This window comes from Metabacillus sp. GQ13 (assembly GCF_059758525.1).
Window position 1 is genome coordinate 1 of the sequence record NZ_JCAXET010000018.1, and the last position, 114,635, is coordinate 114,635.

At 37.0% G+C, this 114,635-nt stretch carries 88 protein-coding genes, 4 tRNA genes, 2 pseudogenes and 1 riboswitch; of the genes and pseudogenes, 63 read left to right on the top strand and 31 right to left on the bottom strand.

Annotation, left to right across the window (positions count from 1 at the left end):
• Nucleotides 1–136 precede the first annotated feature (136 nt).
• From rpsF to AC6CHR_RS19955, 30 genes are all read left to right on the top strand, one after another.
• Nucleotides 137–427: a 30S ribosomal protein S6 gene (gene rpsF, locus AC6CHR_RS19810; protein WP_498250756.1), complete on the top strand. Its 291-nt coding sequence runs from the start codon at nucleotides 137–139 to the stop codon at nucleotides 425–427.
• 40 nt (nucleotides 428–467) lie between these two features.
• The gene (gene ssb, locus AC6CHR_RS19815) at nucleotides 468–992 is read left to right on the top strand and encodes a single-stranded DNA-binding protein (protein ID WP_498250757.1); all 525 of its coding nucleotides are present in this window, start codon (nucleotides 468–470) and stop codon (nucleotides 990–992) included.
• Between the two features lie 45 nt (nucleotides 993–1,037).
• The gene (rpsR, locus tag AC6CHR_RS19820; protein ID WP_498250758.1) at nucleotides 1,038–1,277 is read left to right on the top strand and encodes a 30S ribosomal protein S18; all 240 of its coding nucleotides are present in this window, start codon (nucleotides 1,038–1,040) and stop codon (nucleotides 1,275–1,277) included.
• A gap of 490 nt (nucleotides 1,278–1,767) precedes the next feature.
• The gene (locus AC6CHR_RS19825) at nucleotides 1,768–3,741 is read left to right on the top strand and encodes a DHH family phosphoesterase (protein WP_498250759.1); all 1,974 of its coding nucleotides are present in this window, start codon (nucleotides 1,768–1,770) and stop codon (nucleotides 3,739–3,741) included.
• Nucleotides 3,738–4,184: a 50S ribosomal protein L9 gene (rplI, locus tag AC6CHR_RS19830; protein ID WP_498250760.1), complete on the top strand. Its 447-nt coding sequence runs from the start codon at nucleotides 3,738–3,740 to the stop codon at nucleotides 4,182–4,184. Before AC6CHR_RS19825 ends, rplI begins: the two co-directional genes overlap by 4 nt.
• 147 nt (nucleotides 4,185–4,331) lie before the next feature.
• On the top strand, nucleotides 4,332–5,693 hold the full coding sequence (gene dnaB, locus AC6CHR_RS19835) for a replicative DNA helicase (RefSeq protein ID WP_498250844.1): 1,362 nt from the start codon (nucleotides 4,332–4,334) through the stop codon (nucleotides 5,691–5,693).
• Between the two features lie 470 nt (nucleotides 5,694–6,163).
• A complete protein-coding gene (locus AC6CHR_RS19840) occupies nucleotides 6,164–7,450 on the top strand; it encodes an adenylosuccinate synthase (protein ID WP_498250761.1) in 1,287 nt (428 codons plus the stop codon).
• A gap of 171 nt (nucleotides 7,451–7,621) precedes the next feature.
• Nucleotides 7,622–7,697: transfer RNA gene (locus tag AC6CHR_RS19845), tRNA-Lys, on the top strand.
• A gap of 25 nt (nucleotides 7,698–7,722) precedes the next feature.
• Nucleotides 7,723–7,794: transfer RNA gene (locus AC6CHR_RS19850), tRNA-Glu, on the top strand.
• A 21-nt stretch (nucleotides 7,795–7,815) separates the two neighbouring features.
• Nucleotides 7,816–7,892: transfer RNA gene (locus AC6CHR_RS19855), tRNA-Asp, on the top strand.
• 46 nt (nucleotides 7,893–7,938) lie between these two features.
• Nucleotides 7,939–8,011 (top strand) — tRNA-Phe (locus AC6CHR_RS19860).
• A 451-nt stretch (nucleotides 8,012–8,462) separates the two neighbouring features.
• The gene (locus AC6CHR_RS19865; RefSeq protein ID WP_498250762.1) at nucleotides 8,463–9,914 is read left to right on the top strand and encodes a LysM peptidoglycan-binding domain-containing M23 family metallopeptidase; all 1,452 of its coding nucleotides are present in this window, start codon (nucleotides 8,463–8,465) and stop codon (nucleotides 9,912–9,914) included.
• 266 nt (nucleotides 9,915–10,180) lie between these two features.
• Nucleotides 10,181–10,885, top strand: coding sequence for a response regulator YycF (gene yycF / locus AC6CHR_RS19870; protein WP_498250763.1), 705 nt, complete (start codon nucleotides 10,181–10,183; stop codon nucleotides 10,883–10,885).
• A 6-nt stretch (nucleotides 10,886–10,891) separates the two neighbouring features.
• Nucleotides 10,892–12,721, top strand: a complete 1,830-nt coding sequence (gene walK / locus AC6CHR_RS19875; RefSeq protein ID WP_498250764.1) for a cell wall metabolism sensor histidine kinase WalK — start codon at nucleotides 10,892–10,894, stop codon at nucleotides 12,719–12,721.
• Nucleotides 12,718–14,055 carry a YycH family regulatory protein gene (locus AC6CHR_RS19880; protein ID WP_498250765.1) on the top strand — a complete coding sequence of 446 codons (1,338 nt, stop codon included), beginning with the start codon at nucleotides 12,718–12,720 and terminating at the stop codon, nucleotides 14,053–14,055. The genes walK and AC6CHR_RS19880 overlap by 4 nt, the downstream gene beginning before the upstream one ends.
• Nucleotides 14,042–14,857: a two-component system regulatory protein YycI gene (locus AC6CHR_RS19885; protein WP_498250767.1), complete on the top strand. Its 816-nt coding sequence runs from the start codon at nucleotides 14,042–14,044 to the stop codon at nucleotides 14,855–14,857. Before AC6CHR_RS19880 ends, AC6CHR_RS19885 begins: the two co-directional genes overlap by 14 nt.
• Nucleotides 14,858–14,876: 19 nt before the next feature.
• Entirely contained in the window at nucleotides 14,877–15,671 is a 795-nt protein-coding gene (yycJ, locus tag AC6CHR_RS19890) for an exodeoxyribonuclease YycJ (protein ID WP_498250768.1), read from the top strand.
• A 259-nt stretch (nucleotides 15,672–15,930) separates the two neighbouring features.
• On the top strand, nucleotides 15,931–17,166 hold the full coding sequence (locus tag AC6CHR_RS19895; protein ID WP_498250770.1) for a S1C family serine protease: 1,236 nt from the start codon (nucleotides 15,931–15,933) through the stop codon (nucleotides 17,164–17,166).
• Between the two features lie 127 nt (nucleotides 17,167–17,293).
• Nucleotides 17,294–17,449: a CxxH/CxxC protein gene (locus AC6CHR_RS19900; protein ID WP_498250771.1), complete on the top strand. Its 156-nt coding sequence runs from the start codon at nucleotides 17,294–17,296 to the stop codon at nucleotides 17,447–17,449.
• Between the two features lie 83 nt (nucleotides 17,450–17,532).
• Nucleotides 17,533–18,012 (top strand): 23S rRNA (pseudouridine(1915)-N(3))-methyltransferase RlmH, encoded by a 480-nt coding sequence (rlmH, locus tag AC6CHR_RS19905; RefSeq protein WP_498250772.1) that lies wholly within the window; start codon nucleotides 17,533–17,535, stop codon nucleotides 18,010–18,012.
• 134 nt (nucleotides 18,013–18,146) lie between these two features.
• Entirely contained in the window at nucleotides 18,147–19,265 is a 1,119-nt protein-coding gene (locus AC6CHR_RS19910) for a sugar diacid recognition domain-containing protein (protein WP_498250773.1), read from the top strand.
• 118 nt (nucleotides 19,266–19,383) lie between these two features.
• Nucleotides 19,384–20,658, top strand: coding sequence for a GntP family permease (locus AC6CHR_RS19915; RefSeq protein WP_498250774.1), 1,275 nt, complete (start codon nucleotides 19,384–19,386; stop codon nucleotides 20,656–20,658).
• 30 nt (nucleotides 20,659–20,688) lie between these two features.
• On the top strand, nucleotides 20,689–21,819 hold the full coding sequence (locus AC6CHR_RS19920; protein WP_498250775.1) for a glycerate kinase: 1,131 nt from the start codon (nucleotides 20,689–20,691) through the stop codon (nucleotides 21,817–21,819).
• Nucleotides 21,820–22,306: 487 nt separating this feature from the next.
• Complete coding sequence (locus tag AC6CHR_RS19925; protein WP_498250777.1) at nucleotides 22,307–23,506, top strand: sensor histidine kinase; 1,200 nt, start codon at nucleotides 22,307–22,309, stop codon at nucleotides 23,504–23,506.
• The gene (locus AC6CHR_RS19930) at nucleotides 23,442–24,074 is read left to right on the top strand and encodes a response regulator (RefSeq protein ID WP_498250778.1); all 633 of its coding nucleotides are present in this window, start codon (nucleotides 23,442–23,444) and stop codon (nucleotides 24,072–24,074) included. The genes AC6CHR_RS19925 and AC6CHR_RS19930 overlap by 65 nt, the downstream gene beginning before the upstream one ends.
• A 113-nt stretch (nucleotides 24,075–24,187) precedes the next feature.
• On the top strand, nucleotides 24,188–25,120 hold the full coding sequence (locus tag AC6CHR_RS19935; RefSeq protein ID WP_498250779.1) for an ABC transporter ATP-binding protein: 933 nt from the start codon (nucleotides 24,188–24,190) through the stop codon (nucleotides 25,118–25,120).
• A 12-nt stretch (nucleotides 25,121–25,132) separates the two neighbouring features.
• Nucleotides 25,133–26,395, top strand: coding sequence for an ABC transporter permease (locus AC6CHR_RS19940; protein ID WP_498250780.1), 1,263 nt, complete (start codon nucleotides 25,133–25,135; stop codon nucleotides 26,393–26,395).
• Complete coding sequence (locus tag AC6CHR_RS19945; protein ID WP_498250781.1) at nucleotides 26,395–27,495, top strand: ABC transporter permease; 1,101 nt, start codon at nucleotides 26,395–26,397, stop codon at nucleotides 27,493–27,495. Before AC6CHR_RS19940 ends, AC6CHR_RS19945 begins: the two co-directional genes overlap by 1 nt.
• Nucleotides 27,496–27,926: 431 nt before the next feature.
• Nucleotides 27,927–29,153 (top strand): cytosine permease, encoded by a 1,227-nt coding sequence (gene codB, locus AC6CHR_RS19950; protein WP_498250782.1) that lies wholly within the window; start codon nucleotides 27,927–27,929, stop codon nucleotides 29,151–29,153.
• A 22-nt stretch (nucleotides 29,154–29,175) separates the two neighbouring features.
• On the top strand, nucleotides 29,176–30,447 hold the full coding sequence (locus tag AC6CHR_RS19955; protein WP_498250783.1) for a cytosine deaminase: 1,272 nt from the start codon (nucleotides 29,176–29,178) through the stop codon (nucleotides 30,445–30,447).
• A gap of 265 nt (nucleotides 30,448–30,712) precedes the next feature.
• Here AC6CHR_RS19955 and AC6CHR_RS19960 read toward each other — a convergent pair whose 3' ends face one another.
• The gene (locus AC6CHR_RS19960; protein ID WP_498250784.1) at nucleotides 30,713–31,684 is read right to left on the bottom strand and encodes an SDR family NAD(P)-dependent oxidoreductase; all 972 of its coding nucleotides are present in this window, start codon (nucleotides 31,682–31,684) and stop codon (nucleotides 30,713–30,715) included.
• A 162-nt stretch (nucleotides 31,685–31,846) separates the two neighbouring features.
• Here AC6CHR_RS19960 and AC6CHR_RS19965 point away from each other — a divergent pair, with 162 nt between their 5' ends.
• Nucleotides 31,847–32,401 (top strand): TetR/AcrR family transcriptional regulator, encoded by a 555-nt coding sequence (locus AC6CHR_RS19965; protein WP_498250785.1) that lies wholly within the window; start codon nucleotides 31,847–31,849, stop codon nucleotides 32,399–32,401.
• A gap of 398 nt (nucleotides 32,402–32,799) precedes the next feature.
• Here the strand turns inward: AC6CHR_RS19965 and AC6CHR_RS19970 are convergent, their stop codons facing one another.
• Nucleotides 32,800–33,624: an aldo/keto reductase gene (locus AC6CHR_RS19970; protein ID WP_498250786.1), complete on the bottom strand. Its 825-nt coding sequence runs from the start codon at nucleotides 33,622–33,624 to the stop codon at nucleotides 32,800–32,802.
• Nucleotides 33,625–33,795: 171 nt separating this feature from the next.
• Between AC6CHR_RS19970 and AC6CHR_RS19975 the strand changes: the two genes are divergently transcribed.
• The 5 genes from AC6CHR_RS19975 (at nucleotide 33,796) to AC6CHR_RS19995 (ending at nucleotide 37,511) form a co-directional block, all read left to right on the top strand.
• Nucleotides 33,796–34,248, top strand: coding sequence for a MerR family transcriptional regulator (locus AC6CHR_RS19975; protein ID WP_498250787.1), 453 nt, complete (start codon nucleotides 33,796–33,798; stop codon nucleotides 34,246–34,248).
• A gap of 115 nt (nucleotides 34,249–34,363) precedes the next feature.
• Entirely contained in the window at nucleotides 34,364–35,218 is an 855-nt protein-coding gene (locus AC6CHR_RS19980; protein ID WP_498250788.1) for an ABC transporter ATP-binding protein, read from the top strand.
• The gene (locus AC6CHR_RS19985) at nucleotides 35,211–35,864 is read left to right on the top strand and encodes an ABC-2 transporter permease (protein WP_498250789.1); all 654 of its coding nucleotides are present in this window, start codon (nucleotides 35,211–35,213) and stop codon (nucleotides 35,862–35,864) included. The genes AC6CHR_RS19980 and AC6CHR_RS19985 overlap by 8 nt, the downstream gene beginning before the upstream one ends.
• Nucleotides 35,864–36,229 carry a GntR family transcriptional regulator gene (locus AC6CHR_RS19990; protein ID WP_498250790.1) on the top strand — a complete coding sequence of 122 codons (366 nt, stop codon included), beginning with the start codon at nucleotides 35,864–35,866 and terminating at the stop codon, nucleotides 36,227–36,229. The genes AC6CHR_RS19985 and AC6CHR_RS19990 overlap by 1 nt, the downstream gene beginning before the upstream one ends.
• A gap of 445 nt (nucleotides 36,230–36,674) precedes the next feature.
• Nucleotides 36,675–37,511: an alpha/beta hydrolase gene (locus tag AC6CHR_RS19995; RefSeq protein ID WP_498250792.1), complete on the top strand. Its 837-nt coding sequence runs from the start codon at nucleotides 36,675–36,677 to the stop codon at nucleotides 37,509–37,511.
• A gap of 665 nt (nucleotides 37,512–38,176) precedes the next feature.
• Here AC6CHR_RS19995 and AC6CHR_RS20000 read toward each other — a convergent pair.
• From AC6CHR_RS20000 to AC6CHR_RS20045, 10 genes and pseudogenes are all read right to left on the bottom strand, one after another.
• A complete protein-coding gene (locus AC6CHR_RS20000) occupies nucleotides 38,177–39,019 on the bottom strand; it encodes an ABC transporter ATP-binding protein (RefSeq protein ID WP_498250793.1) in 843 nt (280 codons plus the stop codon).
• Entirely contained in the window at nucleotides 39,019–40,050 is a 1,032-nt protein-coding gene (locus AC6CHR_RS20005) for a FecCD family ABC transporter permease (protein WP_498250794.1), read from the bottom strand. The genes AC6CHR_RS20000 and AC6CHR_RS20005 overlap by 1 nt, the downstream gene beginning before the upstream one ends.
• Complete coding sequence (locus tag AC6CHR_RS20010; protein WP_498250795.1) at nucleotides 40,047–41,018, bottom strand: FecCD family ABC transporter permease; 972 nt, start codon at nucleotides 41,016–41,018, stop codon at nucleotides 40,047–40,049. The genes AC6CHR_RS20005 and AC6CHR_RS20010 overlap by 4 nt, the downstream gene beginning before the upstream one ends.
• A gap of 46 nt (nucleotides 41,019–41,064) precedes the next feature.
• Entirely contained in the window at nucleotides 41,065–42,120 is a 1,056-nt protein-coding gene (locus tag AC6CHR_RS20015; protein ID WP_498250845.1) for an iron-siderophore ABC transporter substrate-binding protein, read from the bottom strand.
• Nucleotides 42,121–42,639: 519 nt separating this feature from the next.
• Nucleotides 42,640–43,515, bottom strand: a complete 876-nt coding sequence (locus AC6CHR_RS20020) for a CPBP family intramembrane glutamic endopeptidase (protein WP_498250797.1) — start codon at nucleotides 43,513–43,515, stop codon at nucleotides 42,640–42,642.
• 352 nt (nucleotides 43,516–43,867) lie between these two features.
• Nucleotides 43,868–44,524, bottom strand: a complete 657-nt coding sequence (locus AC6CHR_RS20025; RefSeq protein WP_498250798.1) for a response regulator — start codon at nucleotides 44,522–44,524, stop codon at nucleotides 43,868–43,870.
• A complete protein-coding gene (locus tag AC6CHR_RS20030) occupies nucleotides 44,511–45,665 on the bottom strand; it encodes a sensor histidine kinase (RefSeq protein WP_498250800.1) in 1,155 nt (384 codons plus the stop codon). Before AC6CHR_RS20030 ends, AC6CHR_RS20025 begins: the two co-directional genes overlap by 14 nt.
• Before the next feature lie 656 nt (nucleotides 45,666–46,321).
• Nucleotides 46,322–46,744: pseudogene (locus AC6CHR_RS20035) on the bottom strand (DUF8821 family protein); the annotation flags it as partial.
• Nucleotides 46,745–46,840: 96 nt separating this feature from the next.
• Nucleotides 46,841–47,263: a DoxX family protein gene (locus tag AC6CHR_RS20040; RefSeq protein WP_498250801.1), complete on the bottom strand. Its 423-nt coding sequence runs from the start codon at nucleotides 47,261–47,263 to the stop codon at nucleotides 46,841–46,843.
• Nucleotides 47,264–47,350: 87 nt separating this feature from the next.
• Nucleotides 47,351–47,830: a GyrI-like domain-containing protein gene (locus AC6CHR_RS20045; RefSeq protein ID WP_498250802.1), complete on the bottom strand. Its 480-nt coding sequence runs from the start codon at nucleotides 47,828–47,830 to the stop codon at nucleotides 47,351–47,353.
• A gap of 110 nt (nucleotides 47,831–47,940) precedes the next feature.
• Here AC6CHR_RS20045 and AC6CHR_RS20050 point away from each other — a divergent pair, with 110 nt between their 5' ends.
• From AC6CHR_RS20050 to AC6CHR_RS20065, 4 genes and pseudogenes are all read left to right on the top strand, one after another.
• Nucleotides 47,941–48,903: a helix-turn-helix transcriptional regulator gene (locus tag AC6CHR_RS20050; RefSeq protein ID WP_498250803.1), complete on the top strand. Its 963-nt coding sequence runs from the start codon at nucleotides 47,941–47,943 to the stop codon at nucleotides 48,901–48,903.
• A gap of 616 nt (nucleotides 48,904–49,519) precedes the next feature.
• A complete protein-coding gene (locus tag AC6CHR_RS20055; protein ID WP_498250804.1) occupies nucleotides 49,520–51,346 on the top strand; it encodes a hypothetical protein in 1,827 nt (608 codons plus the stop codon).
• A 71-nt stretch (nucleotides 51,347–51,417) separates the two neighbouring features.
• A pseudogene (locus AC6CHR_RS20060) lies at nucleotides 51,418–51,879 on the top strand (winged helix-turn-helix domain-containing protein); the annotation flags it as partial.
• Nucleotides 51,880–51,941: 62 nt separating this feature from the next.
• Complete coding sequence (locus tag AC6CHR_RS20065) at nucleotides 51,942–52,613, top strand: ankyrin repeat domain-containing protein (protein ID WP_498250847.1); 672 nt, start codon at nucleotides 51,942–51,944, stop codon at nucleotides 52,611–52,613.
• A gap of 407 nt (nucleotides 52,614–53,020) precedes the next feature.
• Here AC6CHR_RS20065 and AC6CHR_RS20070 read toward each other — a convergent pair whose 3' ends face one another.
• From AC6CHR_RS20070 to AC6CHR_RS20095, 6 genes are all read right to left on the bottom strand, one after another.
• Nucleotides 53,021–53,500, bottom strand: coding sequence for a hypothetical protein (locus AC6CHR_RS20070; protein WP_498250805.1), 480 nt, complete (start codon nucleotides 53,498–53,500; stop codon nucleotides 53,021–53,023).
• A gap of 492 nt (nucleotides 53,501–53,992) precedes the next feature.
• The gene (locus AC6CHR_RS20075; RefSeq protein ID WP_498250806.1) at nucleotides 53,993–54,604 is read right to left on the bottom strand and encodes a DUF421 domain-containing protein; all 612 of its coding nucleotides are present in this window, start codon (nucleotides 54,602–54,604) and stop codon (nucleotides 53,993–53,995) included.
• Nucleotides 54,605–55,000: 396 nt separating this feature from the next.
• The gene (locus AC6CHR_RS20080; protein WP_498250807.1) at nucleotides 55,001–56,302 is read right to left on the bottom strand and encodes a chloride channel protein; all 1,302 of its coding nucleotides are present in this window, start codon (nucleotides 56,300–56,302) and stop codon (nucleotides 55,001–55,003) included.
• A gap of 451 nt (nucleotides 56,303–56,753) precedes the next feature.
• The gene (locus AC6CHR_RS20085) at nucleotides 56,754–57,950 is read right to left on the bottom strand and encodes an MFS transporter (RefSeq protein WP_498250808.1); all 1,197 of its coding nucleotides are present in this window, start codon (nucleotides 57,948–57,950) and stop codon (nucleotides 56,754–56,756) included.
• Between the two features lie 74 nt (nucleotides 57,951–58,024).
• A riboswitch (purine riboswitch) is annotated at nucleotides 58,025–58,123 on the bottom strand.
• A gap of 566 nt (nucleotides 58,124–58,689) precedes the next feature.
• Nucleotides 58,690–58,914, bottom strand: coding sequence for a hypothetical protein (locus tag AC6CHR_RS20090; protein ID WP_498250810.1), 225 nt, complete (start codon nucleotides 58,912–58,914; stop codon nucleotides 58,690–58,692).
• Nucleotides 58,915–58,975: 61 nt separating this feature from the next.
• On the bottom strand, nucleotides 58,976–59,971 hold the full coding sequence (locus AC6CHR_RS20095; protein ID WP_498250811.1) for a DnaD domain protein: 996 nt from the start codon (nucleotides 59,969–59,971) through the stop codon (nucleotides 58,976–58,978).
• 914 nt (nucleotides 59,972–60,885) lie between these two features.
• Here AC6CHR_RS20095 and AC6CHR_RS20100 point away from each other — a divergent pair.
• Entirely contained in the window at nucleotides 60,886–61,722 is an 837-nt protein-coding gene (locus AC6CHR_RS20100) for an alpha/beta fold hydrolase (RefSeq protein ID WP_498250812.1), read from the top strand.
• Between the two features lie 590 nt (nucleotides 61,723–62,312).
• On the opposite strand, the gene AC6CHR_RS20105 is transcribed toward AC6CHR_RS20100, so the two are convergent.
• Nucleotides 62,313–63,737, bottom strand: a complete 1,425-nt coding sequence (locus AC6CHR_RS20105) for a DHA2 family efflux MFS transporter permease subunit (protein WP_498250813.1) — start codon at nucleotides 63,735–63,737, stop codon at nucleotides 62,313–62,315.
• A gap of 171 nt (nucleotides 63,738–63,908) precedes the next feature.
• Here AC6CHR_RS20105 and AC6CHR_RS20110 point away from each other — a divergent pair, with 171 nt between their 5' ends.
• Nucleotides 63,909–64,454: a TetR/AcrR family transcriptional regulator gene (locus AC6CHR_RS20110; protein WP_498250814.1), complete on the top strand. Its 546-nt coding sequence runs from the start codon at nucleotides 63,909–63,911 to the stop codon at nucleotides 64,452–64,454.
• A 276-nt stretch (nucleotides 64,455–64,730) separates the two neighbouring features.
• Here the strand turns inward: AC6CHR_RS20110 and AC6CHR_RS20115 are convergent, their stop codons facing one another.
• The 4 genes from AC6CHR_RS20115 to AC6CHR_RS20130 all read right to left on the bottom strand — a co-directional run bounded on the left by AC6CHR_RS20115 (nucleotide 64,731) and on the right by AC6CHR_RS20130 (nucleotide 69,221).
• The gene (locus tag AC6CHR_RS20115) at nucleotides 64,731–66,677 is read right to left on the bottom strand and encodes an ABC transporter permease (protein ID WP_498250815.1); all 1,947 of its coding nucleotides are present in this window, start codon (nucleotides 66,675–66,677) and stop codon (nucleotides 64,731–64,733) included.
• Nucleotides 66,667–67,428, bottom strand: coding sequence for an ABC transporter ATP-binding protein (locus AC6CHR_RS20120; RefSeq protein ID WP_498250817.1), 762 nt, complete (start codon nucleotides 67,426–67,428; stop codon nucleotides 66,667–66,669). The genes AC6CHR_RS20115 and AC6CHR_RS20120 overlap by 11 nt, the downstream gene beginning before the upstream one ends.
• Before the next feature lie 99 nt (nucleotides 67,429–67,527).
• Nucleotides 67,528–68,532: a sensor histidine kinase gene (locus tag AC6CHR_RS20125; protein WP_498250818.1), complete on the bottom strand. Its 1,005-nt coding sequence runs from the start codon at nucleotides 68,530–68,532 to the stop codon at nucleotides 67,528–67,530.
• On the bottom strand, nucleotides 68,529–69,221 hold the full coding sequence (locus AC6CHR_RS20130; protein WP_498250848.1) for a response regulator transcription factor: 693 nt from the start codon (nucleotides 69,219–69,221) through the stop codon (nucleotides 68,529–68,531). Before AC6CHR_RS20130 ends, AC6CHR_RS20125 begins: the two co-directional genes overlap by 4 nt.
• A gap of 779 nt (nucleotides 69,222–70,000) precedes the next feature.
• Between AC6CHR_RS20130 and AC6CHR_RS20135 the strand changes: the two genes are divergently transcribed.
• Complete coding sequence (locus AC6CHR_RS20135) at nucleotides 70,001–73,102, top strand: rhamnogalacturonan lyase family protein (protein ID WP_498250819.1); 3,102 nt, start codon at nucleotides 70,001–70,003, stop codon at nucleotides 73,100–73,102.
• Between the two features lie 133 nt (nucleotides 73,103–73,235).
• Here AC6CHR_RS20135 and AC6CHR_RS20140 read toward each other — a convergent pair whose 3' ends face one another.
• The gene (locus tag AC6CHR_RS20140) at nucleotides 73,236–74,675 is read right to left on the bottom strand and encodes a L,D-transpeptidase family protein (protein ID WP_498250820.1); all 1,440 of its coding nucleotides are present in this window, start codon (nucleotides 74,673–74,675) and stop codon (nucleotides 73,236–73,238) included.
• 426 nt (nucleotides 74,676–75,101) lie between these two features.
• Here AC6CHR_RS20140 and AC6CHR_RS20145 point away from each other — a divergent pair, with 426 nt between their 5' ends.
• The 5 genes from AC6CHR_RS20145 to AC6CHR_RS20165 all read left to right on the top strand — a co-directional run bounded on the left by AC6CHR_RS20145 (nucleotide 75,102) and on the right by AC6CHR_RS20165 (nucleotide 81,744).
• Nucleotides 75,102–75,554 carry a helix-turn-helix domain-containing protein gene (locus AC6CHR_RS20145; RefSeq protein WP_498250849.1) on the top strand — a complete coding sequence of 151 codons (453 nt, stop codon included), beginning with the start codon at nucleotides 75,102–75,104 and terminating at the stop codon, nucleotides 75,552–75,554.
• Nucleotides 75,555–76,058: 504 nt separating this feature from the next.
• Nucleotides 76,059–79,229, top strand: a complete 3,171-nt coding sequence (locus AC6CHR_RS20150; RefSeq protein ID WP_498250821.1) for an ATP-binding cassette domain-containing protein — start codon at nucleotides 76,059–76,061, stop codon at nucleotides 79,227–79,229.
• 502 nt (nucleotides 79,230–79,731) lie between these two features.
• Nucleotides 79,732–80,307: a bifunctional transcriptional activator/DNA repair enzyme AdaA gene (locus AC6CHR_RS20155; protein WP_498250822.1), complete on the top strand. Its 576-nt coding sequence runs from the start codon at nucleotides 79,732–79,734 to the stop codon at nucleotides 80,305–80,307.
• Complete coding sequence (locus AC6CHR_RS20160; RefSeq protein ID WP_498250823.1) at nucleotides 80,304–81,212, top strand: DNA-3-methyladenine glycosylase family protein; 909 nt, start codon at nucleotides 80,304–80,306, stop codon at nucleotides 81,210–81,212. Before AC6CHR_RS20155 ends, AC6CHR_RS20160 begins: the two co-directional genes overlap by 4 nt.
• Entirely contained in the window at nucleotides 81,205–81,744 is a 540-nt protein-coding gene (locus AC6CHR_RS20165; RefSeq protein WP_498250824.1) for a methylated-DNA--[protein]-cysteine S-methyltransferase, read from the top strand. Before AC6CHR_RS20160 ends, AC6CHR_RS20165 begins: the two co-directional genes overlap by 8 nt.
• Before the next feature lie 513 nt (nucleotides 81,745–82,257).
• On the opposite strand, the gene AC6CHR_RS20170 is transcribed toward AC6CHR_RS20165, so the two are convergent.
• On the bottom strand, nucleotides 82,258–82,389 hold the full coding sequence (locus tag AC6CHR_RS20170; protein WP_498250825.1) for a DUF4023 domain-containing protein: 132 nt from the start codon (nucleotides 82,387–82,389) through the stop codon (nucleotides 82,258–82,260).
• Nucleotides 82,390–82,830: 441 nt separating this feature from the next.
• On the opposite strand from AC6CHR_RS20170, the gene AC6CHR_RS20175 reads away from it, so the two are divergent.
• Nucleotides 82,831–83,163, top strand: coding sequence for an antibiotic biosynthesis monooxygenase family protein (locus tag AC6CHR_RS20175; RefSeq protein ID WP_498250826.1), 333 nt, complete (start codon nucleotides 82,831–82,833; stop codon nucleotides 83,161–83,163).
• A gap of 218 nt (nucleotides 83,164–83,381) precedes the next feature.
• On the opposite strand, the gene AC6CHR_RS20180 is transcribed toward AC6CHR_RS20175, so the two are convergent.
• Complete coding sequence (locus AC6CHR_RS20180) at nucleotides 83,382–84,413, bottom strand: FecCD family ABC transporter permease (RefSeq protein ID WP_498250827.1); 1,032 nt, start codon at nucleotides 84,411–84,413, stop codon at nucleotides 83,382–83,384.
• On the bottom strand, nucleotides 84,413–85,438 hold the full coding sequence (locus AC6CHR_RS20185; RefSeq protein WP_498250828.1) for a FecCD family ABC transporter permease: 1,026 nt from the start codon (nucleotides 85,436–85,438) through the stop codon (nucleotides 84,413–84,415). Before AC6CHR_RS20185 ends, AC6CHR_RS20180 begins: the two co-directional genes overlap by 1 nt.
• Nucleotides 85,439–85,773: 335 nt before the next feature.
• Here AC6CHR_RS20185 and AC6CHR_RS20190 point away from each other — a divergent pair, with 335 nt between their 5' ends.
• From AC6CHR_RS20190 to AC6CHR_RS20225, 8 genes are all read left to right on the top strand, one after another.
• Entirely contained in the window at nucleotides 85,774–87,333 is a 1,560-nt protein-coding gene (locus AC6CHR_RS20190) for an AraC family transcriptional regulator (RefSeq protein WP_498250829.1), read from the top strand.
• Between the two features lie 121 nt (nucleotides 87,334–87,454).
• Nucleotides 87,455–88,417, top strand: coding sequence for an ABC transporter substrate-binding protein (locus AC6CHR_RS20195; protein ID WP_498250830.1), 963 nt, complete (start codon nucleotides 87,455–87,457; stop codon nucleotides 88,415–88,417).
• 311 nt (nucleotides 88,418–88,728) lie between these two features.
• Nucleotides 88,729–90,549: an IucA/IucC family protein gene (locus AC6CHR_RS20200; protein WP_498250831.1), complete on the top strand. Its 1,821-nt coding sequence runs from the start codon at nucleotides 88,729–88,731 to the stop codon at nucleotides 90,547–90,549.
• Nucleotides 90,521–92,272: an IucA/IucC family protein gene (locus tag AC6CHR_RS20205; protein WP_498250832.1), complete on the top strand. Its 1,752-nt coding sequence runs from the start codon at nucleotides 90,521–90,523 to the stop codon at nucleotides 92,270–92,272. Before AC6CHR_RS20200 ends, AC6CHR_RS20205 begins: the two co-directional genes overlap by 29 nt.
• A 7-nt stretch (nucleotides 92,273–92,279) precedes the next feature.
• Complete coding sequence (locus AC6CHR_RS20210) at nucleotides 92,280–93,512, top strand: AMP-binding protein (RefSeq protein ID WP_498250833.1); 1,233 nt, start codon at nucleotides 92,280–92,282, stop codon at nucleotides 93,510–93,512.
• Complete coding sequence (gene asbD / locus AC6CHR_RS20215; protein WP_498250834.1) at nucleotides 93,509–93,769, top strand: petrobactin biosynthesis protein AsbD; 261 nt, start codon at nucleotides 93,509–93,511, stop codon at nucleotides 93,767–93,769. The genes AC6CHR_RS20210 and asbD overlap by 4 nt, the downstream gene beginning before the upstream one ends.
• 10 nt (nucleotides 93,770–93,779) lie before the next feature.
• The gene (locus tag AC6CHR_RS20220; RefSeq protein WP_498250835.1) at nucleotides 93,780–94,757 is read left to right on the top strand and encodes a DUF6005 family protein; all 978 of its coding nucleotides are present in this window, start codon (nucleotides 93,780–93,782) and stop codon (nucleotides 94,755–94,757) included.
• Entirely contained in the window at nucleotides 94,754–95,584 is an 831-nt protein-coding gene (locus AC6CHR_RS20225; RefSeq protein ID WP_498250836.1) for a sugar phosphate isomerase/epimerase family protein, read from the top strand. Before AC6CHR_RS20220 ends, AC6CHR_RS20225 begins: the two co-directional genes overlap by 4 nt.
• A 263-nt stretch (nucleotides 95,585–95,847) precedes the next feature.
• Here the strand turns inward: AC6CHR_RS20225 and AC6CHR_RS20230 are convergent, their stop codons facing one another.
• Complete coding sequence (locus tag AC6CHR_RS20230; RefSeq protein WP_498250850.1) at nucleotides 95,848–99,354, bottom strand: bifunctional 2',3'-cyclic-nucleotide 2'-phosphodiesterase/3'-nucleotidase; 3,507 nt, start codon at nucleotides 99,352–99,354, stop codon at nucleotides 95,848–95,850.
• Between the two features lie 553 nt (nucleotides 99,355–99,907).
• Nucleotides 99,908–100,897 carry a glycoside hydrolase family 43 protein gene (locus AC6CHR_RS20235; protein WP_498250837.1) on the bottom strand — a complete coding sequence of 330 codons (990 nt, stop codon included), beginning with the start codon at nucleotides 100,895–100,897 and terminating at the stop codon, nucleotides 99,908–99,910.
• Nucleotides 100,898–101,312: 415 nt separating this feature from the next.
• Here AC6CHR_RS20235 and ganR point away from each other — a divergent pair, with 415 nt between their 5' ends.
• The 6 genes from ganR (at nucleotide 101,313) to AC6CHR_RS20265 (ending at nucleotide 111,143) form a co-directional block, all read left to right on the top strand.
• Nucleotides 101,313–102,305, top strand: coding sequence for a galactan degradation operon transcriptional regulator GanR (gene ganR, locus AC6CHR_RS20240; RefSeq protein WP_498250838.1), 993 nt, complete (start codon nucleotides 101,313–101,315; stop codon nucleotides 102,303–102,305).
• Between the two features lie 174 nt (nucleotides 102,306–102,479).
• The gene (gene ganS / locus AC6CHR_RS20245; protein ID WP_498250839.1) at nucleotides 102,480–103,763 is read left to right on the top strand and encodes an arabinogalactan oligomer ABC transporter substrate-binding protein GanS; all 1,284 of its coding nucleotides are present in this window, start codon (nucleotides 102,480–102,482) and stop codon (nucleotides 103,761–103,763) included.
• 134 nt (nucleotides 103,764–103,897) lie between these two features.
• Nucleotides 103,898–105,154: a galactooligosaccharide ABC transporter permease GanP gene (gene ganP, locus AC6CHR_RS20250; RefSeq protein ID WP_498250840.1), complete on the top strand. Its 1,257-nt coding sequence runs from the start codon at nucleotides 103,898–103,900 to the stop codon at nucleotides 105,152–105,154.
• A gap of 5 nt (nucleotides 105,155–105,159) precedes the next feature.
• Nucleotides 105,160–106,008, top strand: a complete 849-nt coding sequence (gene ganQ / locus AC6CHR_RS20255; RefSeq protein WP_498250841.1) for a galactooligosaccharide ABC transporter permease GanQ — start codon at nucleotides 105,160–105,162, stop codon at nucleotides 106,006–106,008.
• 27 nt (nucleotides 106,009–106,035) lie between these two features.
• A complete protein-coding gene (ganA, locus tag AC6CHR_RS20260) occupies nucleotides 106,036–108,105 on the top strand; it encodes a beta-galactosidase GanA (RefSeq protein ID WP_498250851.1) in 2,070 nt (689 codons plus the stop codon).
• Between the two features lie 266 nt (nucleotides 108,106–108,371).
• Nucleotides 108,372–111,143 (top strand): glycosyl hydrolase 53 family protein, encoded by a 2,772-nt coding sequence (locus AC6CHR_RS20265; protein WP_498250842.1) that lies wholly within the window; start codon nucleotides 108,372–108,374, stop codon nucleotides 111,141–111,143.
• Nucleotides 111,144–111,383: 240 nt separating this feature from the next.
• Here the strand turns inward: AC6CHR_RS20265 and AC6CHR_RS20270 are convergent, their stop codons facing one another.
• Together AC6CHR_RS20270 and AC6CHR_RS20275 are read right to left on the bottom strand one after the other, a co-directional pair.
• Nucleotides 111,384–111,854: a FixH family protein gene (locus AC6CHR_RS20270; RefSeq protein WP_498250843.1), complete on the bottom strand. Its 471-nt coding sequence runs from the start codon at nucleotides 111,852–111,854 to the stop codon at nucleotides 111,384–111,386.
• Between the two features lie 27 nt (nucleotides 111,855–111,881).
• Nucleotides 111,882–113,270 (bottom strand): PepSY-associated TM helix domain-containing protein, encoded by a 1,389-nt coding sequence (locus AC6CHR_RS20275; RefSeq protein ID WP_498250852.1) that lies wholly within the window; start codon nucleotides 113,268–113,270, stop codon nucleotides 111,882–111,884.
• Nucleotides 113,271–114,635: the final 1,365 nt, after the last annotated feature.

Genomic DNA, 114,635 nt, shown 5'->3' on the forward strand with positions numbered 1-114,635 from the left:
TCTTATGCTTGTCGGGTCTGAACAAGGCTCTTGCGCTTTTGTACTTTATTTGCTATAATTTCTATTCGTGAGTAATTTATTTTTAATTGCTCCTTGCCCTTAGATGGGCCGTTTAGACCAAAAGGAGGTGTAAGTGATGAGAAAGTACGAAGTTATGTACATCATCCGCCCAAGTATTGAAGATGAAGCTAAGAAAGCTCTAGTTGAGCGTTTCAATAACGTTTTATCTACTAATGGTGCGGAAGTAACTGAAGCAAAAGAGTGGGGCAAACGTCGCCTAGCATACGAAATCAATGATTTACGTGATGGCTACTATATGCTTCTTCAAGTTAACTCTGAAGCAGAAGCTATTCAAGAATTCGACCGTTTAGCGAAAATCAGCGAAGATATCATTCGCCATATCGTTGTTAAAAAAGAAGATAAATAATCATTAATGTAGAAAAGATATTCGAAAAAGGATGGTTCTGATGTTGAATCGTGTTGTATTAGTCGGAAGACTAACAAAAGATCCAGAGCTGCGTTACACACCAAGTGGAGTAGCTGTTGCCACATTTACATTAGCTGTAAACCGTACGTTCACGAACAGCCAAGGTGAAAGAGAAGCTGATTTTATTAACTGTGTGATATGGCGTAAGCAGGCAGAAAACGTGGCGAACTTCCTTAAAAAAGGTAGTTTAGCAGGCGTTGATGGCCGTTTACAATCACGTAGTTATGAGGATCAATCTGGGAAACGTGTTTATGTAACAGAAGTTGTTGCAGAAAGTGTTCAGTTCCTTGAGCCTAAAGGAAGTAGCGGTGGCGGCAACAACAACAATAGCAACAATAATAATAACTTTGGTGGTGGACAACCAGGTAATTCTGGTAATCAAAATCCATTCGGTTCAGATCAAAACCAAAATCAACGTAATCAAAGCCGTACAAGCTTTGATAACGACCCATTTGCTAATGATGGAAAACCTATAGATATCTCTGATGATGACTTACCTTTTTGATCGTTAATATATAATTAAATCAAAACAGAAGGGAGGAAATAGACAATGGCAGGTGGACGTAAAGGTGGACGTGCAAAACGTCGTAAGGTGTGTTTTTTCACATCTAACGGTATCACACACATCGATTTTAAAGATGTTGACTTACTAAAAAAATTCGTATCTGAGCGTGGTAAAATTTTACCTCGTCGTGTAACTGGTACGAGTGCAAAATACCAACGTAAATTGACTGTAGCTATCAAAAGAGCTCGTCAAATGGCATTATTACCATACGTTTCTGGTGAATAATATCAAATTATAAGCACAGACGGGATCATGTCCTCTCTGTGCTTTTTATTTTGCAATCTTTGGTTTGTTAATCAAGTGAGTTAAGGTAGTAACATATAGTAAAAGAGTAAGATCCTCACTGTCTAATACCAATTTGAGGGTTATCATTTAGTTATTTTTAATAAGGGTACTACTATACGTATTTTGCATTAGTTTCTCGTTAGATTCTTTTCGTTTCATTCCTTCGGTATTTCCCTATAAATTAGGCTTTAATAAGTGTCTAACAATAAACTTTTTTGAAAAGAGCTTTGGTGGTTTGATTGCTGAGATTAGGTAGTTTAAAATAAGTAAGGATAAGTTAAATTAAATAGGTAATGACAACTTATTGTTTATAGCTATATTCTCTTTTCTATTGAAAAACGTAAGTTATTTGATTTAAGCCTTCTTCTCCGTGGTAAAATATATAAAACATAGATAGGTTTCACTGGTTGAGAGGGGTTGATAAGGAATAATGCCGAGTTTTTATAAAAAACCATTAATACGTTATCCTATATACGGTTTAATCGGGATAGCTGTGATCGCGGTACTCTTTCTCTTTTTCTATAACTGGATAGTAGGAATATTCATTACTATCTGTTTTTGCTTATCTCTTTTCTTTTTAAGAAAGTCTTTTTTAGATTTTCAAAATGAAATGGAGGGGTATATCACCACGCTTTCTTATCGTCTGAAAAAAGTAGGCGAAGAAGCCCTTATGGAGATGCCTATAGGAATTATGCTTTTCAATGATCAATATCAAATAGAGTGGACAAACCCCTTTCTAGCTTCTTGTTTCCATGAGGATACCATTGTTGGAAGATCACTTCTGGATGTAGCTGATCAATTAGTTCCTTTAATTAAACAAGAAATAGACTCAGAAACGATCACGCTACATGAGCGGGAATTTAAGGTTATAATAAAGCGTGAGGAACGGTTATTATATTTCTTTGATGTTACTGAGCAAATAGAAATTGAAAAGCAATATGAGGATGAGCGAACTGTATTAGCACTAATATTTTTGGATAATTATGATGAAGTGACACAAGGACTGGATGATCAGACAAGAAGCGCTATTAATAGTCAAGTAACGTCGTTGTTAAATAAATGGGCTAAAGACTATGGTGTATTTCTAAAAAGAGTATCTTCAGAACGTTTTCTAGCTGTTTTGAATGAACATATATTAATTAAGTTAGAAAAAGAAAAATTCACGATTTTAGATGAAGTTAGAGAGAAGACAACGATGCAAAATGTATCGTTAACATTAAGCATTGGAATAGGCACTGGTGTATCTTCATTACAAGAACTTGGAGACCTAGCCCAATCTGGATTAGACCTAGCACTAGGACGTGGTGGGGATCAGGTTGCCATTAAACAAACGAGCGGTAAGGTAAAGTTCTTTGGTGGTAAGACAAACCCGATGGAAAAAAGAACGAGGGTACGTGCTCGAGTGATTTCACATGCACTAAAGGAGATTGTTTCTGAAAGTGACATGGTCATGGTAATGGGTCATAAGTTCCCTGATATGGATGCAATTGGTTCATCCATTGGTATCTTGAAGGTAGCGCAAGTGAATGAAAAAGATGCTTATATCATATTAGACCCTGAAGCGCTTGATTCGGGTGTTGAACAATTGCTAATTGAAGTTAGAAAATATCCTGAACTTTGGTCGAAATTCATTACACCAGACCAAGCATTAGAGATTATGACTGATGAAACACTCCTTATCGTTGTTGATACACATAAACCTTCATTGGTAATTGATGATAGGCTGCTTGGTAGAAGTGAAAATGTGATTGTGATTGATCATCATAGACGTGGAGAGGAATTTATAAAAGACCCAATCCTCGTTTATATGGAGCCTTACGCTTCATCAACAGCTGAATTGGTTACAGAGTTATTAGAATACCAACCAAAACATCTAAAAATGAATATGATTGAGGCAACATCATTATTAGCAGGTATAATTGTTGATACAAAGAGCTTTACCCTACGAACAGGATCAAGAACTTTTGATGCAGCCTCTTATTTAAGGTCAAAAGGCGCTGATACCGTCCTTGTTCAAAAGTTTATGAAGGAAGATATTGAGAATTATGTGAAGAGGGCTAAACTAATTCAAAATGCTTCTATCCATAAAGAAGGTATTGCGATAACCATCGCTGAAGACAATGAAGTTTATGAACAGGTGATTATTGCTCAAGCTGCAGATACTCTTTTAACAATGAATGGCGTAAATGCTTCATTCGTTATTGCAAAAAGAAGCGCTGATATAATAAGCATTAGCGCAAGGTCACTTGGAGAAACCAATGTCCAAATTATCATGGAAACTCTAGGTGGTGGAGGTCATTTAACAAATGCAGCGACCCAGTTGCAAGAAATGACACTAGCGGAAGCAATAGAAAAGTTGAAAATAGCAATTGATGATTATCTTGAGGGAGGAACCAAATCATGAAAGTAATATTTCTAAAGGATGTTAAAGGTAAAGGTAAAAAAGGAGAAGTTAAGAATGTGGCTGATGGCTATGCACAGAACTTCCTATTAAAACAAGGGCTAGCAGTTGAAGCTTCGAATGCAAATGTAAGTTCTTTAAATGCTAAAAAGAAAAAAGAAGAACAAGAAGCAATTGTTGAATTAGAACAAATGCAGCAACTGAAAAAGAATTTAGAGGAGTTAACTGTTGAATTAAGTGCTAAATCTGGTGAAGGTGGTCGCTTATTCGGTTCAATCACTAGTAAACAAATTGCAGATGAGTTAAAAAAGACTCATAATATAAAGCTTGATAAGCGAAAAATTGAACTTCCAGATGCTATCAGAGCACTTGGATATACAAATGTACCAGTGAAGTTACACACGGATGTTTCAGCAACATTAAAGGTACTTGTAGCAGAACAGTAAATCTTGGTAAATGATGTGGTTTTGTGGAAAGAGTAAAATATATCTTGAAGCTTAGCCATATTTTTTTTATCCTTAGTACTTAAGAAGTTTTCTATTTTACTAGATATAGACGAATGAGTCATTAAAATATAAAGGACGGTGGTCATCATAAACGAAGTAATTGGTGATCGTATTCCACCACAAAATATCGAGGCAGAACAAGCAGTATTAGGTGCGATTTTTCTACAACCATCTTCTTTAACATTGGCTTCAGAGATATTAATTCCTGATGATTTTTATCGAGCAACACACCAACGGATTTATAATGCTATGCTTGTGCTATCTGATAAAGGGGAACCAGTTGATTTAGTTACTGTCACTTCTGAACTTGCAGATGCTAATTTACTAGAAGAGGTTGGTGGGATAACTTATCTGAGTGATCTTGCAAACTCAGTTCCTACTGCAGCAAACATTGAATACTATGGCAAAATAGTTGAAGAGAAATCTATATTACGTCGCTTGATCCGTACTGCAACAAGTATTGCGCAAGACGGATATAATCGAGAAGATGAAGTAGAAGTTCTTCTGAATGAGGCAGAAAAAACAATTATGGAGGTTGCACAGCGGAAGAATGCTGGTGCCTTTCAAAATATTAAAGATGTTCTCGTCCAAACATACGACAATATCGAATTGCTTCATGATCGCAAAGGTGATGTAACTGGAATACCAACAGGATTTGCTGAATTGGACAAAATGACGGCAGGTTTTCAACGAAATGATCTCATTATCGTAGCTGCTCGTCCTTCTGTAGGTAAAACAGCCTTTGCATTAAATATTGCACAAAATGTTGCAACAAAAACAGATGAAAATGTCGCGATCTTTAGCCTAGAAATGGGAGCAGATCAACTGGTAATGAGGATGTTATGTGCTGAGGGTAATATCGATGCACAACGTCTCAGAACAGGTGCATTGACCCCTGAAGACTGGGGAAAGCTGACAATGGCGATGGGGAGTCTTTCAAACTCGGGTATATATATCGATGACACTCCTGGTATACGCGTTAGTGAAATCAGGGCGAAGTGTAGACGTTTAAAACAGGAAACTGGATTAGGAATGATCTTGATCGATTACTTACAATTGATTCAAGGAAGTGGACGAAGCGACAACCGTCAGCAAGAGGTATCGGAAATCTCTCGTACACTTAAGGAATTAGCTCGTGAATTGAAAGTTCCAGTTATTGCACTATCACAGTTATCTCGTGGAGTTGAGCAACGTCAGGATAAACGACCAATGATGTCTGATATTCGTGAATCTGGAAGTATTGAGCAGGATGCCGATATCGTTGCTTTCTTATACCGTGATGATTATTACGATAAGGAATCTGAGAATAAAAATATCATTGAAATTATTATTGCAAAACAGCGTAATGGTCCTGTTGGTACAGTAGCATTGGCATTCGTGAAAGAATATAACAAGTTCGTTAATCTTGAGCGGCGTTTTGATGATGAAGGAGTGCCAGCAGGTGCTTAGAGGAAGATCGCCTTTTGCGGTCTTTTTTTTTATCTATTTTAAGACCCTTTGCGAAAGGTTTTTGCTTAAAGGGACTAAGTATGAATTGGTTTTTAAGATTTTATTCTGCTATCAGTCATACAACTTTCAAAGTATGCAGTAAGAGCTATTTTCAAAGAATAAAATAAAGAGTAGAATGCATATTACGAAATGACAATCGTTACAAATGCAGCCTTTATTAGATTTTGTTTACATCAGTTGTTATGAAGAAATAATGATTTAACCGGTATCTAACTGGAAACAATAAAAGAGAGGTAGATGAAATCAAAGCAGTAATAGAAATATAATCATCATTATCTTAGATAAGTTAATCAATTTACGAACGAATAGATAACTAATTTTATAATTGTTCGTATTTGGATTGACTTTCCCATACGTGGCTGTTAAAATAAACATGGTTTGAGTAGTGCTAAATTACGGAGGTGCACAGAATGTCTTCAGTAGTAGTTGTTGGAACGCAATGGGGAGATGAAGGTAAAGGGAAGATTACGGATTTCCTTTCTGAAAATGCAGAGGTTATTGCTCGTTATCAAGGCGGAAATAACGCAGGTCATACAATTAAATTTGATGGGGATACATATAAGCTTCACTTAATTCCATCGGGAATATTTTATAAAGATAAAATCTGTGTAATTGGTAACGGCATGGTTGTTGACCCAAAGGCACTTATTGAAGAATTAGCTTACTTACATGAACGTGGAGTTACAACAGATAATTTACGAATTAGTAATCGTGCGCATGTCATTTTACCTTATCATTTAAAATTAGATGAAGTAGAAGAAGAACGTAAAGGCGCGAATAAAATTGGAACAACAAAAAAGGGAATTGGACCTGCTTACATGGATAAAGCAGCTCGAGTAGGGATACGTATCTCAGATTTACTAGAGCGTGATGTTTTTGAAGAAAAGCTTGTTCGTGCTCTAGAAGAGAAAAATCGTATGCTAGAGAAGTTTTATGAAGTAGAAGGATTCACAGTAGAAGAAATTTTAGAAGAGTACTATGAATATGGCCAACAATTTAAAAAATATGTTTTAGATACATCTGTTGTCTTAAACGATGCTTTAGATGAGGGTCGTCGTGTTCTATTTGAGGGTGCTCAGGGTGTTATGCTTGATATTGATCAAGGTACATATCCATTTGTAACATCATCAAATCCCGTTGCTGGAGGGGTTACAATTGGTTCTGGTGTAGGCCCAACAAAGATTAACCATGTTGTAGGTGTTTCGAAAGCTTATACAACTCGTGTTGGAGATGGACCTTTCCCAACTGAATTGAATAACAGTATCGGTGAACAGATTCGTGAAGTTGGCCGTGAGTATGGTACGACAACAGGACGAGCTCGTCGCGTTGGATGGTTTGATAGTGTAGTTGTTCGTCATGCTAGACGTGTAAGTGGCTTAACAGACCTTTCACTTAACTCTATCGATGTACTAACAGGCATTGAGTCATTGAAAATTTGTGTAGCATATAAACATAAAGGTGAATTAATAAACGAATACCCAGCTAGTTTAAAGGTTCTTGCTGAGTGTGAACCAGTATATGAAGAACTACCAGGTTGGAAAGAAGATATTACGGGTGTTCGAAACTTAAGTGAATTACCTGAAAATGCAAGACATTATATTGAGCGTATTTCACAATTAACAGGTATTCCATTATCGATCTTCTCAGTAGGACCAGATCGATCTCAAACAAATGTTATTCGTAGTGTTTATAGTTAATCTAAAAGCTAATCCAATAATAAACGAAAGAGAATCGATGATTTTCGATTCTCTTTCTCATTACTACTGGTAGATCTGCAAAAAAATATAAAAAAGTGTTGTTTATTTGATTGATGTTATGTTATGATAGATCACGTCCTGTTAAAGGAAATAACTACTCATTTATAAAATGAGCCATTAGCTCAGTTGGTAGAGCATCTGACTTTTAATCAGAGGGTCGAAGGTTCGAATCCTTCATGGCTCACCATTTTTTCTAATTAGTTTTACAATATGGCCCGTTGGTCAAGCGGTTAAGACACCGCCCTTTCACGGCGGTATCACGGGTTCGATTCCCGTACGGGTCACTTTAGTAGTTACATAGATTGGGTCCGGTAGTTCAGTTGGTTAGAATGCCTGCCTGTCACGCAGGAGGTCGCGGGTTCGAGTCCCGTCCGGACCGCCATTTAAACCTTAAATCTGCTAAGAGATAACACTAAAAAATTACATACGGCTCAGTAGCTCAGTTGGTAGAGCAATGGACTGAAAATCCATGTGTCGGCGGTTCGATTCCGTCCTGAGCCACTTAAAAGACATGATTCATTTTGAATCATGTCTTTCTTTATATTATGGAATGTTCGGTTCATATGGGGCTGGAGGAGGCTCTTGCGCTTTTCGGTTTGTCTAGCTTCAGAGCCTAGCCCCTCGAGGGAAAAGGAAATTCACTTTTTCCTAGGTCATCAGCCACTGGTGAATTGAAGGAAAGGGCACCTTCATTTCACCAGCGTCTTATGCTTGTCGGGGCTGAGCAAGGCTCTTGCGCTTTTCGTGGTTAACAGTTTATGACAAAATAAACTAAATAATGTATCGAATGATACAATACGATTACAATTCGTCATAATAAACGGTGGATGATGAATTCTATGTTAAATTAGTAGAGTGGATAATAGCGAGAAATTCGTCGTTCTTAAAGACATTCACTATGTAAAAGACTTCCTTTCGTATTTAGGGAGTGGAAATATAGGGGGATATACCATTGTTTATCGGTTCTACCAGATTAGTAGGTTATCAACAAATACAAAAAAAGTATTCATTCATAAAAAAACTCACAATTGGTGCTGCAATAGCCGCTTCCTTCACTTTTGGAGTGCAAAGTGCTTCCGCTGAAGAAACTCTATCTACTGTTTATCATATATATGTAGGAGAAGAACATATAGGTACCGTTGATAATCAAGGCTTAATAGATGAGTTGATTGACTCAAAGATAACAGAGAAACAGCCTTCTTATGAACATTTAAACTTAACGGTTGAAGATATAGAGGTTTTACCTGAAAAAATGTTCCACCCGGTTTTTGATAATAAAGAGGCAATAGAAAAGCTAGAAAAAGAGCTTGATGTTGTTGTTGACTCAGCAGAATTAGTGATTGGTGACCATAGTGTTGCTAGTTTTTCTAGTAATGAGGATGCAGAAGCTGTTTTAAAAGCGTATAAGCTTCAATATGTTTCTGAGGATCTACTAAATGAATTAGATACAAGACAGAAAGCTAATATTCCTATGGGGCCCTTATTAGAAGGTGACTCACGTATCATAGATATTTCATTGTCTGAGGCAGTAGCATTGGAGAAAAATAAGGTTCATCCAGACAAGGTATTATCTGTTGAACAAGGTGTAAACCTACTAAAAAAAGGTCAAAAAAAGGAACAAATATATAAAGTTCAGGAACGAGATGTATTAGGTGGAATTGCATCTAAACATGATTTATCACTTAAGGATCTCTTGAATCTTAATCCGGGGATAAGCGAGGATTCTCTAATAAAACCTGGTGATGAACTGAACGTGACAGTATTAAAGCCGTTTTTTGACGTTATAGTAAAACATGAAGTATCTAAAAAGGAACATATATCCTATGAAACAGAGATAAAAGAAGACTCGTCAATTCCTAAGGGAGAGCAAAAGATTACTCAGGATGGTCAAAATGGTGAGAGACTTGCTAATTATCTTATTTATAAGGAAAATGGTAAAGAAGTAAAACGTGAAACAGTCAGTGAAAAAGTAATAAAAGAACCTGTTAAAGAACAGATTATAAAAGGAACAAAGGTTATCCCTTCTAGGGGGTCTGGAAAACTATCTTGGCCAGCTGTAGATGGCTATATTTCAAGTGGATTAGGTCAACGGTGGGGGAAGCTTCATAAAGGGATAGACATAGCTAGACCAAGTGACCGTACGATAAAAGCCGCTGATAATGGGAAAGTGGAATCAGCAGGTTTTAATGGTGGATATGGTAATAAAGTCGTTATCAATCATAATAATGGTTTAAAAACAATTTATGCACACTTGGATTCCATTTCTGTGTCAGTAGGACAGGTTGTTTCACAAGGCCAAAAAATTGGTGTTATGGGAACCACAGGTAACTCAACAGGTGTACATCTTCACTTTGAGGTATATGATAATGGAAATTTAGAAAATCCAATGGATTATCTAAAATAATCAAGCGGAAGGGTCTGACAGATAGTAATTATTGGTCAGGCCCTTTTTTCGTTAAGTTCCAAACTAGTATGCATTCTAAACTAATGTAACTAGTGAATGAAATTTCCAAAAATGACACGAATGAAATCAGTAAATGAATTAGTTGAATAAATAACCAATATATACAAAAGTGTTTATAGTTAAAACTTGTAAAAAAGGTGAATCTATTCTTTGAACATGATACATTTAAACTATAGAGTAGATGGAATTTAAAAGGGGCGAGAGCATTGGAAAAGAAGATTTTAGTAGTCGATGATGAAAAGCCAATTGCAGATATATTGCAATTTAACTTAAAAAAAGAAGGTTATACTGTTTATTGCGCTTATGATGGCGATCAAGCTGTAGAAATGGTTGATGAAGTAAAACCGGATCTCATTTTATTAGATATTATGTTACCTAGCCGAGACGGTATGGAGGTATGTCGAGAGGTGCGAAAGAAATATGACATGCCAATCATCATGTTAACAGCAAAGGATTCAGAGATCGATAAAGTTCTAGGTCTAGAATTAGGTGCAGATGATTATGTAACAAAACCATTTAGTACACGAGAATTGCTAGCACGAGTAAAGGCTAATTTACGTCGTCAACAAACAATTGATAACACTGACTCAAAAGGTGCAACAAATGAGATTAAGATTGGATCACTTACGATTCATCCTGATGCCTATGTTGTTTCAAAACGTGGCGAGACAATTGAATTAACACATCGTGAGTTTGAACTGCTTCATTATTTAGCACAGCATTCAGGACAAGTCATGACGAGAGAACATTTGCTTCAGACCGTTTGGGGCTATGATTACTTTGGTGATGTTCGTACTGTAGATGTCACAGTCAGACGTTTAAGGGAAAAAATTGAAGATAATCCAAGTCATCCAACATGGATTGTCACAAGACGTGGAGTAGGCTATTATTTACGCAACTCTGAGGAGTAATTAGAAATGAAAAAGGTTGGTTTTTTTCGTTCTGTACAATTTAAGTTTGTCTTGATCTATGTGTTGTTAATTATGTTAGCCATGCAAATCATTGGCATTTACTTTGTTAAGGAATTAGATACATCATTGAAGAAAAATTTTGAAGATTCATTATCAAAACGTGGGAGTCTTCTTGTCTATAACATAGAACAAGAAATGTCTAAAGATCTAAAGGAATATGAAGATGGAAAAACGGTAGCCGGAGAAATAAACACGATTATTAGGGATTTTGTTGCGGGTGAAGCAATTGAAGTTCGGGTAATTGATAAAACGAAAACAATTCTCTCTACTTCACATAACCAAGATATTGTAGGAAAGAAAACAACAGATCCTACTGTACTCAGATTTTTATTAGGATGGGAAGAAAAAGAAAGTAAACTTTTCAATGATAATGGCCAGCGAGTCATTGTAATGACTTTGCCTGTTAAGAAAAATAACTTTAGTGATGAAATAATTGGTGTTGTTTCTATTGTAGCTTCAATGGAAGAAGTTTTCTCTCAAATGAGAATTATAAATAGAATCTTTGTAACCGGTATTGTCATCTCTTTATGTTTAACGGCAGTATTAGGTATCTTTATTGCTAGAACAATTACTAGACCAATGACTGATATGAGAAAACAGGCAATTGAATTAGCAAATGGAAACTTCTCACGTAAAGTTAAAGTATATGGAGAAGATGAAATTGGTCAATTGGCGATTACCTTTAATTACTTGACGGAAAAATTAGAAGAAGCTCAAGCTATGACAGATGGCGAACGGAAAAAGCTTGCATCAGTTATTGCCCATATGACAGATGGAGTCATTGCAACAAATCATAGCGGGCAAGTTATCTTAGTAAATAATCCTGCTTTAGAAATGCTGAATGTTTCACGTGGAACAATAAAAAATGCGAGTATTACTGAATTACTTGGGATTGAAGACCGATATACATTTGAGAGTATAAAAGATGAACAAGAATCCCTTATTTTAGATACGGGTACAGATGAAAATCCATTTATTTTACGGGTCAGCTTTTCTGTTATCCAAAAGGAACCAGGGAAAACAGAGGGAATCATTGCTGTTTTATACGACATTACTGAACAGGAAAAGATCGATTCGGAAAGAAGAGAGTTTGTTGCGAATGTCTCCCATGAATTGCGAACGCCCCTAACAACGATGAGAAGTTACCTTGAAGCGTTGGTGGATGGTGTGTGGCAGGACAAAGAAATTGCACCACAATTTTTGAATGTCACCCAGACCGAAACAGAACGAATGATTAGACTAGTAAATGACTTGCTCCAATTATCGAAACTCGATAGTACCGATTATCGTCTAAATAAGAATTGGATCAACTTTACTGATTTTTACAATAAAATCATCGATCGATTTGAAATGACGAAATCACAACATGTATCTTTTGTAAGGAACATACCGGATGAAGCTCTTTATGTTGATATTGATACAGATAAGATCACACAGGTTTTAGATAATATTATTTCGAATGCCTTAAAGTATTCGCCTGAAGGTGGTCGTGTAACCTTTGCAATTGATCAACTACCGTCAGATATTCAAGTTCGGGTAAGAGACGAAGGGGTAGGGATCCCTCAAGACAGTATTAATAAGATCTTCGATCGTTTTTACCGTGTTGATAAAGCGAGAACACGGAAGCTTGGAGGGACAGGTTTAGGGTTAGCGATAGCGAAGGAAATGGTTTATGCTCATGGTGGGAATATATGGGCACAAAGTAGGGAAGGGAAAGGTACTATTGTTTACTTTACGATACCTTATACCCCAGAACAAGAGGATGAGTGGGAATGAACAAAGAATCTATTAAAACAGCCACTTTAACCGTGCTAATCATCATTAGTTTGTTTTTTACTTGGAATATGTGGACGATGCTGCCTTCATATGACGAACTTCAAAATGGGGGTATTTCTAAAAGTAAGCCGCTTAGCCAAGAAACTAGACAATTATACGAGGTTATTAAACCCCAACAAATTGCTTTTCATTCGGGAGAGAATCATTATAGTACGATAAAAGCGGATTATTTGAATAGCCTTTGGACAGAAATGCAAAGGTGGGAGTATACTGAAGGTAATAAGCAATCAAGAACTTTTACGAAGGAAGAGTTTCAGTCATGGTTACATGGAAAAGAAGGAGCTAATGTAGAACTGAGATTCTCAGTTGCAATCCCGATGGCAACTATCCAGTCGATGATCAAATGGGATACGGATACAATTGAGAATTTATCTTTTGATAGAATCATATTGAAGGTGGACAATAATAGCGAATTACAAAAGGTTACCTTTGTTTCATTTGATAAGATGAAAATGGTTGAAGCCTATGTCAATCGCTCTGAAGCAAGTCACTCTGTTTCCGCTCTTTATGAAAATCGAAGTGATTTTATGGAGTATTTCCCATTTGTAACAGAACAAGGTGAAGAAATATTACTTCCTGAAAATAAGGTTCAATTAAATAGCTATCAATATCTTACTGAGGAATTACAAGGAGAAAAATTCAAAAATGCGCTATTCAGTAAACCAGGCAGAGTAAAACAGGATGTGAGTAGTTCTAAAAATAGATACACTGATGCGACAAAAGAACTGAGTATTTATTCGAATAATCATCGGGTCATATATGTAAATCCTGCACTTCGTAATACAAACCCAGTAGAAGCAAACCAACTTATCGAACAGAGTATTCTTTTTTTAAATGAACATGGCGGTTGGACAGACCAGTACAATTTATTTGCGACAAATAATACAGCTCAGGAAACTAGCTTCATAATGTCAATAGATTCTATACCAGTCATGAGTTCAAATGAGAAACCCTTTGGTCCTACAATGATTGATCAAAGATGGGGTCAAAATGAAATTGCAAGTTATGAGCGGCCTTCCTATCAACTGAATGTGCAAGTACGTACTGATTCCTCTAGTTTGATCTCGGGGAGAAGAGTTGTAGAACTTATTACTTCCACTGATCAATTAGATGCAATCGATAATATCTTTGTAGCTTATGAACTAAGCGGGTTGGATAATCAAACAATCATTAAAGTTACACCTGTCTGGTGTATACAAATGAATGATGGTAGATTAATAAACATTACTGATTACCTTGAACTATCTGGGGGGGATGAAAATGGAATGGAGTAAAACGAAGACCATTTTTATTCTTGCATTTTTGATTTTGGATATTTACTTGGCAATTGAATTCTTTCAATTTCGTGTCGAGTCAAACCTGAAAAACATACCTAGTTCTACTATTGAAGAACAAATTAAAGCAGAGGGCATTGAAATTAGTAACCTTCCGAAAAATAGGGATAAGGGATTTTATATTACAGCTAAAAGTAAGAACTTTGCTTTAGATGAGATTAGCAAGCTGAAAAATCAATCTCAAGTTTTAACGAATAATGGTACAAGCACGGGACCTTTTCAAACATTATCTATGGAGCTAAAGGAACCTTTCCCATTACCTGATGTAAACCTAGAAAGTAAAATAAATCAGTTTCTAACTGAAAATGTCATTTCAGGTGAACTTTATCATTATTGGTATACGGATGAGCAAACAAACTCTATTATCTGTATACAACAATTTAAAGGTGATAATATTTTCCAAACAAAAGAAGATCATATCGCAATGATCATTTTCAATGTGAATGAGAATAATGAAATTTTCGCTTATGAACAATCAATGCTAGAGGATATAACAGAGGTTGAGGAGAAAGAAACAACTATACCTGCATTTAAAGCAATCGAAGCGTTATTCATCGAAAACTATCTAGGAACAAAAGATAAAGTTATCCAAACTAAATATGGATATTACACACATATTCCACTTTCAAACCAACAAATCTTAGCACCAACTTGGTATATTACGATAGAATCGGAAAAAGGCGAACAAGAAGATTATTATGTTAATGCCTTAGACGGAGACGTATTACAATCAGTGGAATAAAGGATAGGAGTGACAGATTATGAGCTTGCAGTTTAGTGTACTTGCAAGCGGCAGTACGGGGAATGCGATCTATGTTGAAACTGACAATCAATCCTTTTTAGTTGATGCAGGTTTAAGTGGAAAGCAAATGCAAAACCTATTTGAGCAAATAGGGCGAGACATAAAGAAGCTATCAGGCATATTAGTTACTCATGAACATAGTGACCATGTGAAAGGTTTAGGTGTACTTGCAAGAAAGCATAAGTTACCTATTTACGCTAATGAAAAAACATGGAAGGCTATGGATGGGTTAATCGGAGAAATTGCTACAGAGCAAAAGTTCGTCTTTCCAACTGGAACAGTCAAAACATTTGGTGGGTTGGATATAGAATCCTTCGGAGTCTCACATGATGCAGCAGAGCCAATGTTTTTTTCCTTTCATCATCAAGATAAGAAGCTAGCATTGATTACAGATACTGGCTATGTAAGTGATAAAATGAAAGGGATTATTCGAAATGCAGATGCCTTTGTATTTGAAAGCAACCATGATGTTTCCATGCTTCAGATGGGCCGTTACCCTTGGAGTATAAAAAGACGTATACTAAGTGACGTTGGCCATGTGTCTAATGAAGATGCAGCATATGCGATGATGGATGTCATCGGTGATCAAACAAAGCGAATTTATTTAGCTCATTTAAGTAAAGATAACAATATGAAGGACCTAGCTCGAATGTCTGTTCAACAAACCCTAGCAAGCAAAGGGTTTATGACAGGAGACCAATTCGATTTATTCGATACAGATCCTCAAACCCCTACACCGCTTGTGGCAATATAAGAGGAAAAATAACAGCCCCTAAATAGGAGAAAAACACTCATGATTTAGAGGACATTCTCTATTAAATCATGAGTGTTTGACCCTAATGGAAAAGATATTAAACAAGGTCTAGATACATAATGAAATAAAAATGGATACCTATTCAATTGCTACTGTCTAATTTTTAGAGAAAAATTAACACTTCTTGGTTAATTTTTATTAGACAAGAGAATAATGTTGATTAGGTATACACACTATTCGTGCAGTAGTATGGAAAGGGATGGTGAAGGTATTGGGTTATTATGATCAAGATTATGAAAATAATAAGGTGAAAAAACAAAAGGGCAATCGTGGTGGTTGGTTTTTAGCAGGGTTGGTGGGAGCCATTTTAGGTGGTTTACTTGTGTTGTTTGCGATACCAACCCTTTCAAATCTCGATTTTCTACCATATGACATGGATTTAGGTGGAGAAGTTACCCAGGGAAATGATGATAATACAACAAATGGTTCAATTAAGAACGTCTCAGTCGATGTAAATACGGCGATTACAGAAATTGTAGACGATGTTTCTGAAGCTGTAGTGGGTGTTGTTAACCTTCAAGATGCAGGCTTTTGGAACGAAACGGGTGAGGCAGGAACAGGTTCTGGTGTCATCTATAAAAAAGAAGGTAAAAATGCCTTTATCGTTACGAATCACCATGTTATTGCTGGTGCAACTCAGGTAGAGATTAGCTTAAGTGATGGTACGAGAATACCAGCTGAAATTCTAGGAAGTGATGAATTAACGGACTTAGCTGTACTACGAGTTGAAAGTACAAAGGTTGGTAAAGTTGCGCAATTTGGTGATTCTGACAAGGTTAAACCTGGTGAGCCAGTCATTGCAATTGGGAATCCATTAGGATTACAATTTTCTGGGTCTGTTACACAAGGAATTATTTCTGGAACAGAAAGAGCGATTCCAATTGATGAAAATGGGGATGGACAGGTAGACTGGAATGCAGAGGTTTTGCAAACAGATGCGGCCATAAACCCTGGTAATAGCGGTGGTGCACTCATCAATATGGATGGAAAAGTCATTGGGATTAATTCGATGAAGATTGCTGAATCAGCAGTAGAGGGAATAGGCTTATCGATTCCATCTAACCATGTTATACCAATCATAGAGGATCTAGAAAAGTATAGTGAAGTAAGACGGCCTTATATGGGAATCGGTATGAGATCTTTAAACGAAGTGTCTAGCTATCATATAGAGCAAACGCTCAAGCTACCTAAAGAGATTGAATCAGGGATTGTGGTCATGAGTGTGGATTCACTTTCACCTTCAGGGCAAGCCGGATTACAGGAACTTGATGTGATCACTGAATTAGCTGGTCAGGAAGTAAAGGATATTATTGAGCTAAGAAAAGTCCTCTATAAACAAGCAATTGGTGACACTGTTGAATTCACCTATTATCGAGGTGGAGAAAAGAAAACTGGAAAAATGAAATTAGGAGAACAAGATCTGTTTGGGAGCTAGTTTTTAGCTCTCTTTTTTTATGAAGGAAAAGGAAAGTAGTTTAGTTAATACAAAAGAGACCTTGTGGATAAATTAAACTTATAAAAAACGAAAAGAATATCCACATGTGGATAAGGAGGATTATAATATGTACTGTTGTGAAGAACATATTGAACTTGCAATTGATATGTACGTTGATGAAAAAGAACTAGCTCCAGAGATCGAAAAAATTGAAGAAGGTGAAAAGTTATCCACAAATTGTGAATTGTGCAAAAACCAAGCAATATATGTAGTAGGGAACTAATATTCGGTTGAGTTTGTGGATAACACCGGTAATATTGTGGATAACATTCCAAGGATTATTTTTGTTTGAAATGGGGATAAAACATGAACATCTCAATCGTAACAATTGGAAAATTAAAAGAAAAATATCTAAAACAAGGTATCGATGAATACTTAAAAAGACTAACACTTTACGCAAAAGTGGAAATAGTCGAACTCGCTGACGAAAAGGCACCAGAAAACTTAAGTGAAACTGAAATGGTCCAAGTAAAGGATAAAGAGGGAGAACGGATCTTAAATAAAATTAGCGATGACACCTTTGTGATTGCCCTTGCAATAGAAGGTAAGATGAAGTCATCAGAACAGCTTGCCAAAGATTTAGATCAACTCGCAACATATGGGAAAAGCAAAATTGCCTTTGTCATTGGGGGCTCACTAGGATTGAGCAATGCCGTGTTAAAGAGAGCAAATGATACGTTGTCATTTTCAAAGATGACCTTTCCGCATCAGTTGATGAGGTTGATTTTGGTGGAGCAGGTTTATCGGGCTTTTCGGATTAATCGGGGGGAACCGTACCACAAGTAAATGAGGTTACTATATCCAAATCTCTAATAAAAAGGGGTATGCTCTTTAGAAATGAATAGCTATCACTTGTGATTGGAATTCGTTAGGTGCGACAACCCCCTTTATGTGAGGCTAGATTGAAAAGAGGGATATTCATGAGATATTTAGACAAATCCTTGGCACAGGAAATTGTGAATCGAACAATGAAGATTATGAACCTAAATATAAATGTCATGAATGAGAAAGGAGTTATTATTGGTTCAGGCGATAAAAAAAGGATTGATTCTATCCATGAAGGCGCAATAAGGGTGATAGAGACCCAAAGTGGTTTTGAAATTAGTGATACGGAAGTGGAACAACTGCATGGAGTTAAGCCTGGAATTAATCTGCCCATTTACTTTGGAGATAAAACCGTTGGAGTCATTGGGATAACGGGGGTACCTGCAGAGATTCGAAACTACGGGGAATTAGTAAAAATGGCGGCAGAAATGATTCTTCAGCAAGCTGTTCTACTAGATGAAATGCAGTGGGATGAACGATTAAAAGAGGAATTGACAAGCCAGCTGCTACATGAAACGAAAAATTTAAATCCATTCTATTTTGAAAGGGTAAAACGACTAGGTATCAATTTAGAGATTCCGAGAGTTGCAATTGTCCTAACAGTCGATCAGTCGAATGGCTATAAAAGGATTCGTGATAAACTGGAAAAAGACGATTTATATGTGATGGATCCCGATCATATTGTTCTCTTGAAAAAAGTGGATATGCCAGAATCGGGATGGGATTATTCCCAAACTTTAAACCAAATGGAAAAGTGGGCACTTGGATTGGAGAAATATCAACGGATACATTGTAAAATTGCAGTTGGGAGTTTCCATCCAACTTTAGAAGGACTTGCCGAGTCTTACCGAGAAGCCATTTATACTTTGAATGTGGGGCAGAAACTAGATCCTTATAAAACGATTTATTCTTATAACGAGTATAAGTTACCTATTTTTCTTACGCGGGCTAATCAGCTTGGGATTGGTGAAGATATTGGTCCCTATTATCAACAACTAAAGCGCCAAGATAAAAAAGGTGAACTATTGGAAACCTTGGCAGTATACGTTGAGGAAAATGGTGACGTCAATAAAGTCGCTAGCAGACTCTTTATTCACCGAAACACTCTAAGATACCGTTTGGAAAGGATTGCTGAATTGACAAATAAGGACCCACGTAAGGTAAAAGATTTACTTGAACTCTATCTTTCTATTTTGCAAAATCAAATTAAATAACTTGTGCAAATGCACAAAAGGGCTTGGTTTTCCTAAGCCTTTTTTTGATGGACTGAACAATGCATCCAGTATAGAAACCGCTTACAATAAAAGTATAAACAACAAGGAGGTAACACAAATGGATGCACATATTCAAGTAAGCGCTTTAGGTGCAGTGGTTGCACTCGTTATTGCAATTGTACTAATTTTAAAGAAAGTACCTCCTGCTTTCGGAATGATTGCCGGTGCGTTAATTGGCGGTCTAATTGGCGGAGTCGATATAACCAATACAGTTAATTTAATGATGGAGGGTGCCAAAGGCATTATTCCAGCAGTATTAAGAATTTTGGCGGCCGGTGTTTTAGCGGGAGTTCTCATTGAATCAGGCGCTGCTTCCGTTATTGCGGAAACGATTGTAAAAAAACTCGGTGAAACGAGAGCATTGCTTGCTTTGGCGATTGCGACGATGATTTTAACAGCAGTAGGTGTTTTCGTTGATGTTGCCGTTATTACAGTTTCCCCAATTGCCCTTGCGATTGCCAAAAGAGCCGGTATTTCCAAAACAGCCATTTTGCTTGCGATGATTGGCGGAGGTAAATCCGGTAACATTATGTCACCAAACCCAAATGCCATTGCTGCTTCTGATGCGTTTAACATTCCTTTAACATCCGTAATGGCTGCAGGAATCATTCCTGCGATTTTCGGAATTGTTGTCACTTATATTATTGCTAAAAAACTAGTAAAAAGAGGGTCTGCTGTTCAAGAACAAGAAATTCAAGCCCATAATGGCGGGTCCCTTCCTTCTTTCTTACCTGCTTTGATTGCTCCAATTGTAACGATTATTTTGTTGGCTCTAAGACCGTTGTTCCAAATCAACATTGATCCTATGATTGCTTTACCTGTTGGAGGTATTATCGGAGCACTTGTCATGGGCAGAGGGAGAAAAGTAAACGATTATGCGATTTCGGGACTTGGAAAAATGTCTGGTGTAGCAATTATGTTACTGGGAACAGGTACACTGGCTGGAATTATTGCGAATTCGGGATTAAAAGATGTTTTGATAAATGGACTAGATGCACTTGGTCTTCCAGCTTTTGTTCTTGCACCTGTATCCGGTATCTTTATGTCAGCGGCAACGGCTTCTACCACTGCAGGAACAGCTGTAGCCAGCCAAGTATTTAGTTCAACGATTTTAGGAATGGGTGTTTCCGCTATTGCCGGTGCTGCGATGATTCATTCGGGTGCTACTGTTCTCGACCACTTACCACATGGAAGTTTTTTCCACTCAACAGGCGGAAGTGTCAACATGCAAATCAAAGAACGCTTAAAAGTTATTCCGTACGAAACACTTGTTGGTTTAACGTTAGTGATTGTTTCTACTTTAATTTATGGTGTATTTCATATTTTTGGATAATAGTTCCCTTTAGGAAGGAGAAGGAAAAAGATGAAGATTGTTATTGCTCCGGATTCATTTAAAGAAAGTTTATCAGCTCTAGAAGTAGCGGAGGCTATTGAGAAGGGCTTCAAACGGGTGATTCCTGCTGCTGAATATGTAAAAGTACCAATGGCCGACGGTGGAGAAGGTACCGTTCAGTCTTTAGTGGATGCAACTGGTGGTGAGATTATTTTCAAAACCGTTACGGGACCGTTGGGCGAACCAGTAGATGCTTTCTTTGGAATCCTTGGAAACAAAACAACCGCTGTCATTGAGATGGCTGCTGCTTCAGGTCTACACCTAGTACCAGCTGGAAAACGGAATCCTCTTGTAACAACAACTAGGGGGACCGGCGAGTTAATGACTGCCGCTCTTAATTATGGAGTCAACCATATTATTATTGGGATAGGTGGAAGTGCAACAAATGACGGCGGTGCAGGAATGGCCAAAGCTTTAGGGGCACATCTGCTTGATAAGGATGGAAAGGAAATAGGAGAGGGCGGCGGCTCCCTTTCTGACTTAGCCTCTATCAATCTATCGGATTTTGACCCGGGATTAGCCAACATTAAAATTGAGGTAGCATGTGATGTCGATAATCCGTTGACGGGGGAAAAAGGTGCTTCCGCAATCTTTGGGCCACAAAAAGGGGCTACCCCAGAAATGGTGGCCCAACTTGATAAGAATCTTAGCCAATATGCTTCTATTATTGAAAGAGATCTTGGTAAAAACATTAACGATGTTCCTGGTGCTGGAGCAGCAGGCGGCCTTGGTGGAGGGTTATTGGCCTTCTTCCCTTCAGAATTGAAGAGGGGTGTCGAAATTGTAATAGAAGCTACTGGTCTTTCTCAAATCGTAGAGGACGCCGATTTAGTCATTACTGGAGAAGGTAAGATTGACGGACAAACCATCTTTGGGAAAACTCCAATTGGTGTTGCCAAAACGGCAAAAATATTTGGAGTACCTGTTGTGGGGATTGCTGGGAATGTATCTAAAGATAGTAATGTTGTTCATGAGTATGGAATTGATGCAATATTCAGTATTGTCCCTGGAGTAACTTCTTTAGAAGATGCCTTTAAACATGCAAAAGAATATGTGGAGAGAACATCTGCAAATATAGCTGCCGTTTGGAAAATGAAATAAAAGTTAAACGGAGGTTTGACAATGTAATGTCAGACCCTTATGGATTTGAATTAGATCACTATGTCTCTTCGAAAGCGAAATTGCTGATGCCAACTAATCGAAGTTTTCAGTTTTTAGCTTATTAACGATTTCGTAAAATACGTCACCTGTCTCATGACACCTAATGAAGATTCCTACTCCTAAGTGTCGTAATTCAAAAAACAATACCTCATTTTGTTGTGTTACGGTGAACCGTATTATAAGTAAAGGAGGTTTTTTAATAGATGTTTAAAAGGATTCTTCATTATATGCTCGAAATTTCATATACGCTATTCTGTAAAAAGTTGAAATACACAATAGTAAATATATAGGAAATTGTGTATTTCAACTTTTTATATTTATAAGGATTCCTTATGGGTCTTGAAGAATAGATACAGGTTAGATGGTGAAATAGGGAAATAAGTGGTAATATAGCTGTGATATTCCATTTATGAAATGGGGTTATATTATGAAATCCTACTGGTTATGGTTCCTCATAAACGTGGTTGTTTGGCCATTTGCTATTGATTACATGAACCTAAATATAGATCAATTAACTTCAAGTTTATTTGGTATTGCGTTATACTTCCTACTCTTTTTTATTGTTCCCTTAATAGAAAAAAAGATTTTTATATTGTTTTTATTATTATGTATGAATAGTTTTATCGCAGTAATTATCCTATTTCCGATCAATAATGAGTTTAATCCATATCTTATTCTTATTATTTCCCTTCTCATAGCAGAGGGCTTTTATCGTATGCCGCTGAAATATAGTATAGCTAATGGTGCAATTGGGGTATTAGGGCTATCGATAACCGTTTTATATAGTAATCTAGCACCACATATACATTTCCTCATCGTCATATACATCATTCTCCATTTCATTGCCTTAATATTTTTTAAGAAAACAAAAAAACAGTTAACAGATTTAGATGCACGATATCAGGAGATTTTAAGTGAATATCGTGACGTAAAGCGAAGAGTTTTTTCAGATGAGGAGTTGGCAAGACAAGAGGAGAGGGCTATGATTGCCCATGAAATACATGATTCGGTTGGACATAAGTTGACCGCACTAATAATGCAGTTAGAAATGTTTCGCTTACAAATCTCTGAGGATAAAAAGGAAAGGGTACAGTCCTTAAAGGATATAGCTAGTGAAAGTCTTAATGAAACACGTAGGGCGGTAAAATCACTTAAGGCAAATGATAATGGCGGGCTTCCAGGTATTTTACGTTTAATCCGGAAATTAGAACTGGAAAATATGATGCATATTCATTTTTCTGTAAAATATGGTGCCTTTTCTGCCCTTTTAACGGGTGAGCAATCCTTTGTCATTTTTCGTTCTGTACAAGAAGCATTAACGAATATAATGAAACATAGTCATACCAAAGAAGCGAACATTCTTTTTGAAGCACCGGGTGGTAGTATTTTTCGATTTGAAGTTAGTAATCCCGCTTCTCAAACGAGAGCCTATCAAGAAGGATTTGGGCTCCAATCCATGAGAAAGCGATTAGAAAATTATAATGGTGAATTGAAGGTATATCAAACGGAAGGACAGTTTATTGTTAGTGGTTTTATTAAAATAACAAATACAGGTGATAAGCATGATTCGAATACTTCTGGTGGAAGATCAAGTAATGGTGAGACAGGGCTTAAAAATGATGATTGAAACAGAGGATGAGTATAAAGTAACTGGGGAAACAGATAATGGAAAAGAAGCCGTAACTCTATGTGAAAAAAGGCAATTTGATATTGCCATACTTGATATTCGGATGCCTATTATGGATGGGTTGGAAACTGCAAAGGTCATACTATCCCGCTGGCCTAATACAAAGATCTTAATGTTAACAACATTTGATGACGATCATTATGTCATGGAAGCGCTTCGTATAGGAGTAAATGGATACATTTTAAAAAATGGTGATACTGATTCGTTACTTCGTTCAATTCGCAGTGCATTAAAGGGTGGATTAACGCTTGAAGAGCAAGTTGCAGCAAAAGTCGTGCCCCAGTTAATGAAGCAGCAAGATACTAAAGAACCAGACTCATCTTTAACTCCAAGGGAACGTGCCATTTTAAAATGTATTGGGGAAGGGCTTAACAATAATGAAATAGGTAAAAGACTAGCTATTTCTGTAGGTACGGTGAAAAATAATACAAGTCAAATTTTAAATAAACTGGATTTAAGGGATCGCACTCAATTAGCTATTTATGCCATTCGCCACAATCTTGTCTAAACAATATAAACAAAAGTAATGGATAAATACATAAGTCGTGACTAGAGACAGTATTGATACTGTTTCTTTTTTTATATATTGAACCTAACAATTAATAAAGGAGTGAGGGATTCATGCTTGAAACAGTTAAGCTTAGTAAAAGTTTTAAAGGTAAAAAGATTGTAGATGAAATTAATATTTATTTAGAAGCAGGGGAATCAGTTGGATTACTCGGGCCGAATGGTGCTGGGAAATCAACAACTATTTCGATGATATCTTCTCTAATTCGACCTACTTCAGGGGATATAAAACTTGATGGAAAAAGCACAATAAAAGACCCTTCTGAAATTAGAAAAGTGCTTGGAGTTGTTCCACAGGAAATTGCATTATATGAGGAACTTTCGGCATATGAAAATTTAAGTTTTTTCGGAAAAACTTATCAAGTGAAAAAGGAAATTTTAGAAGGTCGGATTCAAGAGGTGCTGGAAATGGTTGGTTTAAAGGATCGACAAAAGGAGCTTATTAAAACATTTTCTGGTGGGATGAAACGAAGAATAAACATAGCTGCTGCTCTATTGCATAATCCCCAAATTCTAATTCTAGATGAACCGACTGTCGGCATTGATCCTCAGTCAAGGAACCATATTTTAGAGACCGTTCGAGAATTAAATAAAACCTCTGGTACAACAGTTCTTTATACAAGTCATTACATGGAAGAAGTGGAGCAATTATGTAAAAGGGTTTACATTATGGATCGTGGAAAAATTATCGCTTCAGGTAGTAAAGGAGAATTGTTAAGTATTTTATCTACTGAGGATACTATCCAAGTTCAGCTTAGTAAGAGAAGTGAAACGTTAATTGACATGATTAAATCCTTTCCAAATGTTTACCAAGTGGAGGAAACAAGTGTAGGACTTCGAATTATTTCTAAAAAGAATAGCAATCTATTAAGTAAGCTAGTACTCGATTCGGAAAAAGAGGGAATTCAAATTGTTAACTATAAAGTAGAAATTCCAAGTTTAGAGGATGTGTTTTTACACCTAACAGGAAAAACATTGCGGGATTAAGGAGAGGTGAAAATGGGCTCATTTATTAAAAAAGATCTACTCATTTTTTGGAGGGACCGCAAAGAGATATTAATGGCTCTATTACTTCCAATTATCCTTATTGTCATATTAAACTTCGCCTTTTCGGGACTTTTTAACGATGAAGAAGATGCCATTCATTTAGATATAGCATTATTGATAGCGGACGATGAGAAGATGGGGAAAGAGCAATTTGAAAATGCTGTGAAAGAAAAGAACCTATCATCTTCTGAAAAAAAGAAATTGCTTGCAGTAGCAACAGATCTTAACCCCGTAGGTATGATCCGTGATTTTTTAAAAAAACCGGATAAACAAGGCTTGGTAACCATAAAAGAAATAAGTGAACAGGAAGCAACTAAAAAAGTCGAAAATGGGGATCTTGATGCGATTATAAAGATTCCTAGAGGATTTACGTATGGTGTTCTTTCTAATGTTTTATTAGGCGCCCCCGCCAGTAATACCCCAGTAAAAATTTTAGCAAAAGAGGAATCTACTGAGGTCGGTACACTTCAAGATATCGTCAATAACTTTGTGAATTCATTAAATATGCAATTTGCCCTTGGAAGTAAAGGGGAATTTGTATCAACTGAACCCATACTACCACAAGGGGGAAAGGAAGTTGTTGAAGGGATTGAAACCTATACGATTTCTCAATATTTTACGATTGCAATTGGCACGTTGTTTGCCCTGTTTTTAGCTCAAACTGTAGCATTAAAAACGGTTACAGAAAAGCGGGAGCGAGTATTTAATAGGATTATATTAACAAATAGTAATCCAATTAATTTTTTATTAGGAAAGACGGTTTCTACCTTTATTTTAGTGGTTGTACAGATGCTTATTACATTTATATCTGTTCAACTGTTATTAAGTGTCTTCCCCGGAAAAACAATAGAATTTTGGATGGGATTAGGTGTAATTATACTTGCCTTTTCCTTAACAGTTGCGGGACTATCAGCCTTATTTACATCGATTTCTCTCCATCTAAGTGACAGTAATACCGCAAGTGGACTTTTTACTCTCATTATTATGGGATTAGGGGTATTTGGTGGTAGCTTCTTTCCACTTGAAGGACTTCCACAGATATTTCAAGAAATTGGGGAATGGACTCCAAATGGTCTAACACAGACAACAATTATAGAATGGATTCAGTTTAGTATTATGAGTGATTTAGCCTTTCCTCTGATTGTTCTATTTGCCACTTTTATCGTTAGTTTTGTCATCAGTTTATCTATCTTTCCAAAAAGGGGGCGTAACTAATGTATCCAGTGCTGTATGCTCAATTTTTAAAGGATAAACGAAAACCACTACTCATTTTTTTATTTATTGCCCTCAGTATTTTAGCAACTCTCATTTTTGGGGATACGTCTCGACAAACGGAAGTAACTGTTGATGTTTTTGCATCTGGTTCCAATGCAGAGGAAATCGAACAACGGTGGGTAAAGTTATTAAATGATAATAGTGATACAAAATTTGTCATTTCAGAAGAAAGTGAAGCTCGTGAACAGGTTAGAGAAGGAAAAAGGGATGTAGCGATTCATATAATGGAAAATGATTATCGCTTAATTCCTGCATCAAATATGCCTAACATCCTGTTGGTAGAGCAAGAGGTTCATCAAATTTTTACAGAAGAAGCACAACTACAAGCGATTGCCGGTTCGGAAAATACAACAAATCTCAGAAAAGAATTCGAAAGCTATTTTGAAAATTCACCGATTACCGTTCAAACGGAAAATGTTAATGGTGGAAAACTTACAAGCTATGATATGGGAACCCAATTATTATTTGGTTTTACATTGTTTCTCACCATGTTTACAATTGGTTTTAAGGTAAATGGTATTAATGAGGATAAGGTAAGCGGAGTTTGGAACCGTCTAATTCTTTCTCCGGTTAGCAAAATAAATATGTATCTCGGTCACTTATTGTATAGCTTTTTCGTTGGTTTTTTCCAATTGTCCGCTGTTTTTCTCATCTTTAAATATGTGATGAATTTTGAAATTGGGCCGCTTCCGCTGATTCTGATGTTAGCTGCTGTATATGCATTGAGCTCGGTAAGTTTGGCAATGCTTATTGCGGGAATTGCAAAAACTCCTGAAAAATTTAATATGATTTATCCATCTGTTGTTCCGATCATTCCGGTTATCAGCGGGGTATACATGCCACAAGGTGCGATGGATAATCCAGTATTAAACGTTATAGCAGATGTTTTCCCATTAGGTTATGCAGTCGATGCAATGATGGATGTCGCTCTCTTTGGTGCAGGGTGGAGTGATATTATGTTACCCATTTCACTTTTGCTTCTAATTTCAGTGATGTATATGGGGATTGGGATTAACTTAGGAGAACGAGGGAAGAGGTAAGAAGTGATACGATTGAAGAGATTCTGACCTTTTGAAATTAATGACTGGATTGTATGTGATATTCAAAAGGATGGGAATAAGTATGAAATTATGTTAGTAAAGTAAAAGTTGAAAACTTAAAAAAGTTTATTTAATTTTAATGAAGTTCTTAATATAATAAACCTTAATTTGTTTATGTATTTCAAAACCAAAAGGATTTGTTGACATTAAGAAGGTTTTTTGGAATAATAAATTTAATTGCATAATGGTACTTTAAATCAGCCCAGAGAGGCTGACAAGGACAGCGGATTTTTTATGATATACGAAGGATAGGTTTATTCATTTATATCGTATTTTGTAATGGAAAAAGAGGCTAATTGTCAGGAAAACTGGCGATTAGCCTTTTTTGTGCTGTGTTATAAGGAAACATTAGATTAGGAGGATTACATTTTATGAAAAATGTAGATTTAGAGTTTTCATGGCGAGCGGTACCAACATCAAGCCGTAATTCTTTTTGGAAGACATTATCGGTAATGTTAGGATTTACATTTTTCTCTGCGAGTATGTTGGCTGGTGGAGAGTTAGGACTTGGCTTAACGTTTACGCAGTTTATTTTAATCGTATTAGCAGGTAACCTAGCACTTGGTATTTATACAGGAGCCCTTGCGTATATTGCAGCAAAAACAGGCTTATCAACACATTTATTAGCAAAGTATGCGTTTGGTAATAAAGGATCATATTTACCTTCATTTTTATTAGGCTTTACACAAGTTGGCTGGTTTGGAGTGGGAGTAGCAATGTTTGCGGTACCTGTTGCAAAGGCAATGTATTGGAATGTATATGCTTTAATTTTTATCTTTGGACTAGCAATGACTGCATCTGCAATTTATGGAATGAAATCGTTAGTCGTTTTAGGCCTTATAGCGGTACCAGCGATTTCTATTCTGGGAGGTTATTCAGCATTTGAAGCTACTCAGACGCTTGGCGGTTTCGACGCATTATTTGATTATGAACCAAAAGAAACGTTGACAATTGCTGCGGCTTTATCAATTTGTATCGGTTCCTTTATTAGTGGTGGTACTTTAACACCTGACTTTGCACGATTTGCAAATAACTCACGTTCTGCCGTAGTGGCAACGGTGATTGCGTTCTTCTTAGGGAACTCATTAATGTTCCTATTCGGTGCACTAGGATCAATGTCTTATGGTTTAGGGGATATTTCAGAAGTAATGTTTTTACAAGGATTAATGATTCCAGCGATTATCGTTTTAGGTTTAAATATTTGGACAACGAATGACAATGCTCTTTATGCATCTGGCTTAGGGTTTGCGAATATCACAAAGATTTCTAAAAAGGTGTTTGTTGTAGTAAACGGCATAGTCGGTACAATGCTGGCAATGTGGATGTACAATAACTTTGTCGGATTTTTAAATGTACTTGGTGCTGCCATTCCTTCAATTGGTGCTATTATTATAGCTGACTATTTCTTTGTAAGACGAGGAAATTATGGTAAATTTGAAGAAATGAAATTTAAAACAGTGAATTGGATATCAATCATAGCATGGGCTATCGGTGTAGTAATAGCTCAGGTTGCACCAGGTATTACTCCGTTAAATGCTTTAATCGGAACAGCTTTAGTTTATATCGTGTTAATGTACATTGCTTTTAACAAAAAATGAATCATAGAAAAGGTGATCACCCATGATAATTCAAAATGCAACATTGCGAGGTAAAGATGGACTTTGGCATATTGCTGTAAGAGATGGTCAATTTGCTGAGATTACAGAAAGTCTTGGCGAAGTAGCGCCGAATGAAGAGATAATTGATGTTAAGGGATCTCTTGTTTTACCACCATTCATTGAGCCACATATTCATTTAGATACGACATTAACTGCTGGAGAGCCGGAATGGAACCAAAGTGGGACATTGTTTGAAGGGATTCAACGTTGGTCACAGCGTAAGGAATCTTTAACACATGAAGATGTCAAAGACCGAGCAAAAACAGCGTTAAAATGGCAAATTTCTCAAGGGATTCAACATGTTCGTACACATGTAGATGTAACAGATCCCGATTTAACAGCTTTAAAAGCAATGCTGGAAGTGAAAGAGGAAATGGCTCAGTTTGTCGATATTCAGCTTGTTGCGTTTCCGCAAGAGGGGATTCTGTCATATCCTAACGGTGCAGAATTGCTTGAAGAATCATTGAAAATGGGTGCTGATGTTGTCGGAGGCATTCCTCATTTTGAATTTACTAGGGAATATGGTGTAGAGTCTTTAAAAATCGCTTTTGATCTTGCTGAAAAATACGATCGTTTAGTAGATATCCATTGTGATGAAATTGATGATGAACAATCTCGATTTGTAGAAGTAGTAGCAAAAGAGGCATACGAACGTGGAATTGGTACTCGTACAACAGCGAGTCATACAACGGCAATGGGCTCTTATAATGATGCCTACACATCCAAACTATTTAGATTATTGAAGCTCTCTTCTATTAATTTTGTATCAAATCCACTTGTGAATATTCACCTTCAGGGAAGATTCGATACATATCCAAAGCGAAGAGGCTTGACTCGGGTAAAAGAGTTACAGGGAGCAGGATTAAACATTTGTTTTGGCCACGATGATATATTTGATCCATGGTATCCACTTGGAACTGGAAATATGCTTCAAGTATTACATATGGGAATCCATGCTTCACAATTAATGGGTTATGAACAGATTGTAAACTCTATCGATTTGATCACTATAAATAGTGCAAAAACATTACATATTGAAGAAGGGTACGGAATCGAAGTAGGGAAGCCAGCAAACTTTATCGTCTTATCTGCAGAAAATGAATATGAGGCAATTCGCAAGCAAGCGACAGTCAGATATTCCGTCAGAAATGGCAAGATTATTGCTGAAACAAAGCCAAGTGAAACATCAATAACATTAGGTGAATCTAAAGAGAAGATTGATTTTAATAGATGATAAAGATTTGGGCACAACTTTATAAGGGTTGTGTCTTTTCTCATAATGGGATGAATTTTAAGGTCTATACATTGTAGTGATTTTAGAAACCGTCAAGGGTGTTCAAGGGTGTCAAAAGGAAGTGAAAAGAGTTTATTTAGCTAGTTCCTTCTATACAGGTAAATGACCTTGCTCGCATAATTGGTAAGACAAACAGCGATTCTAAGTAGCAAAAGTCGGCTCTTGGAGTTTGTGGAACACGACAAACTATACGAAAGGAGCCTTGCTAAACAATAGAATCTATTTCTGAAATCATTTCCGTTTTATTTAATTTAGACAACTCTACGCTAGTTTGCCATAACTGTTTTCTATTCTCATTGTTATACGAAAGAACGGAAGATTTTATTTCTTTAGTGCCTTCGAAATATTTCCCTGTTGTTTGATTATATTTGCTATCTGTTATTAGGGCAGCTAGAGCTCTCCCAGACTGACGTACGGTATTCACATTAGGGTAAAATAACGTAAGAGCAGGCAGCACATACTTCCATATAAATTTCATAAACGGGGTGTAGCTTTGAGCAAGTCCTGTACCTGGCATCATTCCCGGATCGAATGCATTTACATTAGTATTCATTTCTGGTTGTTGATTTATTCGATTTGCCAACTCGTAGGTGAAATATAAATTACATAACTTAGAGGTCGTGTAGCGGCGTCTGCCAATGAAAGATATAGATTCATTTGAACTTTTTTGATTCGGATGAGCTAATAAATAGGGATCCTCGAAAACAGGTGCAGGCATTCCAGTCTTTTTCAATGGATCATGGGTTCCACTGCTGACTAACACGATTTTGCCAGAAGGGGATATCTGATTGAGCATCATATTGGTCAAGAGAAAATGCCCAAGATGATTTACTCCAAAAGTAGCTTCATATCCATCTTTTGTATAATGTGTTTTATCTGTGAATTGTACGCCGGCGTTACATACAAGTGCATATAAAGGAGGAAAATCCATTTTCGAAAACTTGCTTACAAAAGCTCTTATCGATTCTAAAGATGAAAGATCAAGCTCCAATGAGGTTATGTTGATGTTATTAGTTTCTTGTATTAACGAGTTTACTGCTATCTTAGCTTTAGCTGCGTTGCGGCAAGCTAAAACCACATTATTATTTTTGTCATGCTTAGCTATTTGCTTTGCGCATTCATATCCCAATCCCGAGTTTCCTCCTGTTATAATAACCGTTCGTTTCTGAGCATTCATATCCTATATCCTCTCCTTTGTAATATAACCGCCATTTCTAAAAAAACACAGCACGTTGACACTGTCAACTTGAATTGATTATATATCGCGTAGTTGACGCTGTCAACTACTTAATGTAAATTTATAACAAGAACTTTAAATTCATTTTAAAAGAGGATAATTATGAACAATACAAAACAAAGGCTTATTCAAATCACTAGACAAATGATTGATCAACATGGTGTCGACGCCCTCAGTATGCGTGAACTTGGGAAGGAAATGAACATGTCCCGAAGTGCCGTGTACAGACATTTCAAAAATAAGGAGGATTTGCTGGCAGCCATTGTTGTTGAAAACTTTTTACAGCTAAAAAGTAATATTAGCAAATTAGTTGAAGACAATAGTGACCCGCGAAAATTGTTTTATGTCATTTTGTGTACTTACTATGATTATGGTATGAAGAATAAAGAGCACTATCGTTTAATGTTCCAAAAACAATGGGATCAAAATTTATACCCTGACATATCTAATTCTGCTTTTGCAATATTTGATCTTGTAGAAATGCGTTTGGAGAGGGCAGGGAATACTCATAAATCGCCCAAACAATTAACTGCAATCATCTTTTCGTTTATTCATGGTTTGGTTGAATTAAATTCTGCTCAACATTCAGAAATTGAAAAGGGGTTGAATAATCCAGCAGATCTCATTGTTGCCTTTTTGGATCTTATTTTTATTTGAATGGTATCTCTTGTGTTAGATAATCCCGATAGAATTACTTGTAATAAGATAGGGAAAACAAAGGCTTAATGAGATTCTGGGAGTAGAATTTATGATGAAATCTGGGTGAATTATTAAAATAGGGAGAAAAAAGAATATATATGTTCAAGGAATTAAAACCTCATTTAGATACCGTACGGAGAACCGTACCATAAATAGCAGTAAAGCGGAGACTGGAATTGAAAGTTGATGCAACACGAATATATCGTTGAGAATTTACTTGCCCGCTGGAAGTGGAATTCATGGTAACGATGATAATAATCTTGATGAACAAAACGTGAGATATACTATTGAACCGCAGATTAAAAAGGACAGAGGCAGCCGCCCTGTCCTTTCTTAATGGAGAAATTGACCAAGGTTTACAGTTCGACTTTCCAGTTACCCATCATCTTGGCGACTTCCGGATCGCGGTACGACAAGAATAGGCTCTCCTGCGTATCGAGGGTGGCAATGTGCTTCATATCGTCTGCGCTCAACGTGAAATCGAAAATGTCGAAGTTTTCGACGATTCGCTCTTTGCGTACCGATTTAGGAATGACAACAACTTCTCGCTGCACAAGCCAGCGCAATGCGATTTGGGCGATGGATTTGTTGTGTTTTTTTGCGATTGAGGTCAGTACTGCGTTACTAAACAGGTTATTGCGTCCTTCAGCAAAGGGTGCCCATGACTGGTGTTGCATGCCTTGCTCTTTCAAGAAAGCAGCGCTCTCTGTCTGCTGATAGAATGGGTGCGTTTCAATCTGGTTGACGGCGGGCACGATTTCGTTATGAACAATGAGGTCCATCAGACGATCCGGCAGGAAGTTGCTGACCCCGATGGCCTTGGTTTTGCCTTCACGGTACAGCTCTTCCATCGCGCGCCAAGTGCCGTAGTAATCGCCAAAGGGTTGGTGAATCAGGTACAAATCGAGATAGTCGAGCTGCAGCTTCTTCAAGGATTTTGCAAACGCCAGCTTGGCACTCTCGTAGCCGGCATCCTGAATCCAAATCTTGGTCGTGATGAACAGATCCTCACGCGGTACACCGCTTCGCTTAATCGCGCTTCCGACCGCTTCCTCGTTAAGGTAACCGGCCGACAGCGCTTCGTACACCGCTCTCTCGCATTCTTCAGCATCGGGAATTTGATAGACACCGAAGCCTAGTATCGGCATTTTCACACCGTTGTTCAAAGTTACAGTTTGCATGGAAATTCCTCCTATTGTTGGGATGTATAACAGCAACCGGCATGTATCCCACAAAATCAGGACTGTAGCGGGATTCAACCTGCGACCGAATTGCATTACAATAAGCATAATACCTTCGTGTTACACGAAGGCAAGAGGCTGTTACTATTTTTTTTCAAAGGAGGGTTTCATATGTATACGGTCAAAGAAGCCGCTCGGATCACGGGACTCACCGGGCACGCCGTGCGCTATTACACTGATAAAGGCCTGGTGCCAAGCGTACAGCGCAATCAAAACAACATTCGGTTGTTCGACCAAGAATCGATTAACTGGCTGCATGGCATCAAATGCCTCAAGCAATCCGGGATGCCGATCGATGTTATTAAAATGTATATCGATTTATGTCTCGAGGGGGATTCGACCATTCTTCAGCGCTACACACTCATGATGGAGCATAAAGAAGATGCACTCGCTAAGCTCGAAGAAGCCAAACAGCACGTTGCCCATTTGGAAGAGAAGACAGCCCTGTACCAGGACATTCTGGAGAACCGCTCTCCAGACACGACCAATCCCGCCCACTGGGATAGAATTCAGCATATGCATGGAGACGTGTTTTACTCACACTCTGCTGCTCGTAAGGCGTGAGATAGTTATGAGCGTCCCAATAAAATTATTATGGTAAGTATTGACAAAACTACCTCGCTCGAGATATATTGTATATATTCAATAATCACAATTTTTTTGAGGAGGGATTTATGAAGTGCTTGCATTAGACATTCGAAACGTAAATAAGAGTTACCACAATTTTCAACTTAAAAATGTTTCGTTTCAACTGGAGAAAGGCTATATTATGGGTTTTATCGGTGCGAACGGCGCAGGGAAGACTACGACGATAAAATCAATCCTGAATATGACCCGCATGGATAGCGGGGAAATTCACGTATTCGGGCGAAATATGGCTGAGTACGAACTTGAGTTGAAGCAGGATATTGGGTATGCCATGGGTGATGTAGACTTTTATACCCGTTGCAAAATGAAAGCCTTGACAGATGTAATCAAGAAGTTCTATGCCAACTGGGACGATGAAACGTACCGCAATTACCTTCGGAAATTCAAGTTGGATGAAAACAAAAGGATTGCCCAGTTATCGACGGGAATGAAGGTGAAATACAGTATTGCCATTGCCTTGTCCCATGGGGCAAAGCTTCTGATTCTCGACGAACCGACAAGCGGGCTTGACCCAGTTACAAGAGACGAACTGTTGGATATTTTCCAAGGACTCGTCGCTGACAGTGAAATCAGCATTTTGTTCTCGACTCATATTACTTCAGATTTGGAGAAGTGCGCTGATTTTATAACCTTCATTGAAAATGGGCAAATCGTCCGCAGTGGTGAGAAGGAAGAGTTCAAAGAATCCTATCTTCTTCTAAATGGTTCTGTAACTCAACTGAACCAAGTGAAGGACAGATTAATCTCCTATAAGATGAATTCATTTGGATTTACGGGGTTGATACTCTCGAGAGACTTCGATATCTCCTGGAACATAAAGGCTGCTACGCCGAGCCTTGAGGAGATCATGGTCTATTTCGCGAAGAAGGAGGATGAGTATGTATAACCTGGTGATGAAAGATGTTAGGTTGGCTGTGCCTCCCTTTTTTTTCCTGTTTCCTTTCTTGTTTGGTGCTTTAATGCTTATTCCCGGTTGGATTTACTTTATCGTCTTGCTCTATTTCTGTTGGATTACGATCCCGAATTTATTTAACCAATTTAAAGCGCAAAACGATTTGATGTTTACGTCCGTGATGCCTGTCGCCAAACCAGATATGGTAAAGGCAAGGGTGACCGTTATTGTCGGTTTAGAGCTGCTGCATATCGTGACTGCCGCGATCTTTGGTTCCATTTCGCTGATTTTATATCCGAACGTAACCTATTATTTCTTCCCGCCAAATATGGGTTTCTGGGGGTTAAACCTTGGCATGCTTGCGATTTTTAACCTCATCTTTATCCCGATGTTTTATAAGACGGCTTATAAATTCGGCTGGGCACTGTTCGCCGCCGTTACGGCCGCCATGCTGTTCGCCGGTATCTCCCAATGGCTTGGCATTCAAAATCCGGTTTTGAATGATATTTTCTATGGGACCGATGCGCAACAAGTGACGATCCAAACATTCATCCTGATTGCTGGAATTTTGATGTTTGCGACGCTCTCCATCATTGCCTATCGGCTCGCCGTCAAACGATTCATACGAGTGGAAATCTAATGAACATCGCAATCTCGAACGCATCTGACAAACCGATTTACCAGCAGCTTTTTGAGCAAATCAGTGCCCAGATTCTGAAAGGAGAGTTGGAAAATGGCTATTGTCTTCCACCGATCCGACAAGCTGCTCGGGAGCTTAGCATCAGCGTGATTACCGTTAAAAAGGCTTGGGAAGAACTAGAAAGATGCGGGTTGATCCATACCATAAAGGGAAAGGGTTGTTTTGTAGCCGAACTGTCCACCGATCGGAAATTGCAAATTCGTGATGAAATGATCCTTAAGCAAATGCTTCTCGACACATCCTACTACAAATCCTTCGGCCTTACCTTGGATGAAGTGTTGAAGATGTTGAAGAATGTATATTAGGCGGGAGGAGCTGGGCAACAGCTCCTTTCGTTTTTTTGTGATATGCACAATGCGGAGAACTGTATTGTATCTAAGTGAGGTTTGTATATTACCATGGAAATCAGTTTAATTAATGAAAATAAGTAGGCACTTTTTCATCATTTTATTGGATGGATTCATATATAGTTTTTAGTATACGAGAAGGAGTTTGGACGAACCCAGTCTCCTTCATTTTCTATAATGATAATTGTTTAGGATATTTGTGAGATCGTAGGTAGCTACACCAAGGTAGGTTTTAACGTTCGGGTGAGGCTTTGAAGGTTAGCAGGAGGACTGATGCGAGCTAAGTTCGCCTTTTTCGAGGTTAAAATGACTTCATCGACCAGGGAACCAAGGACATTGTGTATTGATCCCTGTCGAGTAGCGTGTTACGATTTTAATAAACACAATACTAGGAGAGTCAAGTATGATGATTAAAACTGCATTGCCATGGAGAGAAGTTCTGAACGGTGACAAGATACATACTATTATCGGTGATGTTAGGGTGATCGAAGCATTTCCTATTCCTCAGTTGCAGACGGAACGTAGAGTTTGGATTTACCTGCCTAGAAGCTATAATGAAGGCGCTCGCAGATATCCCGTACTATATATGCAAGATGGGCAAAATGTGTTTAATCAATCGACATCTTGGGGAAGCGAGTGGGGAGTCGATGAGACGTTGGAGCAAATGACACTTGATGAACCTGCGCTAGAGACTATCGTGGTCGCTATTGATAATGGAGGTGACCAGCGCAACAATGAATATAACTTTACGATTAACGCGGAATATGGCTTCGGAGGCAAAGGAGATGATTACGCCGCGTTCCTCGCGGAGACACTCAAGCCCTATATCGACAGCCACTACCGGACCCTGCCCGAACCGGAGCATACAATGATTGGTGGAAGCTCGTTCGGTGCTTATATATCTCTTTACACCTCCATCCGCTATCCCGCTCAGTTCGGCCGAGTGGGCGGCATTTCGTTCGTTATGTGGCAGGACAACGGCGCGCTCATTCAATTGATCCATCAGTCCGTTATTTCTCCTAAGCTACGCATCTATATGAGTATTGGTGAATTAGAGACTGATAATTCAGACTTTAACCGGATTGCCCATGAGCATGTCCTGTTGGTCCGCCAGACGCTGATCGAAGCAGGGGTAGATGAGAACCTAATCCGATTGGACGTCATACCAGACGGAACGCACCACGAATCCACGTGGGGGCCATTGTTTGCTGAGGTTCATCGTTGGCTGATCCAGCCATGATATAGTGCTTAAAGCGTACAATCGAGGATGCAATTGCAGTTTAGCTTCTTATTTTTAATACCCTATACAAAACAAGCCACAAATTCAATGGATTTGTGGCTTGTTTTGATTGAACGGCAAGAATCCAGACGAGGTGCTGGACGTGAAAAATCATTCCTTGATCTTTCCATTGGATCATACCATCTGTTTTCCAAAGCGCATATGAGAAAATTACTTTGGGTATCCAATCGACTAAAATGGTGCTAGGACTTTTTTACGTCGTATTGGCTGCAACTTGTACTTTAATGGAGTATTTTATTTCTTAGCATTTTCACAGAATGAATCATTTTTAGTATCTTTATTCTAACTGTGTATTGCTCAGAGGATCATTTTTTCAGAGATAGTAGGTGGTTGCCGTAGGACGAAACCTGAGGATATATGAATGCTTGGGTATGTAAATAGTTTAAGTCTGAAATAAAAACATAGAGCAGGAGGATTAAATAAACCTCTGCTCTCTTTTGGTGGGAAAAAGTGGAATAGTAAATTAAAAGTACTTGCGTGTAAATTTTCAACAGTCTAAAATCACTTAATGTAAGTAGAAGTATAAAGACGCTGTTGAAATATGTAAGTAGCCAATTTTGAAGTTCCACTTTCCTTAAGGGACTTTTCACGACCAATGTGTATGATCAATTTACATAGGTATTAAATTCAAGAGGTACGTCTACTTCCTTATTTACGTGGTGACGTCCTATTGGTATAACAAAGGGAGAGCCAGAAACAGGGTCTTCTATTACGGTGCAATGGAGACCAAAAATGTCTTGTATCAGTGTGCTTGTAATAATTTTTGATGGCTCGCCCTCAGCGACAAGCTTTCCATTATGAAGAGCAAAAATATGGTCTGCATAACGTGCGGACAAGTTAATATCATGAAGAACCATGACAATTGTTGTTCCATATTTTCGGTTAAGGTCTGTCAACAAGTCAAGAATTTCGACTTGATAGGTGATATCTAAATAGGTTGTCGGTTCATCGAGAAATAATATCTCTGTTTGTTGTGCTAGAGCCATCGCAATCCATACACGCTGTCGCTGACCGCCTGAAAGCTCATCAATATTTCGATCAGCAAATTCAGTGATTTTCATAATTTCCATTGCCTCAGCAACAGCTTCATAATCCTTTTTTGTCCAACCTTTAAGAAACGTTTGGTGTGGAAATCTTCCTCGTCCAACTAAGTCAGCAACTGTGATCCCCTCTGGAACAATAGGTGATTGTGGAAGTAGTCCTAGAATACGAGCTAGTTTCTTTGGTTGCATTTTGTCAATTGGTTTGCCATATAAAGTTACTTGCCCTGAAGTAGGCTTAATGAGTCTCGCCATTGTTTTCAGTAAGGTAGATTTACCGCAACCATTTGCTCCAATGATGATACTAATTTTATTACTTGGTATGGAAATACTGATATTATTTAAAATCGTTTTATTTTCATATCCGGAAGAAATATTTTCTGCTTTAAAAATATCTGTCGGTTTCATTATAAATCTCCTTTCTGATTCATTCGAATGAGCAAGTAAATCAAGTAAGGTGCGCCAATAATTCCGGTGATTACCCCTACCGGATATCTTGCGGTAAATGCGAATTGCCCAACTAGATCAGATGCAAGAACCAATATGATGCCAACAAGTCCTGCTGGAATAATACTTGAATATCCTGCACCAACTAGTCTTTTTGCTATTGGACCAGCAAGAAAAGCGACGAATGCTATTGGGCCGGTTGTAGCTGTAGCTAGTGATAAAATCAATACAGAACATATTATAAGTAGTATTCTTGTTTTGTTAGTATTTACACCAAGTGAAGTAGCTGCAAATTCACCTAATTCTAATATTTCTAAATGTTTACTAAGTGCTATAATAACAGGCACACAAATAAGAACAGTAATCATTAGTGGAGGAAGCTCTTCCATTTTTGAACCATTTAAACTCCCACTAAGCCATCTCATCGCAGTTGGTACATCATTTTGTTTACTAATAAGCAGTAAATAATTGATTATTGCGGTTAACATGGCTTGAATCCCAATCCCCACTAGTACCAAACGTCCGATAGAGAAAGAAGTTCCCTTAGATAATAAGTAAATAATCATAACTGTAGCAAGTCCTGCAAACACAGAAACAATTGACACAATCATATCACTTGTATGCAGAACAACGATACAAAATACCGCTGCTGCACTAGAACCAGTTGTAATCCCGATTACATTCGGATTCGCTAGTGGATTACGAAGCATTGTTTGGAAGACAGTACCTGAAATACCGAATGCAAATCCTGCAAATACGCCCGCAAGCATTCTTGGTAGGCGTATGGTTCCAACTGCAAATGTGGCACCCTTTACATCTCCACCTAAAAGAACACTTATCACATCTGAAACTGGATAAATAGTATTTCCAAGCATTAGCATTGTACAGCAAAGTAAGAATGCTATTACTGCAAGAAATGAAGTCATTAGGAAAAAACGACGTCGTCTTTTCGTTCTACCTAGTATTATTTGATTCATTGATTGGTCCATCATAATCCACGTACTTTCGCTTTCATTGTAAGTAAGATAAGTATAGGAGCACCGATAAATGCTGTTACTACACCAACTTCAAGTTCACCAGGACTACCAAGTAGCCTTCCACTAACATCTGAAAACGTTAATATGATAGCACCAGAAAGTGCAGACATCGGTATCACATAACGTTGATCAGAACCTAAGATAAGTCTTATGACATGGGGAGCAAGAAGTCCTATAAAACCGATAGGACCAGCCAGAGCTGTTGTTACACCACAAAGTAATACCCCTGCAAAAGAGGCAACAAGTTTCAGTACGCCTGTTCTCACACCGAGGCCAGTAGCCATTTCATCTCCGAGTGCAAGTGCATTCAGTGATGGCGCTGCCACTATTGCTATTAAAATACCTATAAGAAAAAAGGGGATAAAAGTATAAATTGCATTCATATTGCCTGACCCAACGCTTCCCACTTGCCAAAAACGAAATTGGTCCATAACGTTCGAACGAGGAATCATAATAGCCATTACTAAGGAAGATAGCGCCGCGCTTGTGGCTGCGCCCGCTAATACAAGTTTAAGAGGTGTTGCCCCACCACTTCCCATTGAGCCAATCCCAAAGACAAATATAGCCGTAATTATCGCGCCTACTAATGCAAACCAAATATATTCATAAGCAGAACTAATATTGAAAAATGTAATTCCACACACGACAAATAAAGCCGCGCCAGTGTTTACACCTAATATGCTAGGATCTGCAATAGGATTGCGAGTGACCGATTGCATAAGAGCCCCAGATACTCCTAACGCCGAGCCACACATGAAACTAAATACAGTCCGGATAATTCTTTGGCGAACAATATCCGCCTCATATGATTGAACAGCTGGACGGAATAAACCATCAATCAGTTCATTCCATCCAACTGTTCTTGAGCCGAAGGCAAGTGAAGCAAGAATGCATAAACAAAGTAAGATAATGGATATTCCCATTAAGAGAAAGAAATACTTTGGGGTATGCAACTTCTTCATTTGTATATTAGTCATTAACTTTACTAATAGCTTCTGAGATTAATTTCAAGTAATCATCAATTGTATATTCAATTGACAATGGTGATGGTGTACCAGCTGCTGCAAGTGGAGTATTGTCTTCAATTACGACAACAGATCCTCTTTTTACTGCTGGAACTTTTCCGTATAATGGATCAGCTTGTAATGCAGCTAACGTGTTTGCATCACCATATGTTACAAAAATATCTACGTCATTTAATAGATCCGCATTTTCTGAGCTAAGTTCTAAATAGAAGCTATTTTCATCTGGAATTTGACTAATGATATTTTCGGGGTATTGCATCCCTAATTCTTCCAGTAAGCCTCCGCGTGGATCTCCTGGAGTGTAAATGTAGAATGTAGATAAATCAGCAGGACTAAATGCTACGAATGCAGCTTTTTTACCAGCCATTTCAGGAATAGTAGCTGCTTTATCAGTAATTAATTTCTCTGTATCAGTGATTAATTGTTTTCCTTCTTCTTCCATACCCATAGCCATTGCATCATATAGCACGGTATCTTTCCATGAAGATACCCAAGGAGTTTCTTGGTAGGCAACAACAGGAGCGATTTCATTTAAAGTATCATATTCTTCTTGTGTAAGACCTGAATATGCAGCAAGGATTACGTCTGGCTGTGAATCAGCAATTGCTTCAAAATCTAAACCATCTGTATCTTGGAAGATATTTGGATTTTCTTCACCAAGTTCTTTTAATTTTTCAGCAGTCCAAGGTAACATACTGCTATCATCAAGAACTCCGTAGTTTGCAGCAGAGAAACCAACAGGTATAACATCTAGAGCTAATGCAACGTCTTGGTTTGACCAAGCGATTGACGCAACGCGCTCTGGTTTTTCTTCAATTACAGTTTCACCAAATACGTGTTTAATTGTAATTGGATATCCTTCAGTAGTATCTTCAGTTTTTGTATCTTCATTATTAGATGTTTCTTCAGATTTATTTGAAGAACATCCAACAGCTACCATTATTAAAGCTACGAAAGTCAAAGTTTGAAATAAATGTTTGTAACTCTTTTTCACGTTTATATCCCCTTTTTATAATTAATGTTAATGATTGCTATTAATTAATCATTACAATTGATAACTATTATCAATTGTAAGTATAAATCTAATTGATAAACGTTGTCAATAAAAATGTCGAATTTTCTGTTATATATGATAAATGCCATTATCGATATTTATTTTTTCAGATAATATTACAAAGAAAAAGATAGTATTTGTATTTGAAAATACGAATACTATCTTTCTTTCTATATTTTTGGGAGAGTGTTTGTTTGAAAAATTTAATAATATTTTTTTCTACTTATAACTTTAAAAAGCATCGAGTGTTTCAACTATTCTTCAAATTTATTAACAGTATCTAAAATTAAATCTAAATAATCAAGGCGAAAACCCGAGGCGTTTGCCAAGTTAGAGGGATTTCGCCCATTTTGTTTTGTATGACGAAAAGGCTTTTCGCCGATGTGAAGTCAAGTAAAGGGACAGCCCTTTACTTTGGGGGAATGCTTAGACGAATTATTCCATTGCTTGCGCATGTTTTTAGGATTAAATCTTCCTTAACGATGCCCGTTTCCGTGTAGCAAAAATCAGCATGGGAATGCTAATCAGCAGGCTTAACATAACCGGAACAATAGAGCCCTCGAGGCCAAAATCCCCTCCTGTGAGAAGTGCAGCACCGTTCATTTTTACATTATACAGACCGTCTATTAAGTGTCCAGAAACAGGAATGCCGATCAAACCCTCAATTGTATTCCAGGCAAAATGAAGTCCTATGACAAACCATAGGTTCCGTCGCCATAAGAATGCAGCACCGAGCAGAACACCTGCTTCAATGGTTATAGCGAACCCACTCCATAGTGTTGCCCCTGTATTCCCAAGATGGGCAACTCCAAAGAATAGTGAGGTCACAGCAAGTGCGGACCAGTCTCCAACCAAATTTTGAATAGCTTGAAACATAAGCCCACGAAAGATAAGCTCCTCAACGATGGCTGCGCTTAAAGCTGCTTCAATGGAAGTTACCAGAACAGAACTCATATCTACGGAATTCGACCATTGTAAGGAGTAACCCCCCATAGCAACAATAATTAGGGTGGACACTAAGATAAAGAGTGCCCCGATTAGAAGACCCATCCCAGTTTCAATTCCTGCGCGTTTTCTTGATAGCTCAGAAATTGACCGGCGAGCCAGGTATTTCATTGTAAGCACATAGACCATGATGACAATAATGCTTTTCGTAAGTGTAATAAGAAGGGACATGATTCCCTCTGTTTGATCGGCTAGCGCCCGAAATATTGAATCCACCAGAATGATACCGATAGCTCCCGTAATCATCCATACGATTGGAAAACGCCAAAATGAACTCCATTTACTTAAATTCTCACCATTCTGCTGCTTCTCGTTATATACAGACCTATTCTTCATGTCTTTCTTCAGCTCCTCTATTTCACGTAAGTGTGTTATAAGTGTAAGCTGAAAAAGTCATAAATAGTAAGTGCGCTTTGGTCATATGACTAAAACAAAAGCGCAAGCGCCTGTTCAGCCTAGGGCAAATAAGCCACTAATGAATAGAAGACGTTCTTTGTCTTAATTCATTAGTGGCTTATGACCGAGGAAAAAGTGTTTTTTCTTTTTCCCTCGAGGGGCTAGGCTCCGACTTTTGCAAAGTCGGATGGCTGGAGCTGGATGTCAAAGCGCTTATCCACAGTACGAGAATTTTATCATTTCCTAGACTATAAAAAAAATAGGTAACTATAATAAGTTGATAGCTTCTTGGCTATTGGCCTCTTAGTGGATCCATAATTCCCGAATCTCGGGCCTTACGGGTGGCCTCTCGTCTTCCGCTTACATTAAGCTTCGAATAAATCGTTGAAATGTAATTTTTAACTGTTCCTACACTAAGAAACAACGCCTCAGCGATTTCTTGATTGCGCATGCCTGAAGCCAGCTTATGCAGGACTTCAATTTCGCGAGAGCTGAGCCCATATTCATTACTTTTCGGTGCGGAGGTTTGGTTCATACTTTTGATCATTTTACTTGCCATCTCCTGCGTGATTAAAGTCCCTCCCGCATGAACTACTCTTATGCCCGCAGCTAGTTCCTTGGGATGAATGGCTTTGAGCAAATAACCCTCTGCTCCATGGCTTAATGCCGTCAGCACATATTCTACTTCCCGGTATGAGGTCAGTATGATAACTTTAGTTACAGGTATCCGTTCTTTAATCAGTGCCGTTGCCGCAACGCCGTCCATGACCGGCATATTGATATCCATCAGCACAATATCCGGCTGAAACTGCTCACAGCCTTTGATTGCTTCTTCCCCATTTTTGGCTAACCCGACAATTTCAAAATCCTCTTCCATGGACAGTATGATATGGAGACTCTCCAAAATTAATTCCTGATCATCGGCAAGCAGTATTTTAATCTTTGTCATGCATCATCACTCCTTTCAGAGGAATTTCACACCTGACTTCGGTATACGTGGCAGGTCCTACCTCAGATGATACAAACAGGTTACCTCCCAGCTTCTCGACCCGTTGTTTCATAGTAGTCAAGCCGAAGCCGTATTCCAGCTTGTCAAACGGTTTGCCATTATTCCGAATGAACAATTGCACATTGGAAGCGGAAAACCGAAGCTCCAGATGTAGTTGAGACGCTTTTCCATGTTTCAGTGCATTCGTAAAAGACTCTTGGATGACCCGAAGGATCGTTTGCCGCACTTCAAAGCCCATCGTTGGCTCTGTTCCTATCAAACTCAAAGCCACGTCAGTTCCCGTGTGCTCCCGGAAACTGACCACAAGCGACTCGACCTGTTGTATAAGATTCGATTCCCCTTCGTCGCTTATCTCGTGGACAATGCTTCTCATTTCGTTCAGATTTCTCTCAGCCAACGCTCTTAAACGAATTAACCGATCCTTGACCTCGGCAGTGTTGTGATCCAAAAGAGCAATGGAAGCATCAAGGCTCATAATGAGTGAGATAAAAGAGTGCCCCAGCGTATCGTGAAGCTCCTTGGACATGCGATTGCGCTCTTTAAGCAAAGTCATCTTCTCAATCTCAGCGGCGTAGTGGGTTAACAGCTTATTTTGCTGCTCAACTTCAGTCACCAGCTCATTTTTCTGATAATACGCATTGGCTACGGAGCTTGCCCATATGCCGATAAAGCAGAATAACAGGTTGTCTGTTCCGATACCAAGGGTTTGTTCCCAAGACAATCTTAAATGAGACTGAAAGGTAAAGGGAATCAAAGCAACGACGGGAATAATCCAGAGTGTATGTCTAGTCCATAAGTACCCCATTATAAGACTTGGCAACAAGTAGTCTGCTTTTGAAGCCAAATCTGGATGGAAGGCAGTATTCACATAATAAGAGCCGCCTAGCAATAGCTCCAGTATGCAAAACCAGGCTTTGTTCATCCGCCGCCCTGGAAACCAGAATATCATAGGGACGATAAACGCTGCCATCAACCAAATGACGTTTAACCATGTACTGTTTGAAGACTCACCTTCTGTGAAAAACCGGGACAACAACAATAAATAATGGTATGAACGAAGAGCGAATATGCCCCAATCCATGAAAGATAGTATTTTTTTCATATCGGCCACTTTTCCAATAAAATAAATCAGTGCTAGTGAATCCTATGTAACATTATAGCTTTCTTCCAATAATTGTACTACTGCTTAAATGCGTTGTTTTTTACGGTCAATGCAACTTCCAATGCGAAATCAGCGGGACTAATAGTGAAGAGCAGGAAGTCCAACAAGACCAACAAGAAAAAGGCGTACGAATCCTGTTATCCGCAGAACAAGTTGTTGTAGATAGTATTTTTATTAACGCCACGGCATAGGATTCAAGCCCAGTTCACTTTTACCGTCAAGATATCTTATCTCAACCAGTGCGCTTGATAATGGTCAGATACTGCCAAAAATCAAGATGCCGCTTGTTTAACATCAATTTCATACCAATGCTATGGGTTGAATCTCTTACTTGATTATAATATTGATTGTTGGGGAACATGATGGAAAATATCAATTAGATACATTACTGTGAGCCGTATTATAAGTATAGGAGGTTTTTAGAAAAAGTGTGATGGGGGGGAGAAGTACTTTTTTTTGAGTGACTAGATGAGCATTTGTAACAATGAATGGTTGTTTTTGCTCTTGCAATGAATTTGAATTGTTTGTTTAATCAGGATTTTCTTATCAAAATGAAAAAAATCCTGATTGAACACAACTACAAATAATGAGCCCCGAATTGTTCCAGCAAGTTTAGACTTCTGCCTAGCAAATTTAAACGTTCCTTCTAATTCCTTTGGTACTTCCATCCCCTTAGAAAGCTAAAAACCAACGGCCCGTTTCTTAGGGTCATCAACCGTATAAATGATGTTGATCGCAAGACCATTCTCATAAAAGACGTAGGCAAATTTGATATTTTCCACTTGAAAACGTGAAGTCTCTAAAGGTTTGCCAGCAAACTCAATTTCACGTTCTTCTTTCAAAATTCGGTTCACATAATCAAGGGTCTCCTGACTTTCGCTAGCAGGTACAACTGTAAATTCATGCTTATATTTGTTCATAAAGTAACGGGCCTCGTTCGCACGTAAACCAGCAAGCGCTTCTACTACAGGTGAAGACTCTAAATCAACCGTAGACACATTTTAAAAATCAACTATATAGGACATTTCCCATCCCTCCATTTATCTTTTTTTTAACAACAGGAATCCACATTTCACCAAAAAGTCCAACCCTCTTTATAGTTTGCGGCTCTTCGGACGCAGCGCCCATGAAGCGATATTGAGTGCAGCGTATGAAAGAGGAAGGACAACATTAAACCCGTATTCACCATAATCGTTAGCAAACGCATGAGACAAAGCCGCACCAGTCATTAAAAAGAAGAGACCAGCGTGAGCCCATTCTTTAAGTCGAGGAAAGCGTGGCACGACGATAGCGATGACTCCAAGTATTTTCCAAGTACCGAGAATATTCGTGATGTATAAGGGGTAACCAATATTCGTCACTAACTCAATGTTTCCCCCTAATTGCATCAGTTGCCCGATACCACTTAACGTAATCGATCCTGCGAGTAGTAATGTCACTGACCAATATGCAATCAATTTTCCTTTGAACTGGGTTTTTAACTTCGCGGTTGTTTCCGCACCAATAACCTTACTCATTTGATCTCTCCTAATCATTGTTTTAAGTTAAAATCAGTAAATATTAATAATTTTCAGAATGATTAACCTCTAAATAGACACCTCACTTTATTTCCTAATAACAGGAATCCACATTTCACCAAATACTAAGCCGTTTCGCTGCCCCATCACAACAGCTGTATTTGGGCCTCCAACATAGGCAACATTATTTGCTTCTGGCAAGGCTTCTCCAAAGGCAATGCCAGTAAGCATGTTACACAACTCCTCATCTGTATTCGCTTCCCCTTTAACAACGAGGTATTCTCCCTTAGGAAATTGGATAACTCTAGTTGCTTCTGGTAATGTTCCCTCTGTCATGACACCAGCATAATGCATCATCTTGTTATTCACGGCTTCGTTAACGACGAAAATGTATTCATTTGTGGCTAGGGCTTTTAACGTGTCAAGCCGTCCATCTTGTTTGACTGACTGCCAAAAGTCTGACTTTTCCTTGTTTATGCCGGCATAGTCTGTGTAATCGCTCGTAAGCTCAGTTCCCAAACCTAAAACGATAAAGCTTTCTTTTTCTTCTAAAGTATAATTTGCCATTTTCAAAACCTTCCTTTTTTAAAAATTAACCAAATGATTTGTCTTTTCACTTGATGAGTTTATAATAGCCTTAAATCATGTCAAAAAATGATACTGTTTAGGAGGTTCCGATGAAAAAGGTTGAACGGATTAATATCATCATGCGGTATATCAACAACCGCGCCCACTTTACAATTTCTGAAATCATGCGAGAATTTAACATCTCTCGTTCGACAGCTATTAGAGATATCAGGGAAATTGAAGCCATGGGGATGCCACTTGTCGCTGAAGTTGGAAGGGATGGGGGGTATTTTGTTATGAACAACTCTGTCCTGCCAACTGTTCGCTTTACTGATAATGAGATTAAAGCTCTATTTATAGCCTTTATGGCCACAAGAAATCAACAACTCCCTTATCTAAAGAGTCGTCAGTCTTTAGCTGAAAAATTACTAGGCCTCATTTCAGAAAACCAGCAAGATGACCTTGTTATTTTTAATCAAATTTTGCTTTTTGAAGGGACCAACCCTAATAATCCCGACCTACTTGATCTTTCAGATTTACCCCATCCTATAGTAGAAAAACTCATCCAAATCCTTCTTTTGGATAGATATTTATTGATTACTATCAAAGAAGAGAAGGAAATAAAGATTTACCCCATTTATCTCTTGCACCTTTATCATGAAAAAGGCTTTTGGCTGATTGAGGGCTTTGACTTAAAGGATGAAAAGAGGCAGACTTTCCCTGTAGACAATCTCACCAATGTCAAAACATCCCCTACGAAAAAAAGATTAAGTAAGAAAAAGATTTTAGAAAAACTAAGTAAGCAGGAAGAAGAATTTAACCTTGTCCTTGAACTTGGTCCAAAGGCGATTGCTCAGTTCAAAAAATACCACCCTTTAAAAGTCTCACTTTCCTATACGAGTCCTTACCAAACCACAGCCATTCTAAAGACCTTTATCAATGTTGATCACTTAGAAGAATTGACTGAGATTACAAATTGGCTGCTTTTCTTAGGTGGGGATATCAAGATCAGGGAAGTGCCAGAAGAAGTCTTAGAAGATTTACAAGAGAGGTTAATTCTATACTGCCCATAAGCAGTTCGAGTTAAAACTTGAATAATTTGAATTTATAGTATACTCATCTTTGGTAAGTGAAGGGTAAACTTTATTTACAGATGAGGGAGGCTCTACTGAAGAAAAAATAACAGAAGATAAACCTAAAGAAGCAAAGAAAGAATTCACTTACTGAAATAAATTTACACAGTATAAATTGTCAGAGCTTCTGATGCACTACTGAAGATGAATAAGATTGACATCTGCATGTTGGAAAAGTCTCGTTTGGAAAAATGATCATCTTTATTGGTATGGAAGTACTCGTAGAAAATAACCTTTCAAAAATCTGCACTATTTGTTATGAGGAGCATGAAGCAAAAGTAATCGTATAAGTGTTTATAAAAACTATCAAATCAAAGCCTTAACTCTCGAAAGATATAGAGTTAAGGCTATATTTTTGTTATCTATTAAATAATAACAAGCTAAGGATATGGTAATTCTCCTATTATTTCCAATAGAAGCTATACTTCCTTGAAATATATTGTATTATTAAATATGGAAAATATGAATTTCAAAAAATACCAATTCGCTGAAGGAATCAGAAGCTACTATAAATGAAAATAATACTGTATTCCATCGATACTTTAAGGAGGACTTCATGGGATTTAAAGATGAATTTAAACGTGAAATGCGTAATGTTATGAAAGACGTAGAGAAAGAAGTACATAGAACGTGGGAGATTGACTTTAAAGGGCATCGTATTGAAGTGATAAATCAGATGAAAGAAGAGCTGCTTATCATTGATGGTCTAACAATTGATAGGAATAAACGAAAATATTTACTTTCGCAAATTATGCCGTATTCGAAATTATCAGGGATACTTGAACTGCATGATGGCACAAAGCATAGGGTCTCCGTTAAAATTAGTGGTTATAAACAAGTCAATTGTATTGTAAAGGTTGATAATGAAACGGTTTTAGAGGATTCCTTGAAAGTGGAATTAATTCCGTGGGAGCATAAAGAAAAAATCGCTCACTTTATCGAGCGACAAGTTGAAACACACAATAAAATAGTAGATGATCGTTTACCAGATGAGGAATATTTGTATGATGAAAATCATCCACGAATGGCTGCAGGTTTAGCCGATAATTATACAGATGACATGCCTACTCCATTTTATGTGAAAAAACTATTGAAGCTTTTTGTAGAACAAATCAATCATCCTACGACCAAAACAAGAAAGGACACATACGAAAAAATTATCTTTGATAATATCGCTAGCTACAGTGATAAATTCATTGAACGATTTCAGCAGGCTCAGTTGGACGAATCCCATGTACAACAAGAAGCATTATGGCTGCTTGAGCATGCAGCTCATAGGGAAGTTGTGAAATTTTCTATCACCGTACTAGGTTGTACGAATTGCGAAAAATATAAAGAATTATTATTCACAATAGGGCTGCATGAAGAATTTACAACATATGTAATATTTGCATTGAAAAATGGCACAACTCAAGCAAACAATGAAATTTGGCGACTCGCAAAAGCACTTCATGGCTGGGGTAAAATTTCGGCTGTTGAACAACTGGAAGCACCGACACCAGAAATAAAGCAATGGCTACTGACAGAAGGCTGCAGAAATACAATTATGAATGAATATTTAGCCTATCCATGTGCCATAAATGGAGAACTTGACGTAGCGCTATACGAAGAAACGATTTCAAAAGAGCTGTATGACGGAGCAGGTCTCATCATTGAAGCTCTGTTAAGTGAGAATGCTCCCCAGGGCATTGAAGAGTATTCGTATGCAAGCGCAGTTCTCTCCCGCTTCATACACCATGCCCGCAAGCATTGTAAAACACTCGAAGATTTCTATCCAATTATAAAAATAAGTGAATTTATAAATGATGAAGAAGAAAATTGGGAAGAGCGATTTAACGACCAATGGAAAGAAATTGAGCACGCTGCTATTCAACATGCGATTCAACCATTTATAAAGGACCCCAAATGGCCACAGCTTGCGATGGATGCACTGCAGCAAGATAGCAATAGTAAAGCACTTGAAATCGCTCGATTTTATCATTTAGACGTCACGCAGAACTTGTTTAATTTGCTAGAGAAATATCCCACAAACATTGAATTATATTTTGCCGTTATGGATACAAATAATCATCAGCATATTAAAGATCTCTGCACATTTGCAGAAACTCATTTAACGCTATCAAATCTTTCAGTTGATGAACAAGATTGTCTGCAATCTATTGTTCAAGAATTATATGAGCATGAAGGAGTGGGACTACCATTGATTCAAGCTGCTCTTACCTCAGATAATGGGAATTTACAGTACCATGCACTAAGTGTACTTAATGGATGGTCTCGATCGTTTTCGCAACATCCTGCCATGCAGGATGTAATTAAAGATATTGCGGTTAGGATAAAAGATAAGGAAGATCGTCAGATGGCAAAACAATTGTTGAAGAAATAAGGAAAGGTTTTATCTTATCAGATATATTAATAAAACCTCACTTAGCTCCATTATGATGAACCGTATCATAAGTCGTATCAGCGAAGAAAGAAGATATCGACAAGATTAGAGGCCTTGGACTTGGAGCGGAGGATTATGTCATTAAGCCCTTTAGTCCAAGTGAGCTTGTTGCAAGGGTTAAGGCACATTTAGCTCGTTCTGACCGACTAAGTGGAAATAAGCAAGGAAGGTAAACAGGAAATACGTATAAGAGGATTAACTATAGAAGAGACATCACACAGAGTTTATGTAAATAATAACGAAGTGAATCTAACTGCAAAAGAGTTCGAGTTGCTAACCTTTCTTGCAAAACATCCTAATCGTGTTTTTAGTAAAGAGGAGCTATTTGAGTTGATATGGGGACTGGACTTAGCGGGGGATAACACAACTGTAACTGTCCATATCAGAAAGATTCGAGGGAAAATTGAAATGGAACCTGCCAATCCGCAATTTATTGAAAGGTGTGGGGCGCCGGGTACCGATTTTCTGTCTAAATATAAAACTCATTTCATGATGGGAGTCAAAGGGTGTAAATGAAAATTTTTTTTTCTTATTCATAACCGCATTGTTTTTGATTGGATGTCAAAACTCTGAAGTGTCAGAAGACAGTACATCGGAAGGGAAATTGGAACAAATGAATGAACAATTTTTTCAAGCAGTTGAAAAAGGTCAGGCCATTGAAATTGAAAATCTTCTTAACGAAGGAATAGACATAAATGTAGTTGATGATAAGGGAAGAACAGCAGCGATGATTGCTACTTACGCCAATCATCAGGAAATAGTCAGAGTTTTAATTAATAGAGGAGCAGACATAGATATTCAAGATGATATGGAAAATAACCCTTTCCTTTATGCAGGAGCAGAAGGTTATTTGGAAATATTGAAGCTCACGATTCAGGCTGAGGCTAATCCAAAACTATTAAATAGATATGGTGGTACAGCACTAATTCCAGCTTCTGAACATGGATATGTTGAGGTTGTAAAAGAGCTTCTTGAGAATACCGATATCGATGTGAATCATGTTAACAATCTTGGCTGGACAGCATTAATGGAAGCAATTGTTCTAAGTGACGGAGGAAAAAATCAACAGGAAACAATCAAATTATTAATTGAGTATGGAGCAAATGTGAATATCCCGGATTCAAAAGGTGTCACTCCCCTTCAACATGCAAAATCTAGAGGATTTACTGAAATAATTGAAATACTTCATAGTGTGGGAGCGAAATAAGGTGAGTTAGGGTTGAGAGGCTTTGTGGATTTTCACCAGCTGCAAGTAAAAGAATATTTAAGGATTTAAGAGAGCAGAAAAATGTAGTTTTAGAAGGTCAATCTAAATCCAGCAATAATAAATAAAAAAAGTGAGCTGAGAAGTTGAGTTCAACAAACCATAAAAACCCTCATTTAGATGTGTTACGGTGAACCGTATCATAGCTGCGGCCATCTTCGCAAAAAAAGGCCTAGCAAGGGGCAGGCCAAACCAATGGAGAAACTGCGGAAACTACTTCTTCGTACAGTCTGTGGAGCAAGGTGATCGCTATAGTGAAGTCAACGTGGACAAGCCTTCAACTCGGAACTATCTCCATGTTTTCGGCTATTCCTTCTCCAATAAAGGGTGTTAAGTCAGTTCTTGGTCATTTAAGAGAGTTTCGCCTTGGGCTGTTTGAACACTTCGTCCTGCCAAAGTTGATACAGATAGATGATAATCGCAAAACCGACCATCATAGCAATAATAGCTATTGTAGACGTAGTCGATTCACTCGAAACAAGCCCCAACCGTTGCCATACCGGGTAAACGATGTACATATATAACCCGTCCAAAACTATATTGACAGTTAAATACATCCAAAATTTACCAAATGTAAAGCGGAATATCCAGATAACTATAACTAAATATGCTCCATACACCCAAGGAACCGGGACGACTTTATCCCACCCGAATAGACTGGAACCGGTCTCTTTCCACCATCCGTAATGGTAAGCCGCTTGATATGCCAAGGTATGAATAACGGTCATAAATAGAGCGACCGGCATGTACCTGCGTACAGTATCCATTTTCAAAAAAAATAAGGACGCCCAAGGCAATATCAAGAGTGACCAGAGAATAAACTGTTTCATGTCATTAATACCCCACATAGTTTTATGTATAGTGTTACACTCGGTTCATATATTTATTCGATTTATCCAATAAAAGTAACTGAAACACCGACTTGGTTTAGCAGAATAACATTCCAATTGGGAATAATGTTTGCGGTTGGCTACGATCAAGAGGGTTTTATCTCATTCTTTATATACCATTTAAGCTTGGTGCTTTCTTTTTAAATGCTGATATATACTTACCTTATGGTCAAGTAGAAATTTGTGCTTACATACATTACGGTGAACGTATCATAAGTAAATGAGGTTAGGAATGGTAAATTTATCCGGTGGTAGTCTATAAAGTATTATATTTTTTAAACGTAGACAATTGAGATAACAGGAAAACAAAGATTCCATTTTCCTGTTATCTCTAAGAGGAAAGTCGTAGTCGAACCAAAAATCCCCCTAAAAAATTCCCTGTACAAAGAACGTAAATTATCATGCCCTAGTTGAAATCATTTACCATGGCTCTTAATCAAGATTCTCTTTAGGTTTTTCTTTATGCTTTCTGTTTTTAACCTCAGTAAAAATGTTATCTGACACAATTGCTTGAGTTGTTGATGTTCCATTCGGAGGATTAGATTGATTTGATTCAATCAGCAATTTCAGCATCTGAATATCCTCTTTAGTTGCGTATTGTTTATCAGAATTTAACATATATCCTAACTGACCGTTCGATTCTATTGTAGCCCATTGTAAATCAGTAAAATGCTGGATGTTTTGTTGTCTCATTCTTACTTCAAGCATATCAACTGTTAACCGTAGCTTTTTCAAATTGCCTTCATTAACTTGGCCGTTTTCGACTACTATTAGTGATTTTCCATAAATAAAAGTCTCAAGAGTATTCGATTTCAAAACGATATACTCAATAAAGAGAAGCGTACTCACCATTAGAAATGTAATCACCATTGTAATCCAAATGTTCCTGTCGCCAACAGGTTGAATAATCAATGAACCAACAGCTATCATCATGACAGTCTGAGCAACCGTAAGCTGTGAAATTGATTTTCTTCCAGCTAACCGCAAAATAAGGATTCCTCCAACGACGACTACAATAGCTTTCCATATGAAGTGTAAATCCAAAAACATCCCCTCTTTTCAAACAATATATCAATGCTGCTTTGCGGTTGACCCTTTCTATTTATTAAATAGGCTGTCTTCTAAAAGATTATTGTCTTTTAATGTTTTTAATCCCACTGTCTATAGCAACAAAGTTTACAGATAGAGCCCTAAATAAAATCCCTAAATAAAATATTTGATATCAATTGCACTGTTTTTATTGTGGATTATATCTTTTACTTTATTCTCTATTCTTCAAAAGTTAACCATACTTGATCTCAAGTAGAAGTGGAATAAATCGAGACATATACAAGGTGATGGTGAAAAAGTAATATACCGTTTTGCAAGTAAATATTCTGTAGTGAAGTGTCTTTATATAACTAGAACCATAATAGTACCCTTTTTTTTACGTCTAATTATCTAAAGGTTTTTCTTTTTTTTCACATTTTCAATAGTTTCTGCGTGGGAGATATTATATAACCTGCTCTTAGGTTCATATATTTTTTGAGAAGGCCATAGTCCATGATGTCCTGAAAATAGATAGCTGACTAAACAAGCAACAAAAAAGTACTCTAACCCTTTCCCATCAAACATTTCCATTGCCAACAGGAAAGCTGCTATAGGGGTATTAGCACCTCCACAAAAAGCAGCGATTAATCCTAATGCAGCAAGAAATGACATAGGTAAATCAATGAACGTGTGTAAGGAATTACCTAATGTTGCCCCGATGAAAAATAGAGGGATGGCCTCCCCGCCAACAAATCCGCTTCCGAGAGTTACTGCTGTAAATACCAGCTTGGCCAGGAAAGCAAAGGGGGGGACTTCTTCTTTAAAAGATTGTTCCAACATCTCTAATCCCCGGCCATTATAGTCTTGTGAACCAACAATCAATGTTAATACTATAATGATGATTCCTCCAAAAAAAGCTCTCTTCATATGGTTTTTTTTGAAAAGTTTCTCAGAGAAATTTTGTATCCCGTGTCTCAACTGACAGTATAAAACACTGATCAGGCTGAAAATAATAGACATAAGAATAACTTTTAGAAATGTAATAATAGATATTTCTGGTATGTGCTGTATAATAAATGCTTCGTGTGTATGTCCCCAAGCTGCTGTAGTTATATAGTGACCAACAAAGCTAGCTACAAGACAAGGAACAAGTGCTTCAAATTTCAGCTTTCCTAAAGCTGCCATTTCCATGCCAAAAACAGCACCAGTTATAGGTGCTCCAAAAGCAGCCCCAAAACCAGCACTTATACCGCTCATAATTAAAATATTCTTGTCGAATCTGTTTACCTTAAAAAATTTGTTGACCGCAGCAGCTACACTTCCTCCCATTTGGACAGCTGCACCTTCTCTTCCCGTTGAACCACCAAAAAGGACTGTGATAAAAGTCCCGAAATAGACGATAGGTCCCATTCTCCGCGGAATCTCTTTTTTTCCATGAACAGAGTCTATCACGAGATTATTTAATTTAGCAGTGTCATTCAAAGTATTATTCAAAAATACCTTTCCGTAGTTCATATATATGTATCCTATGATAATTCCTCCAAAGGGAAGAAGGAAGATAAGCCAGTCTCTTTTTGCTCGTATATCATCTCCTAGATAATCATTCGTCTCTAAAAGAAAATATGTTGTCGAACCGACAACTATACCAATTATGCTTCCAAAGAAAATCCATTGACAAAGAATTGAAAAAAAGTTTTTATACTTTAACTGCATTTACCAAATCACCTCATTTCTAACGTTTTAGGAATAACGATTCTATTTTTCCCCACTGTATTAAAATTATTAAAATAAAGTATTGAACAACTCATTATGAAAGGAAGAAAAGAACAAATCCATAAATTCAGTTTAATAAAGGTGGTTTTACACACTAATCTAAAAAACCTCATTTAGATTTATGACGGAGAACCGTATCATAAGTAAATGAGGTTTTTGGAATAGAAATAGCACCAACTCTAAAATAATTTAGAATGGTGCTATTTTTGACTATCCATTTAAAACTAGCTCTTTAAGTTTTAACTAAATTTGAGAGTCTAGCTAGTGAATTCCCACTTCTTGCCAAGGCGAAACCTGTTAACATAATCTTTTTGAGTAATAAAAAACTACTTTAATCTAAATCCAACAAGGACAAGTCCAGTTACCTTATAAAGTATTCTATAAATTTAAGCTAATCATGAATCTGACTTTGTACAGTCAAGGTCACATTTGTATGTTCTCTTACGTTCGTTTTTCTTGTTAAAGAAAAGACTGCGCATAGTAAGGAGATGATGATAAGGATGCCGCCGAACCAAGATGCATTGGAAACAGTTCCGGTTTGACTTAACACGATACCACCAAATGCTGATCCAAGAGAAATACCTATTTGTAACGCTGAATTATTAAAGCTTTGCTGAATATCAGATGTAGCAGGATCTGTTTGAATCAAGTAGCTTTGTTGTGGTGGAGCTAGACTCCAACTTAGTGCTCCCCACACCATCATAATCGGTATGAATACAATAAGTGAAAAAGTAGTTAATGGTAATATAAATAACACAACTGCAAATAAAATGATTACGACAATGATACTTTTATGAGCTCCAATCGAATCTGAAAGAATTCCTCCGAATGCTCCGCCACTTACCGCTGCAATCCCAAATAATAGATAACAAATACTGATCCAATTGGAATTTAGATGAAGTTCTGTTTCTAAAAATGGAGTGAAGTACGCATAAAGCGTATAATGTCCTGCTAGCATAAACATGGTTGCAAGATGTGCACTACCTAATTTTAAGCTACTCACTGCCTTTAATTGTTGTGAAAGTGGAATCGTGTTTTCCCCAGGAAAACGATCCAAAAAGATTGAAATAAGCACAAAAGAACCTATAGATAAAATAGCAATCCCGAGGAAAATAATGCGCCAGCCAAATTTATCGGAAATCAGAATTCCCAGTGGTACGCCCATGACAAGTGACGAACTAATGCCCATATAAATGAGACCCAGAGCCTTTGCTCGGTGTGCTGGTGAAACAACTTTTGTAGCTATGGTTAAGGATAGTACAACGATAAGTGCTGTACTCATTGCGGTTAAAACCCTTGCAATCATCATAAAGGTAAAATCCGGACTGAAATAGGTCATTATATTACCGATGAAGAAAATAGACAGGGATATGAGATATAACCTTTTTCGCTCCATTTTGCTAGTTATGACTAGTAACATAGGACCGGAAACGGCATAAATAAGTGCGAAAACCGTGATTAGTTGTCCAGCGGAGCTTAATGAGATGTTTAAATCGTTTGCGATAGTTGGAAGTATTCCACCAATGATTAATTCAACCAGTCCAACTGCTATAGTTGATAATGCTAGTATAAAAACTTTTAAATTCATATTCTGCTTACGTCCTTTCTAATGAAAAAATAATAAAGATACTTTTCGAAAATAAAAAAATCCTGATTACAAAAAATGAATAATTCATTTTCTGTAATCAGGATTTTAAGGTTCCTGGTAGAGACCCTCAAGCCATATTCTGAGGTTATACAGGTAATATTAAGTTATAATTGAGCACTTTGAACAGTTTACTAGCTATCATCTCATTTTTCAAGTGGTAAATTAATAGTTTTCCAGCAAATGCTTGTTAAGCAAATTAGTAATTTATTGTATAGTTCCATTTTTATTCCAAATTCCTTTTAGGAAATACCAGAAGGCAAGTAGAAATTTAGTAATGATAGGATGTCTTGGGCCATGTAACAAGTGTTTTTTGACTAAATGGATGATGTAGATGCGTATATGGATGAGCCAATCTTAATTTGTTCATATGTATTTCATTGAGTTCCCAATCACATCCGACCATTTCTTCTTTTGCCCTTCATTTAGCCTTCTTTTTGGATCCCTCATTTTGGTAAGTTAAAGCCCTCTGTGAAGCAATTAATTGAGTCGTTATCAGCTTTTCAGGCATTTCCAAGGAAAAGGCATGTGGCAATGAACTAGCCTATGCTGACATTTTTGCAAAATGAAGCATGACGTTGGATTTTTTCATCGGCGGTCTTGCCATTAACATCGTCACTTCGTCGAGCCCATCGAATACCCTATAGTGCACATAGTAAGATGTGTTGATCGTGTGGTGCCACTAGATCGTTGACAATACTTGTTGTAAGGACATGTGGTCGTCCATCTTCGTTTGGTTAATTTTATCCAGTTCGCCAATGACCTTAGCAATCTCCCAATCATTCATGGCAGCAACAGTTAAAATATTTCCCTTTTCCCATTCCTTCCAAAGATCAAGGATAAGCTTCTCTATTCCTTCAAATTTCTCAAGATCCGCATACGATAACAGCTCAAAAAGATAGGACATCCCTTGAGTAGATACTCCACCTTAATCAAGCTGCCTAAGAACGCTTTTTCAGCAATACTCCTCACTCTTCACCTGTTGTTAAATCGAGTTCAAAGCTACTAGGAATCACTCTTCCAGCAGGTAATGAATCGGTAGATTGCTTATGCTTGAAAACTGTTTGGTTTTCCTGGTAAGAATCAATTTCTGCAACGGTAAGTAAAGATTCATTTTCCCAGTTTTTAAGAATCCCAATGACATAGTTTAGTTTCCGCTTATTATTCGCACAGGCAATAGTTAAGGCTTTTAATACCACATCTTTAGGCTGTAAAGAGCTAGAATCATCTAACCAAGATAACAGCTGCTCTTTAGCATTCACATTCGAAAAGCCAAATCCATTGTTGTCCCAAAACTCAACGATTTCTTTAGCATCTTTCGTTTTTTGTGTTTGTGATTGTTGCTCGATATCTGGATGATTTTCTACATATGGGTTAAAAGCTTTTTCTTTTTGTTGTTGTTTTTCTTTTTCCTTTTCTTTTTCTTTTTCTTTTTGTCCACGTATCGTATCATGACGCATGGAGGTATCGTCCAATTCATCACTTTCGGTATCTGGATACGTATACCCTTCATCTTGGTCGCTATCTTCCTTCTCAAGATCTTGTTTACAAAAAGAATCATATAAGCGACGAATTTCCTCTTTAAGAATCGTTTCCGCAACATATGAAATAAACGAATGATCCTCGACTTCTTTTAACTCAGACATGATACAATCCATGACCGGTTTCCCGCCTTTATGGAGGTTATCTTTCCCCCAGTTTTTGATGGCGATTTCTCTTGTTTCAGGATTGTAACGAATTAATTTGTGATGCTTGATAAATCGATCCATTAACGAAATAACACTTTCAATTGAATACCCCAAATCAAAAGCCATTTGTTTTTTCGTTATTCGATAGATTCCAATTTGAGTCGTATTTGGATTTGTAAGTAGGTAGAGGTAAAAATAACGATCCTCCGGGGTCATCTCCTCTAAAACAATCGGATTCTTCCAAAACTCAGTGCGCACCATTCGATATTTTGCCATTTTAGCCACTTCCCTTTCTTCTATGAAAATTCGTTTCAAAGAATATATAGAGGTAACTGAGGAAAGAGTAGCGTATATTTTACAAAAAATAGCGATTGTTTTCTAACAGAATAACTCAGCAATACCAATCACTTCATAAATCAATAAATGATATACCCACCAATCTAGATAAGCCTAACGCATTAGCTCAATTATTTTGATCCTCGTTTAACTGTTTCAAAAGGCTAGGTATACCAATGAACTAATATACAGGTAAACTATTGATTTACCAGAGGCTCCAGAGTATGAACTGATTTAATACCCGACTTTTCATGGATGATATTGAGGTCAAATTCAATAGTAACCGTTTGAAATGACATGGTGGGCAGTACCATAAGGAAGTACATAGTTGTTTTTAAAGGAAACATCAAAGAATAATACCATTTCTATGATTCTTCCTTCATTAGCTGAAATACCTGTATGAACAGTAATTTGATTACTAATTGTAAGAAGAACCCCTTTTTGTTGATCAGATGAGATTCTAGGTAAAACTTTACTTTAGAGATTTCAAAGAGAATATTTCTTTAATTGTAGGTTTATTTCATTCATAATTCAGGAATTAAAGATACATATGTAGCGGTATCGAAAGTGGATTTTTTGTACACATATGACTGTTGGATTTGCTAATGAATTACGCATTCAACAATCATAAGGTAATGTGAGATGTTATATAAAGAATAAGTTGAAATGAACCATTTGAAGCATTCATAGCAATTGGAATATATAGTAAAATGTGGAGAGTGACTCAATTCTCATTACATTGGCAGGTTGTTATCTTTAGTCTTACGTCAATTGTGGTGACAAATGAACTATTACCGATTGTAAGAAAAAGGTGCAAAATGAGTTTGTGAAATTTAAAAATGGAGGGATTTATTATGGCAAAGGTTAATGTTGGAAGCGAAAATGGAAATGCAATCGAGCTTCATTATGAGGATGTTGGCTCAGGCAAACCAGTTGTGTTGATTCATGGTTGGCCGCTTAGCGGAAGATCTTGGGAGAAGCAAGTGCCCGCCTTGGTAGAGGATGGTTACCGCGTGATTACATATGATCGCCGCGGGTTCGGACAATCTTCCCAGCCATGGAACGGTTATGACTATGATACGTTTGCAGCGGACCTGCATAAGTTGATTCTTCATTTGGATATTAACGATGTGACACTGGTCGGCTTCTCGATGGGCGGAGGCGAGGTTGCACGTTACATCGGCACTTACGGAACAGAGCGGGTATCGAAAGCAGTACTTGCAGGTGCGGTTCCGCCGTATTTGTACAAATCAGCGGATAACCCGGACGGTGGGCTTGACGATGCGACAATTAAAGGATTTCAAGATGGGGTGAAGGGGGACAGGCTGGCGTTCCTAGATACATTTACAACGACGTTTTTTACTTCCGGGGAAAAAACTGATTTGGTCAGCGAGGAGTTCCGCTTGTATAATCGTGACATTGCGGCTTTTGCATCGCCGAAAGGTACCCTCGATTGCATCTCGGCGTTCAGCTATACGGATTTCCGCGGAGATTTGGCGGAATTCAACGTGCCGACACTCATCCTTCATGGTGATGCCGATGCGATCGTACCGGTCGAAATCAGTGGACAGAAGGCACATGAGAGAATCGCCGGTAGCCAGCTTGTAGTAATTGAAGGCGGCCCTCATGGATTTAATGCCACGCATGCTAAGGAATTCAATGAGGCTTTGCTGCGATTTTTGAAAGCCTGATTTGTATAAGAAACCGTGCTTCTAAGGAGCTCGGTTCAAACCCGAGAAGAGAACAAATTTATGATGATAGAAAATCAGAGAGTGAACGATGAGACAACCGGAGATATGCTGTTGGTAATTCATTCTAGTCTGAAAAAACAAGTTTGGATATTAAACGCATACTAGGGCAGGTAATGATTGGATCATAACGAAGACTTGAAAATAGTATTTAACCAAGATTATTCATGACTAGATTCTCTCCCAAAAATAAACGACAAAATGCGCCGCGATTCTGAAATCCTAGCACAATTTTGTGGTTTTCTTTTTAGTTTTCTCTCCTTTTTTGTCACTTTAGGCGTTATTTTGCACATCTAACATTAAAACCCAGCTACCTTCACATGAGGAGATTAGCTGGTTTTCTTAATTATTTATAGAACAGGTTTGAATCTCCTAGTAAAAAAGATATCAATATTTATGAAAAAGGCTGCTGTCGGTAATCTTTTTATCCGTCGCGGTAATACATCCAATATTAGTAATAACATAAGCAGTTCCACACTGAATAAAAACTGTTATACAGTTTTATGTTCATACAACAGCTTTAAATAAATTAATTATTGGGTTTTCTGCATTCTCGGAGTAAAGCATGCAACTATTAATCCGACGATAGCAAATACTAACATAACTAAATATGCGTCATTAGTACTCAAAATGGAAGATAATTGATGGATTTTTTCTTGTGCAACTTGCTGTGTTGCAAGAGTCGTGGCATGGATAGTTGCTTGAATTGAATAAATTGTCATGACAACGGCAGTGCCAATAGCACCTGCAAGTTGGCGAACCGTATTATTAAGAGCAGATCCATGTGAACCTAACTCTCTTGGAAGTGCATTTAAGCCAGCTGTATTTAATGGCATCGTAATAAAACTTAAGCCTATTCGTAAAATAATTGTACGAATCATGAGATATACAAAGGTTGTAGAAGAGGTTAAATTTAGTACGCCCCATATAGAAATAATAATAAATACTAGTCCAGTTATAAATAAAGGTTTAGCCCCATATTTATCAAACATTTTCCCTGTAACTGGCGAAAGGAAGGCATTAATGACTGCTCCAGGTAATAGTAGCAATCCTGCTTCTAATGCTGTAAAGCCTCGACCATTTTGCAAGTAAATCGGTAGCAAAATTAAGTCTGCATACATAATCACCGTAATAACAACATTAATAATTGATGTTAATGTAAAGATTTTATACTTGAAAACAGTTAAATTTAACAATGGATCTTTTGACTTGATTTGTCTGATACAGAACAGAGCTGTAATGATAATACCAATAATGGTCGTTGTTAAGACAGTTACGTCATTCCAGCCTTTACTACCTGCACTACTAAAACCAAATAAAATACTGCCAAAGCCTATTGTTGAAAGTAAAATACTGTAGATATCTAATTTTGCTTTTGATGTTTCTACGACATTCATTAAATATTTATTTGCTAACAAAATAACGGCAATTATAAATGGAACTAGTCCGATAAATAGCCAACGCCATGAGAAATATTCAATGAGGAAGCCTGAAAGTGTAGGGGCAATTGCAGGGGCAAATATCATCGCAAATCCTATTTTCCCCATCACAGCTCCGCGTTTTTCAGCAGGATATAAATATAAAATTACCGTCATCATAAGAGGAATGATAATGCCGGCTCCAATCGCTTGAATCATACGCCCCGTTAATAGTAAGCCAAAGTTCATGGCACTCCCACAAATAATTGAACCAACTAACAAAAAGCCCATTGAGCTTATAAACAGCTGTCTAGTTGTAAATCTCTTCATTAAAAATGCAGTAATTGGGACGAGTACCCCATTAACAAGCATAAATCCAGTCGTTAACCATTGGATGGTTGCCGCATCTACTTGAAATACATCCATTAAATGACTAAGTGCAACGTTTAACAATGTTTGATTTAACGTAGATAAAAAACACCCTGTTATTAATATAACCAATAAAATGGTTTTTGCTCTTTCTGATAATTCGTTTTGCATGTGAACTCCTTTATATTGGGACTTGTTTTATCGACAATTTGTCGATAAAGTATATAGTATCAGAAAGTCATCTCTTTTGACCATAAACAATATGTTTCAAATTGTTCAGTAGTCGACAAGAGTGAATTAACTGTCGATGAAATCAGAGATAATGAATATAGGAGAGAACAAATGTCTACATATAAAAAAGAAGATCCAAGGTCGATTCGAACAAAGGAAATGTTTAAGAAGGCAGTCCTAGAATTATTAAGTGAAGGGGAAAAGACTTCTTCATTGACCGTACAAAAAGTTGCGAATGCTGCAAAATTAAATCGCACAACTTTTTATTTGCATTACCAAGACATTCAGGAATTAGTAGGACAACTAACTCAAAAAATTATGGAGGAAATTTCAGTTCAAATTTTGTCTCTTATTGACGCTACAGATTTATCTGAGAAACAACAATTGACGAAGCTATTAGATAACTTATATAGTCACCGTGAATACTTGCTTATTTTATTTGACAATGATGACTTTGAAGAGAAGCTTTTTATATTTGTCCAACAACTTGTAATGAAAAGAAGGGAAAGTAGCGAGAAAATACTCCCAGAAAACTACGTAACAATTGATATTAAAACTGCTTCTTTAGTTGGTGTTATTATGTGGTGGATCCGGAAAGGCTTACACTTCAGTTCGGACTATATAGCAAATCAAATTTATCTATTGTATAAGAGTTAAACTGTAGACAGGAGATTTGAATTTTTATCGGTTAATTAAGATTAGATGTAAATCACATTATGGTTGAAATAGCTGAACTAGTTCAAAGTTGTGTAGGTAAATTGATGGCGACGAGGAAAAGTATTATGGAATTTATTTTGTACTATATTAACTTCATGAGTTACCAAACAGAAGAAGGTAATACAAAAATAGATGTTCGATTAACAAGAAAAAAATAAGACGGCAAAACGAATCTCCCGTCTTATTCTTTGGCTGGAACTTTAATGACCTTCTATGTTAAAGAGCTTCTTTGATAACTTTTTTGTAATAGAGAACGGAGAGTAATCCGAAAATCGAATACAATGAAGTATATATAAGCATGACCGCAATCATCGGTGTCCAAAGCTCGGTACCAAACATGAACCACCCAGATTGGACAGCAAAATAACTATGAAGAAGTCCAATAACCAATGGAATTCCGAAATTAAAAAGTTGTTTTGTTTGGATTCCTTTTAGTAAGTCTCCTTGAGTGAATCCAAGTTTTCTTAATATCGTATAATTGGACTTTTCATCTTCACTTTCATCCATTTGTTTAAAATAAAGAATACAACCTGATGTGATCAGAAAGGTTAATCCTAGGAAACCAACGATAAACATCATTAAACCCATGGCTTGTTTCTGATTGTTGCTCATTTCAAGTCGAGAAAAATTACTAGGATTCTCACTAATAGTCAAGTCTTGAAAAATAGCATTGGCTTCATCAATCTTTGATTTGTCTTTAATATCAATTCCTATATATAGCGAGGATTCTTGCTGTATCTCTTGGTTAATATCGTTCTTCAAGCGCAGAAAAGTCGATTCGTCGACAATGGCAACAGGCAGGCCACCATTTGTGAAATTGTAAGGAATGATGAATTCCTCTTCTAAACCGATATATTTCTGCGAAATGGTTTCCGTTTGACCTTGTAATTCAATTTGTCCAGAAGCTTTGAGGGACATCATTTTTTCCAACATATCATTGTACCCTGTAAAAAGGGTTTCATCCTTCGATAGATCGAGGTCTTTGACCGTTTTGTCACTAACCACTGGAAGGGTCATGACATTTGGATCGAAATTTAAATCTTTAAGATTTGTATCCATTATTTGCTCTGTATTGGCATTTACTTGAATGACATCGATCCTTTTTTCACGATAAGTAATATCCTTCGCCTTTAGTTCTTCTTTAAATTGTTCTGCATCCTTTATGATTGTCATTGAAAAATGAGCAGGTACACTATTTTCAGCACTTTTTTCTGCAGAATAGTATGAAATATAGCTTAAGGATAATAAACCGATCGCAAGTGCAGATACTGTGGTGATAATCGTTAATAATAAGGCATTCGATTTCATTCGAAACATTATCGAAGAGAGAGATAACACCTCATTAATATTCAAATATCCACCTTTCTTTTTTCGAATGATATTCGTGATAAATGTGACAGATCCTTTGTAAAAAAGGTACGTCCCGATGATGACAGAACCAAGAATGAAGATCATCGCCATGAAAAGTTTGTTAATCGTTGTAAAGTCACCATCAAATAACCTCGAAGAAATATAATAACCTGAAAGGATCAATACAATGCCCAGCGCTCCGAAGGTTATTTCGAAAATGCTTATTTTTTTCACTTTGCCTTCTGCCGAAGAAATCACTCTAAATAACGATAAAATCGTTTGCCTTTTAATAAAGACATAATTCATCAACATGATGAGGAGGTAGATTGCACAAAATACAACAAGTGTTTGGATGAATGCTTCAATAGAAAATTGAAGGGTTGTGCTTGCATCAAGAACCATAAATTTAAATAAAACCATCATGATTAATTTCGAACTGGCAAATCCAATAAAGATTCCGATAAGTAAAGAACCGAAATAGAGGATAAAGTTTTCAGCACTCAAGAGGCGGAAGATTCCGCTCTTTGTCATTCCAATTAATTGGAATAAGCCAATTTCTTTACTGCGCCTTTTCATAAAAAGTTTATTCGCATATAAAAGAAAAATTGAGACAATTGCAATGAGTAATATGGATGCTGCTTTAATGGCAGCTGCTCCTTTAACAGATCCTTTTGCCTCATTCAATGAAGGGTCATACTGCAGTGTAACAAATGCAAAGTAAAGAGAAACACTAAAAATTAAGGCAAACACATAGAGATAATAGTTTTTTATATTTTTTTTCAGGTTGCGAAGAATGAGGTGATTAATGTTCATTTTGCACCCCGCCTAATACAGCTTGTGTTTTCATAATATCATTGAAAAAAGCTTGTCTGGACTCTTCCCCTTTATTTAATTGTGTATATATTTGCCCATCTTTTATAAAAATGACCCTACTGCAATAACCGGCCGCGACCGGATCGTGGGTAACCATAATTATGGTTGCTTTTAGTTTCTGGTTTAATTCGCTTAGCTTATTTAATAAATCGGAGGCTGATTTTGAATCGAGTGCACCGGTTGGTTCATCTGCGAAAATGATGCTTGGGTGATGGATAAAGGACCGGGCTGCGGAGGTACGCTGCTTTTGTCCGCCGGATATTTCATTGGGATACTTATCTTTTAATTCATAAATACCAAGTTCTGTGGCTACTTCTTTAAACTTTTGATCAGCTTCTTTTTTGGGCACTTTTGTAATCGATAATGGTAAAAGGATATTTTCCTTCACCGTTAGAGTATCCAATAAATTATACTCTTGAAAAATAAACCCTAAATGGTTCTTACGGAATTCTGCTAACTGTCTTTCTTTCATTCCGGTCATTTCTTTTCCATCGATTTTTATTGTCCCATTGCTAACCTTATCGATAGAGGAGAGTACATTAAGTAATGTTGTTTTCCCGGAACCAGATGCCCCCATAATGCTGACAAATTCCCCTTCTTCCACACTAATATCGATGCCCTTCAACACTTCTTGTTTATTAAATTTATTGCCATAGTTTTTAAAAATTTTGGTTGCTTCTAATATCTTCATTTGACACACTCCTTTAATCGATAATGTTATTATAAAGGAGTAGGGATGTTGTTATCCTTCGATTCACCGAACAAACAAAAAAAGCATGTGACATTTTTGTCACTTGCTTGCAATATGATGAAATTCATTTCTTTTTGGAAAGGTTAAAGTAAAAGTTGTTCCTACTCCAGGTTTTGAAATGACGTGGATATGGATTAATAATGGCTCGGCAGCCTTTTTTGTTAAGTATAACCCCATGCCTGTTGCTGCATTGTCTTGATGTTTCGACGTGGAGGTAAATCCTTTATCAAATATCCGTGGCAGGTCTTTTGTTTCAATACCGCGTCCGAAATCTTTGACCTCTAGATATGTCTGATCATTTTTCTGGGAGGTTTTGATGATAATATCCGATGCTTCACTATACTTTACAGCATTGGTTAATAATTGTCTGATGATAAATGCCAGCCATTTGCCATCACTATAGACTCCTGTGACCTCTAAATCTACATCAAAGCCAATCCCTTTTTGTATACACCACGACTTTATTGCTTTAATCTCCATAAAAATGATCGATTTTAAATCAATCTTTTCAATATATAAATCATTTTCAATAAATAGGATACGCTTTTGATGAAGCTTTTGGTCAAGTAGCAAATAAATTCGTAGCCATTCATGAGTCAATTGTGCTTTCATATGGCCATCGTCTAAGCGCTCAATCATTAAATTCATCGCTGTTAGAGGTGTTTTCACTTCATGAATCCAAGATAATAACTCATCCTTTTCCTGCTCTAAAGTTAGTAGGTTTTGTGATGCTTCTTTTTTTAACAGTTCTGTTTGGTTCGTTATACTTTCTTCGATTATTTTTTCGAAAGGACTTTCGGCAACGGCTAAACTTGTTAAATCGAGATTGGTTTCCCATTCTTCCAGGCTTTTATAAAATTTCGTTTCTTTATGATAGTGGATGATGATAAAGATGGTAAAGATGATAACGGATAAAAAGACGATATAAAGGATGGGTGTTAACGGGATTGCCGAATCAATATAAGCGACAAAGACGATAAGCAAGAGTAGGAAAAGGATGAGAAAAATCCAGCTGCATCTTTCAATTAAAAATTTTTTAATCATAATAAAGTTTCCGTTTCTACAGCCATGTAACCTTGTCCCACTTTTGTTTCAATATAGCGTCCTAATCCAAGCTCATCTAGTCTTTTACGCAAACGATTGACATTGACAGTTAAGGTATTGTCGCTAACAAAGCGCTCATCATCCCATAAGCTTTTGATTAATTCTTCGCGGCTGACGATTTTATTTTTTTGCTCAATTAGCTGTTTTAAGATAAAAATTTCATTCTTTGTCAGCTCAATCGAACCTGTCTCATTGATGACTGTATTATTCTCATAATCCACTGTTGAACCGCTCCATGTTTTAAGTTTGATTAGTTCAGTAGTATTGTAATTATAGACGCGACGAAGGATTGCTTGTATCTTAGCAATGAGAACATCAAAATGAAATGGTTTTTGAATAAAGTCATCCGCACCAAGTTGCATGGACATCACCATATCGGTAGGGTGATCGCGTGATGATAAAAATATAATCGGGATGTTTGAATGCGCTCGAATCATCCGGCACCAATGGAAGCCATCAAATTTAGGCAATTGAATATCAATAATCACTAAATCAGGTTGTATTGCTGTAAACTCCTGCATGACATGACTGAAATCAGTAATCCCGTGCACATCATAAGACCATTGAGATAATCTGTCTTTAATTTCATGAAAGAGAGTTGCATCATCTTCAATCAATAATAGTTTAATTTTGGAGTCACCTCACTTTTACTTTACAACCTATTGTATAGCAACTAATTCCCATTATCTATATGGGAATTAGTTGAACTTCATTTTGTTTTATTATGGTGATTCGTATCATAAGAAGGTAAAGTTTTTGGATAAAATATAAAGCCCAAATGACAAATAGGTTTGTTCATATATATCACAAAAATGGAGAAGTGTGGCAATAATGTGCTAAATCTTCTAAAAAGTCAGAAATTAGGGACCATCCTCATCTACTGAATTAGTACTAAAGTCTTGTTCAAAAAAGTGCAATAGACGTGCTCCTCTTTTAGATGCTAGTATCTAGTATGAAATGGCTGATCATTCAACCGAACGAAATACAATAGTCAAATAAGGATGAAATAACCTAATGTAGCGAACAGCGTGTTAGGAGAGGTAAACTAATTGTTCTTTCTATTTCTTAATTGTAATCGCTTTCAATTTAATACGATGACAATTAAAACGTTTTTGCCTCATTGAAGGACGTAGTTTGTTCGGAAGCAGGATGATTGAATGAAGCCATCCATGATTAATCAAGCAGTTTAGAGGAAGGAGTGTTGATAACATAGGGACCTAGCATTGTAATTTACTAGTGAGTTCATGAATGTTTGATATTCAGGATGTGACTCGTACTAGTAGAAGGTAAGATGTAGAGAAACTATTTAAACGGTGAAAAGTGGGAAAACGATAAATTTCTCCAAGGAGAACTACATCACGAAATACATCATTCCTTGGTATCACAACAGAGGGAGTGTGAATAGATAGTGGGTATACGTAAAAAAACATTTTCTATTATTTTGGCATTAATCCTATTAATCTCAGGTATTTCACCCGCATTAGGTGAAGAAGTAAATAATAACGAAGGCTATGAATCTGTTTATTCCTCTGAATTTAATGATCTTTGGGGATTCACTACATTCGGAGCAACACTGTCAACCAATTCTAAAGATATTGGAGGGAATTTGACTCCAAAGCTACAATTCGACACCATTGATCAATCTGGCGGACGTGTTGCAACAAAAGAATTTGATACAGCTGTAAAAGGGGCACAGATGCTTTTTGAATTTGATTGGTATCCTGGTGATGTAAATGATAAGGGGACACATGTTCAGGAAAATGGTGGAGATGTTAGATTCTATGACAACTCTGGCCAAACTGTCTTTACAATGAATCATACAAATAATGCTCCGCTAAGCTTTTACGCAGGTAGTCAAGCTCCTACTCAAACTAAGTTTACGGATAAAGAAGCTTGGTATCACGTAAAGGTTAATTTTGATCTTCTTAACAACGTGGTTGAGTTAAGTCTTACAGATAAAGAGGGTATAACGGAAGAATATACATCTTCATTAGATGGTGTTACTTTCGACGGCTCTATTGCTGCATTTAAGCTTGTAGGTGTACGTACATCTGGTAACAATTTAACATGGACTACTTATCTAGATAATCTTGAAGTCTATCATGTACCAGTTGCTGACAATACACTTATTCGAGCGGACAAGCTTCCGTATCAGCGAGTGTATGTAGGTGAGGCAACCAAGGACATCGATTCAATTGGTTTACCTAAAAAGGTAACAGTAACCCTTGCTGATAATAGCAAAGCGGAAGTACCTGTTAGCGAGTGGGCTACAGAGGGGAAGAAATGGAACCCTAATGAAGCTGGTGTCTATGAATTTAAGGGAACGATTGGAGAAACACATGAAGTAAACAATGGATTTAACAGGGATGTCACGATGTATGTATATAATCGTCATACTCCAGTTGATAACCCACAACAGGTAGAATGGCTTGACAGAGGAGTCATTGCTCTTAAATCTGAGGACGGTATTTTCACTAGCTGGCGTTTGCTTGCAGATGAATATGATAAAGATGTTACATTCAATGTTTATCGTAATGGGGAGAAATTAAATGATCAGCCATTGGCTGTGACAAACTATATTGATTCAGAAGGTACAACTGAAGACAATTATACGGTAGAGACACTTGTAAATGGAAAGTCTACTGAGAAAAACGATAAAGAAGTAGCACAAAAAGATTATCTGTCTATTCCACTTCAAAAACCAGCAGATGGAACAACTGCTACAGGTGACTACACATATAACTCAAAGGATGCTAGTGTAGGTGATTTAGACGGTGATGGAGAGTACGAAGTAATCATCACCTGGAGTCCATCTAACGCTATGAATGCTCTAGAAGATGTCATCACAGGTCCGACGATTTTTGATGCGTATAAATTAGATGGAACCCTATTATGGCGGATAAATATGGGACCTAACTTAACATCTGGACCTCAGTATCACCAATTTGTGGTAGGTGATATGAATGGAAATGGTAAATCCGAATTCCTTATTAAAACAGCGGATGGAACAACTTCATATGGTGCAACAGATGGTAAATTTGATAGCGATAAGGTTATGAGCGTCATTGGTGACCCAACGGCTGATTGGGTTAATGATGGTGGTCATGTAGTTGATGGGCCAGAATTAATTTCTGTTTTCAATGGTGAAACAGGCGAAGTTATTGATACGATTGATTTTGCATTTCCAGTTGAAAAAGAAGAGGGAGATATGGGTGCATCATGGGGCGATAACTTCTATAACCGTTCAGACCGATTCCTTTCTGGATTAGCTTACTTAGATGGAGTTAAACCAAGTGCAATTTATGGTAGAGGATATTATGAAAGAACTGGTTTTGCGGCATATAGTTTAGAAGATGGCCAACTGATCGAGGAATGGACATTTGATTCGGACGAAGCTGGTAGAGGTGCAAGCTTAGGGAACCATAACCTTGCGATTGGAGACCTAGATAATGATGGATTTGATGAAATCGTGGCGGGTTCATTAACACTTGATCATGACGGAACAATCCTTTATGCAATGGATGGAGAGATGGGGCGTGTTCAAGGATCTCATGGTGATGCTCTTCATGTAGGTGCATTTGATCCTAATCGTGAAGGATTACATGTCTTTGGTGTGCATGAGTCATCAGAGGTTGCATCTTTAGAATATCACGATGGTGCAACAGGTGAAACGTTACAAGCATTCTATGCATACAAGGATGCAGGTCGTGGAGTAGCAGCAAACATTACATCTACACCAGGATATGAATTCTGGGGAACTGGCGGTGGGACTGTCGAAACAGGAGGCGGTGTCTATAATGTCCAGGGTGGTGTTGAAGCTAATGACTTTAGAAATATTGGTCTTCCAGTTAACTTTGTTACTTACTGGGATGGAGATTTATTACATGAATTATTAGATGGTACAACGATTTCTAAGTTTGACGAAACATCAGGCAAAGTTAGTGTGATGGAAAGCTTTGAAGGTGTTGTAAGTAATAATGGCACAAAAGCAAATCCAACCTTACAAGCAGATATTCTTGGGGATTGGCGAGAAGAGGTTATTTACCGTACTGAAGATGATTCAGAACTAAGAATTTTCAGCACCACAATTCCTACAGAGTACAGACTATATACTCTTATGCACGATCCAGTATATAGAATGGCGATTGCTTGGCAAAATACGACATACAATCAACCACCACATATCGGTTTCTATCTAGGTGAGGATATTAGAGAAACTGTAATTGCTGGCGAGTTAGATTCAGAAGCAATCGATTATACACCAAGTGTCAATTCAATGAGGCATTCAGTCAACCTTGAATTGAATAGTCCAAAGCTTTCCGTGTTAGCCAACAAGCTAAATCAGGTGCAGCATAAATTAGATAAAGGAAAACCTGATCAAGCTGTAAAACAGATGAAAGATTTTATAAAACACCTAAATAAAAATAAGGTAGACAAACAATTAAAAACAAATTTAACCTCTGATGCTCAACAGTTAATAGAACTTTGGAATGGTAAAGACTCTAAATAAGAATGTAAAATAAAAAAGGATAGGCAGAACATACTCTGCGTATCCTTTTTTATCTGATTGTAAGGTAATGATTGTTCCTTAATCATTAATGTGGATTTATGTATGATAGTTGGGGGTAGCCCCCCTCCTACTCTTAATAGACAATAACTGGATCGTAGGTACTGAGAGTATCATATACCGACTTCATGACACTAGGAGGCACGTTGACACATCCACCCGATCCTGCGTTAAGATAGGCATTGTCCGCCCAATTTTTTCGCCAACTGGCGTCGTGGAAGCCTTGTCCGCTGTTTGTAAAAGGTGCCCAATAATCTACTTCAATTGAATAATTGGGATTGCCTACCGCACTTCCTTGAAGAGTGTATGGTGTTCTTTTATAAAGGATATACCACACTCCTGGCGATGTATCCTCTTTTGTACTATGTTTGCCGGTTACTACGCTAGTTGTTACGACTAACTTTCCATCCTTGTAAACCCAAATACGCTGTTCTTTAATGGATACTTCAGCATAAGTATCACCAATACCGTTATTTGATATCGTTTCATAGCCATAGCCCTCATTGTTCCAACCATTTCCGTGAATATGTGAAGCAGAAACGGATTTCTCTCCTTTTTCAAAGGCTCCTTGAATGACTGATGTTTCTTTATCTACATTAAGCGCCCAGCCATAACCCTCTCCTTTAACCGAAACCACTGAACCTGAATGGGTTTTAAAGGTGAAATTTTTACCTAATGTGGATTGAGTGTCATTAATTTCTGTTATTTTATTTTTAATAATGCCTGGATCTATCGAAACCTTCAAATCTTTTGAGATTGAGGCATTTTTAATGACTTCGCTGGCTTTTAATGAATACACTTGATCCTGTACCTTATATTCAACGGTATGCTGAAGGAGTTCTTGTAACTTTTTCTCTTCATTTTTTACAATTTGACTATCTTCTTTGATAGGGAGTACGTATACAGGATTCAGACGGATTTCACTAGTATAGCCCTGCCTTTCGTATTCCTTTAATAAACTGGAGATATCATACTGCTTACCATCCATACTTTTTGAGACGATAATTTTCCCTTCTTCAAGAGATGCCTGTGCATCTTTAGGAGCTTTTAAATTCTTATTCATTGAGATAAGCTTTTGCTCTAGTTCAGTTTTCAGTACTTCGCTACGATACTTGTCCTGATTGTTTGGCATGATGGAATAATTCTTTTCCTCAAAAGAAGGGAAAAAAGTCCATTGTTTTTTCAATAATTTTTTGACTTCGGGCAGATCATCTTCTGAAAACTCCATCTGCATATCTTGTCCATCTAAAATTTGTTGTTTTCCAACATAGACTTCATTCTTTAAAACAGATGATTGTAACCTGTTTAGAGCCTTTTCAGCAGTCATGCCACTGACTGTAACACCATTAATCTCAATATTTGTATTAAAATGGGATGCCTGATAATAGCTCATTGTCACCCATATAAGTGCAATCATGATAATTGGCGTGATAAACTTCCAATTCTTAAACCATTTATCTGATTTTTTCCGTGTTTGCTCAGTTTCTTCAATTGATTGTTCGTTAGCGTTTACCATAATTGTCCTCCCTCACATACCTTCGACATTCTTAGACTTTAACCTTTGCCCTTTAGTCAAGTTTTACAACTATTTTACATTTATATTAATCTTTTACTATAATTCTACTAGATAGTATAGCGCAAAATTTGTCGGTATTTGTGGGTTTGTAAAATTATATATAAAATTATTTTTTCTTTAAATAAGTTTCTTCAGGGTCAGTATATACGAGTTTGAATGATGTAGATGCTTAAGTATAGAGGATATAAATAATCTATATTGAAATGTAATGATTACATGACTATGATAAAAAGTTGAAAATCGTCAATTATAGTAGAGGACATTTTAGATGGCAACTAGAGGTTGCACCTTGATGCACCTAGAACTAGCTTTACTTCATGTACACACTTCATTAATACTGAAATTGTAAGGGAAGGCGATGAGAATATGATTTTTAGTGAACGTCTAAAAGGAGAAAGAGAAAAAAAGGGCTGGTCACAAACAGAGCTTTCTGAAAAGATTCATGTTAGTCGGCAGTCCGTTTCCAAATGGGAGACAGGTAAAAACTATCCAAGTATTGAGGTAATCATCGATTTGAGTGATTTATTTGGTATTACGATAGACGAACTATTAAGGAGTGATGAAGAGTTGAAAGAGAAAGTAATTCAAGATAGTAAACAATTGGCCTATCCAAAGTGGAAGGTTTTGTTTGATAGTGTGTTTTTATTAGGTGGATTTTTCTTAGTTACAAAAATAATCATTATCGCTTTAAATTATTTTTTTGGTACAAATATTCTTATTCTAGAAGGTTTACCGAAAGTAGTTACCAATTTTTTACCACTAATTTTAATGGTAGTTGGTGGCATTGGCAGCGATCAATTGAAAAATAAATATAGTTGATTTAAAGTGGAGAAAAATTATCTTAGAATTCACTTCCGTCGAGTAATCTTTGGTTTTTTAAATGTAATAGAGAAAAATGCATTGTCCTTATTAAAATACCTTAACAGGAATTTTTGTTGATACATGAGACCGTAAATACCATATATCTTATTTTGAATAAATATAGCGCCTAACCCTTCCAATGTATAACTAATTTAATCGGGGTAGGTGCTATTTCATTTATCTACCCTTGCTCTTAGATAGGTCTTCTACAACATTTATTTTCAAATTTGCCTTACTAAGTTTCGTTTCTTCATCGTGAGTTGCAATTTGTCGATAAATGCTAGGTTTTTAGATAAGTGGAATGTGAAAGAATAAAGGATTAGAGCTACCATTGATTATTGTAGGCGTATGCCGTCATTTTTTTTAGAAACAGTTCTTTGATTCGAAAAAAGAAACAACACATGCATTGTTGCTGTGCTAACATGGAATGACCGAATTAATAAGAATAGAAAGGAATGACAAATGAAAATAAATCGTTTAATTGCGAACAATATTAACCATTTAGATGCTTCACTACCATTAGATCAATCGTTAGGAATTGCTGGATTGTCTGGGTCAGGTAAAACGACTTTTTGTCAAGCCATTGGTGAAGAGTCCAAGAAGCGTCTTGTTTCTTTATTACCAAAGTCTGAATATCAGTATTTGTTTTCTACTATTATGGAAACGAATTTCAGTGCCATCAAAATGGAAGACATGCCTTTAGTGCTTTTTCTCGGAAAATCATCGATTTCGTCCAATCCGCGGTCTACCATTGGCACCCATACCGGTGTTTTTAAAGAGATTCGTGTTCATCTTGCTAAAGAATTTAATCTTTCTCCAGAGCTTTTTTCCTTTAATAATGTATTGGGTTGGTGTCCAGGTTGTAAAGGACGAGGTACGACCAAAAACGTAGAATGTAATAAGTGTAAGGGCAGACGTTATAATCAAGAAGTTGAGCATTTTACGATTGAATTGTTTGAAAAACCACATAGTATTTCCGATATCAATAACTTAAGCATTGAATCTATTCTTTCACTAGCAGAAGTTTTAAATATTAGTGAAGGTAAACAACATATTCTAAAAAATATTAATGATATGAATATAGGATATTTAACATTAAATCGCATTATGGGTACATTATCAGGTGGAGAATTAACACGTCTATATTTGGCAGAATTCATGGCTACAAGTGAAAATACCGTTATTATCATTGATGAAATCTCGGTTGGTCTTGATCACCAAACACTATTGAAAATTTTAGAACAGATTAAACAATTAGGCTATAAGAACCAAGTTTGGCTTATAGATCATTCCGATACAGTACTCAATACAACTGATGAGCAATTATTTTTTGGACCTGGTAGTGGTAAATATGGTGGGAAAATAGTTGAAGAATCACCACGTCCAAAACCAATCATTGGGGAACGAAATCAGGAAATACCAACAGAATTCTACCATTTTCATGATCTTAACTGTCGTAATATTCAAATGGCTGAAATTCAGATTCCCCAAAATAGACTTGTCACCTTCACTGGTGAGTCGGGATGTGGTAAATCTACACTTGTCAATGAGTGTATCGCAAGAGACTTTCTGAAGCGATATCCGAAAGATAAATTGGTCATGGTTGGACAAGATCGAAACCAATCGATTACTAGTCGGTCAACTGTTGCGACTTTTCTAGATATTAAAAAGAAACTCACAAAATATAGTGAAGATATTGATGATATTTTTCAACGCTCGATTGAAGATATTATTGATGAACTACCAAATGGAGACATCGCTCATAAACGCTTGAGTTTATTGATCAAACTTGGACTTGGTTATCTGACTTTAGAAAGAAAAACACAAACTTTATCGACCGGAGAATTTCAGTGTGTTCATTTAGTTTCTGAGTTATTTGCTAACTCAAGAAAACCACATACGCTTTTTATCTTTGACGAGCCTTCAAAAGGGTTATCACAAAACATTTTAAACCAATTCATTGATAGTGTTCGGGTCATTCTACAAGATGAATCTGTCTCAATTATGATGATTGAACATAATGCATATATGTTAGAAAGCTCTGATTTTATCGTTGATTTTGGTAAAAGACAGCTTGCACCTATTCAACATCTTGATGTTGTCAGTTATGATGATTATAATCGTCAAAATAACAATGTAGATAGAGTTGCTTCATCGCAAATTCCATCTACAATCAATCAACAAAATGGGATTACCTACATAAAAGACGGTCATATTTCTTATTTTAAACATGCAGAAAACGTCTATAAGGGTGGCATCTTAAAAAGCTTATCACCAATGGCCAGAGTGATTTATGGTGAATACGAATCTGAAACAATCGCACCCGTTATCGCCATTGATCTTGAAAGACACTTGTATAGTCAATATAGCTTTCTCTTTGAAATTGGTGGATTAATCAACCATATTGTGACAGCTCATCCGACCAATAAAGATACAAGAAGCTTCGATTTCTATAATCAAGAAAACCATTGCCCATGTTGTCATGGTCGTCGTGTGATTGAAAAATTTGATATAGATGTTGTCATTCAAGACAAAACAGTACCATTTTGGGATGGCTTATTATATCCCGACGTGATGGAGGTATTAAAATACTATCAATATCCAAAATTACAATTCTTATTTGATCAGATAAAGAATGAACTTGGTCACGATATTAGTAAAAGCTATAATGAGATGACAGAAGCAGAAAGGCATACATTTTTATATGGTTATTGGGAAAAATCATTTTATGATAAAGCAGGAAAGGCATCGAGAATATGGGAAGGCTTTAATTTAATCATTGGGCGGTATATATTTATTTCGAAATCTATTATCAAAGAGCAAATGAAAGCATCAAAGGAAATGATTACTTGTCCGGTCTGTCTAGGGACCGTGCTAAACCATCATAAAAAACTAACATTTAGTGACACTGACATTCGTGAGATTATTCAGCAACCTATTGATCAGGTTATAAAAACAGTAGGGAAGTTACCAGAACTAGAGAAACTAAAAGCAATTGTTGGTGGCGATATGGCACTTTCGGAAGATGTCTCCTTACTTCCTAGGGAAATACAAGTAGCACTGAAAATTTACGAACTAGAACAAGCAAGCTTCGTTAATTATGAAGTGGTTTTACAAAATGTCTTACCATTCTGGGACAGTATTAAAGGTAACCTTGAAGTAATAAGCAATAAAAATAATATAACAATTTGTGATTTTGCTAATATTACCGAAACTAGAGAAACGATTATTGATAAGTATTTCACTAATGGTAAATACAAAAAACTAACTTATGTATATGAAGCATTTGGTTACAAAAAAGTAGTTACACAAATTAATAAGATTAAAGCAAGTCATCGATGCCCATTCTGTAATGGGAAAAAGGTCATTTCAGAAGATGGCCTCCATGATGGCGTGCAAAAATTATCGGTACCATGTGTTAGTTGTTATGCAAGTGGCATTAATGATGAAGGACGTAAGGAAATCGTCGATGGCATAGACGTGCAAACCTGGCTAACTGGCAAGGTAAGTGATGTTGTTGCTGAAAGCTTGAATCTAAAGGCTGTTGCAGATATTTCTATTTTTAGTCGTATTCGTGAGTTAAATAAGCGAGATCTGATGTCTGTTTATCAATACCTTGAGCAAAATAATTAACTTCGGGTTCATGTAAAGGTATTGGAAAAGTCAGCAATACTTATTTTAGGGAAGTTGTACATAAGTTTGTCTATTTTATTGTTGAATCTGTAAACCGCATCATAAATAGATGCGGTTTTTATATGATTGAATTGGAAACACATGTTGTTAAATAGCGAGAAAATGAACTTACAGCACCCCGATTAATGGATAACTTCTTTTTTTGATTCCATAGACCATAAGAGCAAGAATGAGGTCGAGGTGAGTCAAGATCCATTGTTAAAATGAGGTAAGCAACTAAAGAAGTGACTTACTATCAATCGGGTCTTCCTATACCCAAGGATAGCATTGAATATAAAATCCTAATTAATGGATTTTCTTTCCTGGACTTACGAATTGTAATAAGCTTGAATTAGAAGTTAAATGTTTTTGCTTTGGAAATACACGATCTGGTAAATATATGGCTTATTTTAAGATCCCTCACATTTATATGCGGACTAAAACAGAAGGGATGGAGAGTATAATGGTGGCTAATATTAATCTTTCATTCGAAGAAATGTGGGAAAAAATCATGGCATGTGACCGTACATATGATGGGTTATTTTATACGGCAGTGAAAACAACCAAAATCTACTGCCGTCCTTCCTGTAGATCAAGGAAGCCGAAAAAAGTAAATGTGGATTTCTACCATGATATCAAAGAAGTTGAAATAGCTGGTTTTCGTGCTTGTAAAAGATGTCAGCCAAAATCTGATCATTCCCCGCATATTGTCCTTGTCAGAAAGGTCATTGCCTTCTTGGTAAATCATTATAAAGAGAAGCTTGAATTACAGGATATTGCGAATCATGTTGGAGTAAGTGCTTATTATCTAGAACGGCTATTTAAACAGGAAACTTCAGAAACTCCTCGTACCTATTTGGAAAAAATAAGAATTGATAAAGCGGCACACCTTCTAAAAAACAAAGAACGAACGAACCTTGAGATTTGCTATGAGGTCGGATTTCAAAGTCCATCAAATTTTTATAAGGTGTTCCGCCGTATGAAAAATTGTTCACCTAGTGAATACCGAACCCTACTAAGTAAGGAGCAAGAGCAATGAAATGGATTGATCAGGAATCATTTATTGAGATTTATCCACCTAAGGAATTTAATTTTGCGGAGTGTTTAGTGTTTTTAGGTAGGTCTGAGCATGAAGTGCTACACCTAATAAAAGATGGTTATATATTTAAGCTGGTAACAGTGAATGAAGAATTGATTTTATTAAAAATTGGAAGCAACCAACATACAATTCAAGTGGAATTCCCAATTAATACCCCGTCTATAAACACCCGTGAAAAGGTTGCAGTTTATATATGGGAAATGTTTGATCTAGGTCAAGAGTTGGGGGACTTTTATGAAATTGCTAGTCAAGATAAGGTTTTACAGCAAATTGCTCATAAATATTATGGTTTACGGATTATTTGTATTCCGGATTTATTTGAAGCGCTCACATGGGCGATTATCGGACAACAAATCAATTTAACCTTTGCATATACCTTAAAAAAACGTTTCGTGGAATCCTTCGGTGAATGTATCACTTTCGAAGGATATACATTCTGGGTGTTCCCTACATTAGAAAAAATAGCTGCAATTGATGTAAATGAAATAAGGAACCTTCAATTTACTGTTAGGAAGGCTGAATATATCATTGGAGTCGCTAAAGCCATGACAAATGGTACATTAACAAAAGAAGATTTACTTCAAAAACAAGATTATCAACAAATGAAAAAATCCTTGATAAGCTTTAGAGGTGTTGGAGCATGGACCGCAGATTATGTGATGATGAAATGCTTACATAATCCTTCTGCTTTTCCTATAGCGGATGTAGGTCTCCATCTTGCATTAAAGCTTCAATTAGGACTTGATCGTAAACCGACAATAGAGGAGATCAGAGAAATGGAAACAAACTGGGAAGGTTGGCAAGCATATGCTACCTTTTATCTATGGAGGTCTTTATATGAATAGAATTAGACTTCATAAAATAGATTTCAAATCACCGATTGGAATAATTGAAATAGTTGGTACAGATCATGCTATCTGTTCTATCTTATTCTCTGAACGGGGCATAACAGAAAATTTTATCCAAAATGATACGCCCAAGGTGTTGGTTCAATGCTTTGAACAACTTGATGCGTATTTTAAGGGGAAGCTCAAGGAATTTACATTCCCTTATCTATTTGAGGGAACAGACTTTCAAAAAACAGTGTGGAATGCTTTAAAAGAAATACCCTATGCTGAAACGGGATCCTATAAAGATATTGCTATTTCAATTAGTAATGAAAAAGCGATCAGGGCAGTCGGCAGTGCTAACGGTAAAAACAAATTAAGTATTGTAATTCCGTGTCACCGAATTATTGGTTCAAATGGGAAATTAACAGGTTACGCAGGTGGTTTATGGAGGAAGGAATGGCTCCTTCAGCATGAAAAAACTTTTAAAAAAGGAAATGATTTAGTTAATAGCAAAGTGGGACTAGATATAATCAAAAATGTCCCGTAAAATGGGGAATTCAAAATTTTCACCTTCATTTAGGATATCTTCTTGTTTTTTTGGTTAATTACTCTGATATCTTTCTGGAGTTCGCTTCAATTTTTACATCGGTCCAAAAGCCGATTTTTATTAGTACTAGTACAACAAACTTTTAGAAAAGAGACTAGATTGAAAGGACGCATAAAATTGGGAATATATAGTTTTGGGGAATTTTGTGGGGTGGGGGGACTAATTTACTACCTTCTTTAATTCGCGAAAAAATTAGCAGGACGATACAGGAGTTATTGTATCTCTATCTGCTGTTTTAGTTCTCACATCTATTGGTCCTTTTATTAGTAGTGCTAGGGAATTAAAGTGGTTCAATAAATCTTTGAGGATGGTACGATATTTAAGAATAGATCCGTTACATGTTAAATAAAGCAGGCTGCTAAAGAAACTAAGCAGCCCAAGTAAAAGAATTCATATTCTTTATTCCAACAAGTTCTTCCCTATAGTACTAGGGCTTTATTTCTATATAATAGATTACTTATTAGTGCTGTGCTGCTTATTAGGTAATTTACGATTCGCATTCTCCTTTCCTTGACGCTTCTCATTCTGCTTCGCCTTTGCTTGATCTTCGTGTAATTTTTCGACAAATTCATGTGTGTTATCCATAGAAAAACCCTCCTTAGCTAGAACTCATTGTTAATTTATCCTCAGTGAAAGAATTCATACATGCATTAATGGATCTACAAAAATTCTGATATCAAAAAAGAAGATAGTAAGCAACAGGTGAAGGTAGTTACGAAAATAAGGGTCCTATCGATAGATGTTTTTACATTTATTTACAAATTGAACCTGGTGTTATTTTTCTATTATAAGTTATTATTGAGTGATTTTAGAAATGTAGAATACCCTTTAAAGGGTAGTGCTTTCTTCTAATTTGCTCTTTTTGAAGTAGCTTAGTATTTTCAAACATAACGGAAACATATACCTAGGTAAATATAACTGTAATTTACACATATTGGTTTATCTATTGAAAATGATTATCATTATTATTTATAATGTAGAGTAACAGCTCAAATCAACTGCTGAAATAGTAGGAGGAATGCCAGGATGTTTATTCAGTTAAAAACAATGACAGTAACAGAGGGAAATGCGGAGAAAATGGTAGAGCGTTTTGCTGGAGAAGGAATTATTGAACAACAGCAAGGGTTTAAAGATCTTAGCGTATTAAAGAAAAAGGGAAGATCAGGAAATGAAGAAGTGATTATCATGATCCGTTGGGAGTCGGAAAGTGATTGGAAAGCATGGGAAACAAGTGATGTTCATCTTGCTGGCCATCGGGCTAACCGTGGTAAACCAACTCCTTCTTTTATTGTTGCTAGCCGTCAGGAAGTTTATCATGTGCTTGGTCAGAAGGAATATTCAGATGCATCAGCTCTTTAATAAAAATTAGTTTTTAAAAGCATTGTTGTTTCTTGTATTGCACTTCTAGCTTATTAAAAGGTTAAGTTTGTATAAATTGGTAATTTTAGAAAAGGAGCACTACTTTACTTATTTATCCAGTTGTAGTGCTCTTTTCGATTTATATCGTTGTTAATTTTTTAAAAAAGCTCCAATTTCTACTGTGCATTCAGATGGAAGTAACAACTTTCGAAAATAGCCTAACTTTTTATTCCAACGCCTTTTCTTGTTAGAAGCATATAAATTAAATAAGGAGCTCCAATGATCGAAGTAACAATCCCTACAGGAATGTCGACCGGCGCTAATAAATTTTTCCCAATCATGTCGGCAATCAGTAAAAGAGCAGCGCCAATCAATGCTGAAACAGGTAAAAGGCTCATATAATTTGCTCCACAAATTCGCCTTGCTAGATGTGGGGCCAATAGACCGACAAACGCAATGCCACCACCAACTGCGACGCATGATCCAGCAAGTGCTGCGGAAAGGCAAAGCAGAAGACGCCGTTCTGACTCAACCTTTAGGCCAAGTACAAGAGGAATTCCTTCACTAAATTGAAGGAGATTCATCGCTCTCGCCTTTAAAAACGTAATGGGCATGAGGATGAGAATCCAAGGGAGTAAAGCCCATACATATGGCCACTGAGTTCCCCATATACTTCCTGTTAACCAGATAGTAGCCTGTTGAAAATCCTTAGGGTCCATTTTTAACTGCAAAATAATTAATAATGCTCCACATAGAGCGTTAAAGCCAAGACCAACAAGTAGAAGGCGTTCCGGTTCAATTCCATCTTTCCATGAAAAGCTATAAATTAATAATGCAATCGTTAAAGCACCAATAAAGGCAAAGACAGGAAGAAAGAATGGCGAGGATAATAGGCTACTTTCAGACTTACCAAATAGGAAAATACAAAAGACGACTGCAAGCCCAGCACCAGCATTAATCCCTAAAATTCCCGGGTCGGCTAAGGAATTACGAGACAAACCTTGAAGTATCGCGCCAGAAAGGGCAAGCCCTGCTCCAATTAAAAGCGAGATAATCATTCTTGGTAATCTTAGTTGATAAAGAATGAGCTCTTGTTGGGGGGTTCCTGTTCCTAAGAAAGTGGCAATGATGTCGGTCAAACTAATCGGTAAAACGCCTGTAGAAAGACTCACTATAAAAATGAATAAAATAAGTACCAATAATGCAATTAACCATGCTTTTGATCGATGTAAAGCTTCTTTCCAATCCATTACATAAACCCTCTTTTCTGCCGAGATAGATAAAGGAAAAATGGTACCCCTACGAGTGCAGTCACCGCACTAACGGGTGTTTCAAATGGAGAATTGATCATTCTTGCTCCGATATCTGCAAGTGTTAGAAGCAGAGCACCAGCTATTGCACTCAAAGGGAGCACATAGCGATAATCAGGTCCTACAAGTAATCGAACAATATGTGGAATAACAAGTCCAATAAAGCCAATGGCTCCAGCAATAGATACGGCTGCACCTGATAATAAAATAACGGCTATTAGTCCAATCCAACGCACCTTCTGGTGAGATTGGCCAAGTCCAGTAGCAACTTCTTCTCCCATAGATAAAATGGTTAAAGAGCGGCTAATCCAAAGAGCAAGAAAAAGACCGACAACAACAGTAGGAAGCAGAATATAAACATGAAGCCATTTCGTGCCAGATAATCCCCCAGCAAACCAGAAACTAAGATCTTGCGCAACTTGAAAATAAAGGGCAATTCCAGTAGAGAGAGCACTAAAAAGTGTACTTAAAGCTGCTCCAGCTAAGGTTAATGTCACTGGGGATATTCGGTCTTTAGATAGCATCGAAAAAAGTAATACGAGGATTGCACCAAAAGCTGCTCCAGCAAAAGACCAAATGAGGAGAATCCAATAAGATCCTGATCCAATAAACGCAAGGGATATGGCAATGGCTAAACCAGAGCCGTGAGTAATTCCAATGATTGACGGATCTGCAAGTGGATTACGAGTAATTCCCTGCATAATCGTACCTGCAACTGCAAGAGCTGCACCGATTAAAGCAGCAGTTAAAGCACGAGGGATTCGAACTTCACGAATAAGTTGATGCTCAATATTTTCCTTTTGAAAGGAAATAAAAGAATCAAATACAACTGAAGGATTGATCCAAACAGCTCCAAGTCCAATTGATACGAGTAAACTAATAATAACCATCAATATTCCGAATGTACCCCACTTTATTGATCGTGGCCTTGCGAAGTGAAATGGTATCCGGGGTTCTTGAGGCATGAAAGATGTTGACAATTTAACCATAAAATCATTCCCTAATTTGTATTTTTAAATGAAAATGATCTTCATTATCATCGAGAGAGTAATTGATTATTAATCTACTATTGTTAGATTATCTTTGTCAATTCTTTTTTCTAGGCTCTTTTCTAAGAGATTGTTGCTCTAGTACTTATAAAAATCGGCATTTGGATTTTTATGATGGAATTGAAGCTAATGCCATAGGGATGGACAAAGTAATTAAGCGAAAAGAGCACGACGATAAGCGTAAAACGTGCAGTAGTGTTTTGTTCGAAAAACGACAATCCTTGCGAAAATATTTTCTTTAAAAAAGGAAGGTGTTTCATATTACACAATTACAATCAAATCTGGATCGGTTTCAAATTCAGGTCATAAAAGTATCTGAAGGGGTCACAGAAGTTCTTAATCAGGTGAATCAGTTAAACGCCCTTGTATATGTTGCTTCAGGTACAGGTCAATTAATAAGGAAAGAGCGGAGATTACCATTAGTTGAAGGGAAAAGTTATTTAATCACTGAGGAGAGTCTCATTATTTCTACGTCATCTAAGCTTTTAACTGTTTATTCATTATCATGGGAAAAGGAGATGGACGAACTTGCTTCGATACTTTCTGTTCCACTTGCTGATCAACTACCTGCACATATTGTTCCACTATGGGAAGAGGCAGTAGGTTCCCAAAGAGGGAAATCTATTTCAGAACGCTGTCGCTTTCAAGGGACTGTATGGCACTTATTGTCACTCCTGACAGATCACACTAAGGTAGATAAGATAGATGAAGCTGTAGATATCATCCGAAACCGTTTATCAAATCCCTACTCAATTGCCATATTAGCAGATAAGGCGAATATGAACCCCACCTCATTCTCAAGAGCTTTTAGAAAAAGAGTAGGTATGTCACCAAAGGAATTTTTGAATGAAGAACGAATGAAGGCAGCGAAGGTACTGATGCTTCAAAATAAAGGAATGACAACTAAAGATGTCGCATTACAACTTGGATTACAAGATGAATTTTATTTTAGTCGATTATTTAAGCAAAAAGTAGGGTTACCTCCCTCGGTCTATAAGAAAAAGTCTAAAGATCGCATTGCTATTGTAAGTCAGTTGTTTTTGCAGGATCATCTGCTTTCATTGGGGATACAGCCTGTTGTTGCACCTTCTTATCCATCTTTATTTCCCTCAAGTTATGGTTTACCAAAGTATTTGGGAAGGGAACTAGAAGGAACGCTGTTATTAAATGCAGAAAAAATGTTTAAGCCTGAACAAATACTCCAATCCCAACCAGATCTTATCCTTATAACGCCTTTACATAATGGTGAAATTCAATCGTTCTTGCTAGCTCAACAACAGAAGGTACAGAACATCTCGTTTAAAACAAGTTGGAATGAGTATCTCCGTGAACTTGCTTGTATGTTTGGAAAAGAAAGTAGGGTCGATTGTGTTGAAAAGGAGATCCACTGTCTAGAATCGAGGGTTAAAGATGAATTGTGTTCTATGACGAGAAAGGGAAGCTGGGGAGTGATCTGGGTTCGGGCAACAGAGATTAGACTTTACGGTTGCAGCAATCATGCCTTTCTTGACTTGTTTTATCAAAAACTGGGATTTGAACCTCATCCAGACTTAATGGAAGATGGATATAAAGTAGTCACTATTAAAGAATTAGCAGCTCTAGGGTGTGATAAACTCTTAATTCTTTGGAGTCATGAACGAGATGTATGGAGAGTCGCTCAGACTAAAGAATGGAAAGGAATAAGAGCAGTCGAAAATAAAGAGGTCTATTATCCAAAAAGTCATGAGTGGGATCCATGGGGGCCCTTAGGAAGAAAAAATATGTTACTTGATTTTACCGCAACACTCCAAAACTCGAAGTTAATAAGATAATTCCCATTTTTAAGTAAGGGTTCATTAGTCCATGAAACAAGTCATATTTATCCATGTCAACTTTAAGTGATAATAGTTATCATTGATAATGAATTTCATTATTGTTTAGGGGGATGACCAATTGAAAAAATTATTAGCTCCTTGGGGCTTGATGCTAATGGTACTTTTATTAGCTTTAACAGCATGCACAAGTGGAGAAAAAACTGCTTCTGAAGCAGATACAAATAAGAAAACGGAAGAAGAGCCAGAAGAACAGGTAGCAGAGACAAGAACAGTTAAACATTTATACGGAGAAGCAGAAGTACCGATGAACGCCAAGAACATTGTCCTATTATCGCATGTATCTTGGGAAGGTTCACTTGTATCAGTAGGTGTAAAACCCCATGCGGTTATGGCTTATGATAATGAATTTCCGCCGCATTTAACAGAAGAGTTAGAAGGAGTAACAGCTCTTCCGTATGCAGATGAAATCAATTCAGAAGAAATTATTAAGCTTAATCCAGACTTACTCATTATTAGTGATCGCTATAAACCTTTGTACGATCAGGTAGCTGGAACAATTCCAACGGTTGTAGTAGAGGTTGGTGGAGATTGGAAAGAAGATCATTTAAAAGTAACGGAAGCGGCTGGCAAATTAGAAGAAGGTAAGAAAGTAATAGAGGATTTAGAGAAAGAAGCAGAGAATATTGGAAAACGCGTTCGCGAAAAGGTTGGAGACGAAACGTTCATGGCAGTAGCGATTAATAAAAAGGATATTCGTGTTTTTGGGACTACCAACCATGCAACAAACTCGCTATTGTTTGATGATCTTAAATTAACACCAGCTGAAAACCTTCCAGAAGATTTCGGTGAAAATATTTCAATTGAAGGACTAGTAAAATATAATCCTGACAATATCCTAGATGTGACTTACTTTAACAGTGGAGAGTATTATGACTCTGTCACACAAGGAGAAGTTTGGAATAACTTAAAAGCTGTTCAAAATGATAAAGTACATACCCTATCAACAACTTGGGGTTACTGGGATCCAATCGAACGTCAAAAAGGTTTAAAGGAAATTGAGAATTTGTTATTAGGTGAATAGGGGTTAACCTGAAAGAGGAGGCCATCGGTAAACTCATTGAAAACAATAAGGTTTTTCAAACATGGTGCACGATGGTTCGCAACTCCTTTGAGGAAATAAAGTTTGTTTTGTCTTACTATTAACCTCCTTTATAGGAGGTTAATATGATCACATCTGAAGAAATTGAGATCTTGAGCACGAAGCTAAGCAAATTGAATAGGCGTTCTTTTACGAAACCAAAAATCTTTCTATTAAGAAAGGTTCCTTTTTTCTCACTCGTTGAGAATCATTATCATTTATTAGGACTAAAGACTCGGTGAAAGGATGGGAATATGCATCAGTCAGCCAAATATATCGCAGAAAACGCAACGTTTCAGGCATTTATAAATAGTTACCTTCGTGAAGTACATGTTGGGCATTGGATAGTGAAGGAGGAGTGGATGAAAGAAAACCGTCCAGCTGTTCTTCTTACTGGAGACTATATACTCGTTTTTGAATTACCTCACCAATCAATCAGTATAGCGATCGAAATTAACTACCGTTCTCTCGTTGGTAGACATCAGTTTGGAGTTTCACTAAAAAAGTGTCCGAAAGAAAAAGAATGGTATAAGGAAGATCGGTTGACGCTCATGATTGCCCTAATTCAAGAGCTTCATCTGATGGATAGATCGAATGACTGCCGTGAATTTATTTCCCATTATGATGAACTACTTCTCTTATTAATCGAAAGCTATCAAACCATGGAAAGTTATGTTGAAAATAGAATGGAAGATTTCGAAAGATTATATTCAGAAAACAGTAGGTTTATAGAAACAGAACAGTCGCTACTTTTTGGCCATTGGCTTCATCCCACACCGAAAAGCAGACAAGGAATGGCGAATTGGCAGCATTTAAGCTTTGCACCAGAGTTAGCAGGTTCCTTTCAGCTTCACTATTTTCAAGTCGACTGCAAAATTGTAAATCAATCTTCCATTTTAAAAGAAAGCGCAGAGGAGATCATTTCAAAGCCATTATTAAAATGTTTACCTCAAACTTCTGCCGGTACTTGTATTATTCCTATGCATCCACTCCAATCGCAGTGGCTATTGCAGCAGGAGTATGTTAGAGAAGCGATAGAAGAAGGGTTAATTGAAGATTTGGGAACGATGGGATCCCATTATACCGCAACATCTTCTCTAAGAACGGTGTATAACCCTGAGGAAGATTGGATGTACAAATTCTCAATTCCAGTTAAGGTGACAAATTCTTTGCGTGTGAATCGACACCACGAACTTAAAGCTGGCGTTGTAATGGCTGGCTTGATGAAGAAAATTCCTTTCCAAGAAAAGTATCCATTGTTTCGTATAATCGATGATCCAGCATATATAACAATAGATTTTCCTAATCAAAGGGAGTCAGGATTCGAGGTGATTATTCGATCAAATCTATTCCCAAAAGGAAAGGATAAGGGAATTAGCTCGGTAGCTGCTATCACACAAGATCCACTCCCAAATAGCAGGTCCAGACTTTCAAATCTAGTATTAAAATTAGCAGACATCGAGTCTAGATCAATTGAAAAAGTAAGTCTAGATTGGTTTAAAAGGTATTGGAGCTGTGCGATTGATCCACTCATTAGATTATACGATGAATATGGAATTGCTCTTGAAGCACATCAGCAGAATAGTATTTTAGATGTTTCATCTGGGTATCCTGAATCTTATTATTATCGGGATAACCAGGGTTATTATCTATCAAAATCATCTGAAAAAGAACTTCATTCCATTGAGCCTGCTCTATCAAAAACACCTGAGCTCTTTTATGAGGATAGCCTTATTCATGATCGTTTTACTTATTATTTGTTTATGAATCAACTCTTTTCGATTATCTACAGATTTGGCACGGATCGACTTATTAAAGAAGAAACACTTATTGAGTGGTCAACTAAACAATTACGGTCATTGGAAAAGGATTTAACAGGACAGGGGAAAGTATTTGTTCACACCATTCTAAATCAAGAAAAACTAGCATATAAAGCAAACTTATTAACGCGTTTTCACAATGTCGACGAACTAACAACAGACCTTGAACAAGCAGTATATACCAAAATACAAAATCCCTTTGTTCTTCATTTTAAGGAGGACGAATATGCACAAGCCTTATCTCTTAGCTTCTAATAAAGTATCACATCGTGTAAGACGTCAGTTGTTAGAAGCAATGATATTTGAAGGACTAATTACATATGAGGAATTGGTCCAACCAGAAGAATCAGAATCGTTATTTTACCTTATTGGAACTGAACGTAACTATCGTTGCAAAGGTAAAAGAATGGCGTTCGACCGTATTCGGATAAAAGAGGATAGTATTTTCCAAGAGCTTCCGGATCACACTTTATTAGAAGTGACGATTGAAGAGTTATTGGAAGAGATCACCCTAGATTGTGATGATAAAGGTCGCCTATTAAATGAACTTTCGCAAACGATTAAACTATGTGAATGGAATGAAACGCATCAAATACAACCTCTTTCGAGAAGAGAATCAAGTTATGAAGAGTTAGAATCAGAAATTATCGAAGGTCATCCCTACCATCCATGCTTTAAGTCACGAACAGGTTTTACAGTAGAGGATCATGAGATGTATGGTCCTGAGGCAAAGCAATCGTTTATTCTCAAATGGTTTGCAGTTAGGAGAAGTAAAGTCCGGATATCTCTCTTTGAAACGGAGCTTGACTTTTGGAAAGGAGAGCTAGGCCAAGCTGGATGGGATCAGCTTTTGGCACAGCTAGAGTCTATGAAAGGGAGTTTTGAAGAGTATACCTTTCTTCCTGTTCATCCATGGCAGTGGAAATCAATTCATCACCTCGTTTCGAACTGTTTGGAAGTAGGAGATATTCTCCCTTTACATGTAGATGGAGATCGATATAGAGCCACTCAATCTGTTCGGACGCTATGGAATGAATCTTATCCAGAAAAGGCCTACATTAAATTGCCGATGAATATGGTCAATACCTCATCTTTAAGAAAGTTGGAAACTCATTCTGTATGTGCGGCTCCCTATATATCAGCTTGGATTGAAACAATCATACAATCAGATTCATATTTACAAAAAACAGAAGCCCTTATCGTACTTAAAGAATACGCGGGTGTAACGTTTGAAACAGAGGATGAAAAGATAAGCGAACTAGATGGTCAGCTAGGTGCGATCTGGAGGGAAAGTGTTCGCAAATATATAAAAGAAGATGAAGGAGCCGTACCATTTACAGCGCTTTTGATGATGGAAAGTGATGGTTTCCCATTTATTGACTCTTGGCTAAAGCAATATGGTACAGAACGATGGGTAAAACGTTTGATTGAGGTAAGTGTAGTGCCTGTGTGGCATTTATTAGTTGCACATGGGATTGCTATCGAGGCACATGCACAAAATATGATTTTATTGCATAAAAACGGTTGGCCAACTCGAGTCGTACTACGTGATTTTCATGAGAGTGTAGAGTTTACAGAAGAATATCTAGCAGATGGGAGCCTCGCTCCAAATTTCGAAAAAATACATAAGCGATATAAAGATGCTCCTGCAGATCAATATTATTGGATGTCATCTATTGAGGCATTAAGAGAACTGATAATGGATACCTTATTTGTCTTTCATTTAAGTGAATTATCATTTTTGCTTGAAGAACAATTTCGGTATAAAGAAGAGTATTTTTGGAGTCAAGTAGAAACATCCATTTCTATACACTTACATCAATATCCAATACTGAAGAACCGACACAAACAGCTTCACCTTTCAAGTGCTCAAATATATGTGGAATCACTGCTGACAAGGAAAATTCAACATAAAGGAGAGGGTGATTTTCACCATTTGGTTCGCAATGTCTTTTCAAATAATAAATTAGAAAGGTGAGATGAACATGCTTTTTGTGAATGACAATTACTATACGGTAAATGATCTCGAGACTCAATATGCTGTATTTGAACGTATCCCACAACTAAGAGATTGCGAGAATCAGAGGCTAGCGGTTTGTATGTCTGATGCTTTCCAAATGGTAGCTCTTTGTTTATATATCCGTCGCAAAGGGGGATCAATTTTTCCAATCCACTCTTCTACTCCAAGAGAAGGTGCGGTTCGAATGGCAACAAGTGCATCGAGTCACCTCTTGTACTATCAATCAATAGATTCCGCTATCGAAATATCAAGTCAAAGTAATGAAAGTGAAGGAAGCCTCATTCAAATGAGCTCCGGCACAACTGGAGCTCCGAAGTGCATTGAACGAAGCTGGGAGTCGGTTGATGAAGAGCTTAAAGGTTACGTCGCTACTTTACCGGTCGATCAGATAACAAAGTCTATTATTGCTTGTCCAGTAACACATTCGTATGGATTGATTAGTGGCGTCTTGGCCTGTCTCAAAAGAGGAGCAGAGCCAGTGATTTTAACAAATATGAATCCTAAATACGTATTGAAGAAGCTAAAAGAGAATCCGAAGCATCTTCTTTATGGAGCTCCTGCATTGCTTCATACTTTATGTCGCCTACGTGGAGAAGATCAAAGATTCGATTGTGTGATGACTTCGGGAGCGGTGATGCCATCTAATTGGCTTGCTTCATTAAAAGAAGGATCACGTTTAGTTCTACAGCAGTATGGCTGCTCGGAAGTAGGGTGTGTAACGATCCATCCTTGTTTACAAGACCCTCGAGAAATGGGATATCCGCTTCCGCATCTAAAAGTGGATGCAGGTGAGGGTAATAACCCTAGTGAAATCATTATTCACACGCCAACAAAGACGATTTATACAAAGGATCTTGGATATATAAAGAACGGTGTGCTGTCATTACTTTCAAGAATGGATGACACAATTAATGTTGCAGGTTTGAACGTTTATCCTCAAGAGGTAGAAGACGTGCTTATGAATGACTCGAGAATTATCGAAGCTGTCGTATACAAGAAACAAAATAAATTATCTGGAGAGAGGGTATGCGTTCAATTTGTGTCAACTGAACCAATTAACGGGATTGAACTGAGAGTTTTGTGCTGTAAATATCTTGCACCACATCAAATACCGGTAGAATTTATACGCGCTGATGAAATTGAAAAGCTGCCTAACGGAAAGGTAAGCAGAAAAAAGTTAGGGGAGGCCCTAATATGACGAGAGCTGAAATAATAAATTGTATCTATGACACATTGAAAGACAAGTTGGAACTACAGACAATATCATCCTTTCATGAAGAAGCACGGTTAAATGAGGACCTTTATATGGATTCGATTATCATTCTTGAACTCATTCTCTATTTAGAACTAGATCTTGGATTTAAAATACCAGACGAAATACTTATTCCTAAGGACTTCCGAACGGTGGGAAGTCTAGCAAGATTTTTAGAAAGTCAACAACAGAACGTCGTGTAGGAGGGGAATTATGATTAAAGTGCATTGCTTTGTAAGTTGTGTTTGTGAAGTGCTCAAAAAAACGAATGGAGTTGATCATAGACCCTACTATTTTGGAGTATGGGACGCTGATTTTGATGTACGTGAAGACGGGATCTTAACTTACCACTCGGAACGTATTGACCATGATTTTTTTCAAACATGGTATGAGTTGTTATATGGGATTAAGCTCTACAAATGGTATGACGAAAAACGGTCGAAACAAGAAAATCTAGAAGAAATGCAACGACTTCTTGAAACTAAATCACAGCACCAACATGTTATGGTGATGCTAGATTTGTCCATCCTTCCTGAACGAGAAAATAAATTCCATCAAAGTCCATTTCCACATTACGTCATGCTGGAAACAACAGAAAAAGAAGAGGAATGGTTTATGTATGATCCTGATTTTCGCTGGGAGGGTGTTTTACCGAAGCAAAGAATTATTAATGCGATTAGAGAGCCATCTGTTGGAGGTGGTTATTCTTTTCATACAAAGTCGATCATTCCTCCAACCATAGAGACCGTTGAGGCATATTTTAATACCTGTATAAAACATGACTGCAATCCCCTGACGGATGCTGTTACAGAGATAGTAGAGGCTTATACAGTTGGAAATGGGATGAGTCTTTCTAAGCTGAATTTGGCATTGAAACAATTACCGGTCCTAGCAATTAGAAAGTATGCGTATGAACATGCCTTCGCTTATTTTTGGGAAAACCTTGATCTTGATGAAGAAGGATTTGAAGCTTGGTGTAATGAAATTGAACGTCTTGTCAACGGCTATACGACGATTCAATATCGAGCGATGAAGCTTGCATTAACAAAAGACCATTCATTAACAGATTCTATTTTTTCAAAGTTGGAAGAACAAAATTTATTGGAATTTAAAATTAAAAATGGACTACAAGAATGCTTTAATAAGTGGTCAAAGGCACAAAATTCTCAGGGAAAAGAGGTGAAACGATGAAACTTTCCCTTTGTACCATTTCATTTCGACATCATCTTTACTCAATCGACCAAATAGCTCACTGGGCACAAGCGCATCATTTTCAAGGAATTGAACTATGGGGCATTCATGCAAAAAACCTTGCAGTTCAACCTCATTATGGATCAGATTGGTTGAATTCTTATGGATTGGAAACGAGTATGCTTAGTGACTATCTACCATTAGAGGCATCTATTTCCGATATGATAGCTGAAACGAGGAAACTCTCGACACTTGCTAAGCATTGGGGAGCGGATAAGATTCGTACATTTGTAGGAAAAAAGGGGAGTATGCAAACAAGTAAACAGGAAAGGGAGGTATTAACTCACAGGCTTCGGCTACTGTGTGAATTTATTCAGTCAGAGGGTCTATATATTCTTGTAGAAACTCACCCGAACACATTAACGGATAATCTTACGTCGACATTACAGTTACTTCAAGAAGTGAATCATCCAGCACTTCGTATCAATTTTGATGTGTTACATATATGGGAGTCAGGAATAGATCCCATTACGGCAATTAAGCAACTCCGTCCCTTTGTTTCCCATTTCCACTTTAAAAATATTATGTCCCGTAGTCAACTGGACGTTTTTGCTCCCGAAAATGTGTATGCTGCAGCAGGGTCTAGAAAAGGGATGGTTCCTTTATTTGATGGTGCAGTGAACTACCGCGAGTTTTTATCAGAAGTAATACCGGTGATGGAAGTAGAGGCTTCATTAGAATGGTTCGGATCAGATGTTAAGGACGTATTAGTAAAGGACGTTAATGAGATAAGAAGGATGCTTGAATTGTTGCAGGTTAGTAGTTAACTCCCTGGCACAAATCTTGAGTAACAGATAGATACACAAAAATCAGCTCGATAATCTAAAGAGCAAATTTTTAACTTTTAAAGCCCATAATTAAGAATTTATGATAAAGAAATGAAAAGATTTAAATGTTATTGATTCTGTTTAATCGCATTCATAAACTCACTCAAGACACTGGTGAACTGTATGAAGGTACGTAAATTAAAATGAAAGGACTGTAGAGATTGAGTAATAGAATCTCTACAGTCCTTATGTAGTCATTTCAATCAGTTATCCCTTTGAATTCTTCCCTCTATTTGATACTCAAATGGAGATGGTAAACTTTTAACATATTCGACAGTAGCATCTAGGTCAAGTGGGCCAACCTCCATGTCTGAGGAAAGCTTACCAATACTGGTACCGATATTACCATACATATAGTTGTTTACAACAACTGTATATTCCTTTGATCTATCAATTTTCTTTCCGTCAGGTAATAGAATATCGACTACTTTCCCTGTTTTTGATGTTTTGTCATACGTGTAAGTATAGGTGAAACCTGCAATATGATAATCAAGGCCTCTAGTCGTAATTTGTTCATTTAAAATAACTTCTAAATCGTCACCACTTAGTGACACTTTGTTTAAAACATTACCAAATGGTTGTATGGCAAATAAATCACCAAATGTCACATCGCCTGCATCAAGCTGTGAACGGACACCACCACCATTCATAAGAGCAAAGTCTGCATCCATTTCAGCTTTCATTCCATCAGCAATTAGATTTCCGAGAGCAAGGTCTCCAAATTCTTTCTCTGTTGTAGGGTAACCCTTTTCGAGGGTGGATAAGGATTTTCCGATAAGCTGTGCTTTAATTGGTTCCACTTTATCCGTGTATTTTTTCATAATGCTAGCCACTTCCGGATCAGGAGCATATTCCTTTTGATAAACCGTTTTTATCTCGGCCTCTTTACTGAAGATATCTCCTGTAAAAGGGTCTATCTCCAAATCAACATCAGAGAAAGCAGAGCCATAGGAATAGGCTTGCACTACTAATTTATTGTCTACTAATCGGTTCACTTTTACATGGTTATGTGCTGAGAAAATGACATCGACTTCATCATTGACCTGCTCAGCAATCTTGCTTGCATCAAATGCATCTGTATAACCAGTTTGAGTAGCAGGATTATGTGCTAGGACAATGATTGACTCAATTCCTTGTTCTATTAATTCTGCCGAATACTTGTTAATTGCTTCGACTTCGTCTGTTACTTGTAATGATTCATTTCCTTTTCTGACAATCATGGAAGGTGTTTCTTGAGTAACTACTCCAATAACACCTATTTTTTGATCATCCAGTGTAAAAGTTGTATAAGGTTCAGTGATAAGTTGCCCATCTCTTGTATCATATGCATTTGCTGCAACAAGGGGGAAATTCATTCCATCATAACCTAGGGTACCGTTCGGATGATCACCACCATTAATCATCCGATGCAATTCATCAATGCCTTCATCAAATTCATGGTTGCCCAGTGTCCCAGCATCGAAGCCGATGGATTCTAAAATCTCGACTGTGGGCTCATCCTGAAAAAGAGCAGAAATTAACGGGCTTCCACCGATCATATCACCTGCGTGGACAATGAACGTATTTGGGTTCGTTGCTTCTTCTTGTCTTAGTGCTGCCGCCGTATATTCAATATGCCCGGCCAGTGAACTACCTACATTTGTGACAGTATCTAATTGTCCATGTAAATCATTAACACCTAAGAGTTGGACCTTTAATCCACGGTTAAGATTAAAAGTAAAAACACCAAAGTCATTTGAATCTGTTGTCCCAGTATAAGAAAATGGGCTTCCTTCAGTGATGTACTGTTCAGCCTTTGGTGACGAAGTAAAACTAACATTCACATTAGCTGAGATTGGAGCGATTGACCAGTTTCCATCAGCAGTTGGTGTAATTTCTTTTTCCTCAGAAATGTAATCCATTAAAATTTGGCGATTTTCATCAGCGGAATCGACGACGATCTCACTACCTTTTAAGCCAGGGAAATTACCTCCACCACCAGCACGGTAGTTATTTGTCACGACTACAAATTCTTGTTCAGGGTCCAATGGCTGACCCTTATATTCTAGATTGACAACACGGCTAGACTCTGGGTTTAATAGGGAACCGTTTGTTGCATATTTAGCAGGCTTTGTGACATCAATTTGGTATTCAATCCCGTCAATCACATCAAAGTTATAAACCGGGAAAGCAGGATTCAATAATTTTTGTTCAGTAGTTATGGAAGGATCAATTGTATTAAATTTACCTGCTGACATTTCGATCCACTCTTTGACAACAGCGCCTTTTACTTTAACAGCCTTTAACGTGTTATCGTAAAGGTATAAATCACCAGCACTACGAATCGTTAAATCACCTTGTTTAATTTCTGTGTATTCATCGACACCGTTACGTCCTGCTTTAAAAGGGGCACCGACTGATAAAATCGGCAAATCTTTTAACTCAGGTTTGTTTAATGAGATATAATTCTCGACATACCACTTTTGTGCATTTGTGACAACTTGTATGGATGGGTCATCCTGCACTAACGCAAAATAGCTATAAATATCATCTGTCGTTGTCCCGATTGGCGTATTAACATACTTTAGTGTTGCCTCATGATCTGCTTGTACGGCATCCACAATGGTTTGATCAGGTTGGACAGTCTCTATTTCTCTTGTAGATGACTTAGAGCTAGATACAGACCATTTCCCTTTCTGTTTTTGAAGGGTAAGGTCAATGATACCTAATGATCCACCTCCAAAGCCGGCTTGTACAGCAGCAACTCCATTGATTGTACCGTTTCCGTTATCAATCCCTGGTAAGGGCAGACCATTTGAATCCTTGAATAATGCATCTAAATCAGCTACTGTTTTTGCTGGGAATGTTTTATGAGTGTGTGAAAAAGTAATGGCATCTATCCCAGGTACTTTACTTAATGCATATACCGTATCCTCTGTATTGTCTTCATTACCACTAAAACCAGAGTGAGCTAATGCAATAATGACATCTGCTCCTTTTTTCTCCATTTCAGGTACAAGCTTTTCTGCCGTCTTTATGATGTCTTTCGTAATTACTTGACCTTCTAAATTCGCTTTATCCCACTCATTGATTTGAGGAGGAACAAAACCAATATAGCCGATCTTAATCACCTTAGTCTTACCGGAATCATCTGTCACTTTTTTATTTACAATCTTATATGGTGAAAACTTATTTTTATCGTTTGTAGGATTGTTATCATGGTCATCTACATATACGTTTGCATTAACCACAGGGAAATCTGCATCATCATATACTTCGTCTAGATACTCTAAACCATAATTGAATTCATGATTGCCCAGTGTAGCCATATCATAATCCATTAAGTTCAATGCATGTATGGCTGGATGTAGCTCTCCGTTTTCTAGGGGGTCAATCTTTGCTTTATAGGTACCAAGAGGAGTACCTTGTATAAGATCACCATTGTCTACTAAAACTGAGTTGCTTACTTCTGAACGTGCATCTTTAACTAGAGTTGCTGTTTTAGCTAGTCCCAGTTTTGGAGCCGAGCTATTCTTGTAGTAATCAAAGCTTAGTAGATTTGTATGAATATCTGTCGTTTCCATAATGCGAAGCTCAACCTGTGACTGAACTTTAACCGAAGAATTCGTAACTGCATGTGCATTGCTTGGCATAAATGGGGTAGCTAACAGACTAATTGCAAGTGCACTAGACAATAACAGTTGACCTTTAAGTTTGCTTAGCAATTTCATTTGATACATCCATCCTTATATTTTATTTTTGAGGCAAATAGGCTCCTTTTTAAATATAGCAGAATAAATTTCACAGTAGTTTGAATTATTAGATTAATAGTTAGTTACAACCATGCCTTTTTTTTGCGAGAGTTGTTTATAATATATTAATACTATGTTTTTAATAGGTGAAAATACACTGTTCTTATGTATAGCGTTCAATGTCTTTTTATTCGTATAAACAAGTTTAGAGGTTTTCTTTAGTATAGTAATATAATTGATTTATGATAGATAATGATTATGTAGATTTTGGACGTTTTTTAAGTTTATAGGTTAAGGGGAATTGTATCATCAGCAGCAGCGTTTATTGTTAGAGAGTTGGAGGGCTTGTAAGGAAAAAGGTCGTCAAGCTTGATGAAAGCTGTGACGACCTTTTTATAATGGAAATTTTCTAAATGTTTGTTGCTATTAATCACTTTAATACTAGAAAAAGGGATTGAGTAAAAAAGCGAAAAGTGTAGTATGTTTTTACGAAAAACAACAATTTTTTGCGGAAATGGCCCACAATTAAGGGTTATCCTATAGGGGCATAAGGATCTATCGTTTGAATTGTCCCATCTTCATTATAAGTTAGTTCAGTATATTTCACGCTACGCTTGTGGTTAACCCCATCTGATAATGAGCTATCATGATAAAATAAATACCATTTATCCTCAAATTCAACAATGGAGTGGTGGGTTGTCCAACCGACAACAGGTGTAAGGATTTTCCCTTTATAAACATAAGGACCTTGTGGATTTTTGCTCATCGCATAAACAATGAAATGAGTGGACCCAGTAGAATAGGAAAGATAATAATATCCATTGTATTTATGTACCCAAGCGCCTTCAAAGAATCTTCTATCTTCATCGCCAGCAAGAAGTGGTTTCCCGTCTTCATCAACAATAGATATTTCTTGTGGCTGTTCTTTGAAGGTAAGCATATCTTCGTTTAATTCAGCTACTATTGGTCCTAAAGCAGATTCTGAATCAGCTGGACCTTCTGCATTAGGGTTAAAAGCCCCTGTCTGCCATTTTTCCAATTGTCCGCCCCATAATCCACCAAAATAAATATATGATTTGTTATCGTCGTCCACTAAAACAGCAGGATCAATGCTAAAACTACCCGGGATATAATTTTCTTGGGGAGTAAAAGGTCCAGCTGGATTCTGGCTTGTTGCAACGCCGATTCTAAAGATATCATCTTTATCTCTGGCAGGAAAAAACAAATAATATAGGTTGTTTTTGTAAGCAGCGTCTGGTGCCCATAATTGTTTCTTTGCCCATGGGATATCCTTTAGGTGAAGTACTTCCCCGTGGTCTATACAAGGCGAATCGAAATTATCTATTGAAAGTACATGATAATCTTCCATCTTATACTGGTCACCATTATCATTTGAAGGTCCATCATGATCAAGGTCATGAGAAGGATAAATATATAGTTTCCCCTCAAATACATGTGCTGAAGGATCTGCAGTATAAATATGATCCACTAAAGGCTTATTTGGTTTAGTAACTTGTTCCATTTTTATTCCCCCTCGTCATCTAAAACTTTTAAAAGCGTTTTCATTTCAATTATACCAATGCCATCTTAACAATCAAGAATAATCCTCTTCAACCTTGACCTAATCCCTTTCAGATGAACATAATACAATTAGGAAAATTGTAAAACGTGGAAAGTTACATCACAAGCCTTTTTGTGATATATGTGGCTATTTCCCTTTTAGGTAAATAAAAAGTGGATTACTAATCTGATAGGTAAGTAACGAAGTACATATACTAAATGATAGGCACTTGACTTTCAGGGAAAAGTAGGTAAAAATTAAGTAAAATATTTTACTGATATATAAATAAATTAGTAGTAATAAGGAGAAATAGATATGGTAGATTTGTTTATTTTAGAGTGTACCCGGAAGAATATCATTAATGGAGGTGGAAAGATTGGCAACAATTAAAGATATAGCAGAAGCTGTAGGGTTTTCTATTTCTACCGTTTCTCGTGTTTTAAATAATGATCAGAGCCTTTCTGTTCCAGATGAGACCCGAGAAAAGATATTTGAGGTTGCGGAGAGGCTTAATTATCGGAAGAAAACAGTCAAGCCATTAGTGAAAAATACAGCCTTTCTATATTGGTTAACCGATAAAGAAGAATTAGAAGATGTTTATTTTAAGACAATGAGATTAGAAATTGAAAAACTAGCAAAAAAATCGAACGTCGAACTGACAACTTATAAAATTAACGATGGTATCAATAAGATTCCAAATAACATAGAAGGATTCATTGCGGTGGGGACTTTTTCTGAAAAGGAATTAGAGTACTTACGAAGCATTACCCCAAATGGTGTGTTTATCGATTCTACCCCAGACCCGAACCATTATGATTCTGTTAGACCTGATTTACCGCAAATAACGAAAAAAACAGTTGATTTTTTAATAGATAAAGGACATAAAGAGATTGGTTTTATAGGGGGGACATATCATAACCCCAATACAGATAATGATGAAATGGATATTCGTGAGTTAACATTTCGTTCTTATATGAAGGAAAAAGATTTATTAAACGATACGTTTATTTTTTGTCACAGAGGATTTTCTGTGGAGAATGGTTATCATTTGATGAGTCGTGCAATTGAAAAGTTGGGAGAAAATTTACCTACCTCATTCTTTGTTGCTGGTGATCCGATTGCGGTTGGCTGCTTACAAGCATTGAATGAAAATGGGGTGTCTATCCCCAATAGAGTAAGTGTTATCAGCATTAACAATATTAGTGTTGCCAAATATTTGTCGCCACCTTTAACTACTTTTCATATTGATATGAAGGAAATATGCAAAATCGCAGTAGAATTTTTGCTTGAACGAATATTGGAAAAACGTAGTAGTGTTAAAACGTTGTATTTGGGAGCGGAATTAATAGTTAGGAAGAGTACAAATTAATAGGTTTATCGAAAATAACTTAGGAAACTAGGTTATTTTTTATTTCGTAAAATATTTTACTAGTTTAGGTAAAATATTTGTTTACACGTTTTTCTTTAAATGATATATTGTTTTTAATGAAACGCTTTCAACTATATTGAAACGTTATGAATCTACTAAAAGGGGTGTTATTACATGAAGAGTTATAAAAAACATTTCGGAATCTTTACTAGTATTGCATTAAGTTTAGCCCTTGTCGCTTGTGGGCCACAAGAAAGTAGTAACGAAGGTTCAAGTTCAAAGGATACAACTAAAAATAAAGAGTCTGAGTTACTAGTTTGGGAAGATATTGAGAAATCTGCTGGAATTAAAGACGCTATCGCTAAATTTGGAGAGGAAAATGACGTAAAAGTTAAGGTCGTCGAAAAGACTTATGCGCAACAAATTGAAGATTTACGTTTAGATGGACCAGCAGGAACAGGCCCTGATGTACTTACAATGCCTGGTGATCAAATTGGAACAGCAGTAACTGAAGGGCTGGTAAAAGAGCTTAATGTCGGTGAAGATGTTCAATCTATTTATACTGATGTTGCGATGCAATCGCAAATCGTAGATAACAAGGTTTATGGGTTACCAAAAGCAGTGGAAACAACGATGCTTTACTATAATAAGGATTTAATTTCTGAGGAAGAATTACCAACAACATTAGATGAATGGTATGAGATTTCAAAAGAGTTAACTGATGGAGAAAAATTTGGATTCTTGGCTTTATTTGATCAAATTTATTATGCACAAAGTGTCATCAGTGGATATGGTGGATATATTTTCGGTAAGGATGATAATGGGAACTATGACCCAACAGATATCGGATTGAATAATGAAGGTGCAGTAGAAGGGGCAAATTATATTCAAAAGTTCTATAACGAAGGTCTATTCCCGGCAGGTATTATTGGGGAACAAGGTATTAATGTCCTAGAATCGTTATTTACAGAAGGGAAAGCAGCAGCGATCATTTCTGGACCTTGGAACATTGAACCATTTACAAAAGCAGGTGTGAATTTTGGAGTGGCAAAATTACCTGAGTTGTCTAATGGAGAAAATATGAGTTCATTCGTTGGTGTGAAAAGCTACAATGTCTCCAGTTATTCAAAAAATGCTGAGCTTGCAGAGAAATTAGTCACTTTCCTTGCGAATGAAGAAAATTCTAAAGCGAGATTTGAAATGACAAAAGAGGTTCCTGCAGTACAGGCTTTAGCTAATGACCCTGTGGTTATCGAAAGTCCAGCTGCACAAGCAGTTGCGGAGCAATCTCAGTTTGCAGAATTAACACCAAATATTCCTGAGATGAATGAAGTATGGACTCCAGCTGATACATCGTTACAAGTCATTGCAACAGGTAAGGCAAAACCAGAAGAAGCGTTAAATCAAGCAGTGGAAACAATTAAAGGACAGATTCAAGCTAAACATGGTGGTAAATAAACAATGAAGATAATGGTGTCAAACGATAATTATGTTTGACACCATTTATTATCTAGGTAGTTTCTATAGGTTTGTCGTATTAGGACTAGTTGTGCTATATACGAAAAAAGCCATTTATAAAAGAGGTGAAAAAGGTGCAACAACGGAAAATTGCCTTACTATTATCTGTTATTCCTGGACTAGGTCAATTTTATAATAAGCAATGGATAAAGGGTCTTTTGTTCCTTATTCTAGGTGTATCTTTTTTTGTAGTGTTTGGGGATCTCCTGAATATGGGTTTTTGGGGTCTATTTACACTTGGAACAGAAGTACCGCGAGATAACTCGGTCTTCCTTCTTGCAGAAGGTATTATTGCTTTAATTGTGACCTGTTTTGGTTTAGGTATCTATTATCTGAATTTACGAGATGCATATAAAAATGGGACTTTGCGTGAGGAGAACAAGGAGTTAAGCACACTTAAGGATCAGTATCAAAATTTAATTTCACAAGGGTATCCCTATGTTATTAGTGGTCCGTCGCTATTTATATTAATCTTTGCAGTTGTTTTTCCTATCTTATTTAGTTTCGCATTAGCATTTACAAATTATGATTTATATCATTCGCCACCAGCTAATTTAGCGGATTGGGTTGGTCTTGATACATTCTTTGAAATCTTTACGGTCGATATTTGGCGCTCAACCTTTTTTGATGTTTTAGCTTGGACGGTTATTTGGACATTAGTCGCTTCTACACTTCAAGTTAGTCTTGGTGTTTTCTTGGCTGTCCTAGTTAATCAGAAAGAAATAAAAATGAAACGATTTTTTCGAACAATCTTAGTTTTACCTTGGGCAGTACCAGGTTTTGTCACGATATTAATCTTTGCTGGCCTTTTTAATGATAGTTTTGGGGCAATCAACAATGATATTTTAGCTGCATTTGGCATTGATGCTATTCCGTGGCTAACAGATGCAAATTGGTCGAGATTAGCACTCATCCTTATGCAAGGTTGGTTAGGTTTTCCATATATATTTCTTGTAACAACAGGCGTTTTGCAATCAATTCCTGAGGATCTCTATGAAGCAGCTACAATTGATGGGGCCTCTATTTTTGCAAAGTTTAAAAATATCACAATGCCAATGATTTTAATCGCAATGGCACCAATTATTATTACGCAGTATACCTTTAACTTTAACAACTTTAATATTATCTATCTTTTCAATGGCGGTGGTCCTGCTGTTCCTGGCTCAACTGCTGGAGGGACCGATATATTAGTGTCCTGGATCTATAAATTAACGATGCAATCAAGTCAATATTCACTAGCAGCAGCATTAACTATTTTGTTATCTGTATTTGTCATCGCGATCGCGTTATGGCAATTCAGAAGGACGAGTTCATTTAAAGAGGGGGCTTAATAGAGATGGCAAATATGAAGCAAAAAAAATCTTCACGTCTCCTTTTTTCTTATTTGATATTAGCCTTTATGACGATTATTATCATTTACCCCTTACTATGGACCGTTGGAGCAAGCTTTAATCCTGGCAATAGTTTGGTTAGTACGTCAATTATTCCTGAGAATCCAACATTGGATCATTACCGAGAGTTATTTGCAGGAAAGGAAAGTCTACAATATGTAAATTGGTATTTAAATTCGCTAAAGATTAGTTTATTTACAATGGTAGGAACAATTGTGAGTGTTTCTTTTACGGCGTATGCATTTTCACGTTTTCGCTTTAAAGGCAGAAAAAATGCCTTAACATTATTTTTATTACTACAGATGATTCCGCAATTTTCAGCATTGATTGCCCTTTTTGTTTTAGCGCAAATTCTTGGGATGATGAATAGCCATTGGCTATTAATCCTCTTGTATATTGGTGGGCAAATTCCAATGAATACTTATTTAATGAAGGGGTATATGGATTCGATTCCTATCGATTTAGACGAAAGTGCGAAGATTGATGGAGCAAGCAATACAAGAATCTTTTGGCAAATCATTATGCCTTTGTCTAAACCGATGGTTGCTGTAGTAGCGATGAATGGATTTACAGGACCGCTTGGAGATTTCATTCTATCATCTACTATTTTGAGATCACCTGAATACTATACATTGCCAATTGGCTTATACAACTTAGTAAATGATGTTATGGGTGCAAGTTATACAACCTTTGCTGCAGGAGCGATTCTCATAAGTATCCCAATTGCGATCATCTTTATTCTCTTACAGAAGAACTTTGTATCAGGATTAACTGCAGGTGGCACGAAAGGCTAACAGGAAAATGATATTTAGAAGGAGATAATTATGTCGAAAAATAGTAAAACTTATACAACTAAAGCTGATTTTATGCTTCATGGTGGAGACTATAATCCAGATCAATGGTTAGATCGGCCTGACATTTTAGCAGATGATATAAAATTGATGAAGCTTTCACATACAAATACCTTTTCACTTGGGATATTTGCATGGAGTGCTCTAGAACCTGAAGAAGGGGTCTATCAATTTGAATGGTTAGACGAAGTTTTTGAAAATATTCATAGTATTGGCGGTAAAGTTATTTTAGCTACTCCAAGTGGGGCTCGCCCTGCCTGGATGTCTCAAAAATATCCTGAAGTATTACGTGTGAATGGAAATCGCATGAAACAATTACACGGTGGAAGGCATAATCATTGTTTTACTTCTGAAATTTACCGTGAAAAAACACAGAAAATGAATCGTTTATTAGCAGAAAGATATGGTCATCATCCAAGTTTATTAATGTGGCATATTTCCAATGAGTATGGAGGAGAATGTCATTGTAACCAATGTCAGCATGCCTTTAGAGACTGGCTTAAAGAGAAATATAATCATAATCTCAAATCGTTGAATGATGCTTGGTGGACCTCTTTTTGGAGTCACACATATAGCGATTGGTCACAAGTTGAATCACCCTCACCTATTGGGGAAAATGCAGTGCATGGCTTAAACTTAGATTGGCGTCGATTTGTTACGGACCAAACGATTTCTTTCTTTGAGAATGAAATTGTTCCTTTAAAGGAATTAACACCCGCTGTTCCGATTACGACAAACTTTATGGCAGACACATTTGACTTAATTCCATTTCAAGCACTTGATTATAGTAAGTTTGCCAAACATGTTGATGTGATAAGTTGGGATGCGTATCCAGCTTGGCATAATGATTGGGAAAGTACAGCTGATTTGGCCATGAAAGTAGGCTTTATTAATGACCTGTATCGAAGCCTCAAACAACAACCATTTTTATTAATGGAGTCTACACCAAGTGGAGTCAATTGGCATAATGTCAATAAAGCAAAACGCCCAGGTATGCATTTGCTTTCATCGATGCAAATGATTGCTCATGGATCTGATAGCATCTTGTATTTCCAATGGCGCAAATCTCGTGGCTCTTCAGAGAAATTTCATGGTGCCGTTGTAGACCATGATAATAGTTCCGATAACCGTGTATTTAAGGAAGTTGCTAAAGTTGGTCAAACGTTAGAGAAATTGTCAGAAGTAGTAGGTACAAATCGTCAGTCAGATGTTGCCATCTTATATGATTGGGAAAACAACTGGGCGCTAAATGATTCACAAGGATTTGGAAGTGAGACGAAGCGTTATCCGCAAACATTGCAGCAACATTACCGTACTTTCTGGGAACAAGATATCCCTGTAGATGTGATCACGAAGGAACAGGACTTTTCTGCCTATAAGTTATTAGTTGTGCCGATGCTATATTTAGTTAGTGAAGAAACGATTGCTAGGTTAAAGACGTTTGTTGCGAACGGGGGCACTTTAGTAATGACCTATATAAGCGGCATTGTCAATGAACATGATTTAACCTATTTGGGTGGATGGCACAAGGATCTAGAAGAGATTTTTGGCATGAAGCCTATTGAAACAGATACATTATTTCCAAAAGATCAAAATAGTGTAATTTTTCACAACCAAACCTACCAGGTGAAGGATTATGCAACTGTTATTGATCTGAAATCAGCTACTGTAGAAGGTTTCTATCAAGAGGACTTTTATGCAAATACACCTGCTGTTACAAGCCATCAATATGAAAAGGGAAATTCCTATTATATTGGTGCACGTTTGGATGAACAATTTCATCGGGATTTCTACAATGATCTAATAAAGGACCTCTCACTTGAGCCAGTTTTCCCAGTTAAACACGGTAAGGGAGTAACTGTACAAGCAAGACAAGGTCAAGAAAGCGATTATGTTTTTGTCATGAATTTTACCGAGGATGTCCAACCTATTTCCTTTGAATCACCGGTAAAAGATATAGTAACGGGTGAAGAGATAAATGGGGAACTTACATTGGAAAAATACGAAGTAAGAATCGTGGAAAAATCAAAAATTAACTAATGTATTTCGGTTACATCCATTCTATGAAAGTAGAGTGGATGTAATCTTTATGCATGACGGAATAGCGGAATTGCATACATACAATTATAATTTACTGAATTATTAAAATATTATTTGATTAGGCTTTTTTCTAAAAGTTCGTTGCTCTAGTAAAGTTGAAATTGAAGCTGCATTTCGAAGGAAATGGCAACGTAATTACTTATACGAGAACAATAATCTTTGCGAAAACAGCCCTTTATTAAAATAAAAAGTAAAGGTGTGGTCTTATGTATTTGCAGGTAAGTAAAAAAGTAGTTTTATCTTTGTTAGTAGTGGTGATGATGATGTTTAGCTCATTAAGTTTACAAGGTAGTCGAGGATATGCTGCTAATACACAGGAAAATTACATAACGAATGGCGGATTTGAAGCAAACTTTTGGGATGATGATTCATGGACAGTCGATCCTTTAAATTGGGATCATCTTGAAGCACAACATTATAAGTATTCAGAAGATCCTTTGCTTAATAAGGATGAGGGTGAGCATGCTTTTAAATATTGGATAAAGGATACAGCGGGAGAAAAACAGTCCTTTACATTAAATCAGACCGTTCCAACCCTCCCAGCAGGAAGTTATCAACTATCTGTAAGAATAATGGGAGGAGCAGGTAGTGAAGCAGGTCATGTGAAACTATTTGCTGGTGATGAAATGATCGAAACAGTTACAACGAAAGGTTACAATGCGTGGGAAACGATTACACTAACATTTGAATTGGCGAAAGAAACGACTAATTTCCAAGTTGGGGCTAACGTTATAGGTGAACCGAACGCTTGGGGTTATTTAGATGGCTTTAGCTTAATGTTGAAGGAAGCAGATGATACTACTCTTCCAGAACCAGTCGAAGCTGATATTTTTGTAGAAAGAGTTGCCGGTATTGATAATGAATTTATAAAAGGTGTAGACGTTTCTAGCATCGTTTCATTAGAGGATAGTGGTGTGAAGTTTTATAATGAGGCTGGAAAGGAACAGGGCATTTTTACAACCTTGAACGAAGCGGGTGTAAACTATGTGCGCGTTCGTATTTGGAACGACCCTTATGATGCTGAAGGTAATGGTTACGGTGGTGGTAATAATGATTTAGAAAAGGCGATAGAAATAGGAAAAAGAGCGACTGCTAACGGAATGAAGCTGTTAGTAGACTACCATTACTCCGACTTTTGGGCGGATCCCGCTAAACAACAGGCACCAAAGGCTTGGGAGAATTTAAGTTTCGAAGATAAGAAGAATGCTTTATATACCTATACAAAAGAAAGCTTGCAAGTTCTTTTAGATGAAGGTATCAACATTGGTATGGTTCAAGTCGGAAATGAGACAACAGGCTCATTTGTTGGAGAATCTGATTGGACAAGGATGAGTGCGTTATTCAGTGCGGGAAGTAAAGCGATAAGAGAAGTAGATTCCTCGATTTTAATTGCCTTACATTTTACAAATCCTGAAAAGGTAGGAAGATATGAAACGATTGCTGATACCTTAAAAGAAAATGGTGTAGATTATGATGTATTTGCTAGTTCATATTATCCATTCTGGCATGGTACATTAGAGAATTTAACAACAGTATTAAGCAATGTGGCAGATAAGTACGGTAAAAAAGTGATGGTTGCCGAGACATCCTATGCGTACACAGCTGAAGATGGCGATGGACATGGAAATACAGCACCAAAGGATTCAGGTCAAACGTTAAATTACCCGATTACAGTCCAAGGTCAAGCAACTGCAGTAAGGGATGTAATGGAAGCGGTTTCTAATGTGGGCGACGCTGGGATAGGTGTGTTCTACTGGGAACCAGCATGGATACCAGTCGGTTCACCTGAAGAGATCGAGCAAAATAAGGAGATCTGGGAAAAACAAGGTTCAGGTTGGGCTACTAGCTATGCGGCAGAATATGATCCCCATGACGCAGGCGAGTGGTTTGGTGGAAGTGCTGTAGACAATCAGGCGTTATTTGATTTTAATGGACACCCATTACCTTCATTGAATGTCTTTAACTATGTTGATACAGGAGCGGTTGCACCATTGGAAATCGACCAAGTTGAGAACCTATCAATCAATGCGATTGCCGGAGAAACGATTACCTTACCTAAAACAGTAACAGTAAGTTACAATGATGGTAGTGAAGGATCAGTTCCAGTTACTTGGGATCAAGCAGCATTATCACAAGCAATCAGCGATGGTGTTGGAACATATGTCATTAATGGTGTTCTTGAAGAAGGACGCACTGTAACTGCTACTATTCAAATAAATCCAGAGAATCACCTGTTAAACCCCAGCTTTGAAGAAAGTGACAGAAGTATGTGGGAGATCATTTATGATAATGGATCTGTACCACACGCTGACTATCAACAAAATGCTTCAGACGCAAAGTCAGGGGAATACTCACTACATTTTTACTCCGATGAAGCAGTTGATTTCAGAGTGGAGCAAACGATTACTGGCTTAGAACCAGGGTATTATAACTTTTCGATGTTTCTCCAGGGTGGGGATGCAGAAGATTCCGACATGTTCATCTATCTTAAAACGGATGATGAAGAATATAAAATAGATACCTCAGTTAATGGCTGGGGGAGTTGGAATAACCCTGAACTTGCAGATATTCTAGTTGAGGGTGGTACAGTAACGATAGGAGCGAATATAAAAGCTAACCCAGGTGCTTGGGGAAGTTTAGATGATTTTTATTTATATCGTGTAGGAGATATTGAAGAAGAGCCAGATGTTGATCCAACCCTAGAGGTAAAGGAACCCAATCAACCACCAAAGGAAAATACTGGAATTCCAGTACCTGGTGAAGGAAATGATGATCAATCTAGAGATAAAGATAATGAGGGTTCCAAAACAGATCTAACAGACAAACTAGAAAATCCTGTTAAAGTATCTGAAAAGGGTAAAGAATTACCTGATACAGCATCAAGTACTTACAATATACTAGTAATAGGACTATTATTACTAGGGATTAGCTGTTTAGCTCTATTCATTAGCCGACGCTTAAGTTTGAAAAATGATTAAACAAATTTACCTTTTAAAGTCCGGCCTTTGAAAGGTAAGAAGTTCCGATATCGTGAAAAAAAATGCAAAATAACATGTTAAAAAATCCACAACTTAAATAGCAAATGAAATACCATTAATTAGACACTAAAAGGGCTTGGATGAGATAAATCCAAGCCCTTTTTATGTACTTTTCGTTCTTCAACTAAAGCCGCCGTTAGTTGAAGTGGAAAAATTACAAATTAGCAAAGAACCTTGTTTTTAATGATGATGTTCTTGAACTTCATTTTCGCTTTGTATTCCTTTTTGCAAGAAGTCTATTTCACTTTCTGAAAGTTCCCCTACAACAAATTGTTTTTTAGGGATTATAATTGAACCATCATTACCAGCGTGTACTTTTACAAAATAAAGACCTTCAATATCAAAATCTTTACTTATATAATAAGTACCGTTTCCTATTTCATTTGCTTCTTCCATAGAATATTTTACAGACCCATCTTGTTTCCAAATTTCAAAATGAACAAAGTCTGCATCATTCACTCTTTTTCCTTGTTGGGTAAGCATAACCTTTATGGTTTCTTTTTCGTTTGCCAAAAAAGTATTAGGTATGAGTATTTCTGATTTAAGTGGAAATTCTTCTTTATATAGCTTTTCAACGTCTTGTTCAAGGGAACATGCACTTAGCACAGTGCCTAAAATGAAAATGAAAAGAAAACATATATATTTTTTCACTGTAAATGCCACCTTTTACGTGTTGTATTATGCATTAAAAAAATTCCTAAGCTTAGCTATTCTTTTAATAATTAGCCAGTCTACTGCAAAAACAACAATAAGAGACAGACCAACTAAAGGAAACAATATTCCTAGACTTATCATCAAAATGAGAAAAAGTTTCATTTTCTTCATACTAATAGCTTTTGGGGCACCTAATCTTTTATTAGGCTTTCGTTTCCACCATAGATAAAATCCACTAACTGCAACAAAAATAATACCTAAACAAATTAGAAGGCTAATTAATTGGTTAATTAAACCGAATTGAGTGCCTTTATGCAAAGTGATTCCCCAAGCAACTACTTTGCCTATTAAACCATAGTTATCATAACGATAATCAGCAAGAATAGCACCTGAATATTGGTCAACATGAATTGTAGCCTCATCTTGTGCTCTTGGAGGAAAAGCTGATAAAGTATATACCCCTTCTTTATCACTTGGAAAAATAACAGTATAACTTGGATGCATACCTTCCCGGTTGGCTATTTCAACAACATCATCAAGAGAAATAGGAACAAAACCTTGAAGTTCAGAATTAGGTACATCTAAATTTTCTGCAGCCCAAGGAACATCTACAATATCCTTTGTTTTTATCTCTGATGTCGGTGTATTACCAATCCATACAGATGGAGGGTATCCTGTTCCAGTATTGGTGACAATTGTCTGAAATTGATTTCCCCATAACCCTGACCAGGGCAAACCAGTCATAATTAGAAATACCATTCCTGCTGTTATCCAAAATGCAGGTACTGCGTGAAGGTCTCTTCTGAAAATCATTTTCCCTTTATTAAGTCTCGGAAAAAGAACACCAGACAGTTCTTTTCTCTTCCTTGGAAACCATAAAAAAAGACCTGTAACAATGAGCACAATAGCCCAGCAGGCAGCTAATTCTACAATTCTATCTCCTAACGTACCAGCCATTAGTTCCCCATGAAATTCTTCAATTTTATCCATTATTAGATCTTCATTACTTAATTCACCAAGGGACTTTCCAGAAAATGGGTCGATAAAAACTGTTAGTGACTCATTGTTTGAGGTGATACTTACTTCGCTCGAACGTTCATCATTTTCTCCAGGACGATATTTTGTCACTACTGCATCCGGGTATAACCTTTTGACTTCTTCTATTTGCTCTGTAGCTGTCATTCTATCTCCCTGGAGAGTAACCCCATAATAATCTTGATAAATGACTTGCTCAATCTGTGGTTTAAATAAATAAATAGAACCAGTAAATGCGAGAATAATAAGAAATGGAGCAAAAATAATCCCCGCATAAAAATGCCATCTCCATACTCTTCTGTATAGGGAAGCTTTTGCATGTTTTTTATCCAATTCTTCTTGATTATTAATAGATGTTTCTTCTTTTATAGACTCTATGCTTTTCCCCTCCTTACTTTTTATGACAACAATCTTTACTTTGCATTTCAACCATTATTACTTGATAGCTTCTTCAATGTATATAGTTCCCCAGCAAATCCCAATTGAAATAGTTTAGCTTGTTTCATTGATTCAAAAACAATGACTTCTGGTTGCAACAATTCAAATAAATATCTAAATTTAAAAGAAAGGTAGCAGTCTTAGTACTTATTGTTGTATCTTTTAAAAAAACATGACAAATAATCTGAGTTACGTCATTTTCTAATCTTTATCTCTAAGTAGACCACAATGAGGAAAACATGTTTGCTCTATGTGGTGATCCTTTTTGAATAATTGAACGGTTAATCTTGAATGTGTATCTTTATAGCAATAAGGACATCTATTTTAATTATAAAATTTAAATTGTCTAGCTTATGATATAACATGTGATGAAATGTTGAACTTTAACAATCAATGAAATTGTTTTTCTGCATCAAAAGGGTGATTCCTTAAAAAAGATTGTTTGTCTGAAGAAACTAACTTTTGTTGGGACTAAGTATTATGGTCACTGCAGATGTAAAAAGATCTCCTCAATTTTTAGGGACCATACATTAAAAATATTAAATTATCCTTTAATTTAATATAGAACAACTGAAACTAGGGGATTAGCCGTTCCAACTTGTCTTGTTCCTGAGTAATAAGTAATATCACCATCAAAAGGGGGAATTACTTATGTGCTCAAGGTGCGGTCAGTGCCAAAATCAATGTTGTTGCCCTTGTCTTAATCGATTCAATCAAGTCAGAAGGTTGTTTACAGGATGTGAACTATTAAGGGTTACAGAGTTTACTAACGAGTTTTTCAAAAGATTCGGAAGGTTACCTACATGCGATGAAAGAAGATGTATTGAGGAAAGTTGCAGAGGAATTTCAGATATAAATTCGTTGAAGTTATTTTCCGAAAATAAGACATGCTAATATTGCTGAATTAATCCAGCGAAGGCAAAAAAAGGACGATATGTTAATCTAGTCCCTTTTTGCATTTTTTTAAATTTATAAAAGAAAAAGGAAAGTGTTGAACAAAAATAAACAACTTTATTCTCACTCTCAAAGAAGAAATAGTTGTTAAACTATAAAAATAAACAACTTTAAAAATCTTTACTAAACTTGTTTATGTAGTAAGGATCTTAGTTTTCGAATTGATAATGAAACAACATTATTGTTACGTTACACTTGAAATCCTTATAAGGTTCTCAAGGTTATTTCCAAGTCAATATAAATACATTTTTAGTTTACTAAGGATAATTATAGGCAATGAAAAAGGATCTTCAATTTGAACTGAACCCCAATTGTTAGACACAACTAACAATTGGAGGTGCAGTTTTTGTT

What these genes read in the sequence shown, in the direction of transcription:
- rpsF (WP_498250756.1), top strand. Translation starts at nt 137, where the DNA reads ATGAGAAAGTACGAAGTTATGTACATCATCCGCCCAAGTATTGAAGAT.
- ssb (WP_498250757.1), top strand. Translation starts at nt 468, where the DNA reads ATGTTGAATCGTGTTGTATTAGTCGGAAGACTAACAAAAGATCCAGAG.
- rpsR (WP_498250758.1), top strand. Translation starts at nt 1,038, where the DNA reads ATGGCAGGTGGACGTAAAGGTGGACGTGCAAAACGTCGTAAGGTGTGT.
- AC6CHR_RS19825 (WP_498250759.1), top strand. Translation starts at nt 1,768, where the DNA reads ATGCCGAGTTTTTATAAAAAACCATTAATACGTTATCCTATATACGGT.
- rplI (WP_498250760.1), top strand. Translation starts at nt 3,738, where the DNA reads ATGAAAGTAATATTTCTAAAGGATGTTAAAGGTAAAGGTAAAAAAGGA.
- AC6CHR_RS19840 (WP_498250761.1), top strand. Translation starts at nt 6,164, where the DNA reads ATGTCTTCAGTAGTAGTTGTTGGAACGCAATGGGGAGATGAAGGTAAA.
- walK (WP_498250764.1), top strand. Translation starts at nt 10,892, where the DNA reads ATGAAAAAGGTTGGTTTTTTTCGTTCTGTACAATTTAAGTTTGTCTTG.
- AC6CHR_RS19880 (WP_498250765.1), top strand. Translation starts at nt 12,718, where the DNA reads ATGAACAAAGAATCTATTAAAACAGCCACTTTAACCGTGCTAATCATC.
- AC6CHR_RS19885 (WP_498250767.1), top strand. Translation starts at nt 14,042, where the DNA reads ATGGAATGGAGTAAAACGAAGACCATTTTTATTCTTGCATTTTTGATT.
- yycJ (WP_498250768.1), top strand. Translation starts at nt 14,877, where the DNA reads ATGAGCTTGCAGTTTAGTGTACTTGCAAGCGGCAGTACGGGGAATGCG.
- AC6CHR_RS19895 (WP_498250770.1), top strand. Translation starts at nt 15,931, where the DNA reads ATGGTGAAGGTATTGGGTTATTATGATCAAGATTATGAAAATAATAAG.
- AC6CHR_RS19900 (WP_498250771.1), top strand. Translation starts at nt 17,294, where the DNA reads ATGTACTGTTGTGAAGAACATATTGAACTTGCAATTGATATGTACGTT.
- rlmH (WP_498250772.1), top strand. Translation starts at nt 17,533, where the DNA reads ATGAACATCTCAATCGTAACAATTGGAAAATTAAAAGAAAAATATCTA.
- AC6CHR_RS19910 (WP_498250773.1), top strand. Translation starts at nt 18,147, where the DNA reads ATGAGATATTTAGACAAATCCTTGGCACAGGAAATTGTGAATCGAACA.
- AC6CHR_RS19915 (WP_498250774.1), top strand. Translation starts at nt 19,384, where the DNA reads ATGGATGCACATATTCAAGTAAGCGCTTTAGGTGCAGTGGTTGCACTC.
- AC6CHR_RS19920 (WP_498250775.1), top strand. Translation starts at nt 20,689, where the DNA reads ATGAAGATTGTTATTGCTCCGGATTCATTTAAAGAAAGTTTATCAGCT.
- AC6CHR_RS19925 (WP_498250777.1), top strand. Translation starts at nt 22,307, where the DNA reads ATGAAATCCTACTGGTTATGGTTCCTCATAAACGTGGTTGTTTGGCCA.
- AC6CHR_RS19930 (WP_498250778.1), top strand. Translation starts at nt 23,442, where the DNA reads ATGATTCGAATACTTCTGGTGGAAGATCAAGTAATGGTGAGACAGGGC.
- AC6CHR_RS19935 (WP_498250779.1), top strand. Translation starts at nt 24,188, where the DNA reads ATGCTTGAAACAGTTAAGCTTAGTAAAAGTTTTAAAGGTAAAAAGATT.
- AC6CHR_RS19940 (WP_498250780.1), top strand. Translation starts at nt 25,133, where the DNA reads ATGGGCTCATTTATTAAAAAAGATCTACTCATTTTTTGGAGGGACCGC.
- AC6CHR_RS19945 (WP_498250781.1), top strand. Translation starts at nt 26,395, where the DNA reads ATGTATCCAGTGCTGTATGCTCAATTTTTAAAGGATAAACGAAAACCA.
- codB (WP_498250782.1), top strand. Translation starts at nt 27,927, where the DNA reads ATGAAAAATGTAGATTTAGAGTTTTCATGGCGAGCGGTACCAACATCA.
- AC6CHR_RS19955 (WP_498250783.1), top strand. Translation starts at nt 29,176, where the DNA reads ATGATAATTCAAAATGCAACATTGCGAGGTAAAGATGGACTTTGGCAT.
- AC6CHR_RS19960 (WP_498250784.1), bottom strand. Translation starts at nt 31,684, where the DNA reads ATGAATGCTCAGAAACGAACGGTTATTATAACAGGAGGAAACTCGGGA.
- AC6CHR_RS19965 (WP_498250785.1), top strand. Translation starts at nt 31,847, where the DNA reads ATGAACAATACAAAACAAAGGCTTATTCAAATCACTAGACAAATGATT.
- AC6CHR_RS19970 (WP_498250786.1), bottom strand. Translation starts at nt 33,624, where the DNA reads ATGCAAACTGTAACTTTGAACAACGGTGTGAAAATGCCGATACTAGGC.
- AC6CHR_RS19975 (WP_498250787.1), top strand. Translation starts at nt 33,796, where the DNA reads ATGTATACGGTCAAAGAAGCCGCTCGGATCACGGGACTCACCGGGCAC.
- AC6CHR_RS19985 (WP_498250789.1), top strand. Translation starts at nt 35,211, where the DNA reads ATGTATAACCTGGTGATGAAAGATGTTAGGTTGGCTGTGCCTCCCTTT.
- AC6CHR_RS19990 (WP_498250790.1), top strand. Translation starts at nt 35,864, where the DNA reads ATGAACATCGCAATCTCGAACGCATCTGACAAACCGATTTACCAGCAG.
- AC6CHR_RS19995 (WP_498250792.1), top strand. Translation starts at nt 36,675, where the DNA reads ATGATGATTAAAACTGCATTGCCATGGAGAGAAGTTCTGAACGGTGAC.
- AC6CHR_RS20000 (WP_498250793.1), bottom strand. Translation starts at nt 39,019, where the DNA reads ATGAAACCGACAGATATTTTTAAAGCAGAAAATATTTCTTCCGGATAT.
- AC6CHR_RS20005 (WP_498250794.1), bottom strand. Translation starts at nt 40,050, where the DNA reads ATGATGGACCAATCAATGAATCAAATAATACTAGGTAGAACGAAAAGA.
- AC6CHR_RS20010 (WP_498250795.1), bottom strand. Translation starts at nt 41,018, where the DNA reads ATGGGAATATCCATTATCTTACTTTGTTTATGCATTCTTGCTTCACTT.
- AC6CHR_RS20020 (WP_498250797.1), bottom strand. Translation starts at nt 43,515, where the DNA reads ATGAAGAATAGGTCTGTATATAACGAGAAGCAGCAGAATGGTGAGAAT.
- AC6CHR_RS20025 (WP_498250798.1), bottom strand. Translation starts at nt 44,524, where the DNA reads ATGACAAAGATTAAAATACTGCTTGCCGATGATCAGGAATTAATTTTG.
- AC6CHR_RS20030 (WP_498250800.1), bottom strand. Translation starts at nt 45,665, where the DNA reads ATGGATTGGGGCATATTCGCTCTTCGTTCATACCATTATTTATTGTTG.
- AC6CHR_RS20040 (WP_498250801.1), bottom strand. Translation starts at nt 47,263, where the DNA reads ATGAGTAAGGTTATTGGTGCGGAAACAACCGCGAAGTTAAAAACCCAG.
- AC6CHR_RS20045 (WP_498250802.1), bottom strand. Translation starts at nt 47,830, where the DNA reads ATGGCAAATTATACTTTAGAAGAAAAAGAAAGCTTTATCGTTTTAGGT.
- AC6CHR_RS20050 (WP_498250803.1), top strand. Translation starts at nt 47,941, where the DNA reads ATGAAAAAGGTTGAACGGATTAATATCATCATGCGGTATATCAACAAC.
- AC6CHR_RS20055 (WP_498250804.1), top strand. Translation starts at nt 49,520, where the DNA reads ATGGGATTTAAAGATGAATTTAAACGTGAAATGCGTAATGTTATGAAA.
- AC6CHR_RS20070 (WP_498250805.1), bottom strand. Translation starts at nt 53,500, where the DNA reads ATGAAACAGTTTATTCTCTGGTCACTCTTGATATTGCCTTGGGCGTCC.
- AC6CHR_RS20080 (WP_498250807.1), bottom strand. Translation starts at nt 56,302, where the DNA reads ATGCAGTTAAAGTATAAAAACTTTTTTTCAATTCTTTGTCAATGGATT.
- AC6CHR_RS20085 (WP_498250808.1), bottom strand. Translation starts at nt 57,950, where the DNA reads ATGAATTTAAAAGTTTTTATACTAGCATTATCAACTATAGCAGTTGGA.
- AC6CHR_RS20090 (WP_498250810.1), bottom strand. Translation starts at nt 58,914, where the DNA reads ATGTCCTATCTTTTTGAGCTGTTATCGTATGCGGATCTTGAGAAATTT.
- AC6CHR_RS20095 (WP_498250811.1), bottom strand. Translation starts at nt 59,971, where the DNA reads ATGGCAAAATATCGAATGGTGCGCACTGAGTTTTGGAAGAATCCGATT.
- AC6CHR_RS20100 (WP_498250812.1), top strand. Translation starts at nt 60,886, where the DNA reads ATGGCAAAGGTTAATGTTGGAAGCGAAAATGGAAATGCAATCGAGCTT.
- AC6CHR_RS20105 (WP_498250813.1), bottom strand. Translation starts at nt 63,737, where the DNA reads ATGCAAAACGAATTATCAGAAAGAGCAAAAACCATTTTATTGGTTATA.
- AC6CHR_RS20110 (WP_498250814.1), top strand. Translation starts at nt 63,909, where the DNA reads ATGTCTACATATAAAAAAGAAGATCCAAGGTCGATTCGAACAAAGGAA.
- AC6CHR_RS20115 (WP_498250815.1), bottom strand. Translation starts at nt 66,677, where the DNA reads ATGAACATTAATCACCTCATTCTTCGCAACCTGAAAAAAAATATAAAA.
- AC6CHR_RS20120 (WP_498250817.1), bottom strand. Translation starts at nt 67,428, where the DNA reads ATGAAGATATTAGAAGCAACCAAAATTTTTAAAAACTATGGCAATAAA.
- AC6CHR_RS20125 (WP_498250818.1), bottom strand. Translation starts at nt 68,532, where the DNA reads ATGATTAAAAAATTTTTAATTGAAAGATGCAGCTGGATTTTTCTCATC.
- AC6CHR_RS20140 (WP_498250820.1), bottom strand. Translation starts at nt 74,675, where the DNA reads ATGGTAAACGCTAACGAACAATCAATTGAAGAAACTGAGCAAACACGG.
- AC6CHR_RS20145 (WP_498250849.1), top strand. Translation starts at nt 75,102, where the DNA reads ATGATTTTTAGTGAACGTCTAAAAGGAGAAAGAGAAAAAAAGGGCTGG.
- AC6CHR_RS20150 (WP_498250821.1), top strand. Translation starts at nt 76,059, where the DNA reads ATGAAAATAAATCGTTTAATTGCGAACAATATTAACCATTTAGATGCT.
- AC6CHR_RS20155 (WP_498250822.1), top strand. Translation starts at nt 79,732, where the DNA reads ATGGTGGCTAATATTAATCTTTCATTCGAAGAAATGTGGGAAAAAATC.
- AC6CHR_RS20160 (WP_498250823.1), top strand. Translation starts at nt 80,304, where the DNA reads ATGAAATGGATTGATCAGGAATCATTTATTGAGATTTATCCACCTAAG.
- AC6CHR_RS20165 (WP_498250824.1), top strand. Translation starts at nt 81,205, where the DNA reads ATGAATAGAATTAGACTTCATAAAATAGATTTCAAATCACCGATTGGA.
- AC6CHR_RS20170 (WP_498250825.1), bottom strand. Translation starts at nt 82,389, where the DNA reads ATGGATAACACACATGAATTTGTCGAAAAATTACACGAAGATCAAGCA.
- AC6CHR_RS20175 (WP_498250826.1), top strand. Translation starts at nt 82,831, where the DNA reads ATGTTTATTCAGTTAAAAACAATGACAGTAACAGAGGGAAATGCGGAG.
- AC6CHR_RS20180 (WP_498250827.1), bottom strand. Translation starts at nt 84,413, where the DNA reads ATGGATTGGAAAGAAGCTTTACATCGATCAAAAGCATGGTTAATTGCA.
- AC6CHR_RS20185 (WP_498250828.1), bottom strand. Translation starts at nt 85,438, where the DNA reads ATGCCTCAAGAACCCCGGATACCATTTCACTTCGCAAGGCCACGATCA.
- AC6CHR_RS20200 (WP_498250831.1), top strand. Translation starts at nt 88,729, where the DNA reads ATGCATCAGTCAGCCAAATATATCGCAGAAAACGCAACGTTTCAGGCA.
- AC6CHR_RS20205 (WP_498250832.1), top strand. Translation starts at nt 90,521, where the DNA reads ATGCACAAGCCTTATCTCTTAGCTTCTAATAAAGTATCACATCGTGTA.
- AC6CHR_RS20210 (WP_498250833.1), top strand. Translation starts at nt 92,280, where the DNA reads ATGCTTTTTGTGAATGACAATTACTATACGGTAAATGATCTCGAGACT.
- asbD (WP_498250834.1), top strand. Translation starts at nt 93,509, where the DNA reads ATGACGAGAGCTGAAATAATAAATTGTATCTATGACACATTGAAAGAC.
- AC6CHR_RS20220 (WP_498250835.1), top strand. Translation starts at nt 93,780, where the DNA reads ATGATTAAAGTGCATTGCTTTGTAAGTTGTGTTTGTGAAGTGCTCAAA.
- AC6CHR_RS20225 (WP_498250836.1), top strand. Translation starts at nt 94,754, where the DNA reads ATGAAACTTTCCCTTTGTACCATTTCATTTCGACATCATCTTTACTCA.
- AC6CHR_RS20230 (WP_498250850.1), bottom strand. Translation starts at nt 99,354, where the DNA reads ATGAAATTGCTAAGCAAACTTAAAGGTCAACTGTTATTGTCTAGTGCA.
- AC6CHR_RS20235 (WP_498250837.1), bottom strand. Translation starts at nt 100,897, where the DNA reads ATGGAACAAGTTACTAAACCAAATAAGCCTTTAGTGGATCATATTTAT.
- ganS (WP_498250839.1), top strand. Translation starts at nt 102,480, where the DNA reads ATGAAGAGTTATAAAAAACATTTCGGAATCTTTACTAGTATTGCATTA.
- ganQ (WP_498250841.1), top strand. Translation starts at nt 105,160, where the DNA reads ATGGCAAATATGAAGCAAAAAAAATCTTCACGTCTCCTTTTTTCTTAT.
- AC6CHR_RS20265 (WP_498250842.1), top strand. Translation starts at nt 108,372, where the DNA reads ATGTATTTGCAGGTAAGTAAAAAAGTAGTTTTATCTTTGTTAGTAGTG.